Genomic DNA, 102598 nt, shown 5'->3' with positions numbered 1-102598 from the left:
GTTGGTTGTGCCGCCGTCTGGCTCCATGCGAAGCAGCAGATCGAAATCGACCGGCTTGTTCTTCGCCCTGAGCTTCTCCGCTCGCTTCGTTGCAGCGTCGAGCAGCGCCTTCTTCGATGACGGCATGCCCCAACGGGTCATCGCCAGCCGTGGGCCGCCCTCGTCATTCCGCACGATCGGCGCAGAATAGTCCGGGAAGATGCCTGGCAGCGGCGGCACGTTCACGCCGGCATCGTTGAACTTGGCGAAGAGCTTGCGCATCGCCTCGACGTTCCGGGTGTGGCTGTAGAGATTGCACATGGCTGGAGCCTATGCGGGTTCGTCGGGGGCGTACAGTCTGAGCTCCGTCCAGACGCCTTGGAGCTCGGGCCAGCGCGCGGCAAGGGCCTGATCGGCCGCCCTATGGGCGTCTCCCTTGACCATCGCAATGTCGAACCACTCGCCTGGGCCAGCCTCAGGGAACCCGGCGATGTCCCAGCCCTCGACCTCCCAATCAGCAGTGGCCACGAGGTCAGCAGTGACGCCCGCCGCCGCGAACGCCGCTTTGGCCGCGGCAACTGCAACTGAGGCCTGTTCATCGCTGAGCGGGACACACAGCATGGTCTCGCAATCAATCCGCAGAACCGACACGACGACGTCGGGGCTGCCGGCCGTGCTCTGCTGGTAGCTGGTCATCCTTGCCTCCCTCGATCAGGTTGAGCCCGACCATCGACGGCGGCAGATCGGGTGGGTCGGGCCTTCGCAGATCCGGGCAATAGCCGCCGCATTTCATCCCGTATTTCTGAGGCCGCCGCGTTGGGTTCCATGGCGCCCATTCGCAACCTTTGATGAACTCGATCACCAGATGCCCCACGGTCGCATAGGCGCCGTATTTCTCGGCGTAGACCGCCAGGCGCACATCGCCTCCGCGCCGGCAGAAATGGCAGCGCATCCGCACCACCACCCACGGGAAATCCCGCAGCATCGTTCCTTCGTCGGGAGGCTTCATCGCTCATTCGGCCTCACGGACAGGCCGCGCTCCCTGCGAGAACAGCCCACGCAGGAAACCGCGCGAGCAGGATCGATCGGCATCCAATGCCAGCCGCTCACTTTCCGACAAAAGCACGAGATAACTGCGCGCCAACGCGCGGAAGGCCGCGCGCTCGAAGCCCTCATGCTCCTCGATAAGGTCTTCGATCAGGGAAGTGATTTCAGCATCAACCGACGTGTCCTCGGCCTGCTGATCGGCGGGTTGCGCTGACATCGCTTGCGTCCTCGAAAATGAGAACGTAATGAGAACAAACCAGCCCGAGGAGTCAAGCCATGGCCAGCGTCGAAACGTTCTTCCTCCAGCCGTTCAAAACCCATCGGAAGCGGCTTGTCCCCGGCCAGCGCGTGCTCGCGAAGACGAAACATCACGCTTTGAATGAAGGCGAGCGCCTGGGGAAAACCGCTGAAGGCGTGGCCGTCATCCACGTCACCGCCGATGACGAAACCGGAGAGGTCAGCGATCTCGCGGTGCTAGCGCGCCACGGCGCGATCCCTGAGGAGTTCGAGGAGCAGATCAGGGCGCTATGACGATCAACCTCACCCTCAGGCGCACCTACAACGACCACCCTCGGCCCGAGGACAACGACAAGTTCTGGTCGGTGGATTGCGACGGCTATTACGTCGCCTCGTTGGTGCTGGTCCAAGGCCCTGCAGACCAGCCGCCAGACTGGCAGTGGAACTTCCACCTCCATCCAGGTCGGCATGGAAACGGTGTGTCACAGGCGACGCCGCTCAGCGGGCGCGCAGCGAGCCGTGATGCGGCACTCCCTGATATCCGCAGGGCTATGGAGCGCTATCTCGAATTCATCGGCCCGGATGGTTGGGCTGCGCACGTCAACCACATGGAGTGGTTGAAGGAGCGCAAGGAGGCTACGCGACGTCGGGAGAATCGGGCATAGCCGACCTCATGCCCTACCCGCCGGACAACCCGCCACACGTCTTCTCCGTCCTCGCCGGCCGGGAAGTCTCGACCTGGTCGGAAGAATGGAAGCTTGAATGCGAGGTACGCTTCCTCGCCGGCCTGCCGCTTCGCGAACGGAACGATGCACTCGATGGAGTGAAGGACGGCCTTCGAGGCATGAAGAGCATCAGAGGCGACGCTGCGGTCGCGCGCCTTCGGGCCGAGATTGATCGTTACGCGAGCCTCAAGCGCCCGAACTGATCCTGTGCGGTGCATGCCTAGGCCGCGTCATGGATGCTCCGCCGCGCCATTCCGGCGTTAGGAGCACGACCATGAAAAATCCGGTGTCCCCGTCGCAGATCGCGACCAGACTTCGCCAGATTTCCCAAGATGCAGAGACCGCCCGCAAGGCCGGCGACATCGCGGCTCTCCAGCGGGCCCTCGCCCGCGAGACGGATCTGCGCCGCCGCGTTTACGGCAAATCCTGAAACGAAAAAGGCCCCGCCAGCGGAGCTGACGGGGCCAGTAAGAGGTGCGAGGTGTCTCGCTCAGAGAACGCGACGAATATCTCTCAGGTTCCGCGACGACGTCGCGCTGGAGCGGTCGCTTCCAAATGCTTGATCATCTCCTGCGCCATGAGTTCCGCGCGCCTGACGACCTCGGCGTCTTCAGCCCGCTCCTGGCTCAGCAGCACCATTTTCTCTAGAGCTGTCGCTATGCGCTCTGCAGCAGCAGCAGTGCGAGCCTGAGCCGCGGCGAGATCGCGGATCGGCTGCATGTCGGCAATCGACAGACCGGGAATGATGCGGTCCCCGGTCGCTGTCGTGGGGCTCTTCAGCTCCTTCAAGTACTTCCAGATGCCCAGGACGCCAATGCCGACACCGGCGACGACCGTGGCGACGATGTTCTCGGTGGTGAGTGCGCTAGCGTCCATCCGATACGGCCTTGTCCATGCCCGCGGCGTCCTTCATCGCCGCCACGATGTTCATCGCGTCGAGCACAAGCAGGCCGGGGTACACAGCAAGGCCAGTCGTCGCCGCATCGGAAGCCCAGAGGCCGAAGCTGATCTGGAACCAGAGAAAGCAGGTCAGGAAGGACGCCAGAGCCCGCACATGCGGCGACCAGCGTCCATACCACGTCCCGGCGAAGGTGCCGTTGATGATGAGCGCCAGCAGCCGGAATGCGCCGATGCAGATCGCAAACCACCCCCACGCGCTTTCGCTCATCATGGCCGCCATCTGCGACCATGCCTTCGATTGCGCGAAGACTGGGGCAGGCCCGACCAGAAGCCCCCCCCAGCCGATCATGATCCCCGCAAGCACCCACTCCGAGCGCCGGGCGGGGAAGTGATCGGCGATGCCGAGGTAGAGCCGCGTCGGCAGCGGATGGTTGCGGTAGGACATCGGTCAGCCTCAAAATCGCGTCGTGACGGACGGGTCTTCGACCTTGCGAGCGATCTCCGGCGTGGTGACGATCTGCGCCACCTCCGGGAGCGCGGCCGCCGACGCGACGATGCCGGCCTTGCGGCGGATGTAGAGGCTGTAGAGCGTCGTGATGACGTTCATCAGCAGGCCGACAATGATCTCGGCCGAGCCGGCGTCGATCAGCCCCTTGGTGACGAGCGCGGCACCGGCGCTCTGCAGGAGCGTGCGGACCAGGCTCCAGAATTGCTCCATCGTGAACATCGGTCAGGCTCCTGCGGCTGCGGTCTGGACGGTGATACCGGTTGCCTTGCCGGCGGCGAGGACGGCCTCATAGGCCTTGGCGGCGGCAGAGAGTGCGGAGGCGACGTCGGCCGGCGGGTTGTCGCAGACCGAATTGACGGCCGCAGCGGCCTGCCGGGCCAGCGCCTGATGCTTCTCGGGCGCGAAGATGCTGGCGCCCATCGCGACGGCACGAAGTCCGCCGCAGTAGCGCGAGAACTCCTCAGAGGCCTTAGCGACCTTGGTGTCGTATTTGGTCTGGCCGATGACCTTACCGGCGCCAGAGGCGATTTCGCCCCAGCCAGCCGCGGAGGTCTGCGAGACCTGATAGCCCCGCAAGGTTTCCGTGCAGCCGGCGAGTGCAAGCGTTCCCATGCCGACGAACACGATCAAGAGGCGGCGCGCCAGAGCAGGCGCGGAGCAGATCGCGACCACCGCAAGGGTGATCGCCACGGCGATCGTCGGCAGCACCATGAGGCTGAGCTTGTTGGGGTCGCCGCCACCGGTGAATGGCCCCGAACCGGCTCCGGCAAAAGCCGAGGACACAGCGAAAAACAGCGACGCGCAGGCGAGCGCCAGCGCCGCGAAGATGCGGTTCATGATGATCTCCATGGTGATGATCGGAATGGCGGCTGGACCGGCCGCTACGGGGAGCCCCCCCAAATGGGAGGTGTCGCAGAGTTATCCGTCCGGTTGCCTTGGGTGGGGGCGACAAGGACGGGACATGAAGAGATCGCTGGAGTGGAAACTCGCGCGAGAGCGAGCTTTGGCAAAACGCGTGCGGGAGCAGAAGGAGCAGCGCGCAAAACATGGTGAGCAAGAGCCTGAGCCGGTGAACTCCACCGAAATCGAGGCAAAGAGGGCGGTGCGAAAAGACAAAAGCAGGCGTCGGGCCGGTTGGCCCAACTCTTGAACAGAGGGGCGCGAAAAGTGGGGAGTGGCGTAGCGTGAACCCGAATGAAACAGACGAGACCGAGATTGGCCGTATCCGGATCAGCGATCGGACCTTTATGGGACTGATCTATACTGTTCAGGGTCTTTGGATAGCGACGTTGGCCGGCGGCGGCGCCTTGCTGGCGCTGAGGGCCTTGCGCGTGAATTAAGCCTCGTTTGTCGAGACCGGCGCGCCGGACGCGCTCAGCAGCACCCGGCTGGTCGTCTGCTTCGGATAGGTGGCGGGCCAGCGCATGCCGAGCAGGCGGGCCTTGTCGAGCCGGGCTATCGTGATCGCATCGGACTGGTTGCCACCGAGCACATGCAAATAGCCCTGCGCATCCTCGCCGGCGTAGAGCCCGACATGGCCGGAGGTGCCGGTCTTCGAGCCGCGCCAGAAGACCAGGATGCAGCCGAGCGCCGGCTCATCCAGCCCGACGCCGAACTTCAGCCAGTTGCGGGCGAGGTACGGGTTCACCGGCTGCGGCTCGTCCGGCAGCGTCAGCGCCAGACAGGTCTGGATCGCATCGCCGCACCAGGGCAGCTTGGCCGGGTCGCCGAGCGTCTTGCCGTCGGCGCGCAGCCACGCCATCAGGGCCGAGCGGCTCTTGACCTCGTGCAGCCCCTTGCGGCGCAACAGCTCCTCATACCAAGGCGGCGCGACTGGCCCCCGCGGCACGATGGAAACCGGCGGCTTGCGCGCCACGACCAGCGCCCGCTTGAGCGCTTCCCATGTATCGGGACCGGCGAGCCCGTCGACATGAAGCCCGGCCGAGCGCTGGAAAGCCGTCACGGCGTTGCGCGTCTTGACGCCGGCAAAGCCGTCGACGCCCTTCGGATCGAAGCCGAGCGAAAGCAGCGCGGCCTGCACCTCGCGAGTGTTCATGACATTGCTCCGGATGTGAAAAAGCCCGCCGAAGCGGGCTGAAAGCGACCTATCGCGTCGGCGCGAGGTCAGAAATAACCGGCTTGGATCGCCACTGGAGTCGGGCCCCTCGATGGCGGCCTTCGCGCGCTGTTGGGTCGCCTCTATCTCCCGGACTGAATTCTCGGTGTTGACGGATACTAAAACCTTTGCGAGAGGCCTCTGATGAAAAAGCCTGTCATCCTAGTCGTTGCTGCCGTTATCTTCGCAGTCGGCGCTGCCGCAGCGGCTCGCTATGGGTTGAAGCGGTACCGCGTACAAAAGCCGCTGGTTGAGAACGTCGTGTTCCCAAAGGCGCAAGAAACTCCGAGGCGCGCCGGCCTCACGTTGACCTATTCTGGAAATCACTTTTCAACGTTCGCGCGCGACGCAATCTTTACGTTTGCCAAGTCTAGCCATGGCGGCCCGGAACTGTTGAACGTTCTGAATACCTATCTTGCGCCGGGCGACCAGTTGCGCATCGAGGACAACGAGCTCTTCGATTTTGAAGCCGGCACGACGTTCTTGAAAGTCACGCGTCTGTCAGACTCCGTCACTGGTTACGTTCCATTAGAAACAATCGTCGGAGAAACTACGCTTGAGGGGGTTACGGCTATCCCATTCGAGAGATCATCGCTTCTACCGACACTCAACATCTCACGCGCCGCGATCGATGAAGCACTCGCGACACTAAACGACGGCGATTACGACAAGGCGTTTTCCGCTGGCGAGGGCAAGGGCATACACCCGGTTATCGCAGGGACCACCGCTATGGTGCCATTACTTGGGGCGTTCACCTCAGAGTGCGTCGCTGCTTGCCGGACGAATGCCCAAGCTGCCGGACGGCGGTTCTTTGATCTTTATGGGTTCCCGAAGGCTAGTAGATCAGCGATAGGAGCAGCATGGGCCTATGAATTTGACTGGCCGATGCACTGGGGAATTACCCTCAAGGCGCCCTGGTACAGTGGCTATGCCAATTCGGTGATGGCGCTGAACGCCGCCGCCATGTTCAAGCTAACAGGAGAAGAGCGCTACCGAGATCTTGCCAGAGACGCCGTGAAATGGCTTCTGACGCCAACCTCTCAAGGCGGCGCCCTCTATATCTCTCAGAACCGAGAGTTCATCGCCGAGTACGCGTATGCACCGGGCGTACCGAATGTCCGCGTCTTCGACGGTGAAATGAAGTCGATCCTGAGCCTCTACAATGTCGCAGTCATCCTTGAAGATGGCGCACTCCTTCGGCGCTCGTACGAGCTTTCGGAGAATTTTGCGACGATAACTGCGATTTTGCAAACCGGCGACGGCCTGATCGTGAACGCTCGCTACCCATGGCTGGTGGATTCGCCAGGATACACCTCACTAATGAAACTCTGGGCCAGCCAATTGAGCGCTGTCAGCAAGAACGATGTTCTAAGGGCGGCGGCGGCCAAATGGCGGAAGGCGAACGCCGTTTGGGAGTAGCGGCGAGCGCGTTTGAACAATCGTCTTTGAGCCATCCGGCGTCCTGACGATATCTGAAGCATGAATCTCGAGAGAACGAACTCCCAATGATCAGGCCCCCAATGCCGCATTTGCAGTGGAAGTCATCGCTCAAGGCGTTTTTTGACGAAAGAGCGGACGGCATCGGGCCAGCCCCGACCACCGAGGATCTCTGCTTCATTGCTGGTCGAGATCCACGTCTCTGGGCCGACATCGCCCTCTATGAGGATCTCATCGAGAGCATTGTTTGCCATTGCGCTCTCGACGGCACATCTAACGCTATCGAGGTAGGTTGCGCTTCCGGCTTCCTCGCGCGGGGCATCGCTCCACGGGTGAGCAGATTCCACGGCGTGGACCATGCACCTCAAACGATCGAGGTTGCCCGCCGACTTGCGCTGCCTAATGCTGCATTCTCGGTCAGTGAGGGAAGTAAACTGGCGTTTGATAACTCCTCTTTCGACGCCGCCATTTGCTATGACGTGTTCACCAATTTCCCGACCATCGACGACGGCGCGCCGCTAATCCGCGAAATGCTACGAGTCGTGAAGCCTGGTGGTCGAGTGCTAGTAGGCTCGATTCCTGACAGCGACCTTCGCGATCGGTATCAAGAACGAGTTGACGAGGTTCAAGCCGAACTGCACGAAAAGCACGGCCCGGTTGCCGAGCGGCCTGCTCGACAGACTGACGGAGTTCTGCGGCAATTTCTGAAAAAATTCAGGAGAGAGAAATTATCCGAGGCGCCGGTGATCGTCGGGTACTACTTTCGCCGCGAGGACTTTACGGAACTGGGAGATGCGCTCGGCGCCAAGACGGAAATATCGCAAGTTCACGGCAAGAATCCGTACAGCGCCTTTCGCTTCAACGCCATCTACCAAAAGCCGCTTGAATAAGCGGAACTGCGTGAAGGGGGGCAAATGAACAGCGTTACGAGCACCGATTTCTCTCTAGACCTTATCAATTCGGCGCTGTCAGTTGCCGAACGGAAAAGGATTCGAAATTTTGATAGGCCTCAGCTTCGCCCAGTTGTGGTTGTTGGCGCTCCTCGCAGCGGTCACACGCTATTCTCTCAATTGCTCGCGGCGAGCGGAGCATTCGGGTTCATTTCGAATTTCACGGCCCGATTCTGGAATGCCCCGGTCTTGGCGGCCGAGCTCCAGCGCTCTCTCGGTCTATCCGAAGCGCCGGTTTTCACCTCGGATCATGGCCGCATATCAGGGTGGACCGCACCGCACGAAGGTGGGCGCTTTCTACAGCGCCTTATCAAGCTTGGGGAAACGCATGTAGCCGATGAACGCCCTGCCGCTTCAACTGTTTCCGAATGGCGCAGCGAACTAGCGGCTCTCGAAGATTTCCATCAGCGGAACGTGATGCTTCGAAATGTGATCTACGGACTCAACCTGCCGATCCTCTTCGAGGCCCTTCCCAATGCATTGATCGTCGTATGTCGGCGAGACCCGCTCTACCAAGCACAATCGATCTACGAAGCGCGTATCAAGGGAGCGGGTGCAGATACCTGGTGGAGCGCCAAGCCGGCCAACTCCACCACCTTGATGAACCTAGAATGGCCCCAGCAGATCGCCGGCCAGATTGCTGGCTGCTACGAAGCTATCGATAAGCATAGAGCAGCATTCAAAAACAACTTCATCGATATCTCGTACGAGGCCTATTGCGCGAACCCACAAGATCAGGTTGCCGCCGTACTGGGCGCAGCAGGGATTGCGGCGCCAACCAACTCTCTTCCGAGCATCGTTTCTACGAACACGAAGCGAGAGCCAGACGATGTAATAGACCGCCTCCACCAGGCTCTCTCAACAACGGGCCTCTAAATCGCGCTACGGCTCGATCTCCTCGAAGGTGATTGACGTCGCCGTCTCGGTCGGCAGGAAGCCGACATCTGTGCTGTTGGGGTTGACGACCGCATTCCATGACACGCCGTCGTTGCGCCCCAGCGCGATCGTCCATGAAAGCGAGCCGGCAGCGATCCCAGCGAACACCTTTCGGACATTGGCGGCCGGACGCGCCTGCGTATTGTCGTTTGCCGAGAGGACGGCCTGAACGGAATTCGCGCCAAAGCTCGCGCGGATCACACCAGCCGTGTTCGACGTCGCATAGGTATTCGACGACATCGACACGATCAGGTTGCTGCTGCCGCTTTTCTTCGTGTAACTGCCCGACTGATAAGTGACGAATCCCGTCCCAGATAGTGAAGCACGAGCAATGAAGCTGGTTTGCTGCACGTTGAACGGGCTCTTTTGAAGTGCCAGATCGCTCGGCAAGAAGGCCATGACGCGAATGTTCGTGCCGTCGTGGACCGTCCGATAAAGCGTGCCCGCGACCAGATCGCCAACAGCCGGATCGGTGCCGTCGCGCTTCTTGACGCGCTTGTTGCCTAGCGTCGAGACGTTCGCGTTGACAGTCGTGGAGGTGTTTGTCGCTGGACAGACGATATCGAGGGGGAGACCGAAGCCATAAGCCAGTGGGGCGAGCGGCGGCGTAACCACCCAGGCGTTTGCCGTGCCGGTGGCGACGGCGTAATTCATCTGCTGCTGGATGGTGCGACCGAGGCGATCGAGATCGGCGTCATCGACGGTTAGGCCCGCCGCCGTCATAGCTCGCGCGAGCTGACCCGTTACCCACCACTCCAGCCAGTTATCCAGATCGCGGTCGAGAGGGCCGCAAGGATAGCCGCTGGTGAGCTCTGCGGAGGGCGCGCGACGGGTCGCACTCGCCCCGAATGGCAAGGAGATATTGGCCATTATGGCTCCTCAGATCAGGTGCAGGTGTAGGTGTGAGGATCAGCCGGGCAGAGCCATTCGGCGCTTTCGCAATAGCCAGACCAGCCGGCACCATAGCCCGCGATCGGGCCGGTCCCGAGATGAACCCGTCCACGAATGCCAGGCGCGACCGGCAGCACTCGAAATGCGATCGGCAACTGTGCCGTCTCATCCGCAGTCAGAGCGCGCCCGGGGGCGATAGTCACTTGGCCGACGCGGCTGTCGATAACCGAAGCAGTCGAGCCCCAAATGTGTCTTGCCGCCGCCTGCAGCGAGGCGAGATCGTACAGCCCGAGCATCTGGTAGCGCCGGGCCTTTGCGAAGCCGCGAAAGGTCTCGTCGTCATCGAGGCACAGCGTGCTCGAGCCGAGCGGAGGACAATCGAGCCAGGTCGAGCCTGGCGCGCAATACCCGACAAGATTGAACGGGCCGGTGTAGCTACCGCCACAGTCGTAGCCGACGACATCAGGTACATCGCAGACGCAGTGGCAGCGCTGGAAACCGAGCCATTTGCCGATAATCGTGAGCTGATCTCCGCCCGCGCTGTCGATGTCGAAGTATTGAGGAATCAGGCATGCGGCGCGCGCCGCCGCTTCGGTCTCGCCGAGATAGGCGCGCACGAGCGACAGGAATTTCGCAGCCTCGCGGTACTGAGTGGCGATCTTGTCGAGCTCCTGCTCGACGAGTGCACCTGGTTCGATGCAATCGAAGATGCCGACGATATCGAAGCGCCAGTATTCGCTGTCGAACGTGACCTCTTCGTTATCGAACGTGAACATCAGAGCAGCGCCGCCGCGCGCCAGATCTCGCCGCGCTCCGCCTCGCTGAAGCCGAGCAGCGCGCCGAGAGCCGGCGCGAGCGGGTGATCGAATTCATAGATGGTCGCGGCCGACAGCAGCATGCGGGCGGGGAATCTCGCATCCTCGGGAAGCTGGTCGACAGCCGTCTCCACAGCCGCCGGCAGGTCCCCTCGCGCGGCCCGGGCAATGGCTTCCGCCTCCGTGATGACGCCAAGGATCGCGAGCTGCTGCGCGAACTGGCGATCGGAGATCGCGGCCGGCACAGGCTCGGCCTGCGGTGGACCATCCGACACGGACAGCATAGCCGCCCCGCCAGCCCAGGCAGGGTCAAGCCGCGCGCCGGTCAATGTCTCATCACCGGCGGTAATCCGGCCGGTTTCGCGCTCGATCTGCGCGATCTCACCGGGCAGATCGGCGGTCGGCGCCAGCAGGAAGAAGCCCGGCCGAACCCCACGCTCTGCGATCAGCGCCGGCTGGCCGTCGTCGCCGGGCGCGCCGAACTCGGCCTCGGACGTGACGAGCACGACTGGCAGGACATCGCCGGTCCAGCTCGCCTCGCTCCGGAATTCTGGCAGCGCGGCGCTCGCGACCGCCTCGTCTGCGAAATGAAGGAGATGGTCGATCATAATCAGCTCCATGCCGCACCGGAGAGAATGGGCAGCTTCGCGTTCGACAGACGCTGCGGGTACACGAGCAAGCGGCGGATGTGGCCCATATAGCCGGCGCCGCCGCCGCTCGACCGGCCGACGAAAAGCGCGGTCGCTGCCGTGACGGGCATGGGGCCAGAGCTATCTGTTCCGACCGCGCCAGCCGCAAACGACGCAGCAAAGTCGTTGAGCTTGGAGGCCAGGACGAGACGCGCGACCGAGCCAGCGGTATAAGCTCCGGCACTCAAATTGGCGGAGACCGCCGCTGCGGATACGACGATGATCGTGGCCGCATTGCCCCCCAGATATGTGCCTATCCGGTTGTCGTACGTTCCGTCGCCGATCTCGGCGAGGGAAAGGATGCCGCCAAGCACGGTCGTCGAGAATTCAACCGTGAGGGTCGTCTCGGTCGCGCTCGTCCAGGCACCAGCCGCCAGCGTCAGAACGTCCGCCGCCCGTGTGACGGCCGATGCGCCGGTGATAATCGGGCTGGACTTCGCGTTGCCCACCTCGAGTTGCCATGTGCCCGTGTCGACCGAGTCGCCGATGACATTGGCGCTGCCCTGATCGCGAACATAAACGCGGCAGACGACTGCGGTATGGCCCGAGTTATTGTTGGCGAGGGAGATGCTGAACCAGTAGAGCCCGCCGCCGCAATCATCGAGCGTTGGATTGCCGGAGCCGCTGATGGTCTTGGTCGACCAATTGATGGTTGCGACCACCTGCTCGAAGGTGCCGCCAGTGTAGTAGAGATTGATCGCGCTCGTGGGCGTGTTTCCCTGACGAATGAACCCGCTGAAAGTCCGCACCAAACTATCGTTCGGCACTGTGAAGCTACCATCGATGATGCAGGTGTTGAAGCCACCGTTCACGGTCGAAGTGTACCGCGACATTGTCATCGTGCCGTCAGGAGACGCCGCAGCATTCGCGGTGCGGCTTACGTCTATTAGGCCGATGCCCGACAGCGAGACGTTGTTGGTGACGAGGTTCGTCCGCGCCTGCGTTTCCATGAGCAGGCCTCGCGGTAACCGTGAGACAGGATCGTATTCCAGCCGGGGGACGTTGTTGGCGGCGGTCTTCATGAGACCGTCGCTGTCGAAATAAGTCCCGGTCGAGGCGCGTGAGAATGCCGAGACCCCGCCGAGCGCCGTGATCATCGTCATGATCGACGCCGTGATCGCGCCCTTCGATGCGAAGTGAACCCCACGGATAAAGTCGAGGATCAGGCTCGGCTCGTCCAATACGCCGGCGGCAGCCAGCGCGCGCTCCAGCCGGCCCTTCTCCGCGATGGCGAGGATATCCGCCGAATTCGGCGCGCCGGCGCCAGCAGCGCCTTCCGGCAGGCCGAGATTGAGCGTGTAGTTCGGCGCCGTGCCGGTCAGGGTCGCGGTCGGGTTGGCGCCGGGCGCGAGCTTGGTCACCGGGCCGGCTACGAGGTTGAGGCCGGAAAGGTTGTCCACCGCGGCGAAAAGCTCGGCGAAGTCCTGATTGATCTTGCCGCCGGCCACCCGCGCCGGGTCGCCTTTCTTGTCGCCTGGGTATTGGCCGAGAATGATTGGGTGCTGAGCCATCTACGCCTCAAACCGGAATGATGGTGATGCGATCGGCCGAGACGGCCATGATCTCGAAGAAGGTGAAGGCCACCGGCACAACGCCGACTGCGGCCGGGCTGCGGCTGGCGCGAACAGCGGCGACCCGCACGTTCGGATAACGGCTCTCGATTGCCTGCCGGACAAGGAACTCGGTCAGGTCCTGACCATTGCGCGGGCGAGTGGCGCCCGTCAGCGATTGAGCGAGGCCTGCGGCGATGGCGAGCGCTGAAGGTGGCGGGCAGCCGTTGCGATCAGATTGCGCCTCGACGTCGACCTCGATCGTGACGTTCACCACCGCCGGCCGGACGATCTTGATAGATCGGCAAAAGCCCTCGATCGTCGTCTCCAGGGTCGTGTTGCCATAGGTCCCGATGCCGGGGACGACATAAGCGCGAACGGTCTTGGCGATCTCGTCGTCATCGCCGCCAAGGATGGCGACGGCGACGCTGTGGGCGCTGATCCCATCGGCGTCCGCAACATCGCCGTCATTCACATAGGTCTGGACCCAAACGCCCGCGATGGCCGACAGCGCCTGCGACAGGTCGCTCATGTCGATCCGGGCGCGGCCGGCGTTCGTGATCGCCTGCCGGAAGTCGATCTCGCTTTCGCCCGGCGCACGCTCCAACAGACGGAGCTTGGCGATTCGATCGAGATTGACGCCTTCCGCCTGATCGGGGTCGAGCGCCTGATATACAGAAAGGGCGATCTCCCAAAACGTCGCGGCGAGATCGGCATGCAATCCGTTCAACTGACCGAGCGGCGACTGATCGGTCTGGGTCACGCCCGGCCCGAAGGTGGCGACATTCGCCGCCTGAATTTCCGCAAGGATCTCCGGCAGCCGCTTCAGAACGAAGCCGCTCGGGTCGACGCCATAGGCCATCGGAACCTCTAGAACTGGATGTCGATGATGTCGTCGAAGACGGTGGTGACCTGGCATCGCTCGATGCGCAGGCCGCGCGACGCACGGTCATAGAGCGCGCTGAATTCGAGGATTTCCGAGACGCCGGGCGTCGCCGCGATCTCGGCCTTGATGATGCTCTCGGCAAGCGGGAGCTCGGAGGGCGGCCGGCCCAGGACGTATTTCGTCCACTCGACCCCGGCATCCTCGTTCAGAAACCATTCGCCGCGCCAGAACATGAGGCGCTGGCGGATGTGCTCGCCGATCGCCTCTGCGTCGTAGACCAACATCGGCGAGCCGGTCGCATCGAGGCGGAGATCGTTGTGCGGCTGGATCGACAGCCCGACGAAATCAACCATGGATCGCATCCAGTCGGGCGATGATCGCATCGGCCGCCGCCACGAACGGGCTGTCCAGCGGCGCGCCTGTGTTGGTGTGGTTGCGGAAGACCTGCGCCAGATCGCGGATGATCTGGAACAGGCTGTCGCCGTTCTCGCCCTTCAGATCGACCTTTCCGGCCGCCGAGACAGTCAGCTTGTCCGAGCCATTCGGCCCGCCGACGATCGCCGAGGAGCCGCCTGCCCTCGCCTGCAGCCCGCTCTTGCCGTCCGAACTGCCGTAATGGGCGCCGCCGGCCGGCATATTTGTCATGATCTTCGAATCCTCGCCGCCGCCTGGATAGGCGATGGCGTCGGAGAGGTCATGCATGCGACCGGGCGAGCCGTTCGTGTCGGTGCCGTCGGTCTGGCTCTTGTCGACGCTGCGCTGGCGGAAGTGGACGGTGACCGGATCGCCGGGCTTCAGGTCGACATGGACGCCGAACCCGCCGCCGTTCTGCTGGACGACCTTGATCTCCTGCAGCGGCGGCGCCTTCAGCGTCTTGTCGCCGAACTTGCGCTCGAGCTTCGGTTGGATCGTGGCGCGCTGGGTGGCCCGGTCATAGGATACGATGGTGCCGTCCAGCGTCGTATTGATCTCGCGGCGCTCCGCCTCAGTCGCGGCGAACAGGCCCTCGACCGGGTTCTTGCGCGTGGATGTGCCCTGGTGTCCGGCCATTACTTCACGACCTTCCCGCCCTCGACGCGGCTGCCTTCGGCCTCGACGTAGAATTCCTCGCCGCGGGTAGTGCCGCTGTAGGTGACGTCGGAGACCCGGAAGATGCCGCCGCCCTGGTCGGTCTTGCGCTTGTCGCGCCCGCTGCCCTCGTCGAGAAAGTCGGAGCGCACGTCGATCTGGCGGCCGGGCGCGATGTTCGGGTTCAGCAGCGCCTTAATCTTCACGCCCTTGTCGGTGATCTCGGGGATCGACAGCATGCCGGTTTCGCTGGAAAGAACCGTCGTCCCCTGAAGCACCTGATCGTTCTTCACCGCCTCGACCTGGCCGTTCTGGATCGACCAATAGAATCCGTGCTCGCGGCCGATCTTGTCCATCTCAGACCATGACCAGCCGAACAGCGTGACCGGGCGCTTGTAGGCGGGGAGATCGTCGATCCCCTTCATCTCGCCCTTCGTGGCGCCGGGCATCTCGTCGGCGAGGTACTCGACGATCTGCTTCGGCTTCGTGCCGGCCGGGAACGTCTTCGACACAGCGCCCTTGCTGAACGCCTCGTCGCCATCGCCGCATTCCATCTCGGATTTGACGTCCGCGGTTTCCTTGGTGTGGGTGACGTCGCGGATATTGCCCTTGAAGATCGTCGAGAGCGGCCCGCCCTTGTATCCGACCTTAAGCTCGATTTTGTCGAACTCCTCGCCGAGCTGCTTGCGGTGGCTGGCCGTCAGATTCCAGATCGCGATCGTCGCCGTGTTTTGCTTCGAGCCGATGCCCTTCGAGACGCTGAATTCGATCTTCAGGTCGCGCACGACCAGGTTGCCTGCCTTCCCCGAGACCGTGACCTCGGCCACCCTGCCCCACTGACGCACGCTCACGCAGCCACCTCGGCCGGGTCGTAGTGAAATAGGCGCACGCGGCCAGACGGCAATTCGGTCCGGCCTGGCTCGACTTCCTCATCCCCCCATGGCGCGGCAATCAGGCTGCCGATGCCCAGGTTGAATGGTTGGAGGAGATCGACCCCAAGGACGATCTTGCGTCCGGACAGGACGCGAATGCCCTCCACGTCGAGATCGAATGACCAGCGGCCCGCCCAGGTCGAATAGTTCACGACGAAGTCGCAGCGCTTGCCGGCGAGCGTGGTCGTGAACGCCTGTGACGGCGCGTCGATGATGGTGATCTCGCGATATGCCATGGCCTTAATCGACGGCGATTGCGTCGCTCAGCACCTTGTCGGTGCGGGTGGGGATGCTCTCGGTCGTGCGCGCGGCGACCTGGCCGCGCTTGGTCGTGCCCTGCGCCTTGTCATCCGAGCTCGACCCACCGCCGCTGCTCTCGGTGTTGACGATCACGACCTCCTGCAGTTCGGCCTCGAACTTCAGGACGCGGGCGTTCTCACGGTCGCGGGTCGCCGTCAGCCGCTTGATCAGCATGTTCTGATAGACCTTCAACCCCGTGACGAGGCTGAAGGGCTCGGCCGTCGACTGGACGTCGAGCAACTGCTGGAACGATGCAACGGCGCGCTCGCCGGCAATGGCCGATTCCAGCGTCACCCGATACGGCAGACGCCAGGCATGATCGCTGATCTTGGCGCCCTTCTCGACCGGATGCTCGGCGATCTCCATCTCCGACTCGTGCTCTTCCGAGATCACGACATCGACGAAGACGCCGCCAATCGAGCGGCTGACGAGGATGCAGGTCATGGCGCGGTCAGCGCTCCGGTGGAGGTGTTGGCGCCCTTGGTCGAGATGGCCCCGAGGACGGCGTTCTTCACCGCGGAGGCGACAGCATCAAGGCCGGTGGCCTGAACGGTAATGCTCGGCGAGATCGTCCGCTGATCGTTGCCGATGTTCTCGTATTTCCGGTTGTCGGTCGACTGCTCGGCCGTCTTCTGGAGCTTTGCGGCGTTCGTCTCGGGCGATAGAAGCTGCTTGAAATACTGGAGCAATCCGCCGGAGCCGAACTGCTGCTCGGCATCGGCCCTGCCCTGCTCGCGACGCTTGCGGGCGCGTTCGGCTTCCGACTGGCGCCCAGCGTCGAAGCGCTTCTGCGAGAGATCGACGGCCTTATCAATCTCAGCTTGGGACCGCGGCGTGCTGAAGGCTTCCGCACGCCGACCTTCGCGCGCCAATTCCAGGCGCGCATCCCGTTCCGGCTTCGTCTCGGCGATGAGCCCGGTCGCCTTGCCGAAAGCGAGTATCTTGTCGAGGAAGCTATTCAGCGGCGGCAAGACGTGCACGGCCAGAGCTGTCCCTAGCTCAGTCAGGCGGTCCGTGGTGCCGCTTATGATCGAGGAAACTTTGAGGCCGGCCTCGATGGCCTGTTTTGCGACGTCATCCTGTCGAGCCTCCGATGAATTCGACGTTGTCGGAAACAGGCTGGCGGCCTTGGCCACGAGTGCGGGCAGGTCCTTCAAAGCGATGCTATCGAGCAGTACCCGCAGCCGGCCACCGATGCCGGCGTCTTCGGCGAACTGCTCCGTCTTCTGATCTGCGGCGAGAGCCTTCTTGCGCAACGCCGCCGCCTTGCGGGGCGACTTGGTGGCGATGGCATCTGCCTCCTTCCGAAGGCCCGCAGCCTGCTCCGTGGCGCGCTTGTAGGCCTGGAAGATGTCCAATGCGACGGCAGCGCTATCGCGGCTCTTGCCAGTCTTCGGGTCGACGTCGAACGACTTGTCGATGCCGAACCCTTGGAACTTTTTCTTCACCTCGTCGGCGTCCTCGCCACCCTTCCGCACCGACTTGGATATCTCGTCGATGGCTCCGACGACCTTCTTCGCCTCTTCCTCGAAGCCGTCACCGAAACCAGCCACACGCAAGATATTGCCAAGTGTTTCCAGGTTCTGGCCAGTAGTGCCCATCTCTTTGGCCGTTAAGACGAACTCGCGCCGCGCCTTGGCGGAACGGACACCGGCGATGACGAAAGCCGTCCCGACCAGGGCCACTCCGGCAGCGACGCCAGCTGCAACCGTGATGAGCCGGGCGAAGACACCCAAGATGGTACGAAGAGCTGTGCCGAGCCGAGAGACACCCGTCGCCGCCACAGCCGTGCTGCGGTTCGTCGCGATCAGCGTCTTGCTCGTCGAGGCGGCGCTTTTCTTCGTGCGCTCGAACTCCTTGCGCGCCGCCCGTAGCTTGTTCAGACCCTCGACTTCGAACCCGAGCTTTGAAACGAGTTCTTCGAGGATCATAGCGTCTCCTATTGCCGGTTCGGGACGAACTCCGCTTCACGGATCGTCAGGCCACCGCGGAAGTCCTCACGGAGGGTTACTTTAAACTTGAGTGTGCCTTGGCACTCAGGTTTCGCCGGGGTCATCGAAGCGCGGGAGCAATTCCGCTCGAGGTGATAGATCATGCGCGGCGTGATGCCTTCGGCCGCCAGCTTTGCGCCGCCCGTTCGATCTCGCACGAGGCCACCGCCGACTTCTGAGAAGCCGAAGACGGTCACGCCCTCAACTCTCACCACATCGCCAGCCAATCGACCGCGATTGGCCTCGAGGTCGGAAAAGGTGATTGCCTTCTCCTGCGCCGCGGCGGGAACAGCCGAGAACAACAATCCAATTGTCACGACCGCGCGCATCCTCACCTCCGTTTTCGGCAGGATGACGCCAGGCGAGAGATTCGGAAATGGGATTATCGCCCCGGGCGTCCCGTCTGCTCCGCCGCCTTCGCAGCCAGATGCTCCTTCAGGTCGAGCACCTCATGCAGGTCGGCGATGTCGTCGATCGTCAGGATAGTCTTGATTTCGCCGAGGGAGCAGAGCGGCGGATCGGCCATGGCCGGGCGGAGGAGCCATGCCCGCTTGTCGAGGTTGGGAGCGACGGCGCGAACTTGCGATGCCGAGAGGCTTACGCCTTGGCCGCCTTCAGGAGGACCGAGCCCGCGCCGTCGGCGAAAAAACCGCCGAATTCCGTCTTAATGGCGAACTGCGCGGTCGCGATCAGTTCCTGGAGATCCATCATGCCGGGCGTGGCCTCAAGGCCATCGACCATGCAATGCCCGACCATCTCCAGGATGAAGCCCTTCACCTCGGGCACGTTCATGTTCTTGGCGAACTTCAGGAGCCCGACGATTGCCAGCTTGTCGCTCTCGCCATCATCCGCCGTCAGAACGGCTTCCAGAAGCGTATCGCCTTCGCCGAGAAGCTGGAGCAGCCGGAGCATAAGGTCGAGCGCTTGGTCGCCCGGAAGCCGGTCATATCGGACGTGCCTGCCGTTGATCTTCTTCTCAGCCATGAGGCTTCCTGCGGGTTATGGCGCGGATGCGGTCGCTCTCGCGCGCGTGGTCATAGGCTTCGCGGACGGACGTCGCGGCGGCTTTGATCTGGCCGCGCACCGCCTTGCCGGCGGCATCTTTCAGCGCCTGGCGCGCGGCTTGGCATTTGGCGCAGGCCATGGGACGCGAGCTCCGAAAATCCCGTTGCAGGCGCGCGACCCATGCGCTTCGATGCAGCATGGACAAAGACACAGCCGAACGCCTCGACCGACTTCATATGGAGGTCTCGCAACTGCGCGAGATGGTGACGATCCAGACCGTCATCCTCCAGGCGCTGGCGCTGAAAGCGGGGATCGCGCCCCAGACGATGATGGCAATGAGCCCGATCCCCATCCCGGCGCCCGACGAGCTGATGGCCCGGCTCAGCCCGAAGACTTAGGCCGCCGGGTTGTAGGTGATGTCGTTCTCCTGCCAGCAGTTGCAGAAGATCTGCCATTCGCGCTCGGTGGCGGTTCCGCCCCAGCTTTTGGACGGCTCCTTGATGATGACGGCCGACGTGCAGCCGCCGCCCTCACCGGTCGCGGTATCGCGAACCGCGACGCGCAGGAGCCGGGTAGAGCCCATGCGGCGGGCCTTCACCCACTTCTCGAAATAGGTGTTGGCCGCGGAGTTCGCCTGCAGCTTCACGGTCAGCAGCGCGCTCTGGTCGGAGGTGAACGACACGATCGTCGAGCCATCGGCTCCGGTCATCGGCGTCCCGAGATCGGTCTGGCGCTCGACGGTGATGACGTCGTCGCCCTCCCAGAGGCCGATCACCTCGCGGTCGTCGACCGTGAAGGACACCATGTCCTTCCCGTAAATGGTCAGCGGCTTGCAATCCACGGCCATGGGTCAGGCTCCCTTCAGAACCGAAGCGTGATCGAGGCCGAGGCGTAGTGGATCGCGCCGGCGTAACGGAAATTGACCTTGATGTCGGGCGCGATGCGCTGGCGGCGCTGAGCGGGCGGAATGTTCTCCACCCGATCGACGCTGATATCGTATTCAGGCAGCACCTCGGTATCGTCGTCCCCGAACTCGGCAGCGACGATGCCGGCGGCCACCGCGCGACGCATCACGCTGTCGACGGTGTTGGTGAGCATCGCCACGCCGACGTTGGTGAACGGAACCCGGGCATTGTTCGCAAGCGTCGAGAGCAGAGCCTCACGCATGCGGGCGACGATCCAGTCCGAAGCGTGGATCTCGTCGATGAAGGCGCCGGAAGCGACCGAGCCCTCGACGACCATCGGAAGGCCGCCAATGTCGACATAGGTGTTGGCGAAGTGGCCCTGCGCGGGATCCAGACCAATGCCAGGCACGAAGCCGGTGATCGCCTGGACGACCGCCGAGCCCTTGTTCAGGACCGAGATGCCGGCGAGCTTCTTGAACTTGGCCGTATAGGCGTTGCCCGAGTTGATATCGCCGCGTTGGGCGGCCTGCAGGTTGCCCCGGTCGAGATCGCGGGTCGCGCAGTAGGCGAGCAGCGCCAGGGCGCCGTAAAGCGCCGTGTCGGTGTGATAGAAGACGAAGGAGCGGTCATAGCCCTTCGACTTGATGTATTCCGCAACCGAGCCGCCGAACTGCGGCGAAGTGGCGGTATGCGTGCCGCTCTGCGTGCCTGTCGTCGTGATCGCGGAGCCGCCAAGCGTGGCCGAAACCTGGAACGTGTTCGTCGCCTGGTTGACAACATAATACGGCGTGCCGGCGGTCAGGCCGGTCGGAAGCGCGCCCGAGGTCGTCAGGATGACCTGGTTGCCGTTCTGCAGCGTGTGGCCGGTCCAGGTGATGACGCCCGGGCTGGCGATCGAGATGGTGACGGTCGCGGTCTTGTCCGGCTCGGCGGCGGCCGCCTCGGTGGACGTGTCGTTCGAATCCAGCCCCATCAGCACCGGCTTCGTCTCGGCCCAGACGGCCGCAAGCTGCTGGTTGATGGTGTCGCGGATCTCGGCGGTGAACCCGATCCAGTAGAAGTCCGGGTCGGCCGCATAGATCGCGTCGAGCTCGGAGGTGATCGAGTTGGCCGGGTTGCGATAGCCGATCTTGATCTGACGCGGGCGCGGGTTCTGCGCGAACATCGCCTGCGCGGCCTTGTAGGCAGCATCGGTCACGATGAAGTCGGCGCCGACCTCGGTCATGTCCGCATAGATCTTCGTGCGATGGGTTGCATCGAGGATGCCCGCCACCGTTGCCGGCTGAACGATCAGCGCGACCGAAAAGCCGGTTGCGACGGCGAAGCGATCCTGCCGCGTCAGCGAGACGTCGACGACGCGGGAATAGGGCAAGCGCGTCATACGCGGGCTCCTCAGGGTTTCTGGAAGGTGAGCGAGCGGGTGACGGTCTGGCCGCCCTGCCCTTCGGTGATGACCTGGCCCGTCTCGATCACGTCGACGAGCAGTTGTTCGGTAGCGATCGCGCCGAGCGTGACATCGAACTGGGCCCTGCCCTCCGGTGTCTGCTGGATCATTTCCGGAGCGCGGGTGGCCTCGCCGACATCTCGGACGACGAAGGGCGCCATCCAGACAGAGGCCTCGCCGCTGTGCAGGCCTAAGGCCAGGAGCGTGGTGTAATTCAGCGGGCGCGGAGCATAGACGTGTACCCGAAACAGAAGCTCTACGCCGCGGTGCTTCGACAGAACGACGCGGTCCTCGCCGCCTATCGTTCGGTCCTCGTAGCACTCGCCGTCAATCTCGCCGGTGTCGCGATCCGTGAGGAACTGGATCATGACATAGGGGCCAGCTGGTCGAGGCCCGCCTTGGTTGTCCCGGATGATGTCGGTGAGCTTCTCGCGGCTCGGCGTGATCAGCGAGGCGTTGTCGTCGACACGCTTAAGGTAGCTCCGGAGGGACCGGTACGCTTCGTCCTCGATCATGTCGGATGAGCCTCGCGATCGCCCTGTAGAAGCCTGCCTCGGTGCGCTGCTGGACGCGAACGACCCTATAAGCCTCGCCGCGGGCGTTGATGACCTCGTCGGCGCCCTGCTGGTCGTCCTCGTCCGAGGTGTTGAGCGGCGAGCGCGACCAGATCGTCACCCAAGCCTCGGTGCGCTGGCCTTCCGGCACGTCGCGCATGTCGTTTGCCGAAGGCGCCTGCACCACGGCGCGGATCGGGGTTTCGACCGGCTCCCCCGTGATCCATTCGCCATCGACCCATGCGCCGGCGGGAAAAGTGCGGAGCGTGTGCGGCGTGGCCGCCATGTCGACCGCGAGCCCGGCCAGTCCGAACAGGCTCACTTGTCGACCTCCCAGGTCACGCTCTGCCGCATCCGGCCGGTGTCGATCAGGGTCCGGGAAGAACCTTTCTGCCTGATCGTCGACGGCGCGTTCGGCGGCGGGGTGTTCGCGGCGATCTGGTCCTGGATCATTCCGGTCCCGAGCGCACCGAGCTTCGGCATTTGCGTCGCGATCGGCGTCCCCTTCTGGACGGTGCCCTCGGCGATCTTGCGCAGGGCCGCCCGGATCTGCCGGCGGTTCTTGAACATGGCGATGGTGATGAAGGGGCGAGCCGGAATACCGCGCGACGTGCCGAAGTGGTTCCAGACCGCGATCGAGACCACGTCAGCGCCGGCTTTGCCTTTCGGGAAGCCGACTTTGACCGCCTTCGGCCCCTGAACGCCCTTCTCGATCTTGGCGAGGTGGTTGGCCAGGTTGCCGCGCCGGTGCAGCGTCACCTTCGTCCGGATAGTGACCATGGATCACACCAGGGCGATGGCGGGCTGGTTGCGGCGAAGAAGCTGAAGGTAGCGCTGGCCGTAGGGCGTCGAGGCATAGCCCGAAGCTGAACCGCCGCCGCCCGAACCGCTTCCGGCGCCGCCGAGCTTCACCATCGCGTCGCCGACCTTGGCCTCGGAGACCTGGCCGGCGGCGATCATGCCGCCTGCGGCGCCAAGGCCATCGAACAGCACGCCATCGGCGGCCATGATATGGGCAGCGAGGTAGAGGATAGCCGGTTGATAGTCCGCCTCGATCCACGACTGGTCGACGGAAGCCGAAGCCTCATCAATCGCAGCCGAGATCGTGGGATTGCCGACGCCAGAAAAGGTCGGGAACTTCACCCGGAACTGATCGACCGTCGGCGTGGTGTAGGGCATCAGTCGGCCTTCGCCTTCTTGCCCGAGACGGTCTTGCCGTCCGGGCCAGTGACCTTGAAGCCCTGGCCGGCGAGAGCGAGGGCCTGCTCCTCGCTGATCGGCAGCGCCTTCGAGAGACCGGTGTCGATCGGCTCGCGCAGGTAGTCCGGGTCGCCGCGCTTGCCGATCTCAGCGAAGCGCGGCTCCTTGCCGGCGTTGGTCACAGTGTAGAGCGGAGGATGAGGCATGGCTCAGCTCTTCGTCACGAAGGTAGCCTTCTCCTCGTCGGAGAGGGCATTGAACGCCTCGGCATCGTCCTTCTTCATGCCGTCGGAGACGCGATCGTCGCCCTTCATGACATACCAGACGCCGCCGCCGGCATGCTTGGCTTCCAGCTTGTCGGTCGGTTCGACGACGGGGTCTTCCTTGCCCTCGCCGTCGAACTCGAACCATCCGGTGCCGCGAGCGATCTTCTCCTCGGCCTTGGAAAGCTCGACCTCCACCGACTGCTTCGGATCGATCAGGACCGGGCCCGACGTGGTGTTCACGCCGCGCGGGCCATCGCACTTATTGGTGATCTGCATTGTCGATCCTCTTCAGATGCCGTCGAGGTAACGGACGGCCTTGGGGCGACGGATGTCGACGCCGCCGATGCGGAAGATGCCCGGGACGTCGAACTTGATCGGCCCGGTCTGGAAGGCCGGCAGGAAGCGGAACGGCATGGGGACGTGCATCTTCAGCACCTCCGGGGAGCGCCGATACGCGACCATGCGCTTGGTGCCGCCCGAGCCGGCCGTGTCGAGGTAGCCGAACAGGCCGCGGATGAGCAGCGGCTGGCCGGTCAGGCGGGTGTAGATGTTGTTCCGCTCGATCCACTCCAGGATGGTGGTCTGGTTGACCGCGTCGATGCGACGGGTCGAGAGGTCGAGCAGCACCGAATACGGGAGCAGGATGGTGTCGACCATCTCCGCGCCGAGCGTGCCGGTGAAGGTCCCGGTGATCTGGCCGTTGATGTCGCGCAGGACCTGATCCGGGGTCTTGCTCACGAAGGTCGTGGCCGAGCCGGTGCCGTCGGCGGGCGCCGTGGTGGCGGTCGGGGTCGAGGCATTGACCAGACCGGTGAAGCCCTTCGTGCTGTCGCCCACGAAGGCGACCGCATCGATCTTCTCCTCCGCGATGCGACGGGCCAGCGTGGCCTTATCGGCGCTGAGGTTCATGTTGTAGAGCTGGGCGGTGCCGAGCTCTTCCAGCGTGTACCCGTAGCCGATCGCGGCCATCGAGACGCCGGTCTCGAACTTCTCGCGGGTCAGCTCGACCTTCGGCACGTCGTTGGCGTTGCCGTGGAACCAGTCGGCCTTGCCGACGCCGTCCATCGAGAAGTAGGTGACGGACTGAATCCAGTCCGGCGCCGAGGTGTCGACCGGAACCAGCGTGGGATACTGGATTTCCTGGTAGCGCATCGCGTAGACGACCGGCTCGATGAGCGTCGCCTGACGAACGAGGAAGCTGAGCGCGACGCCCTGGGCATCATGCGTGAGAGGCATGTTCATGGTGGCGCTCCTTACGGCGTGTTGAGCCGCAGCGCGGCGAGACCGGCACCTGCGGTGCTGGTATCCCACTGGGCGCCGGCGATGAGGGTGTTCGAGGTCAAGGTCTTCGACAGCACGCCAGTGGCCGGCGTGTAGTAGACGGGATCGCCGACTGCGACGGCCTCGGAAGCCTGCACGACGATCACGCCCTTCTTCATCAGGGCGACGTTGTCGTACTGCTCGTACTTGCCGGTGGGCCGGAAGCTGTCGAGCACCGCGATGCCGACGAACTTCACGGTCGCTTCGGAATCGACGACCTGGTTGTCAGCCGTGCCCTGCACGCCAACCTTGCCGAAGCCGATGCCCTCCACGTCCTCCGCGATGCGGGTGACGATCGTGGCGTCCTCCATGTTGAGGACCATGCCCTCCACCCAGCGGGCGTGGACGGCGGCGTAAGTGGTCTGAACTGCGGGCATCAGGCGGCTCCCTTAACCGGGGTCTTCCAGGCATCCTGGAGACCGGTGACCATGGCGGCGTGAGCCGTGGCGACGGGCTGGTGATCCACGGTGGTGCGCGGGCCGGCCGAGATGCTGCGGGTCAGGCCGTCGACCGGCTTGAACTCGTCGATCAGGATGTCGAAGGCCGCATCCACATAGGCGGCGGACTTGTCCTTGATCGCACCCTCGCCACGCTTGGCGACGACGACGGCGCGGCGGATGTCCGCGTCGGTCTTGCCGTCGGTGACGACGTCCGGCGCGATGGCCTTGGCCTTGGCGATCAGATCGCCGCGGGCTTGGACCAGCGCGTCGAGCGCAGCGCCATCGACGATCTTGCCCTTCAGGGCATCGATCTCGGCGTCGCGCTTGGCGAGGTCGGCGTCCTTGGCCGCGATCGCGGCGGCGTGGTCGCGGACCAGCGTGTCGTTCGCCGTCTTCGCATCGGAGATGCGCCCGAGCAGCGTGGTGATCACGGTGGCGCCCTGATCGGTCACTTCGATCGGGATGCCATCGACGGTAACCGTCTTCAGGGTCATGTGAGGGTCCTTCACAGGAGGGATCGCCGCCCAGGAATCTCCGATGCGGCATTGAGGGCCGGCGCGGCCGGCGGCGACGATCGCGAGGTGATTGCCTCGGATGTTGGTCTGGCGGGCGTCATAGGCCTCGCCTTCGGGCGTGGTGCCCGCGGTCCAGTCGAGGTCGCAGGCGTAGCCCATGGAGAGCTCGACCTTGCCGGCCTCGACATCGTCGATCGCGGCCTGGTCCATGACGACCATGGGGACGCGGACGAAGGTGCCATCTCGGGCGATCTCGTCGCCGGTCATGCCGACGCTGTGGGTCTTCCAGTTGCGGGCGCTGACCGCCTCGGGCGGATGGTCGTTCGTGACCGGGCGATGGGCGAAGGACCGCAGCGCGTCGGTATGGAAGACCTCGGACTCGGGCCGGAATACCTTGACCGTCGCCATATCGGGCTTGCCCACCTCGCGGCCCAGATAGGTCTGGATGCCGGTGCGGGCGACCCGGGCATTCGCCGCAAGGTAGCCGTCCCCGGTCCGGCGCGAGCCGTCCAGGGTGATCTTGTCGGTGAAGAGCATGGATGCCTCTCGGGCGGATCTCAGAGGGGCGGACGGATGACAAACCCGCCCGTAATCCCTCGTCGGCAGGGGCCTGCGTTGCGACCTTTCCCCGGTTGTCGAACGGGAGGTTCGCTCAGCGCCCCTGCGCGTCTCAGAACTCGATGACCGCGCGCGCAGTGCAGCGGCAATTGATCGGCTGGCCGGGATGCCCGTCGCTGGGCGGGCTCGACCACTTGAACGTCTTGCCCTCGCGATCCCAGTGGGATGGACGGGCGTTCGGATACCTGCCCTCGGGGTTGCCGCGGACGCGCTCGTCGAGCGAGGTCGACCAGATATATTCCGTGACGCCCATAGCGGTCTGGCGAATCCGGTTCAGGTCGCCGTTGAAGCTGGCGGCCTGATCGCGGGCGATGAGTTTGGCGCGCCGGCGGGCGATGCCGAACTCGGCGGTGATGATCTTTTCGAGCTCGCGGTTGTTCAGGCCGCGGGTCAGCGCATCGAGGAGCTTGGCCGAGAGCCGGCGCGCAACGTCCTGAGACAGCCCCCGCACCAGCGAGACGTTGCGCAGCACCGCCGCGTCGATGGTGTTGCCGATGCCTTCCGCCTGGATGAGGGCGCCAAGGTCTATCCCGATCGCCGAGCGCAGCCCCTCATTGAACCGGCGCTTGTTCCGTTCTTCCTCGGTTTCGAAGGCGTCGCGCCACTCGGAACGCAGGCCCTCGACGAAGCCGTCGCCGAAATCGCGCAGCGCCCGCATTGCGCGCTCGAACCAGTTCAGGTCGTCGCGCATCATCTGGTTCTTGGCCGAGATCGAGGCCGGCAGCACGTCTTGCGCCACCTGCCCCGCCATCCGCCTCAGCAGCAGGTTCGTCGGCGCCAGGAGCGCCATCTCGAAAGCCACCGTTGCGGAGATCGACCGCAGGACGACCCGCTTGCGCTTGGTAGTCCGCGCCTCGCGCATCCACCCCTGGATGTTCATGGTCAGCTCTCGCGAACCTTGCTGGTCCAGTCGTCGTCGAGTTCGGCGAAGACCTCGGGCCCGAAGACCAGCTTGCCGCGATAGGGCTCGACCTTCTCCAGATCGACCGCGCCCGCATCGTAGGTGATCGTGACGTGAGGCTGATACTCGGGCCAATCCCACGACGCGCCAGCTTCGCGGATCGCCATGTGCCGCCACGCCAATTCCGAGGAGTTGAACAGGAGGACGATGGCGCCCTTGTCACCGAGCGGCTCGACCAGGCGAGCGCCGCCCGGAACGACGGCGAGCTTGCCATCCGGGCCCGACGTCCAGTTCTCGCCGACCTTCATCCAGTCGACCGCCTCGCGCGAGAACGCGACGGTGACGTGGAGATCGCCGGCGTCGAGCGTGGTTTCGAAGCCCTGCCCCTTCGCCCAGTCGATGAACTCGTCGGCGTTGAGCAGCTTGCGGCTGACGTAGAGCGTGCGCGGCTTGGCGTCATTCGCCTGCTGGCGCTGCTGCTCTTCGTTGAGGCGCGCGGCCTCCTCGTCGGCGTCCTCGGGCTCGTCGCCAAACTCTTCGAGGGCCGCCTCAAGGCCCGGCAGTGAGCCATCCTCGATCAGCATGTTCTGGACGCCCTTGGCGAGCGCCTCATCCGGCATCAAGCCGACGTCGCTCAGGTCCTTCACCGCCTTCGCCTTCGCGGCGAAGATTTCGGCCTTCTCCTTGTCCGAGGGCTGATAGAGCGGGCGCCAAGTGTACCAGACGTCATCGGGCTCAGCGCCGAGGGCGTGGCGGACCAGCGCGCGATCCAGACGCGACAGGCACGGCGTCAGCTCGACCTTCTGTTTCGCGGCGACGTGGTCGTAATAGTTGCGGAGGTCGCTCTCGCCGGTGGAGTTCATCCCCTTCGGCGACTGCCCTAGCATTCGAGTGACGGGGACGTCAGCGGCGCCCGACACGATCTGCAGAAAGAGGTTTGCGACGTCCGGCAAGCCGGTGAACGACAACTGCTTCTGCTGCCAAACCTCGCCGGACGGGCTTTTGCCGTCGCCTTCCAGCAGAAGCATGCCGTGCATGCTCTTCATCATGCTGGCGTAGGCGAAACGCTCGGTCAGCCGGCTGGTGGTCGCTGCCGTCGCGAGATGTTGCGACAGCCCAGGCACCGAGATGATGTCCTGCTTCGCCTCAGGCAACATGGCCGCGATGTAGCTCGCCGCGCTCGTCGCCTGGTCGACGGCGTCCATGATCGCCTGAAGGATGCTGTCCGACCACACCGATTCCGTGCGGACGGTCACATCGTCGGGCAGAGGTGCGCCGAGGAAGCGCACGACGCGCGAAGGATGAAGCTTCAGGGCTTCGCCGTTCGCCGAGCGGAGCTCGTAGTCTCGGGGCTCCCCAAAATAGGGCGACAGCGGATCGCGGTTTAACTCGCCAGCGACGATCTCATGCAGCGAGAAGACGTGCAGATACTTGATGCCACCGCGGTTGATCGCATCGATCCGCAACTCGGTGGATGGGTCGCTCGCTCCGTCGCCTATGACGATGCATCCGCCGCCGTAGAGCCGGCCGCGGGTCAGCGCCGCCTTGACCTTCGTGAAATAGCCGAGATCCTTCTCCGCCTTCTCGATCGCGGTGATCTGGTCGTTCTCGCCCTGCCACTGCCGCCCCTCACGGAGCATATCGAACGGGACGATGTCGATCGCCTTGCGCGCGATCCAATTGTCCCGATAGGCAGCGTCGAGCTCGGCCTTGGAGCGGACGACGACAACGTGAGCGCCGCCGGTGCCCTTGTCCTTGCTCGTGCCCATGCCGGTCACGAGGTTTACGAGGCGGTCGAACATCCACATCGATCAGACCACCCCGAGCATTCCGTACACACTGGAGCCGGTCAGCCGCCCGAAAGCTCCGGAACTGGCGTCGACCTGATCCTTGAATGAGCCGCCTGGGAACATGCAGAGCTCGTCGAGGTAGGCGTCGTTCCACTCGCCTCGAACGATCGAGACGTTGCCCGCCTCGCACTGAGCGGCGAACGGCTCAGCTCGGGTCACCTTGTCGCCCGTTTCCGGTTCGGCATGAGCGCGAAACCCGGCGAGCATGGCGATCATGTCTTTGCTTTGGACCTTGCCGGCCTGGCCGGGGTCCTGAGGCAAGCTGATCTGCACATCCAAGCCGTCGGTCTCTGCCGTCTGCTTGATGAGCTTGCGGACCTCATTGCCCTCGGACTGTGTCGTGACGACATGCCCGACGACGAAAGAGCCATCAGGCGTGCGGCCAATCTTCACGCCAGCGGTCCGCGCGCTGGTTGAGCGCGTCGATGCCGCCAAATCCCAGTGCCTGACCCAACGGGTGCCGCTCGGCGCCGCTCCAATCGTCTTGTCGACGAACCAGGAGCGCTTGAACATTCCGCCTTCACGCGGCACCGGGCGCTGCTGGAACTGGCCGGCGACCGCATACGACCCCATCGGGATCTTGTCGCGCTCGACGACCTCACGAGGGAAGCGCTCTGGAAACAGAAGCTCGCCGTCCTCCTGTCGGGGGTCGACGAAACCGATCGACGTTCGGCACCGGCGCTCCGGCTCGAACTCCATCGGCAGCATCAGGTGCTCGTACCCGAGCTCCTTCGACAGGATGACGCCAGACACGTCCCGCTCATGAAGCCGCTGCATCACGACGACAATCGCCGAATGCTTCGGGCTGTTGAGACGCGTCGGCACCGATTCCAGGAACGAGGTGATTACGCTTTCGCGCTCCGCCTCTGAATTCGCGCCATCGACCGAGTGAGGGTCATCGATGACAACGCGGTCGCCGCGCGATCCGGTCAGACTGCGGAACGCCATGGCATCGCGAAAGCCGGTCGCCATGTTCTCGAACTTCGTCTTGGCGTTCTGGTCGCCGGTGAGACGGACCCGATCGCCCCAGATCGACTGATACCACTCGCTTTGAACGAGACGCCTGGCCTTCAGATTGTCCCTGATGGCGAGCGGGATCGAATGCGACGTGGCGACGATACGGGTGTGCGGCCGGTTCTTTGGCCCCCACTCCCAGCATGGCCAGAAAACGCCGACTGCCAGGCTCTTCATCGTGCCGGGCGGCACGTTGATCAGGAGGCGATTGATCTGACCCGCGGTCACTGCCTCGAGATGCTCGGCAATCGCATCGATATGCCAGCCGTGGGTATAGGGCTGGCCGGGTTCGATCACATGCCAGGCACGCCGGATGAAACCGGCGAGGCTTTCCTCGCATTCGAGCCGGTCAAGCTCCCGAAGGAGGCTCGCCGGGTCCGCCAGCAAGTGCTGAAGCGATGCCCCGGAGCTGATCGCGCTGTCCTTGGTCGAGCTTTGCAAGCGCAGTCCGGACATCTGATTTCGTGGCCGGCTCGTCGTCGCCGGGCTCATCGAGGTTGAATGCCTGCCGCTCCAGCGGGATCAGGTTCTTCAAGGTCTGCGACAACTCGCGGAGCGTCGCGGCGCGGCTCGGCAGGCTGACCGCCTTCAGCATGGCGTTTCGCCGGTTGCTGTTCTGATCGTCGCCTGTCTCTTCCTCGATCGCCTCTTCGATCTCGTCGAGGCGGTCACAACCGCGCTGCAGTTCCGCCATCAGCGTCTCTGCGATGCGGTTGGCGCGGCCGAGCGAAGACTGATGCTGCCTGACCAACTCGACGCCACGATCCGCGGCGGTATCCACTGCCTCTCGCGCGTTGCCACTGGAAACCGATGTGGAAACCAGACGGTTGGAAACCTCCTGCCGGACTTTCGCGGCGAGGTTCTTGGTCCACCCTTCCAACTTCGCCCGCTTGTTGATCGCGGCGTGACTGAGGCCGTGCTGGCGGGCGATCTCACGAACGGACAGCTGACCCGCGCGGAACTCGCGCTCGATGGCTTCCCAATCTGTCTGCTTGGACATGATCTCGATCTGGATATGAGAAAGCCCGACCTCTCGGCCGGGCTCCTGTTACCCTTGGCGCTGGTACATCCGCAGTCGCCGGGCAAAGCTTCGCATGGTCCCGCCAGAGTGGCGGCGTGGGGTCCGTGAGATCGAGCCGCGCGAGGTGGCGATCACACTACCGAACAAACCATGAATCGCTATGTCTCATGCAGCGAAGCGGTCGTCAACACCCTTCCGGGTTTTCTTCACCAGCTCGATCTGGCGGACGTCGAATTCCGCTTTCGTCTCTCGGCCGAATATGTCGATGAGGACGCCAGCAGTTTCCAGCCCGAGGATGTCGACGACGGTCGCCTGGAAACTGGCGAACGGGCCGTCGATGATCCTGACCCTATCGCCGGGATCGATGCTGAGCCTCTTGATCGGTTCGGGTGCTGGGACTGGATGGGCGACCGTCCCCTGATAGGCAGCGATCTTCTCAAGGACGGCGCGGGGCACCGCGCACCAGCCCTGACTGTTGCGGACGACGGACACGACGCCGTCGATCTCCCGAATGTCCTCGATCGGTCGCCCGTCGATGGTGATCCCAGTTTTCCCGTCGGGCCCGACGACAGTGAGGCGCTGAGCGAGCTTCGGCAGCCCCGACGCGAAGAGGTAGCGCGGGAACGTCGAGATCAGGTTCTTGATCTCTGGCTTGTTCTTGCGGCGAATGATGCGCTCGAAGTGAGGCCAGAACACCTGGCACTCCGCTGCAAGCAACCCTTCGGCCGCCTTCGCCTCGCCGCGCGGTGTAGTCCAGACCAGATACCACGGCTTCGGCTTCTCCGTCGTGCCGAAGTCGAGATCAGTCGGCGCCGGCTGCAGCGTCTCGATGATCTCGATCTCGGGGATCGGACGCGGGCGTTTCTTCTTGCGGGCCATCAGGCGGCATCCCGTTTCATCATCTTCCCGAGGGCTTCGTCAGAGAGGCGGAACTTGCCGCTCTTGCTCTCATCAGCGAGGCGGGTTTTCTCGCGGGCTTCCCAGCCGTTGTAGTCGTCGATCGGATTCACCGGGTCGATTTCGAGCGGCTCCTTGCCGTCGGCGATCTGCTTCCAGTCGAAGCGGTTGCGGCGGCAGTTCTCGGCATGTTGCTGGCGGCGAGCGATAGCCTCGGGGCTGTCGTCGATCACGTCACCCGGCGCCGGGAGCGCCAGCGGCTTGGGGGGCGCGATCAAATCCTCGCAATAGCGGCAGCCGCGTGAGAGCTCGGCGGTTGTCGGCAGAAACTTGCCGTTGAACCAGTCGAATTCGCCGCGGATGAAGCGATAGACAGCCTTCTGGATCGCGATGAGCGAATAACCCTCAACCGCCAGCAGGTATGTGGCGGCGCCGCCGATGCCGTTGCCGCGATCAGCGGGGAACGCCTCGAACAGCGCACGGAGGGCCGTGGTCGCCTCAGCCCGCGAGGCGGGGGTAGTTTGGTGCTGGGACATCGGAGAACCTCCTTTCGATTTCATCCAGGCCGTCGATCAGGGATCGGTTGTTGCGGGGCGGCATTGGCGGCGGCCGGGCTGCTGTCGGATGCTGGTCCTGCCAGCGTTCCCGCTTCAGCCAGCGGTGCAGGGCCGGCGCGAATTTCGGGTCTTCAACCGCATCGGTGAGGCTGCGGATGCCGTCGATGAGTTCCGACCAGGGCAGCCGATCGCGGCGGTGCAGGTCGGCGAGCGCTGTCATGCCGGCCTGCTTCTCGGTCTTCCGAGGGAAGAGGTCCCAGACCTGCTTGGCGAAGTCCTCGGGCCAAACGTGGCGCCGCGCGCTCTCACACCGAAGAACCGAAGGTTCTGAGGATAGGGGGTAGTTTTCTTTAGGGGTCTGGGGGGCTTTCTTTTGTAGGGGGAGCTCGTCCGCGATGTCACGATCGGTCACGCTCTGTCCGTCGGGGTCACGCGGTGTCACAGTGACATTGCGTGACGCGCGGGATTTCCGCTGGCGCTCCGCGTCCTTTGCGCGCTTCTCCGCGCGGCGCGCATCCTCCGCGGCCTCGTGCGCTTCCACGACTGCCGCGATCTGCATCGCTGTGCAGCCAGCGGCTGCCATCGCTGAGACTGTCGCGGCTAGGCTCATCACGCCACCATCATCGAGACGAGATCGCCCGCCGTGCCGGTGTCCTCGGCCAAGGTCAGGTTGCGGACGGCCTGCCGGAAGTAGGCTTCCTTGAGCTCAGTCCCCACGAACCGACGACCATGCTTGATGGCGACGAAGCCTTCCGACCCGATGCCCATGAATGGCGAGTAGACGAGATCGTCGCGGTTGCTCCACAGGTGGACAGCGCGCTCGATCACGTCGAGTTGCAATGGGCACAGGTGGCGCTCGTCCTTGTCGTCGCGTGCAACCGCAACGTTCAAGACGTTGGTCTGATCTACGGTCATCCAGACCGGCGACGCCGCCTCTTGCCACCAGGACACCGGATAGAAGCCGGGATCGTGCTGCACGGGATCTGGCGTCTTGCCGTCGCTCTCTTTGCGGAAGACGAGCAGATAGTCGGGCATGCCGACGCGGACGCGGCTGCCATCGGTGCGCAGCGTCTTATAAAGCAGACCGTGAGCCTTTGTCCGCGTCATCTCCACAACCGGACATTTCCAGATTGTGACGCGGGAGTGGTAGGTCCAGCCCTCTTGTTCGTGCACCTGGCGGATGAGCGCCGGCAGGTCGAAGAGACCGATCACGCCGTCGCGGGACTTGCTTAGCGGCAGGTCGGAGCAATGGACTGCGCTGATGCGGCCCGGCTTGGTCGCGCGGAGCAGATCCCGCACGAGGAAGCGATAGCGCTCCGCGAACTCGTCATGGTCCGCGACGTTGCCCATGTCGCGCTCGCTCTCGCTGTAGACGTAGAGCTGCGAGAACGGAGGCGAGTAGACGGACAGGCCGATGCTGTCGGCCGGCATCGTCGCGGTGAATTCCACCGTGTCGCAATGATACGCGCAGAACCTATCGCCAATATGCTGATCAATTACGTTTGTCGACATGGCGGATAGCTCCTAAAACCGTGAAATCGTGCGATGCCAAATGGCAAGGACGGCACAAAAACTTGATGTTTCCCGGCTCATTGTTGAGCGGGTTGCAGTCGACGTGATGCCGCTCGCCCTTCTCGGCACCACACGCCTCGCAAGAACGATTGGGGAAATGTCGCAATGCCCTGCTTCGACCGGACTTTCGAGATGCCTGATCGCCCTTCCAGTTCGGATGGGCCTCTCCGAATCGGCTGCGTTTAGCGATGTGGTCGGCCGATTGCTTCGTCCCAACTCGGGACTTCTGACCACATTCCTGAGAGCAAAACTTGCGAGGTCGGCATGGCGACGAATATGCGGAGAACGTTGCGCCGCATCGAGCACATGTGCCGGTGAAATTATGGGGTAAGTCGCGATATTTCATGCGCTCACCCATGCCGGCAGCGAGGCCAGCTTCTGCGGTTGATAGGAATGGAGGCGGATGTCGGCGCGATGCGCGCGGGCCATGGCCGCGGTCATCTCCCGCTTCATGGCGTCGTGGTCACCGGCCTTGCGGGACACCACGTCCCAGATGGCAGCTTCGGTGTCGGCAAAGACGACATGGCACTCGACGGGCCGGGTCTGGCGGAAGCGCCAATGACGGCGGACGGCCTGATAGAACGCCTCGTAGGAGAAGCTCATGCCGGCGAAGACAGTGCGGGCGCAGTGCTGCCAGTTGAGGCCGAAACCGGCGATGCTCGCCTTCGTAACCAGAACGCGCAGATCTCCGGACGTGAAGGCCGTGAGGCGATCTTCCTTCTGATCGGGAGTCATTGACCCGCGGACTTCCACGGCCTCAGGGATCGCGGCCATGATGGCGTCGGCGTCGTAGTCGGTTTCGACCCAGACGGTGACCGGCTCATTCGGCTCGGCGGCGACGATGCCGGCCACCATCTCGGCGCGAGCCTGGCAGGTCAGGCGCTTCTCGGTATGAACCGACGTCGCTGACAGGTCGGGCATGCGGAATAGATGGGCCTGCCCATCCTTTTCCTCTCCGCGACCAGCGAGGCGGTCAGCGGCCACCAAATGGCGGTGCATCCGAAGGTCCGGCATCTCGAAGCCGTCATCGGAAAAGCCGAGGTCAGACGGCCGAGAGACGCATCGCGACCACGACGCGACCCAATCCCAGAACGGGCGAACGGCATGGCCTTTTAGGCGCCACGTGCCGGTATCCATGCTGTCATGGATGAACCAGCGCATGAGCATCTGATCGCGGGTCATGACGCCGAGGAAGTCAGCATGCGTGCCAAGCTCGGCGTGATCGTTCGGCGCCGGGGTCGCGGTACAGGCGAGCCGGTAGGGCGTGCGCTTGAATACTTCAATGAGGCGCTTCGTCGTCTGCCCTGAGAAGCTTTTCAGGATGGAGCTTTCGTCCAGGATGATGCCGGCGAACTCGGAAGCGTCGAAGAGGTGCAGTCGCTCGTAATTTGTGATGACGATGCGCGACGCCTGCGGGCCACCGTCGCGAGAGACAATCGCGTCGATCCCGATTTCGTCGGCCTCGGCCTTGTGCTGACGGGTCACGCCCAGCGGGGCGAGCATCAGCACCGGGCGATTGGTGCGAGCGACAACCTCCTGCCCCCACGCCAGAGCGGCGCGCGTCTTGCCGAGGCCGGTATCGAGGAACATCGCGGACGATCCCGCGCGCAGGGCAAATTCAACCGCGGCGCGCTGATGCGGGAAAAGCGACGGCGGCAGATCAAACTCGCCATCGAACCCCACCGGAACGAACGCTCCACGCGAAGCCGAAATGATGTCGTGATAGATCGCAAGGCTCACGCCACGGCCCTCCGCTCTTCATCGCGAGCGCGAGCAAGGGCGTTCGCAGCAGCGGCTGGGGTGCAGTCGAGATTCGAGGCGATGGCGTGGGTGTCCAAGCCGGAGCGGAACATCCGAAGGACGCGGGCTTGATCAATCTCGCCGAGGGCCGAAGCCAATGGCGGGTTGGTCAGAAAATGCGCGCCGCGCGTTCGGGAGAGGTTCGGAATGGCGCTCACCGGCGGCGCCCCATCTTCGTTAATTTGAAGAAGCCGTGCTTCTTGTCGAAGCTGTCGGTCCGGCGCGGGGCGGCGCTCAGCCCATTGCAATGGGCACAGTAGGGCTTCCCCTCCTCGACCGCGTTGCCGCAGAACAGCTTCTCGGAGAACGGGACGTCATCCTTCCAGAGCGGCCAGCGGCAATGCCGCGTCTGCAGGTCGGCGAAGGAGATACGGGAGGCGACATAGGTGTCACCCGGCTCGATCGTCTTGGGAGGCTCCTGGCGGATCTTCGCGATCGGCACGAAGACGGCGCGCATCTGGCGCTGGCTTTTCTCGCGCTCGATCTTTCCCGCGCTTCGGGCGCGGAAGATGATGCCGGCAATCGTGTTGCGGCCGACATCGAGATCAGCGGCGATCTGGCCATAGGTCTTGCCGGCGTTGAAAGCCGCCACGACCGCGTCGCGCTGATCGGGCGTGATCTTCCGCGTGCCCTCAGGGCGATGAGCGCGGGCAACGGCGACCGGCACCAGCTTGCCGTCGGTCGACCGCCCCCAAGTGATGGAGCCGGGATGGAAGTTCATGCCTGCTCTCCGAATGAGGGATGATTGCCGCCACCGGTGCGGCGCAGGAATGCGGGGATCTCGATGTCGATCTCGCCGCGTTCGGTCTTGGGAGCCGACGGCTGCACGGCGCGAGCGGCGATGGCATTCGCGGCAGCGAGGCCCTTGATCGGCTCATCCGCCACCGGCGAGGGATCAGTAGGCGCTGAACCACCCTCCCCCTCGCCGGTCAGTGTGACGAATTCGGCACCTTGCGCCTGGGCGGTGACGACCTCACTCTCGGTGGCGCTGGCAGGTGCCGCTTCTTCCGGATTTGCACCGGCCGCCCCTTCGCTCTGGGCTGCGGTCAAAGGTCCGAGGGAGGTATTCGAAACTGGTGCGCCGGCTCTCACGGCGCTTCCGGTACCTGCCCCGGATGGCTGACCAATGCCCGTCTCGGGCTCCTGAACGGCTTGCCCCGTCACCGCATTCCCCGCCTTGGAGGGGATTGCCGGCTCGCCTTGGGCGCTATGGGGCTGCGCGCTCGCGCCGCGATCTACATGAGCTTCCTCCTGCGTTACCGGGGCATGCTCCCGGCTGGGGTTCTGACCGCGCCCCTCGCGTGCGGGCACATGCACGTACGTGCGAGGGGCGTTGTCGAAGGTCGAGACGTACAGGTCGACGATGGCGGCGCGCTCCTGCGCCTTCGGCGTGTCGGCCTTCGCGCGGCCGCGAATTTCACGGATGGCGACGCCGATCGCAGCCTTGTCGAAGCCGTGACCATTCGCCTCGCGGTAGATTTCCTTGATGTCAGCTTTGCGCTCGTCGATGTCGTCGAGAACCGACATGATGCGCTGCATGGTCTGAACGAGCAGGCCGTCGCTCATGACACGCTCCTGAGCTCGACGGCGGCGCGCAGGCGTGAGCCGGTGCCTTGCGCGGCGTTGATCTCGACGATCGCATCCGCGTATCGGGCGAAAATCCGCTTGATCTCGTTCGGGCTGAAATTGCCGTCCTTCGCCGCCTCGCCGACTTCAACGGTCGCCTCGCCGAGCACCTTCAGGATGCGGCCGTGAGCCTCCATCATGCAGTCGCTGATTTCTGCCTGAGCGCCCGTAACGACACGGCAGCCGGACCGCTCGGCCATCACGGTGGTGACGATCGGCTGACCGCACGCGGCCTCAAGCATCAGGACGATGCGGAGCGGCGGCAGATGATCGTTCCCCGGCGAAATGTCGCCGTAACGATGGATGGACGTGTCGGATATGCCGCAGATTGCTCCAGCGGCTTCATTCGTACCGATCGCTTTCACGAGGCTCTGGAAGGCGATCTTGATGCGGTAGTGCCATTCGTCGAAGGTCATTTGAGATCCCCGGTGGGATGGACGGCTCATTTCTCACGGTGCCGAGCGCACCAGTTCCTGCGACTGCTCACGCACAGTGGCGTTGCAGGAGTTGCGTTCGGTGGAGTGGGAGTTGATCGGAGTAGCGGGTCGCCGGCTGATGCAGAGGCTGGCGGCCCGTGTCGGCCCGAGAGCCGCAGCGAACGACAACGTCGAAGCCCAGCTCGATCTGTTCAGTCGCGCCGAGGATGAGCTCGCGAGGATCGCCGCTGGGCGCCGACCGAACCGACGGAAGCGGCGGCGCAAGGTCCAGGTCCCCGCAAAGCCGGCAGAGGTAGCGCGGAAGCGACCCGCCGCTGACGACCGCAGCCATCGGCTCCCCGCAGCGACGACAGAGCGTCATGTCGAGTGAGTGGGTCATGCCGCGTCCGCCTGCTCAAAGAAATCGTTGGCGGTGACCTGCCCTTGCGTAGCGGCCTTGATCTTGGCCACCGCCTCAGGACGTGGGACACGATCCCCTCGCGCCCACTTGCCGACGGCGAAAGTGGAAGCGCCTATCGCCTTGGCGAACTCGGCATGGGTCAGCTTCTGGGCTGTGAGGTAGGTCGCGAGCTTCATGAAAATGGAAAGTGCCCATATTGGGCTCCAATGTCAAGTCAGAAGTGCCCAACTTGTGCGCTCGAAATTGTGCCCGTATTGGGTAATTTGCCGCGATGGCCAATAACCTTCGCGCAATTCGAAACGCTTTGGGTCTTACGCAGCCCACTTTGGCGGAGCGTATGGGAACGACGAAGAACCAGCTAATCAAACTGGAAGCTGGTGACCGACGCCTGACTCAGGACTGGATCGAGAAAGCCGCGAACGCCACCGGCGTCGCCGTAGAGCTATTTGTGAAGGAGGGTTTCGAGCCAGTGATGCTGAGCGCCACGCCGGCCGCGACGCATCGTGTCCCTCTCACCGATCGCCCGCAGCGCGGCGGTCAGCCGGATCTTGCAGTCCGCGGTATCGCCATGGGGGGCAGCGAAGGCGAAGGCGATTTCCAGCTGAATGGCAACGCGCTCGACTACATTCCCAGGCCTGCGGGCCTGATCGGCCGCCCGAACGCCTTTGCAGTCATCCTGCGCAACACGAGCATGGAGCCGGTCTACAAGCACGGCTGGCCGATATTCGTAGACCCAGACGGACGAAAGCCTGTCGAAGGTGAAGACGTGCTGCTTGAGCTCTTTGGGGACGATCCCGACGATCGGGACAATGGACCAGCCTTCATTAAAACCCTGGTCAGGCAGCGCGGCGGCCAGATCATCGTCTCGCAATACAATCCGGCCAAGGAACTCAATTTCGACGCCAGTCGAAAAAAGAACCTCTACCGGGTGATCCCCTACCCTGAGGCAATGGGCCTGGCGGTTTGATTCCTTGAGCGCGCCGGCCTCGCAGGAAAACTATGTCGACGTCTATGTCGATGAGAGCAGCCAGACCAAGCACAGGTTCTTGGCGCTGGGAGCCATGGTCGTGCCATCCCGACATGCCGACTTGTTTCGCGAATTGATCGCAGAGGCGCGTTGGCCAGAGTTGCCTCACGGAGAAATGGCCTGGACTAAAGTCAGCCGGTCCAAACTGCCTGCTTATCGTCGATCAGTTGAGGCGTTTTTCGCCCCAGCCCCAGAGCTAAATGGTATCCAGTTTCATTCGATCATCATCGACACTAGCAAAATCCGAGATAGCTCTTTCAACGGAGGATCGCGGGAAATTGGATTTAACAAAGAGATTTACCAGCTCCTACTCAAGGTATTCCGCTTGAACAGCTCTAAGCTGATGAACGTTTATCTTGACAGCAGGAACACGCCGATACCTCTGACCGAACTGAAGTCCGTATTGAACAACGGCGCCAGGCGATATAGGCGAGACGCCGACTGGCCGTTTAGACGCGTTCATTTCAAAGAGTCTCACACCTGCAACTGCCTTCAGATTGTTGATATCCTGCTTGGCTCAGTGGCCTTCCACGTCAACGGTCATAGGCAAAAAGAGGGTGCGTCTCCGCACAAATCCGAACTCTCGGATCACATTCTTCGACTCGCACGGGTGCGAGATGCGATGCGAGACACAGCTATGGCCGGCAGATTCACAATCTGGCACCGGCAGTTGCGTTGATAGCGGGGTCCTCCGAGCCTAGACGGTTGAGCCGCCGGCCGCCTTGAGCGGGGCCATTGCCATAGGCAGTGGATTCGGCCGCGGAGGAGTAAAATCACGGTATCACGGCAGGCTCTAATATCAATGGGCTGAACCTTGCGGTTCTGACAGTTCTGGCGTGATGAAACTCTCGCAGCAATAGCCCAATTCCGCCTCGATCGCGCTGATTTTTGTTTCCGCCGGCGGCGCGAGGATGCGGCTGTTCGGACCGCCTGCGGTGCCGCACATGGGCATCACGCTTGCTTCCGGATACAGACCCGTGCTCGCGAATTCGAACGACAAATCCGGGAAGGCCTTTGCTAGCCTCTCCCTGATGCGATCCTTGAACTCGACGAACGCCGTCTCTCGCCCGAGCGGCGGGAAAACGACGATCTGTTTCGTTTCCGGCAGGCCGTGGTGCCAAGGCTTCATCACTCACCTCGCTTGATTGGATAGACGCTGACATTCTTTCCGAGGCCGCCCCGGGCCCGGCAGACCATACAGTGCAGTTTGTCGTGCAGTCCGATCAGGCTGTAGACGCCATTGGCAACATGCTGCCGGATCTCGGCCGGCTGCATCCGCTTGCCGCGCCCGCAGTCGTCGCACCGCATGTCGATCGCACGAAACAGCGATAATTCCGGCCGCCAAGGCCCCTCTTCTGCCCATAGGCTCATACCCAACACCGCCCTGTTTGTTCTTAGTATGTTCTCATGGATTCCAGAGCGGCTTCCAGGAGTCCAGCGGGCCACTGACGCCTCCTGACACCCAATGGCAGTGGGGCCTAGTTACCAACAGGTCAGAAGGTGCCCAGATAGGGCTTCTTAAAAAGTGCCCATAATGGGCTTGACACAAGTGCCCGACTTGGGCACTTTCTCTCCATCAACGGAGAGAGACACATGTCGCCTTCCATCGCAGAAGTCCCCGTCGACGCGATCACCAAACGGCTGGAGATGGCCGCGCGGCGCATCGCTGACGGCATCCTCGAAGCTCTCGGGCCGGATCGTTCGGCCGGCTACGAGATCACGCCCCTCGAAGGCCCCGGCATCGGATCTTACGAGCGAGCCCAGCACTGCCAATCCGAGATCTTCCGCATCCAGCAGGAGGATCGCCGGGCCACCTTCGCAAAGTGCCTCGCCTCGCTCGACCGATCCCTCGCCGGCATCGCCGCGTCGGACGACATCACGCGCCACCTGCGTTCCGAGGCCGCGTGATGAACCCGGTCATTCTCGAAAGCTTCAACACCTGGATCGGCTGGGCTCAGAGCGATCTTCGCTGCCTGCCGACCGCCGATGAAGCGCCGAAGTCTCGCTCCCTGCTGCTGAGCACGGCGCGGCATTCGGTCCGCCACGCGCTCGTCGCTGCCAACAAGCTTGGGTGCGCAGCACGCAAGGCGCTCTGCCTGCGCGTCCTCAACTGGATAGCTGCTGACCTTCGGAGGCTGCCGGCATGACCCGCGTCCTTCACATCCCCGCCCGCTCCCGCGAGATCGCTCTCAAGGTCGCCTATGCGGTCGAAGCCGGCCGGGTGCCGTGCCTTGGCGACTATCTCGACGAGGACCGCGCGAAGCGTTCCGCAGAAGCGCTGACGGTTCTGCACCACGACCGCCATCAGGCGTTTTGCATCGTCCTCGAAACCCGCGCGGTGGATGACGGCCGTATTCCGGTTGCCCGCATCATCGACGGCATCGGCAGCCTTGCCGCCGCTCTCATGATCGTCGTCGGCGGATCGTACCTCACCGGCTGGGGGAGCATCCTCTGATGGATCGCTGCACCTTCTGGATGGTCTACGGGTTGCATCAGAGCGCTCCGACTGTCCGCCACAAGAGCGAAGACAGCGCCTTGAACGAAGCCGAGCGTCTGGCCCGGCTTCACCCCAGCATCACGTTCTTCGTGCTGGAGGCCACGCACCGAGTCCGCAAGCGGGACGTGCTCGTCGAGGCGCTCGGCGCCCGTTGCTACGCGCCGTCTCGCGAGGACGATGACGGGATTCCGTTCTGATGACCCGCTCCACAGCCCGCCACATCCTCGCAACATTCGCCGCATGGCGCGAACGCAGGCGCGCCGCGAAGGCAGCGGCCGCCCTCGCCCGGCGCATCGCCGCCGCTAACCCGGAGATCGTGAGCCTTCAAGCAAAGATCGCCGAGCACGCCCGTCGCCATCGGAAGGTCGAGCCCTTGCGCGGCCAGCTCCGCCAACTCGTCAACGCCCAGCTCGCCAAAGAGCAGGGCCGCTCTCTCCCCGAAAGGATCGCGTCATGAATGCGCATAGCGATGTCGCGAAGGTCCAGCGCGAGATCGAGGCCGCCAAGGTGCTGCGCGAGCAGATCGCTGACCTCGCCCAGGGCGACGAGGATTTCATCCGCGACACGCTGGAGGGGGAGCTCGATTTCGAGGGCATCGTGCGGACGCTGCTCGCCGAGATCGGTGAAGACGAGGCGCTGGCCGACGGCATCGACAGGTACGCTGATGATCTCGCCGCTCGCAAACAGCGCTTGACGGTACGCGCCAAGCTCAAGCGCTCCCTGATCTGCACGGCGCTCGAAATCGCCGGCCGCAAGACTATGGAGCTCGACGTCGGCACCGTCACCCTCTCGGCCGTGAAGCCGAAGGCCATCGTCACTGAAGAGGCCGACATCCCGGCCGAGTTCTTCAAGCCGCAGCCGCCGAAGCTGGACCAGACCGCGCTTTCCGCCGCGCTTCGCGATGGCCGCGAGGTCAAGGGCGCCACGCTGTCGAACGGCGGCTCCACGATCCGCATTCTGAGGAAGTGACGATGAACGCTGTCGTTCCCCTTCGCACGCCTGATTTCAGCAACGCGCAGCTCGCGCTGATCCGCAAGACAGTGGCCGCGGACACCAACCAGGACGAATTCGAGCTGTTCGTCCATACCGCCCGGCACCTGCGGCTCGATCCGCTCCGCCGGCAGATCTATGCGTTCGTCTACAACAAGAACGACGCGAAGAAGCGCCGGATGTCGATCATCACCGGCATCGACGGCTTCCGCACAATTGCGGAGCGCACCGGCAACTATCGCCCGGATGAGGACGAGCCCACTTTCGAGAACGACGCCACGGCCAAGGGGCAGGCGAACCCGGCCGGCATCATCAAGGCGACCGTGCGCGTCTTCAAGCACTCGCATGGCGCTTGGCACAAGGTCACGGCATCCGCCTATTGGGAGGAATACGCCCCGCTCAAGGAAGGCTGGACCGAAACCGTTCAGGTTCAGAACGGCACTTGGCCTGACGGCAACCCGAAGATGGTCACGAAGCCGGCGTCCGGCGCCGAGCGGACGCTGACGCTCGACACCTCAGGACAGTGGGGAAAGATGCCCCGCGTCATGCTGGCGAAGGTCGCCGAGGCGCTTGCGCTGCGCAAGGCGTGGCCGGACGATTTCAGCAACGTCTATGCCGCCGAGGAGGTGGACCGCAGTCGCACCGCCGAAATGACCGCTTGGGAGGCTGCCGAGGCCGGCTCGACCGAGAAGCGCCTTGAGCAGATCGGGCAGGGTCAGACGATCCTCTTCCAGTTCGACCCGACCGGGCCGCTGGAGCCGGTGCCGATCGGCAAGATCGCTGATCGCGTTGCCGACTTCATCCAGCGCAATCGCGAGGAGGTTTCGGCGATCGGCCTGTTCGAAAGCCGCAACCGGCACAGTCTCCGCGACTTCTGGGCGCGCTCGCCGAGCGACGCCTTGGAGGTGAAGAAGCTCATGGAAGGCGCCATGCGTGGCGCCGATCAGGTGGCGTGATGGCCGAACACCTTGCCTTGAAATGGGGCACGCTCAAGAGCTGGAATCTTGAAAGCGACCAGAGCCTCGCAGCCGCGCAGCGGTACATGGATGGCGGCGTGTCGATGAGCGCGATGGCGCAGCACGATACGGACGACCAGAAGCAAGCGCTTTGCGACCTGATCGATGTCATCGATGGCGAGATCACCAATGACTGGTCTGGCGAGACCATGACCAAGGATCAGGCGAAGCGCTACGTCCTGGAGTACGGCAAGGAAACAGGGGTGCGCTCATGAACGCCGTCATCCCCTTCCGCTGGAACGGCGAGGTGATGGAGCCGCTGCGCTCCTTCGCCAAGCGCTGCGATGCCGAGTTCACGGTCGGCGAGGTCTATAACCTCGAAGCCATCGAGCAGCGCTCGGCAGCGAGCCACCGGCACTTCTTCGCGTCGGTCAACGAGGCTTGGCAGAACCTGCCGGAGAACCTCGTCGAGCAGTTTCCGACGAGCGAGCATCTCCGCAAGTGGTGCCTGATCCGCGCCGGCTATGCCGAGCACCGAAACATCGTCGCCGCCAGCAAGGCCGAAGCCCAGCGCATCGCCGCATTCGTAAAGCCCATGGACAGCTATGCCGTTGTCACCGCCCGCGAGAGCGTCGTCACCGTCTACACGGCCGAAAGCCAGTCCTTGAAGGCGATGGGCAAGCAGCGCTTCCAGGAATCGAAGGACGCGGTCTTGAGCTTGCTCGCCGCGATGATCGGCACGGACCAGGTTGAGATCGGGAGGGCGGCAGCGTGATCCGGCGCCACATCTCCACGACCGAGCGCACCCGCATCTGGAAGCGGTTCAACGGCACCTGTCAGATGTGCTTCCAGCTGACCGGCATTCGGGATGTCGACTTCGACCACCACATCCCGCTCGAAATCGGCGGCGATGATACCGAGGAAAACCTCCGGCCTCTTTGCCGGCCGTGCCACCGGCTGAAGACCAAGGGCGACGTGAAGGACATCGCGCGCGCCAAGCGCCGTGAGGCAGCACATCGCGGGCTCAAGGCTCCGTCGCGCCGCCCCCTGCCCGGCTCCAAGGCCTCTCCGTGGAAACAGAAGCTCTCTGGCGAATGGGTGAGACGATGACGGAAGCGAAGGCTTGGAAGCGGCGATCCACCAGCGGCAGCACGTATGTCGACATCGACCTATCCGACTTCGATAGCGATCAGCTTCTGCAAGCGCTGATCGACGACGACATGATCAGCGAGGCCGAGGCCCTGTCCATCAAGGAGCGCGGCGGGGTCAACATCGCGCCGGACAAAAAGGTGGTGGTAGCCGCTGACGCCGAACTGGTCGACGACGCTTGGAACGAGATCCTGCGCGGGAGGAAAGGTGAGGCTCTGCACCTTATCGAGGCCGCCCTCGGCAGCCGTTGGCTCGGGAGGCTTTCGTGACCGACTACGACCACATCGCCGCCGCGCTTCTCGCGCTCATCGGAATCGGCTGGCTGATCTGGCGCGCGCTCGACCGCCGGATCTACGGGCCGGAGCGCCACGAGATGCTGCCGACTGACTGGGAGAAGCGGTGATGGCCGAACATAACCAGCGCTTCGACACCTTTGAGCAGTGGCTGAACAAGGCCTCGTCTTGGCTGACCCGTCACCCGCGCTACAACAACACCGAGCATGGCGACAAGGTTGGCTGGCGCGGTCATCACTTCACGGCGATGTGCTTCGACGCCAAAGGGCGTCGCGTCCGAAACGGAGGTGATTTTCAGCGAGCCCGCGACGAAGAAGCCTTCCCGGTTCATTGGATGTGGCCGGATCAGCTTTTGGATTTAGCCGTCAAGCACACGCTCCCCGAGGAGCCCCGCCATGACGCTTGACCCTCAAGCCCTGACGGCGGCGGAGAGCCGCATCATCCGCGCGCTGCGAGCTATTGGCCGATGGGCTGGCCCGACCCTCTCCGCTGCGATCGAAGCGGCTCTTGAGGGACCAGCACAGACCGGCTGGCAGGACATCAGCACGGCGCCGAAGAACCGGCCCATCTTCCTATGGGGCTATCTCGAATGCAGCGCCCTGTCTCGCCCGCACGTCGGCTGCGACGACCGATACGAGGCCGTTTGGCATGCTGAATTCGAGGCGTGGCAGGCCGTTGGCTATGGCGGTTGGATTGTCCAGCCCACGCATTGGCATCCCACTCCCGAGCCGCCTGTAGGTTCTGGCCAGAACCTAGCGGATGCCAACTCCAAATCCCCCATACAGGCAAGGGAAGAGTAGATGGGCATCTCCCCTCGCCTGATGACGAAGCAGGAGGCGGCTGCGTACTGCGCCGTCACCCCTTCCCGCTTCTACCAGCTCGTGAAGGCCGGGACGCTGCCGAGCGCAGTACCTGGCACGACCCGATACGACCGCGTGGCGATAGACCGCGCTCTGGACAAGCACGCCGGCCTGACGGCAGAAGCCGAGCTTTCGCCGCTTCAGGAATGGTTGGCCAAGGATGGTAATCGTGCGGCTTAAGGGGCTCGCCAGCTCGACGAAGAAGCTGGCGGACGGCACAACCCGCAAATACTGGTATGCATGGCGCGGCGGCCCCCAGATCAAGGGAGAGCCCGGCTCGCAGGAGTTCATGCAATCGCATGCCGACGCGCTCGCCAAGCGCAAGGCGGAGGTTTCGGCGGGTGACGACCTTCGGGCATTGATCCGCGAGTTCGAGGGCTCGACCGACTATCCGACGAGCGCCAGCTCCATGAAATCGTACAAGACCTATCTGGCGCTGATCGAGGGAAAGTACGGGACGCTGCCGATCAAGGCGTTGAAGGAAGCGGAGATCCGAGGCGAATTCCTGCGCTGGCGGGACACCTTCAAGAAAACCCCGCGCAAGGCGGATTACGTCTGGACGGTGCTCGGCAAGCTGATGAGCTTCGCGGTCAACCGTGGGTACATCAAGACGAACCCATGCGCCCGAGCCGGCCGGCTGGCCGAGTCGGGGACGCGTATCGACATCACATGGGCTGACGACGACCTGGAGCGGTTGTTCTCGGAAGCCCCGTGGGAGGTAGCGCTGGTGTGCTTCGCGGCCCTCTGGACCGGCCAGAGGCAGGGCGATGTACTCTCGTGGAAGCGCAGCAACATCCAGGATGGCGTTCTCCGGTTCCAGCAGGGCAAGCGCCAGAAAGGCAAGCCGCCGAAGAAGATCGCCATGCCCGTCCCCGCCCCGCTGGCGGAAGCGCTCAAGCGGGCGAAGAAGGGCGAAGCGCTATGCCTCAACTCGCGAGGCGAGCCGTGGACTGGGGACGGCTTCAGGGCCTCTCTGGCACGGGTGACGGAGGCGGCTGGAATCGACGGTCTGCGCTTCCACGACATGCGCGGCACGTTCAGCTCTGCCGCTGGCGATGCCGGGGCCTCAGAGCCGGAGATTTCGGCGGTGACCGGCCATGCCCTGCCCGGCCGTAGTGCACTGAGCACGGCCTATCTGAAGCGCTCTCTCGTCATGGCGACGAGCTGCGTCCGGTTGGTCGAGGAGTACAAGGCGGGGACGATCTGGTTCACGGCGTTGACCAAGAACCCCGGCCCCGACGCGAAGAAAAAAAGCAAACCGGCTCTGCAAACCGTTGCAAATCAGAGCGGGAAATGCGATTCTAAAAGCCAGCAGACGCCTAAGAAAAAGCGTTCTGAAACCAGCGACTTAGGTTCCGTGGTGGGTGATGTAGGGCTCGAACCTACGACCCGCTGATTAAGAGTTATCCGGCCTATATTCTTCAACAGATACTTAGCAATCACTGCCGTACGAAATCAGGCAGCCCGCGACATCTATGCGACGGCGCCTTCACAAGCAAGAATTTATCTATCCTGTATCAGACACCACCCCGAGCAGCCCATAAGCCGCCTCGGCATCCTCCCCGAACACGGCGACGAGGCGAGCCGGATCGGCCGGGCCGCCGATCGTGATCAGCATCTGGGCGCGGGCCGCCGCCGCCATATCCGCGCCCCACTCGGGCTCGGCAAGCGCGGATTGCGCGGCAGCCGCGAAGCCCTCCGAGACCAGCCCCGAGGCCACCGCGTAGCGATTGCCGCCAGCGTCCCGCCAACGGGCCGCGCCGTAGGTTTCTCCGTCCGCCGCGCTGTAGCCGAGCACGCGGGCGAGCTCATTTGCATCCGCAACAAGGGCCTCCGGACAGGCGATGGTCACGCGGATCATGGAAACCTCCCCTGCCACCAGGCCGTGAGCGCCACCTCGTCCCCGGCCGTAAGCGAGCCCTGCGCATAAAGCACGTCGCAGATGCGCGTCGCCCGCAGCACATTCTCGGCCGCCGAGATCGCGATGCCGCGCTCGACGGTGACCGCGCCGAGGTTATCGATCCATGCGCGGCTGTAGGTGCCGGCGGGCAGCGTGACGTTGAGCGTGTCGTTGCCGTCGTCGTAGAGGTGGTATCGCCCACTCGCCAGCGTCAGCGTCGGCCGGGAGAGCGCGGTCGCCTGGAGCGCGTGGCGACCGGCGATCTGGCGGACGCTGACGGCGTGGACCGTGATGTCGACCGGCGTCGCGCTCTGTCCGTAAAAGCCGAAGCCTAAACCCGAGCCGGCCTCGTGATTGACCAGCCGGGCGACGTATTCGACCGGCGAACCCGTCAGCGTGGGCGTATAAAGCGTAGTGGTGTTGCCCGCCCCGGAGATGCCGATCAGCCGGCAGGGACCGGACCCGCTGAGGGTCACGCGGATTTCGATCGCGGTGCCGGCCGGCCATATGAGGCCGGTGTCGACCCGATAGATGTTCCGGTCGATCGCGTTCTCGAAATGCAGGGTCGAGGCGGTTCGCGCCGCGTTGCCCGAGACATTGATGAAATCCCATGCCGGCGCGGTCAGGCTCGCGGGCGCCGTATTGGCGCCGAGCGCGGCGCCCTGCGACATGTCGAGGACGAGACCGACCGTCAGCCCGTCGACGGCGGCGACCGTGCCGGCATGGGTCTGGAACATCCGGCCCCGCGCGGGATCGAACCCGCCGGCCCAGAAGCCGGGGACGCCGCCGGAAAACAGCGCCGCGGGCGACCAGGCCGGGCCGAGAACGGCGACCTGCGGTATCGACAGGCCGAGACCGAGCATCACCCGACGAGCCCGACGATGCCGGTCGCCGTGGTCGCGGCGCGCACCTGTCGGCAACACAGCGGATGGTAGCCCCGGCTGACCGCGAAGGTGACGATTTCGCCGTCGGCGTTGTCCTCCAGGACCACGACGAGATTGCCGTCGCCGCCGACATAGAGCGCCGTCGTATACTCGTCCAGCTCCGCATCCGCAGGCGTGATGGCGAAGGCGCGGCGCGCCGGATTGCCCAGGCCCGCTTGAGAGGACGTCTTCGGCCGCTTGGCCGGGTTCACGGGCATGGTCAGCTCCTCCTGAAAAGCTTGGCGATGAGATCGGAGCGCTCGGCGATCCAGATCGCCGCCGCGACGAAGGGCGCACCCCACAGGACAAGGCGGCGCATGATCCGGGTGAAAACCATGCCCTGCCGAATGAAGGCGGTGTCCTTTCGCATCGCCGCATGGTCGAGCCGCAGGCGATCGACCGAAAGCTTGACGCCCTCGATCGCGCTGGCGCGCTCGGCCCCGAGCCGCAGCAACGCGTCGAGCTTCCCGAGGACATCGGCCATCTTGTCGTCCATCGCGTCGAGCCGTTCCTCGGCGACCGCCAGGCGCTCGCCATGGCCCTGCGGCTGGCTCGCTCGCCGCGCCATCTCAGCGCTCCCAGCAGCCGGCGGCGACGCCGCGCTCGAAATGGATGTCGATGCGCCGCGTCTCGGCAGGTGTCGCGCCGCGCACATCCGCGAGGCTGTCGACGATGACACCGCAGGGCTGCGCGATCGCGACGCTGTCGCGGGCGCAGCCGGAAAGGCCGAGCGCGAAGACAAGGATCAGGGCTCGCATCGGCCGGCGCTCCTGTTCCATGTCCCGGCGCAGGCGAGGACCGAGCGCGTTGCCGCGTCCGCCTGCCGGCCGGCCTTCGCGGCTTCCGCCTCGATCGCGGCCTTGATCTCGAGGCGTGCCATCCGTCGCGCGTCCTCGACGGCCGCCAGATGCCAGAGGACGCCGCCGGCGATCGCCGCCACAGCGAGCCAGAACGCGACCGGGAGATCGCCGAAGACGGCGGCGATGCCCGCCTTGAGGATGCTCATACCGGCGCCCTCCCGCGCAGGATCGCGAGCCGCCCGGTCGCGGCGAGCCAGAGACCGACGCCACCGGCGATCAGGATCAGGGCGAAGGCGGCGAGCGCCCAGGGGCTCTGGATCGCGGCGACGAGCGAGGCGCCGGCCGCCGCGCCGGTCGAGACCGCGACCGCGCCGGCGGAGCCCGAGCGCGTCACCGGCACGTCGTCGGGCTCCGCCGCCACCGGATCGACATCGGCCGGCTGCGGCGTCAGCTCGCTGCCGGCGGCGAGCGCATCCTTGAACGCCTTGTAGTAGGAAGCGATCAGGTTTGCCTTGTCGCCCCCGCCATTGATGATGGCGCGCGCTCCGACCGGATCGCCGGGCAGGGGGCCGAAATAGCGATCGAGCGTTTCCGGCCAGCCATCCTTCGACTTGCGGAAGATGCCGCGGACCATGCCGCACAGCAGGATCTCGGCCGCGATCTTCGGTTCCATCGCACGGCCGGGGTTGGCGACGAGGTCGACGCCGACCATGTCGCCGGCCTTGCGGTAGTTCTCCTCATGCGTGAGCTGGACGAAGCCGCGCCCGAAATAGCCCGTCCGCCAGTACGGCGCTCTGACCGCCTTGAGCGCGCCATGCCCCGGCTTGGCCCATTCGGCGTCGAGCCGGGCGATAGACTGCGCATCGGTTTTCCCATGCGCCTCCCGGATCGGCTGCATGGTCCCGGCCGTCTCATGCAGCGTCGTCGCCAGCGCATAGGCGAGCCAGCGCGGATCGGTGATGCGCAGCCGGTCCCAGGCGTCGAGGATCGCCGTCATGCCGGAAACCTGCGCGCTCGAAAGCTTGCCGCCGAAGGGCGCGCGGCGGGCATAGGCGAAGAAGGTGGTGCGGTTCAGCATGGGCGACCTCTACAGGCTGGCGCAATGCCGCCAGAAGGCGGCGCGGGCCTCAGTGGACCAGGGCGGATCGGCGAGCCCGGCGAAGGCATCGGCCAGCGGATGGCCGAAGGCGAAGCGCGTCGCGCCGCGCAGCAGCATGCGGGCCGGGAACCGCCCCACCTCCGGGAGCTGCTCGACCAAAGCGAGGATCGCTGCCGGCAGCGTCCCGGCCGCCACCCATTCCTCCGCTTCCACCTCCGAGATCAGGCCGAGCCCGGCGAGGCCCTGGGCGAACTGGCGGTCGGAAATCTCCGCGACCGGACCGGCCAGAAAGGCCGCAAGCCCGGCATCGTCGGCCGCGAGCCATTCCTCGGCCAGGCCCGGCTGGAGCTGGCGATAGGCGCCGACGATCGCGCCGTCCCTGCGCTCGACGAACATCAGGGGGTCCTCCGGTCGATCCAGCCGAGAGTCGAGATCCGCAGCAGGTCGGACGCGCCCGAGACCGAGATGCGGCTGCGGACCTGGCGGCCGGTGTCGGTCCGCACGAGCAGCGTGCTGTAGAAGGAGACGACGGTGGGGGACGTCACGCCGCAATTGAAGACGGTGCTCGACGGCACCGTGTCGGCCTGGTCGAGCGAGGAGATCAGGCCGAACCAGTTGTTCGACCCGTTACTGCCGCCGGCGATCATCATGGCGATGGTCCTGATGCCCGCCGGCACGCTCAGTGTGCGGTTGACGGCCGCGGTGCCGGGGTTGGTCGCCGCGACGTCGAGCACCGGTACCGTCCGCCAGAACCAGTCGCCATCCTGCAGGAAGGCGGCGATCGTGCCGCTCTCGCGCAGGATCGAGCCGAGGCGCCGAAAGGCGTCGTAGCTCGGCGGCAGGTCCGGCGCGGTCGGCGAGAGCGAGAACAGGGCATCGACCACGCCGGTGTCGGAGCGGCGGATGAGATGGACGTGATAAGTCCCGTCCGCCGCCGAGCCGGTGTCGAGCCCGCCATTGCCATGGCCGGCGAACCAATTGGCGTCCAGCCGCTTGGTGAGGGCTGAAGCCAGGACGAGGTTCACGCCATCGCCCGCGTCGCGCGCGGTGCCGGCGCCGATGTCGATGTCGTTCACCGCATCCACCGCGTTGTTCGACAGGATGAGCCCCGCGATGTAGCCGCGCGGCAGGCGCTGCACGATGGCGTCGATCGCGTCGTCGACGGCCACAAACGCCGCATCCACCTCCGCCTTCGTCGGGATGGCGATGCCGCCGGGGGTCGCGCCGTCCTGCAGATGCAGGCGCAGCGTCGTGGTGTCGACGACCGGCTCGCCGAGCGGGCCGGTATAGCCGGCGACCTCAGCCGAGGAGCCCCGCGCGAGCCGGCGTGGAATGCGTGCCATCAGAGGGTTCCCCAGTCTTCTTCGGAGGTGACGTCTTCGGAGAGCAGTCCGAAATCGTGGATGATGCCGCCGACGGACGCGGCCCAGGCCTCGGCCTCCGTCGCGAACTGATGCGAGACGACGGACCAGTGCAGCGCCGAGCGCTCGCCTTCCGCGACCGGGACCTCGTAGGGCGACGTTGCATAGGCGCGGGCTGTCGCCGCCGAGGCGGCGGCCGAGGCGACCTCGGCGTCGAAGGCGCCGAAGGCGTCGCCGACGATATCGGTGTCGCGCCGCAGCTCCTGCAGGGTCGCGGCCTGCATGTCGAGCTCGCGCTCCAGCGCGGCGGTGACGATCGCGCCGCCGCGCGTCACGTCGGTGATGCGCCCGTGGACGCGCCTTCCCTGCACCAGCACGCGCGTGCCCGCCGCAAGCCCCGCCGCGAAGGCGACGGTCACGAAGCCCGCACGCGGCGACGAAAGATCGGCGCTCCACGCGACCGGCGGCACCTGCCACGGCACGTCGTCGGACGGCCTGGTGCGCACGTCGATGTCGAGCGGGTCGAAGGCGAGCCAGGGCGTCGGCCCGAACACGGCCTGGGCCGGCAGCGCCGTGTAGACGCTCTGGCGCGTCGAGCGCGGCAGGGAATTGGCTGTGGACATGGCGGCCCTCGATCGAGAGAGCCGCACCATGACGCCCGCGCGCGGGCGTCAACGGCTAGCGGGCGACCTGAACCCTGAGGGGCGACAGCAAACCGCTATGAACTTCAACCGGGTCTAGCACCGTCACCGCAGCCTTGCCGATCACTTCGACAGGCAACGCACCGACGACATCCACATGGACCTTTTCGACCACACGCACCGTCTGCGCATGATCAAGGGCTCCGCCAACGATCTTTACATGGACGGGAGAGTGCTGGTCGGACTGGACGGTCATAAAGCCTGTATGAAATCCGCTCGTCTTAACCGTCGGCCCCTCTAACAAAAAATACGCAACCATGCCGCATGTCAGCATGTTAGCGATCGCGCTCAGCACCACCAAGACTTTCATGGCCCGCCCCGCATCCAGTTGTCGCCATGGCCGACGCTACGCGACCCGACGAACCTACAACAAGCCCCTGTTTGACAAATCGGTGCCGCTGATTCAGTTTCGCAGCGGAGCTCGTAACTCCTAGATGAGAGTGGATGCCGCCCAACTAGCGGCTTTTTTCGTGCGCAGAATCGCGCATGAATGCCCCTGCGGCGGGGGTGCGGTGGAATAAGGCTCGCGAGAGCACGAAGAAGCCCGCCTGACTCTCATCAGGTTACGAGCCCCCGCCACCCGCGCGTCTCGTAAGCGCGCGCGTTGCGGCCACGCCGATGAGAGGGCAACCGCATGTCGAACATCACCCCCTTCGTATTTGAGGACCAGCTTATCCGCGTCGTCGAAATCGACGGCGAGCCATGGTTTGTCGCGAAAGATATTTGCGCGGCACTCGGGCTCGCGAAGCATGACACCGCGCTTGAACGTCTGGACGATGACGAAAAGGGGTCCCACAGTATGGGGACCCTTGGCGGCCAGCAGACGGTTTCGATTGTTTCCGAGGCAGGCGCCTACCGCCTGACATTCACCTCCCGCAAGCCCGAGGCCGAGCGCTTCAAGCGCTGGCTCGCCCATGAGGTCATCCCCGCCATCCGCAGGACCGGGCGCTACGAGGTGCCCGGCGCCCCGCCGCCGGCGGCGGAGGGCGCGCTCGCGATCGGCGGCGAGCCATTGGCCGTCGCCTCCTACAAGCTCGCCCTGGTGCGCGAGGCCCGCCATCTCTATGGCTACGCGCGCGCCCGCGCGCTGTGGGAGAAGCTGCGGCTCGAGAGCGTGCCGGGCGGGCCGGCGAGCGCCGACGAGGAGGCGCGCGCCTGCCTCGCGCATCTGCTCTCCGGCAAGGTGCGCGGCGGCGCCAACCTGATGCTGTCGGAGATCGAGGAAGCGCTCGACGGCGACATCGAGGCGCGGCTGTCGCTGCTCTCCTGCGGCATCGACGCCGTGCCCGAGATCGACGGCTTCACCGTCGCCAGCGGCGCGCCGCACCTGATGCAGATCTTCGCCGACACGCAATGGCGCGACCGGATCTATGTGCGCGTGCTGAAACGGCTGCCGGGAGCGCGGGCGACGGGGCCGCAGAAATTCGGCGAGCCGATGACGCGCCGCGGCGTCTTCATCCCGGCCGATAATCTCGACCTGGGCGCGGCGGCGCGGCGGCAGGTCGCCTAGCGCGAGAAGATCGCCGTGAAATCCGGCGCGCGGTCCGGGCGGGTTTCGCCCGGCCGCCACCACGAGCCCTGCTGCAGCTCGCGCTCCAGGCGCCTTTCACGCTCGCGCATGCTGCGATGGGCGTTCGGATCGACCTGATACTGCAACTGGTCGATGACCACGCGGTTGAACGCCGCGCGCGTGTACCAGAGATTGGCGATCGGCGTGTAGCGGCCGAGGAACCGCACCGCCTCCTTCGAGCGGTTGTATTTCTCGTCCCCGTCGATGAAAGGCCGGACGCCGGCCACGGCGAGGGCATCACCGGCGAGCTGGCCGACCGGGCCGAAAGCCGCGAGCTTGTTGTCGCGCACGGTGCGGCTGACATCGGCGAGCAGGTAATCGCCGAAGAAGCCTAGACCGCCGCCCTTCAGCATCGCCTCGCCCCAGAACCGCTTCGACAGCATGTCGCGCGGGTCCTTGCCGTCGCGCAGCTGCGCGAGCTGCAGCGCCACGCCGCCGAGCAGCGAGGTCCCGATCAGCGCCATGCCGGCATAGGCCGCGCCGCGGGCGCTCCCGACGCCGCCCTCGACCGCGAGCCCGCGCAGCGTGGTGGCGAGAAAGGAGAGCGGGAACGACAGATACATCGCCATCGACAGCCGCGCCTCGCCGATGAAGGTGCCGGCCACCGCATCACCCTTCAGCGCGGCGCGCGTGCGGGCCGAGCCGGACGGCACGGCCTCCTCCAGATAGGCGTGCATCGCCTCGGAATAGCGCATGGCGATGTCGAAAGCGCGCGGATCGTGATGATCGGCGATGTCGACCGGCCGCAGCAGGCCGGCCGCGTCGGGCTCCGGCCGGTGCGCCGTGACCTTGCCGATGACATCCCATTCGGCCTCGCCGATGCCGAAGCCGGCGAGGAAGCGGCGATAGGGCATGTCGAGCTTGCCCCACGCCATGGCCTGCCGGTCGGCGGCCACCGACATGAAGTCGAAGGCCTCGGCCCGCCGGCCGAGTTCCGTCCATGGCGTCAGCCCGCTCCAGTTCAGCACCCGGTCCGGCAGCCAGCGGCTCCATTCCGGGCCGGCGAGCGTGCCGGCATAGCGGGCGTTGAGGCCGAGATGGTGCATCGCGTCCTCGACCAGCAGCCCCGCCCGCAGCACCTCGCGCCGCCCTTCGCCGGCCAGCACCCTGACGCGGTCGCCGATCAGCCGCGTCACCGGCAGGCCAGCGAAGAGGCGCGCCTTGGCGGCGACGGCCGGATCGGACAGCGCCGTCAGCGCCGCGCTCGACAGCTGGATGCCGGTCAGGGTGTTGCGCACCGCCGCCATCGTCGAGGCCGCCCAGTAGTTCTCCGGCCGGGCGCCGCCTCGCACCTCGCGCCAGAGATTATCGATCAGCGATTGCCCCTGCGTCTGCCGGCCCTGCGCCCGCTCCGCCAGCTTCGCCATGGCGCCGCCCGGATTGAACAGCGTCTCCTCGCCGGCCGCCGCCTTGCCCGCTTCCGAGCGCACGACCTGCTTCAGCCATTCGACCGTGGCGGAGGGGTTCGGGCCCAGCACCTGCAAGGAGGCGATGTCGCGCGCCAGCCCGCCGAGATTGTCCATCAGCGTGGCGAAGATGTCGCGGGAACCGAAGGCGTTCTGATATTCGCGCCAGCCGGCCGCGTCCTTGAAGATCAGGAAGCGCTGCTCCCCGCGCTGATTGGCGAGCGCGCCCTTGCCGAACATCTGCATCGTCGGCTCGCGGTCGCTCCAGCCATCGGTGATCAGGCGCTTGAAGGCGATCTCCAGCACCTCCGCCAGCCGCTCGTCCTTGAAGGGCTCCTGGGTGAAGGGATCGATCATCCGTTCGCGGTCGAGGCGCGGCGTGATGAACGAGCGCCAGGCGTCGAGGCCCGCCCGCGACAGGGCGCGCGTGTCGTGCTTCTGCGGCAGGTAGTTCTCGATCTGCGGCATCTGCCCGCCGCCGGCATTGAACATCCCGACGAACTCGTCGTTGACCTGCCGATAGGCCTGCCAGAAGCGCCGCGCGGCCTCGTCGCCGGTGCCGGTGCCGTACGCCTCGTCGATGATGTGGTCGAGCCGCATCCGGTTGCCGCGCCGGCCGCCCAGCCAGCTCCGGCGCTGGTCGTGCAGCAATTCCTCGAGGCGCGCATGCGCATAGGCCGTGATCGCCTTGGCGCGCCCCTGGACCGAGGCATAGCCGGCGAGCCGGTTCTGCTCGTTGGAGAGGACCGACAAAGCCGCCTCGAGCACGTCCGGCCGCTTGTCCGGCCCACGAAACGCCGCGATGTCGGAGCGGATACGATCCGTCGCGGCCTCCTGCAATTCGGAGAGGCGCCGCTTGCGGGCGGCCTGCGCCTCCAGATCGGCGGCGAGATCATCCTTCGCCGCGAGATCGGCGCCGCGCGGATCGCCGGCGCGGGCGCGCTTGAAGCGCTCGTAGCGGCGGATGAGATCGTCGGCCTCGTCGGCGGCGATGGCGCCCTGGTCGCGGGCGGAGATGATGCAATCGCGAAATGCCATGGGTCAGACCTTGCAGGCGGCGACGATATCGTTGAGGAAGCGCTCGCGACTGCCCGCCAGCTCGAATGAGCCGGGCGCGACGAGGCCGCCGCGGCCCGCCCCGTCCTCGCCGGGGGTGAGGTGCAGCGGGTCGTTGCCCACAGGCCTGTCGGTCACGGCGGCGGCGTTCTCACGCGGCGGCGGCACGGCGCGCGGCTCGAATTCCGGCACGCCAGCAATCCGGGCGGCGACGCGCCGGGCGCTCCCGGCCGCGATCGCATCGCCGATGATCTCGCGGGCCTCGGCGACGTTGCGCGGGGGATGCGCCTCCAGCTCGGCCATCAGCGCCGCCTGCCGCTCCGGCTCGACCGCCGCCCGCTGGACGAGCGCGCCATAGCGCGGGTCGACGGCGCCGCTTTCGATCGCGGCGAAAGCCTCGTCGCCGAGCAGCGCGACCTGCCCGGCCTCGCGCACGGCCGGCGACGGCGACGACAGCGCGCTTTCGATCAGCTCAGGGTCGCGCCGCAGCACGCCCAGGGCGCCGAGCGCATCGAGGTCGTCGCGCTCCAGTACGGCGAGCGCCGCATCGTCCGTGACCCCGGCGCGTACCGGGAACACCGGCTCGGCGGGCATGATGTCGCCGCTCTCGGCCCGGGCCACGGCCTCGGCCATCGCGCTGCGATGGGCCGGCGGGGCCACATCCGGCGGCGGCGGCGTCAACATGTCGTCGGCGGCCTCGGCCCGCCCGGCAGCGCGAACCTCGGCGACCGCGTCCGCATCGGCGCCGATCGCCCGCAGCGCCGCCTCGGCCTCGGCCGGCGTGGCCGTCCCGTCCATCACTTTCCCGATGGCGGCGCGGTCGGCGGCGCGCAGCGCCTTGAAGACCTCGCGGCCGCCTTCGATCACACCGCCCGCACCGGCGCCGAAGGCGGCCGCCAGCGCGATGTTCCTGGCGGCCTCGCCCCAGCCGCTTTCCAGCCCGGCTTCGCCGCGCCACGACTGCACAGCGGGCTGGGCCAGGGCCATGACGCCGGCATTGATGACGGCTTCGCGGCCCGCGACCTGCGCAATGCGGACCGCCACCCGCGCGCCGGTGCCGGCGCCGCCGCCGACGAAAAGCGAGGCGACCTGCAACGGATCGCGCGCCATGGCGCCGACGCCGCCGGCGATGCTGCCGAGCACGCCCGCCAGACCATCGGCCTCGGCGAGCGCGCGCTTGTAGGCGGCATCGGCCTCCTGCGTGACGGCCCGCGCCTGGGCGAGCGGGTCCATGACGAGATCGCCCACCCGGTCGGGATAGGACTGCGCCAGCTCCTGCAGCTTGTCCATGAAGAGACGGCGGCGGACATCGGGCACGCCATTGCTCTGGGCGTTGCGCCCCTGCGCCATGGCCTCGCGCACCTCGTCGCGGAACAAGCGCGCCGCCTCGGCGCCGTAGCCGTCCCGCTCGGGGTTTTCGAGCAGGACGCCGGTGACTTCCTTCGCCTTGTCGATGATCCGGTCGTAACCGGCTTCGAGCGCGAGCGCGCGGGCATTGCTGTTCTCGCCATAGCTCATCGCCCGATAGGCCGCGCCGGTGACGCGGGACAAGGCGTCGGCATTCCCGCCGATGGTCCGGAACGGCGAGATGTCGCCGGGGTCGCCGGCCGGCATCACCTCCGCCAGCGCGTCGCTCAACCCGCCATATTGCGCGGGATCGGCAAAGGTCGTGCGCCGGTAATAGGTGCCGTCCGTCCGCGAATCCCCGAAGAAGGGCAGCATCAGGGACCCCCGAGAAAGGCGCCGGGAACCTTTTCGCGCAGCGCGCCGCGCACGAGGTGCCACGGCAGCACGAAGATGCCGCCAGCGGCGTCTCGGATCCATTGCGGATCGTCGCGGCTGTCGGGATCCTTCAGCGCGAAGCGATAGCCGCCCTCGACCGCCTCCGGCAGCGCCGTCCGCAGATGCGCGGCGTTGAAGCCCGGGGCGAGCTTCACAGGCAGCGTTTCGAGCAGCTTGTTGTCGATCGCCTTGAAGATGTCGCGCAGCCGGTCCTGCCGGACATCGGTCGGCGCGATCACCGGGCGCTTCGCGGCAAACCAGCCGTCGTCGCGCGCGACATAGCCGACGCCGCCATAGATCTTGCCGTTGATCTCCTGCTCGCCGAGCACCTCGCGCACCGCCTGCTTGTAGATGCGATCCGCCAGCGGCCCCTTGTTGGTCGATTGCCCGCGCAGCTTCGTCGTCGCCAGCGTCTCGGCCGCCTTCTGGACGCGACCGGCATCCATGGCCCGATCCTGCATGGTCGTTCCGACCACCGATTCGAAGGCGGTCCGGAAGCTGACCTGGTCGACGCCGAGCGGCTTGGCGACGCCTTCCCCGCTCTTGGCGGCCTCGATGATCTGCCGCCCGGCGATGATCTCGCGCGCCGCCTGCTTCGATCCGCCGCCGGCGAGCAGCAGGCCGGCATGGGCGAGATCGGGCGCGATGCCGCCGATGTCGCGCAGAACGCGCGGCGCCGCCGGCCCGGCGGCGCTGACTATCGCCTGCACCGTCGCCACGGCCGTCTCGCCGCCCATGCCGATCTTGCGGGTGATGTCGCGCGCCTCCTCCTCTTCAAGCACTTTCCGGTCGGGGTTGAGGTGCGCGGGCAAGGCGTCGGCCGATGCGACCCGTTCGCGCAAGCTCTGCTCCAGCGCCAAGGGCTGGTCGAGCCGCAGCGGCGGCAGGGCCGCCAAGCCGAGCGCGCGCGCGTTGGAGATCGGATTCTCGGCGATACGCTTGCGCATGCCGGCCGCGCGTTCCTGCAACCAGAGCATGTCTTCCGAGGCGGTGCGGCTGGGCTCAGCCCCCGCCACCGCGCGCAACTGACGGCCCACCACATCGAGCATTTCCGGGCCTTCGGCGTTGGCCATCGTCAGCCAGCGCTTCCGCCGGTCGAAACGGTCGAGGCGCGACTGCCCGTCCGGCAGCGCCGCCGTCGCCTCCCGGAAAGCCGCCACCTCCGCCGCCGGCGGCGTCTGCCCACGCTCAAGCCGGGCCAGGAGATCTTTCGCTATGCCGTCACTGGCGTTAAGCGCCCGCACGCCGTCCGTGCGGATTGTATTGATCCGCTTGCGGAACGCGGCGTCGATATCGACCATCAGATCGGCGTCGCGCCCGACCGGGCCGAGATCGCCGGCCGCCGCCTTCCTCCGGAAATCCTCATGGGCCGCCGCCGCCTCGGCCTCCGTCGGGAGATTGGCGATCTTCGCCCCCCAGCGGGCGCCCTCGACCGCGCGCTCGCGCTGCGCCTTGTTCTTCGCCGCCTGCTCGGCCGTGATCGCGCCGCTTTCGAACAGGCGCTTGTCCCGCCGCTCAGCCTCGTCCAGCTCGCGCCGGGCATTCGCCAGCGCCTGGGGGCTGTCCGGCGCCGCCTGCACCTGCGCCACGGCGATGCCGGTACTGGCTCGGTTGCCTTCCCATGCGGCCGCGCGCGCCTGATCCTGCACCCGGGTTTCAAGCGCGTCGAGCGCCTTCACCTGAAACGGCAGGCGCAGCCGCTCGAAGGAGGCGGAGACCTGCCCCCGGATCTCGGGAAAGGCGTCGTTGTCGAGGATGTCTTTCTTGAGGGCATCGAAGGCGCCGGTCAGAGCGGCCGGGTCGCCCTTGTTCGTCTGATAGGCATCGAGCATGCGCTGGCGCAGCTTCGCATCGAGCGAGTCGAGATAGGTGGAGGTCGCGGCCTCGTCGAAGGCGCGGCCCTTGATCGAGGCGGAGCCCGTGGGCCGAAACGCAGGATCATTTCCAGCAATGGCGCCTTCACGCTTGCCTTCGGCAGCAGCCGCCCGATCCGCCATATGCCCGAACACGCCGGCAAGGTCCGATCCGACCCGGAACAGCGCCTCGCCTTCCTGCCCGGCACCGCGCTGAACGTCCGGCAGCCCGTCCGGCAGGGCGCCCTTGGGGTTGAAGGGCGAGATGGCGCCGACCGCACGGCCGAGACGGTTGGGCATCGGATCACCCCTTCTTCGTCGAGGGCGCGAAATCGTAACGGTTCGCGAGCGAGGCCGCGCCCTTGAGGCCGAGCCCGACGGCGTTGATCGTGGCCGCCTTCTTCGCCGAGCGGGCCGAGCGGACGAATTCGTTCTCACGCTCCTGCAGCCGGGCGATGCGCATGTCCTCGGTGCTCTGGTCGATGACGAGCGCGGATTCCGCGTCGCGCTCCGCCTCCTTGCGGGCGACAGCCGGCGTGCCGAACGACAGGTCGACGCCGGAGGCGGCGGCGGCGACGTCGCGCTCGCCGAGCGTGGCGAGCAGCGAGCGGCGCAGGCTGTCGCGCCGTTCCGTGCCGCGGATGCGCTCGATATCCTGCTCGGTGCGGGCATCGGCCGCCTGGGCGTAGAGGGAGCGCGCCTGCTCGCTGCCGGCCTGGCGCGCGCCCATCATGCCCGCGACCGTCGCGGTGCCCGACAGGATGGTGGCCAGAACGGACCCCGCGCCGATGAGGGTGCCCCCGGCGCCGCCGGCCGTGCCGCCGATGCCGAGGGCGGAACCGACGGCGCCGGCCGCCGAGCTGATCCCGCCTGCGATCGTCGAAAGGGCCGCTGCCGCGAATTCCATGTCAAACCCTCGCTTCGATGGTGAGGCTGCGGACGCGCAGCCGGCCCGGGCGGATTTGCGTGATCGCGACCGCGCCGTCCTCGCTCCAGCCCATCAGGCCCGTCGCCTCGACGGCACGCTCGACCGGCTCGATCGGCCGGTCGGAGATGTCGCCGCCGCGCAGCAGCGCGATATCGCGCGCCGGGCGGCCGTTCGCGCCGATCGCGATCGAGGTCGTGCCGATGAGCGCGGCGCGCACCGTGTGGACGCGCACCGGCCGCTGCAGCACCGTGCGCTCGCCGACGAGGCGCGGCACCGGCAGGGTCTTGACGAGCGGCGCGGTCCAGCGGCCGACGATGACGGTGAAGGCGGCGTCGGGCAGGTCGATCGCCCCGCCGGCGACGGTGAACGGCCCGCCCGCGTAGCCATCGGCGAGGACGAAGACTTCAACGCCCTCGAAATCGTCGAGCCCTTCGATCCGGTCGCGCTTTTCCTCGAAGCTGAAGACGCGCTCCTGATGCATCACCGCATCGTCCGTCAGCCGCTCGCGGATCAGCATGCGGCGCTTGCCGACCTGCCGCTCGACCAGGAGATAGGCGACGTTCGCGCCGTCGACGCAGACGTCGCGCACCTGCCCGGCCGTGACGAAGCGGCAGAACGCCGTCACCTCCTGATTGCGGATCATCACGCCGACCAGCAGCAGGCCGTCGTCGCGGACCGCGAAATAGCGCGCGGCATCGGTCGATTGCGAGGCCCGCTGTAGATCCGCGCGGACGACGCCGCGCACCAGATGCGAGGCGAGCAGCGAGACCGGCTCGCTCTCATAGCTCTGCGAGACGTCGGAATAGGTCGCCGCATAGACGATCGAGCGGGCGCGCCCGACATAGAGCACGCCGCCCTCGCTCTCGACCGGGCGGATGCCGGCGGCGATGCCGTTGCGCGACGCCTGCACGATGTTCGGGGGCGTGCCGCGCGCGATCGCGCGGTCGGTCACGAAATACTCCGCCTCGTCGCTGAAGAAGAGCAGGTGCTTGAAGCGGGCCAGGAACTCGATGCGCTCGGCGCCGGCCGTGTCGAGCCGGAAAAACAGGCCGCCCGCCGCATTCTCGACCGCGCTGTCGAGATCGAAATACTCGCCAGTGACGGAGCCGCAGACGGCGCCGACCTGCGAGCGGAAGCCGGCGAGGTAGAGCCGGTCCTGAAAGAAGCCGCCGGCATTCGGCCAGCCGCGCTGATTGGACATGATCGCCTCACCGCCCGGGTCGCCGCTGGCGGTGTAATTGGCCACGGCGGCGGCGGTCGAAACGTTGTTGATGACTGGCGTCAGGGCGAAGCGCTGGCCGGCATTGGCGCCGCCGAACACAATGGTGAGGGTGTGACGTGTCGCGTCGACAGCATTCGGAGTCACGGTCAGACCCGTACCGACGGACGGCAGCGCCTCGAGCGATGCCTTCAGGGCCGTGGCGAAGCCGCCCCAGTCCGGCCCTGAATTGAGCGGCACGCCGGCCGCATCCTCGCCGTTGACATTGCAATCCAGCACGAGACCGGCCGGATTGCCGGAATAGGTGATGGTGATCACCCAGATATCGTTGACGACGTTGCCGTAGTTGCCGCCGTAGTCGACGAGTGGCGCATTGACGAACGGGACCGGATCGCCCGCCCAATCCGTATCGCCGCCGCGGCGCATGATCCGGTACGGCCGCAGGTCCGGGTGGAACAGCAGCATCGTATCGAGGCGCTGCTCGCAGTTCAGCGTCGGCAGCATGTCGGCGGTGACGGGCACCGAGACCGCGGCGACGAAGTCGTCGCCTTTCCAGATGTCGGCATGGCCGGGCGTCAGCACGACCGTGAAGGACTGCTCGACCGAAAAGGAATGCGACAGCAGCCGCCAGGCGGCAGGCATGACCTCCGCCTCGCGATACATGAACCGCGACCCGAGCGTGAAGGTCACCGAACCCGGCGGAGTGGCGAACAGACGAAGCCGCGCCCGGTCCGCCCGCACACCATGGCCCGGCGGCACGGCGATGCGGCGGGTGCGCGACGTCGTGCCGGCGCTGAACGGCGCGCCGAACGGCAGCCACGGCCCGCCGCCGAGCGCAGTCTCGATCCGCAGCAGCCCATCGATAGCCCGCGTCGCCGACAGCCCGCCTATGTCGACCGCCTCCAGAAACGCATCGTCGAAGACCCAGCTCTGCAGGGTCGCCGCAGCGACATGCGGTCCGAGCGAGCCGCCGGTGTCCGACAAAGCCAGCGCAGCCAGCGTTCCACGGACACGGCCGGCCTGGCGCGTGCCCGGGAAGCCGGCGAAACCGCCCTGCGGCACCGGCTCGGCGTTCACCATCAGCGCCGCGCCGGAATAGAACTGCTTGATGTCGAAGCGCCCCCACACGGACGGCGAGAGCTCGCCCGAATTGAAGCTCGCCTGATATTGTCCGGGACGCGCCACCATGGCTCAGAAGCCCCAGCCGCCATAGCGGGCATCGGTGAGCGGATTGCTTTCGTCCATGTCGTCGCTCGGCGGCGAGGAGGCGATCTCGTTGGCGATGGCCCTTCCGAGGAGCCCGCCGACGCCGCCCTCGCGTGGGTCGCCATAGGCTTCCTGCCGCAGCTTTTCGGCCAGCGTGACGTCATGCGTCACCGGCACGCAGAACGCCGAGGCCAGACCGATGATGATCGCGCGCCGGAATTCGGGCGGCCAGTATGTCGGCGCCACCATGACGGTGCAGCGGGCGAACAGCCGGTCGGCGTCGCAATGCACCTCGCCGGCCTCGATCGAGAAATTGCGCAGATGGTTGCGCGGCTGGCGCGGATCGGTGAGGTAATGTTCCGGCAGGCCGAGCGCGCCACCCGGCAGCTCATAGGCATGGCGCCAGCCCGAGACGGGCGCGGCCGAGAGGCGCGACAGCGGCAGCGTGCGGCTGGCGAAGCGCCAGCGCAGCCGGCCGAGCGCGGCCTCGACATCGGTCAGATAGATGAGCTGCGCCGCCCTGGCGAAATCGTCATCGTCGTCGAGCGCCATCACCGGCGGAGCGCCGATCCGGGCGAGCGCGCGGTTGACGATATCGACATCTTCGAGAATGGCGTCGGGCGTGGAGGTCATGGCGCGGCCCCTGCAAACGGGAAGGGGCAAGCGGCAAATTTGCCGCTTGCCGGATTGGTTCAAGCGGCCAATTGGCCGCTTGGGGATCAGCCCGCCGAGGTGGCCTGGATCGCGATCGTCACGTTTCCGGTCGCGGGCACGGCGGTGAAGACGTATTGCTTCGTCACCGGCGTGCCGCTGTTGACCATGGTCGCGAGCAGGATGTCGCCCTTGCGCAGGACGGCGCGGGCATTGTTGAAGTAACCTCCCGCCTCGACCGTGGCAGCGGCATCGTCGGTGCCATAGACCAGCAGGCCGACCTGCTGCGCCTGGGACGCACCGCCAGTCGAGCCGACCGGGACCTGCTGGGCAACCCGGGACAGCGAACGCTTGTTCAGGGACATCTGATGTCCTCCATGATGAGATTTCAGGAACGGAGGCAGGCGCGCCGGAGCGCGCGCGCCAGATCAGAGGCCGGCAGTCAGGGCCGTATTGGTCGAGACCCGGAGCCGCTTCACGCCCTTGACCAGAAGAACCCTGGCGGCCGCCGACATGGTGTTGCCGGCGAAGTACGCTTTCTTGGTCGGGACATAGTCGATGCGCGTCGCCGCGCTGATCAGACCCTTCTCGTCGGTCGGCGTGGCGAAGCCGACGCAGTCCTTCGCCCACATGTAGCCGTCGGCCTGGTTCGCGGACGGAACCGCGAACATCTTCTTGGGCATCGGCAGGAAGGTCATGTTCAGATAGCGGCGCGCGCCGATCTTCTTGAGCAACGGCGTATCCGTCACGTAGTCGGCGGAAGACCAACCCTTGCGCAGCAGCAGCGCGCCCAACTGACGGACAGGCAGGGCGACAAAATACTGCATCTCCATGCTGTCGCCCTCGTCGCCGATATTGGTATTGGCTTCGAGAATGTCCGGCAGATCGATATTGGCCGTGCCGGAGCCGATCGTCTCGATGTTGCCGCCTTCATCGTCCATCGCGCCGAGGATGATGCGGTCGAACTTGCGGCCCAACGCCATGCCGCAGGTCTGCTGCGCGACCTGCTGTTCGTTTTCGGACATCTTCTCGACGTCGGTCGTCTTGATCCATTCGTTGGCCTCGTAATCCACCATCGTTGCCTTGACGGTGTCGCGGCCGGCATTGAGGGTCGGGCGGTCCTCGATCGCGTCCGACATTTCGGTGGCCTCGCCGTCGCCGGCGATCTTCCACGTCACCTCGTTGCCTTTCTGGCTGGTGGCGGCGCGAGTGGTGCCCTGCAGCACATAGCCCTTCGCCTGAAGGACGTGGATGGCGCCGTTGATGTACTTCTGCTCGAACCAAGCAGGTGCGCGAGAGGTCATGTTCCGTGTTCCTGGCTAAGAGGGTTGACCGATCCCCCGGGCCGATTGCCACGGCCCCTGCCAGGTCGCCCCGAAGGACGATTGCCGGCGGCGCCGCAGGTCCATCCCGCGATCGCCGCCAAGCTGCGCCACGCGCGGGCGCGTCAACCGGGATACAGTTCCTTGTAGAGGCGGTCCGTCTCGGCCGCGAAGGTCGGGTCATATTCCGGCTCGCCAATACGCCCGCGCGGGTCACCGCTTCGCTTGGCGAGATCGGCAGCGGTCGCCGCAGCCGCCGGGCCGCCGCCGAGAGCCGGTTTCACGCCGCCATCGCGCATGAATTCGACGAGCTGGTTGAGCGCCGGAAAGGCCGCGAGCTCGGCGCCGAGCGCCTGGGCGGCGTCTTTGTCGAAACCCTTAGCGGCAAGGGAATCGACGAAGGCGACGTTGTTTGCCACGCGCCGCTGGATCGCCGCATCGCGCTCCGGTGCCGGCAGGCCCTTCGCGTCGTCGGGCGCAAGCTTCAGCTTCTCGGCCTCGACATCGATCGGCGCGTCGACGAGCTGCATGGAGATCATGCGGTTCATGACGCTGTCGAGGAATGCGTTGGCCTGCTTGTTGCCGAGACCGGCCTTCAACGCGTCTTCCTTCACCCCGGTGAAGAACTTGTCCTCGCCGAAGTCGGCGGCATAGGGCTTGACCGCATCGGACCATTCGAAGGTGTAGCCGGCGACGTCGGCCGGCGGCGTCTCGCGCTGCGCCTGGGCATCGCGGAAACCCTTCGTCGCGGTCCAGAGCTTGTCGATCGTCTCGCGCTCGCTGGCGCCGACATACTGATCGGGCAGCCCGTCGGGACGATAAGGTGCCGCGCCCTCGCCACCGCCGGGCTGCCCGGCCGGCGGGGTCCCGCCACCGCCGCCGGCATCTTTCGCAGCCCCGTCGCCGGCGCCGCCGTCACCACCTGCGCCACCCTCGCCTTCCGGTGCACGCAGGAACATCTCCCAAAACTTCTTCATGTCTGAGGCCCATCGCGGCGCGGTGCGGGCTCGTCCTTCGCGGCCGCGAGCAGCGAGAGGACGAGATAGAACATGTCGTTGCGGCCTTCATGGCGCTGGGCGAGCATCCAGCCGCGCGCCGGGTCGACCGCGAGCGGATCGACCACCAGCGCGGTGCGCACGGAGCGGTCCGCCAGCCATTCGAGCAGGCGGGCGCCGGCTTCCGTGCCGAACACCGCCGCGGCGTCGGCTTGAGCCTGCACATCCTCTTTCGACGGCTCCGGCGCCGGGGCCTCCTGCCCGCCGAAGATGTCGAAGCTCGCGAGCCGGCTTTCGAGATTGCGCATGAAGCTGTCGACCGGCTGGGCCTGTCGATGCAGCGGGATGGCGGGACTGGTCATAGCGGCACCGGTTGGGGTTGCGGCGGCCCGGCCTGCGCCTGCGCCTGGGCGGCGGCCATGGCGGCGGCGGCCTCGGCGAGCCTGGCTTCGAGCGCCTGTTGCTCTTCCTTCGTCATCAGGAATTCGGCCGGCACGCCCATGCGGCTGGCGAATTCCCGCAGCAGATCGTCGAGCTTGACGAGCAGTTCGATCGCGCGCGGATCGCCCTTCAGCGCCGCGACCAGCTCAAGGAACTGGACGATCTGCGACAACCCTTGCGCCTTCATCATCGCCGCCATGGGCGATTGCACGTCGATCTTGACGAGCAGCATGTCGACGGTGATCAGCCGCCGCTCCAGCAGGCCGAAGCCGTCGAGGATTTCGGCGACGCGGCGCACGAGCGGCGGCACGGTCTCGCTGACGAGGCGGCCGAAGGCACCGAGATAGTTCTGCGAAACGCGCTTCATCCGCGCCATGATCTCGGTCGCGGAAACGGGCGTCGCGCCCTTGTCCGGCAGCTTGTCGTCGTTGAGCGCGCTCTGAAGCTGCATGCGCAGCTCCTGCGTCACGAGCTGGGCAACATCCATCCGGGCGTTGGCGGTGTCCATGCGCGTGACGTCCGGGCCGAGCACGCCGCCGGTCGAGGACATCGGCCACCAGGCGCCGGGCGCGATCCGGGCCGTCGACGGGTTGAAGGCGCCGCCCGGGCGATAGGCCCAGATGCCGAGCATCTGGATCGCGGCCGCCTTCAACATCAGCTCGACGGCTTTGTTGAGCGTCTTCACCGTCGGCAGTGCCAGCATGGCGGGGCCGCGGCCGTAGGTTTCGCCGGGCACGCGGTGATAGCGCGGCGTCGCCATCGGCGGTGCGCGGTGGCTGGCGGTCGCGACCGGCTGGCCGTCCCTTTCGCTGCCCTCGACCCACACAGTGAAGGACCAGCGGCCCTTGGCGTAGTCGAATATCCAGCTCTGGTAGATCTCGACCTCGTCGCCGGCGCCGCTGTTGGACTTGAGCGCTTCCCTGAAGGCATCCGGGAAGACCCCGCGCGGGAAGGCGTCGCGGATCGCCGCGCGCGTCATCCGGGTTTTCCAGTGGATGCCGGCGATGTCGCCGTAAGGCCCCGGCTCGAGCGCGACCTCATCCATCGGGATGCAGACGAAGCGAACGGGATGATCGACCGTGCCCTTGATCGGCATCAGGAAGCCCTGCCCGGCAAAGAGATCGGTACACATCTCGATGCAGGCGTTGTCGAACTCGCCCGACAGGAAGAACGAATGGATGTCGTCGCTGACGGCTTCGAGCTCGCGCTTGGCCTCAGTTTCGTCGATGCGCCGCTTTTTCAGGGCGCGCTTGGCGACGGGTCCCAGCGCGTAGACGAAGAAGCGCTCGCCGGGCGGAAACAGGTCGTTCTGAAGGCGGCCGGCACCGGCGAAGGCCGAGACCACGGCAGTGTTGTCGTAGATCCGCTCGACCCGCGCCGCGGGCGTGCCGACATTCTGCGAGGTCGGCTTGCGGTACGGGATCACGTAGTCGAACACGTCGTTGTAGAGCGTGCTCCAGGGCGCCCGCTTCGCCCAGGCGCGTTCCGACCGGGTCTTGATCAGGGCGAGGCTCATCCGAGCGTCGACTCCTGCTCGCCGATCAGGAGCCGCCGGCCGCGCGGCGTCCGGCGCGCCCGGCTGAGGGAGGCGTCCGTCCGGCCGGTCTGGACCGCCTGCTCCTGCTGCTGGCGCGCGATGGCGACCGACTGATCCTCCTTCGCCTCGGTCGCCGCCGTCGCCGCCGTGATCTGCTGGATGCGCTCCTTGCGGCCGCTGTACAGGTTCGAGACCATCTTGCTCATCTCAGGCGCTCCATTCCCAGCATTCGCAGCCGTCGGCGGCCCCGACGAAGCTCATGCCGATCAGCCGGCACATGCGCGCGCCAGGCGCGTGGCCCTCGCGGACCAGCGCCCGGATGCGGACCGGGCCAGACTGGGCGATGCGCGCCAGCATCAACCGGGCGAGACGGCGAAGCGCGGGCAGGTGCGGAACCGCCGGCGGCTCGATCAGCAGCCATAGCTCAAGGAGCCGTTCGCCCTCATGCAGCGGCGCGAGCGGCCACAGCCCCACCACCATGACGACCTCGCCGGCGGCCGTGACGAAAGCCATGGTTTCCGAGCGCACCGATTGCAGCAGCATCGCCTGGAGGTGGCGCGCCGGCGCCCGGCCGGACGGGAAGGCGAGCGCGGTGACGGCATGAAGAGGAGCCGGCGAGACGATCGCGAGCGAGGCCATCAGGTGAACACGTTCCAGTCGCTCGAAGCCGGCGGCGGAACGAAATCATGCGCGCGCCCCGGCCGGCCTGCGCGACCGGCCTCCTGGATGACGCCCTGGCGGCCGCGCACGCCGAGAATCCCATACTGCAAGGCATCGTGCGGATTGGAGGCCAGGTTCTTCACCGGGCCATCCCCATGCGTACCGTCCGGCCGCTTCGGGAATTTATACTCGGCCTCGAAGCCCTCGATCAGGATGGGGCAGCCTTCCGGATCGATGATCAGGCCCGGCTTGCCCGGCTCGATCTCGCGGAGTGCGAGCTTGACCGCTTCCTGACGGATGCCCGGCTCCTGCGTCGGCGCCGGCATGATCTGCAGGCCGAGCGCGACCGAAACCGCCTCCATCCAGGCCAGCTCGCCGTTGAGCTTGTCGGCGCCGATGAAGCCGGCCGGATCGCCCGAGAAGGTGCCGAGAGGCAGGCCCTTGAAGCGGCCATGCAGCCAGGGCAGCACCAGTGCGACGAAGCGTTGAATACCGGTTCCATGGCCGGGCGCGACCTCCTGCAGCACGCGGAGTTGCCCGTAGGTATCCTCCTGGAAGAACAGGATCGCGGGCGTGAGGCCCTGGTCGAGCCCCGCATGCAGAGGCAGCCCCGCGATGACCGGGATAGGACCGGGCGCGACGTGGATGCGGCTGCGATACTCCCGAGCGTAAACCGGCTTGCCGTCGCGGGCATAGCCCGGCAGCCCGTGCACGAAGCGGCGCACGTCCTCTTCCGGCAGGGTCCGGCCTTCCTCCTCGTACTGCGCGTAGGTCTTGCCGGCCCGGTTCTCCGCATCGGGCGAGAGACCCGACGGCTGATGAAAGAAATTCAGCGTGGCGGCCGCTCCCTCGGCCGGCAGGGGGTCGAGCGCCGGCCCGCCGTTGTGGCCCATGCCGGCCTCTTCCTCGCCAGCGTTGAACGAGCGGCGTTGGCACGCCAGCCAGAGTGGGTGCTTGGGCGCCGGCGGATTGAAGTCCACCGCCACGACACGCGGCAGCTTCACACCCTCCGACAGGCGCGCCCGCGGCGGGTATCGGCCGGTGCGGCTATAGGCGAAGGGGATCACCCGCTCATGCAGCAGGTCGCCTTCATTCACCCAGAAGAACGAGCACTCATAGCCCTTCAGCAGCTCCTCGATGGCGATATCGCCGACCGCGAAGAAGTCGACCGTCAGCTCGACAGGCACCTCGCGCAGCGCGCCGTCGACCATGCGGACGGTGGAAAGCTTCAGGATGTGCTGCGCCGGCCGGTCCTGGCCGCCGGTGAAGTGCGCGCCGCCATAGTCAGGCGGAAAGAACTCGAACCACGAGCGCAGCGTCGTGCGGTAGAGCGCCCGGAAATTGTCGCGCAGCACCGCGCCGCGCACCCGCACCACGCCATCGGTGCAGACCGGCATGGCACCGACCGCGAAGCGGATCACCTTGAAGATCGAGCCGACCGTCTTCCCCGAGCCGGCCGGGCCGGTGATGGCGTCGATCGGCCCCAGCGAACGGATATAGGCCGCGCAGACTGGCCCGGAAGGCGTGTAGTCCGTCAGCGAAAACAGCGGCGTCGCCGGGATATCGCCCTCTTTGCAGCCGCAGAGGTCCGCGATCTGCGACCGGGTCAGCGATTTGCTCAAACGCCCCGCCCCCCGACCCGAAAGGCAGCCGATCCACCCCCGCCCCCCCGCTGGCGCAAACGGGTTCCGCCGTGAGTGTGAGACGCAAGACCCCGGCAGGGGATGCGCGGCGCGGATTTCAAGGTCGCGCGCGCGCCCGCGCGACGCGCGCGCCCCCCCGGGGGGGCATGGCGCCTGGTCGCCCAGGCGCCGGCCGAGGCTGCGCGCGCGCGAGGGTCGCGCGTTCCGACCCGCTGATTTCCAATCAGCGGTTCAATGTAGTCTAAGTGATTGTAATCACTCATCATTTGTACCGTCATGCGAATGCGAGCCGTGCGAAGCATCGGCCTCGACCTCGCTAAGTGCTTGATTTTGCACGTCGTGCACGGACATCGCTTCGCCCTCGACGACGCGCGCCCGAGCGCCCGGCCCCTCGCCGTCGCGGATGATGATCAGCGGCCGCGCACGATCGCCATGATGCTCGACCGCGATCGGCATGCGCTGATGGAAGTAGGGCATCAGCGAGTCCGCCGCCTGCTTCTGGATCGCCAGCACCTTGGCGACGTCGACCTGCTCGGCGCCGCCCAGGTCGCGCACCAGCTCGCGCACATCCATGGTGATCAGCGCCGCCAGGAACTCGGCCGGGTCGCGGTATCCGCGCTGCAGCAGCAGGCGCTGAAGCTGGAGCGTGGTGCGGTTGACGCTGCCCGCCGGCCGGCCCGGCCCGCGTCGCGCGGGCGGCGCGACCGCATGGCGGGCGAACTGGTCGATCTCGGCGTCGAGGGCGAACAGGTCGGCCGCCGGCTCCGGCGCCGCCGGCGAGTGAGACACCGAACGCCCCTGATCCGGACCGGCCTGCGCCGCCACATCCGCCACTGCCGATGACTTGCCCGCCACCAGATCCGCTCCGCCGGTTTCACCAGCATTTCCAATAGACCCGGCGCGGCGGCAGCATCCCCGGTTACAACAGGCGAGCGGCAGCGGGCGCTTTGTAACCGCGTTGTAACCGAATTTTGTCCTGCAATACCAATCACTTAATCCATATAGGTTACAGAGTTACATGGTTACAACCGACAACGCACGCGCGCGTGCGCGTAGGATCGCGCGCTATGCGCGGAGGCCGCTGTAACCCTGTAACCGCCCTGCTATGTCACTGATGTTGCTGGCGAAGTCCGGTTACAACGCTTGTAACCTCGGGCGTAACCTGTAACCGCCCGAACCCGCTTGGCAGGCGCAACGTTCGGCCCGGCGCGTGCACAGGAACCCCCGACTGCTTATTTTCCCGCCCGGCCCTCGACCGTGCGGCCGGGCAGGCCGGTGCCGGGCCGGGCGGTCCGCTTTCTTTGCCGATGGGTCGGGGTGAAGATCGTTCCGCAGGATGGCGGGTCGGGGCGCGGGATGCGTAGGGTTGATTTCGGTCGCGACCGGCGCGAGCGAATCACTTGACGGCGCGCCGGCTGAACGACGACGCTCCGGCACAGGTCGGGAGGGCATGGGCATGAAGAGGGAGATGGCGGCGGCTGCGCTGCTGCTGGTCGCCAGCGGCGCGCTGGCCCAGGCGCCGAAGGCAGAAGGCGTGATTGCCTACACAGAACTGATCAGCTGCCTAGAGCGCTCGGCCGACCAGCTCGACGATAATCGCTCGGATGCTGCGACCATCGCACGAGCAGCGATGGCGAAATGCCGAGAGGCGCTGGCCTCCTTCCATGCGATCCGGCGAGGCATTCCAGCTCAGAGCGATGCAGTCGCGCAGGATATGGCGACGCCTGAATTGAAGGAGTGGTTCCTCGATCGCGCAACGATTGCCGCGCTGGAGCGCCGCGCCGCCCGCAAGCCCTAGCGGCCGCGCGCTCGCCGTCTGGATCGCGAGCAAGCTGACGGCCGCGATCGAAGCGGCGAGCTGGTCGCCGTCAATCGCGTCGCGATGCAGGAAGACGGATCGGAGTCCTAGCGCCCGGCCTTCTCGGCCGCCGCCGCCTTGGCGATCTGGAAATGCGTATGGGCATGCGCGATGCCCGTCAGGCGCGCGGAATCGGTCGCCATGATCCGCGCCGTCGAGAGATGGCGGCGGCAGACCTTGAAGGCATGAACGCTCGTGACGCCCTGCGCTTTTGCCCAGACATCGAGCTTGGCGGCGAGCGCGTCGATATCGCCAGCGGAGATGGTGGCCCTGCTCATGACCCCTTCGCCCCGTCGATCAGCGAGGCCAATTGCCCTCTCAGCCAATGCACGGCGCTGAGCACGAGCGGGGCGCGGGCGAACTCGCGGGAATCGCGGTCGAGGAACAGCAAGCCGACCTCGCCATTCTCGCACATGACGGCCGCGACGGCCGAGGCTTTCAGCACGCCGTCAGGCTCGACCATGACGGCAGACAGGTCCGTCGCCTTGCGCAGCGGCGGCTTCCGGTTCAGCTCGATACGCAGCAGCGAGGCGAGGCGCAGCGTCTCGCGGTTCAGCGTGCCGCCATGCCGGTTTTCGTCGTTCTCGACGGCCTCCATCAGGGCGCGGGCGGCCTCGCGCAGGGGATCATTTGTCATCGCATGCCGCCCCGCGATCGATTGCGTCTATCTGCGCAATGATAAGCGCCGCCGCGATGACGAGGCACTTGCGCAGCGGATGCGGCTTCCACCAGTTCCGCCCCCACGGCCACGAGGCCGGAACGCCATGCCGTGCCGACGCTTGCTCAATCTCCTCGTCAGAGGTACCGCGCGCCCGCAGCTTGATCGTCACCGCCGCCCGCGCGCCGTAGGTCAGCGCGGCCGCCAGCAGCTCGGCATTGCGATATTTGGCATCATGTCGAGCGTCGAAGCCCTCGGCCTGCACCTGACGCCGCCTCTCGGCCAGCACGTCAAGCGCCCCTTGCGAATGCTCGCAACTTCCACCCATCTCACCCTCCCTCGCAGTGCTTGGAAAATTCGGCCATGTCGATCAGGACGCAGCGGCGGGAGACGCCGGCGATCTTGACGACGAAGTTGTTCTCGGAGCCGCGGCGCACGATGTGGTCCGGCCCCTGCTTCAGCGCGTGCATCCACACGCCGCCCTGCCAGACGGTGCCGGCGAAGATCTTCTCGACCTGCGTCCCGCGCGGCGGGATGGCGAGGTAGATATTGGGCCGGCCGGGGTCCGGGCGCTGCACCGACAGGCCGGCCTGCATCAGGATGGCGCGGCCGTCCTCGATCGAGCGCGTGCCGTCGTTGCGCAGGATCTGGTCGAGCGTTTCGCCGACGATCGGGCGCTCGCCGCTGCGATAATTGTCGACGGTCCAGGACAAGACACGCTCAAGGCAGTCGCGCCAGTTGTCGGTCTGCTCGGCGCGCTCGGCCGCGGTGGCGCTGGCGAGCATCTGGCCCAGCGCCTCGACCTCGGTCAGCGGCAGGCCCGCCTCCTCCAGCCCGACGGAACCGAGCGCGAGCTCCGCGCAGGCGAGCAGCACGCCGTAGGTGTCGCAGCCGCGCCCGTCGAAGCCGGCGCCGCTCAGCGTGTCCTGCCAGTTCGCGAAGGTTTTCTCGAAATCCACCCAGCGATCCATCATCCGGCGCAGGAGCTGGCGTCCTATAGCCTGCGGATTGGCGAGCCTGTGGTCGCTGCCGCCGGTCTTGGCGCGCTTCCTCATGTTGAGCTGGGCGATGCGCGAACGGTCCTGCGGCGCCAGCGGCGGCGGGTTGATCGACGAGAAGAAGAAGGCGTTGCGGGCGCGGAAGGTCACGCCCTCGTGCTCGGCCCCGCCGCGGAACATCTCGGCGCCGGAGGCCGCGAGCCGCGCCAGCTTCACCACCGCCATCACCTTGCGGTTATCGGCATCCGCCTCGAGCTCGTCGACGCCGACCGGCAGCGAGTCCTGCTTCACCCGCTGGTAGATGCCGGCGGCCGTGGTGTCGGCCGATGCATGCAGCACCGGCCCGAGAATGTCCTTGACGAGGTTCTGCAGCGTCGATTTGCCGTGGCCGCGGTCGCCGGTGACGAAGAGCGTCGGGCGCCAGTGCAGCCCGGCGCCGAGCATCGAGGCTGCGATCCAGCCGAGCGCCAGCACGGCATCGAGCACCGGCCGTTCCCATGCCCAGCTCTTCAGGGCCTTCAGGATGTCGTGCGCCGGGCTTTCCGCGTCCTCGATCGCCTCCTGCCAGGGCACGATGACGGGCGGCCGGCGGGCATAGAACACGCCGTCGACGTCGCCGGGCGGCGCCTCCTTCAGGCGCCCGGCCTCGACCGTGTAGAGCGCTTCACCGCTGTGCCAGATGAAGCGGCCGCGCGAGTCGACCCAGCCGCCGCGGCCTCTCACCTTGTCGCCGGGGTCGAACAGGCCGCGCTCGCCGCAGGCTTTCATCAGGCAGGCGCTGGCGGCGTCGGCATCGAAGCCGTTGATCTTGGGCAGGCGCTCGCCGTCCTCGCCCTTCTTCGAGCCGCCCCAGCGCGGCCAGGCCCAATACAGGAAATTCGGGGTCAGCGAGAACAGGGCGGCGAGCGTCTTCTTGTTCCACTCCGAGGTGGAAACCGTGATCATCTGGCCGAGCGTATCGACGAGATAGCAGGTCTTGCCGTCGACGCCGAGCGGGATCACCGGGCAGCCGGGTGGCATGGTCTCGACCGGGAAGCCCTGCCACGTCCCCGGAAAGACGCCGTCGCGAAGCTCCTCCGGCGCCGGATCGGCCAGCGCGGCCCGGCGGATTTCCGCCTGGGCATCCCTGAACTGCGCGCGCGCCGCTTTCTTGCCGACCTGCATGAGCGTCTCGAAAAGGGCCGGCGCGCCCCGAAGGGTCGACGCCGGCCAAGGCTAGGGAGGAACGCCCAAGAAGGCGGAACACGACGCAACAGGACGCAACGCGACGAAGGGGAACTATCTGGCGACAACGGCCCGAACGCAGGCGTCTTTCGCTTCGAGAAGCTTGCGCAGCGCGACAGTGCGTTCCGGGTTGCGCGGCACGGTCAGCACGATCCGCTCGGCCATCTCGCCGAACGGCCGCGAAACCGCCTGCAGGTGCGGAGGGAGATGCGACCACGCGAAGAACTGCTCGATATGGTCCGGCGGAGCGACGCCCGTGCCGATGCCGGAATCGATTCTGTTTTCGGACATGCTGTCTTCCTATGCTGAAAGCCGGGAGCCGCCCGGCCGGCGGTCTAGAACGGAATGTCGGGATCGACGATCTTCAGACAGGCGGGAGGGATGCTCCGGGCAGGTAGGGCCGGCCCGGCAAGCCCGCTGCGGCGATCGCTATCGGCGGACCACATGACCGTCACCGCTTCGCCGTCGACGCCGCAGGCCGGGCCTACGTCGATGACGGACATCAGGTGTCCGCCGCTCCGAAGCTGCACGACGTCGCCAATCTGGAAGAGCCGGGCGGACGAGAGATCGCCCTCCACGATCTCCGGGATTACCTCACCGCGACTAAAGGCGGCCAGCTGCCTGACCGCATGACTGACTGGCGGAGGAAGTGGCTCGGCGGATCGAACGAGATCGATGAGCCACTTTTCTTCATCCGTAAGGCGCACGGATATGCGGCGGGCGCCCATCATGCCCCCTCGCCGTCCGGCTGCGCCGGCGCCGGCCGGGCGAACGCGCTGGGCGCCATCGGATCGTCCAACGGCTCCAGCGGCGTGCCTTCCAGATCGGGCGGGAGCTTCGCCCGGGCGAGCGCCGCCTCGGCCCGCTTCTCGGCTTCGACGCGCGCCGCATCGATCCGCGCCTGCTCGTCGAGCGCGTCGGAGACGTCGCGGAACACCTTCTGAAAGATGGTGAAGGCGAGCAGGATCAGCGTCGGCAGCGCATGCCACGCCGTCTTGCCGTTGTGGATGCCGAGCGCGCCGGCCCTGATCCATAGCGCCTCGGCCGGGGCATCCTTGTGCTCCCGGGCGAAGGTCAGCCAGTCCTCGCGGGCGCCGCCCGCCCAGGCTTTGCGGGCGCGGCCGGTCGCGGCCCTGGACTCGTCGAGCCCGAACATCCATGTCTCGCTTTCCGAGACGGCGAAAGCGGCATTCATCGCCGCCGCCACGGCCTTGTCGTGCAGCATCAAAACCTCCAGAGGTCGTTGAAGTCCTTGCCGGCGATCGCCGCCATCTGACTGATCGGCTTGCCGTGCGCTTCGAGCAGGAGGATTCCGTGCTCGAACTGGCGAACCGCCTGGGGCGATTGCCAATCGTTGTCGCGGGCGACGATCACGTCGCCGACGCAGGGGTGGTCGACATAGACGTTGCCGAGATTGCCGAGGCTGCCGGTCATCCAGACGCGCGCCTCCGGCGCCGCGCTGGCGAGCGTCGTGCAGTCCTCCAGCCCCTCGGCGAGCACCGTCTCGGGCAGATCGGCGGGATAGCCCTGCTCCGTCACCGCCTCGGGCGGGACGTTGCCGCGGCCATGCGCAACGCGCACCACGCTTCCGGCGATCGTGCCGAGCATCAGCTTGGCCTTGGGCACGTCGGCCTTGCCGGCGCCGTCATGCTGGAGATAGGTGCAATGCACGCCGGTGACCGCGCCGCCCCGGTTGCGGAAGCCGCAGACGATCGCCGGGAAGGCCGGGCCGGGCTTCAGCTTGACGCGCCGCCCGCCGACCTCGCCCCATTCGGCGGCCTGGAAATACTCGAGTCCCGGGTGGAACCTTATATCCTGATGGTTGAAGGTCGGGATGTCGCGGATATCGATCTCGCGCGAGAGCAGATAGGCGTCGGCCGGCGTGCCGGCCAAACCGACGCGCGCCTGCATGAACAGATCGAAGGCGCGCTTGCGCTTGCGCTCCTCCTCGTCCTGATGCTTCGCCGCCACCGCGAGCTTGCGGGCATGCGCCAGCTTCGTCAGCCGCTCGCGCTCGGCAACCGAAAGCTCGGCGAGGCCGAGGAAATCCTTGGCCCAGGCGATGGCTTTCTTGCGCGCCTCGGCCCGGTCATGGCTGCCATAGGCGACATAGGCGATCAGGTCGATGACGTCGCCGCGGTCGCCGCCGGCAATGAAGGGCGCGTTGACGCCGGCATAGTCGACGAATTTCCCGGCCGTCGCGCCCCGCATGTAGATCTTGAACGAGCCGGCATGCCTGTCGCCGCGTGTCGGGTTCGGCGCTTCGTAGAGCCCGCTGCGCATGATGCCGCCCGGCACCAGCTCGCGCACGACGGCGTCGACGCGCGCCTGCAACATGGAGCGGATGGTGGCGATCGAGACGTCAGCCATCAGTGCTTGACCTGGCCGCGCCCGCTCAAATCGTCCCGTGCGATGCCGCGACGGGTTTCGACGAGGCTGTGAAACGCTTGCATGGAGCGATCACCAGCAGCCGAGAGCATGATGCCGCTGATGTCTGCGGTAGCTTCGAGGACGTCCGCCGCCTCTACCGGACCTACCCCCCCCGGATAGCGTTTGGCTATGACCCGGAGAAATTCACAGCGAATGCAATTACAGGCCATCACGCGCCCTCCTCTTCGAACATGTCGGCGGTATCGGGATCGCGCTGGAGAAAGGCCGGGATATCGGCTGGATCGTCATCGGACGGCGCCGGCGCGGGTTCCGGCTCGCGATCGAGGAAGGCGGCTTCGTCGACGAAGCGCCAGCCCTCGACGCGATTGCCGTCGACCCATTTGAAATCGGTCACGACATAGGCGCCCTCGGTCGGGAAATCCGCGACCGGCGTCAGCATCTGGCCGTTGACGGCGATGATCTTGTCGTTGCGGTGCCTGCTCTCGGGACAGGTCCGCTTGCCACCCTTGGACTTGAGGCCGAGATACTTCGCCCGGTCCTCCTGCTCCCAGCGCGCCCGGATGACACCGAGGCCTTCGATCAGGCCGAGGTCGAGCCCCAGAGGTGGCGCGTCCGGGTCGACCCACACGCCACGTTCTCGCCAGATCGGATGCCCGCCGTCGCCGAGCTGCAGGCGATAGGCCTGCTCCGGCAGCATCAGGGCCTTGGTCTTACCCCGCGACTGCTCAGAATAGGCGATCGCGGCATCGATCAGCCGACAGCCGAAAGCCTCCATCGTTTCGCCGGCCTCGCGACACTCTCCGAGCAGGCTGTGAAATCCCGTTTCGGACGGGAACAGCCGGTTGAAGTCGAGCGCATAGATCGCCGTGCCGCCATTATGATCAATCTCGACGATCGCGCGGATATCGCGGTGCTCGACGATGAAATGCCCGCTTTCGCCCCAGCGCGGCAGCGTGCCGAGCGGCGCGATGCCGGCGGCGCGAACCGCCATGGGGCGCGGGTTGCAGGCACTGCCGAAATGCCCGCCGCCATTGGCTTTGAGGATGATCGCGTCCATCGTTTCGCGATGGGTTTTGGCCTCGTCGCGGTCGAGGGCGTTCATCGCGAAATCGTAGCTGTCGATCGCCGCGCGATAGGCGTCGATCAGCGCGTCGAGATCGTCGGGCAGAACATCCAGCCTCGCCTTGATGCGAGCCTCGCGCCGCGCCTTTTCGACCTCATAATCATGGGCGGAGCTTTTCTTCGCCCTGCCCCTGGCGGGCTTCGCCGCCGGCGCGGCCGGCTCCTCCGCCTCCGGCGCCTCGAGCCCCCACACATCCCAGCCCGGGCGGGCCTTCCTGGCATTGAGCTCGATCTTGGGCAGGTCGCCGAAATAGGCTTCGATCAGTTCGGCGAATTGTTCCGGCTTCTCGCTATGCTCGCCGACCGGCGCCTTGATCACGGACGGCCATTGCGTGCCCAGCGCCGGCGCCGGGATATCGCCGCGCGTTCCGACGAGCAGGATCTCGTGATTGACCCGGAACCAGTAGCCCATGCCCTGCTGTTTTCCGGGATAGACCTTCTCCCACACGCAGCTCGATTTGTAGGCGAAGCCCCAGGCGGCCATGACGTCGAGCCCCTGCGCCAGATGCGGCACAGTCACCCACAGGAAGAGGACGCCGTCGGGCGCGGCGATCTCGCCGACCGGCCGCGACTTGATGACTGCAGTCGTCGACACCGGATAATGGTTGGCCGCCGCGCGGCCCTTCCCGGCCTCTGACCATGTCTCGTGATCCCATTCCGGGTCGGCATAGATCACGCCGTATTTCTTCGCGGGCAGGGCCTTCTGCTTCGTCGCGAGCGCCTTCACCTTCTCGGCGCGCTTCACCTTCTTCTGTGCCGTCAGCGCGTCGCGCTGATCCTTGATCACGCGATAAAGCGCGCCCGGATCAGCGCTGCGCAGCACCTCGCGCTGATCGTCGACCGGCAGCTTCGCCAGCTCCGCCGCGACCGAGACGGCGATCGCGCCGGCATCGGCCTTCGCCACCAGCTCCGGCGCGCCGTGCTCGACGACCGCCTTCGCGCTGCGCACCGTTCGTTCCGAGACGTTGAGCAGCTTCGCCGCGGCGGCCTGCGTCACCGGGGCGGGCGCGGGCTCCTCGGCCGCAACCGGCAAATTTGCCGCTTGCTCCGGCGCGACCTTCCCGGACCGCTTGCCGCCATGGCCGAGATTGGCGAGCCGCGACGCCACCATCGCCCGCTGCGTCTCGTCGAGATGGCGGCGGTGGAGGTTGGCGGAGATGACGAAGGCGAGCGGATCGCCATCGTGTTTTCCGCCGAAGGCCCGAAACGGATCATAGTGAAAGCCATTCGGACCTTCAGGCAGCATGTCGTCGAGAATGACGCCGGCAGCCCGACCAGCACGATAGCGGTTGCGCCCATCGAGAATCTTCCCCTCGAACATCACGATCGGCTCGCGGATGCCGTTGGCCTCGATGTCAGCGACCAGATCCTCGAAAGCCGGCCCCTCGATCAGCGGGAACAGGTTGGCGTAAGGGTGGAATTCCAGTTCTTTCATGCGCCAGCCCTCCCGATGAAGCCGTCGGCGCCTGCGTCGAGCAGCGAGCAGAGCTGCAACAGCGCCTTGTCGGTTGCGGTGCCGTCGTCGCGCTGCTCTTCGACCTGGCGCACGACGACATGGATGCGGTTGCTCGACACGCCGAAGAGCCTGGCGATCTGCCGCTGCGGCAGACCTAGCTCGACATGCGCCAGATAGATCGCGAGGTTGCGCGGCCGCGGCGCCGCCTGCCGGCGCGCCAGCTCCTCCAGCATCCTGACCGCGAGCGCCCGCAGCAGCCCGCCGTCGCGCTCCCGCTGCGGATCTCCGCCGGCCAATGCGCGGGCGAGGCGGCGCAGATCCGCCCCGGCCGGCACGCGCGCGCCCGAGGCGTAGCGCTGGTAACTGCGCGTGCTCATGCCGGCGAGCCGCGCCAGCGCCTCGACCGAGAGACGCAGCGCCACCCGCTCCGCCTCGATCGCCGCCATGGTGGCGCGGGCCGTCGCGGGCGCCACCGGCCTTTCGCCCGGCAGCTTGCTCGCGGTTTCGAGCAGGCCGGTCATTCGCCCACCGCCCGCTGCACGCCGAAGCCGAGCGCCCCGATCAGCCCCGCGGTGACGAGCAGGGCGACGGCCGCCGGTAGGTTGGAAAGACCGACCATCACGGCGAGGCCTGCCAGCGTCAGCGCGAGGACGACGAGCGCCGCCGCGAAAGGATCAGTGCGACGAAGACGCGGCTTGAACATCGCCACCTCCGGCCGGTGCGAGGGACGTGCCGTGCTGGACGGCGGCGAGGATGGCGAGCAGCCCGAGCGCCAGCGCGGCCGGCGTCTGCTCGTGCGAGATCGCCTTGGGGTTGCCGGCGACGACCTGCAGGGCGAGCCGGCGCAACTGCTCGATCGTGAAGAAGCCGGTGACGGGCTCGTAAGCCTTGCCTTCCGGGTCGGCGCGCCTGACCAGGCCGATCGCCCGGTCGGCCTCGCGCTCGCCGATCGCCGCCATTTCCATGCCGGCATGGTCGTAGAGCCGGGCCTTGAGCAGCATCGGCGAGTCGATGGATGCGGCGCCCGCGTCAGCCATCGCTGCGGCCTCCCCGCTCGGCGATGGCCTTCAGCGCCTTGTCGAGCTTGTCGAAGGTCTCGGCCCGGCCGCTGCCCTTCACTTTTTGAAGGCGCGAATAGGTGCCGCGATCGATCGCGGCGGTGCGGCAGAGATGGTTCTTGGAGATGCCGGCCGCCTTCCGGCGCATCTCGATCGTGACGATGTCGGCCAAGGCGCACTCCCACGCGAATCAGTCTTGATGATGAAATTGCTATGTGAAATATTCCATCATCGCAAGTGGAGCGTATCAGCGTGGAGTCCATCACGGGGACGGGCATAGTGCGCCGCATCATGCGCCCCCAGGATCACACACGCGCTTGGCTGCATTACGTCCGCGAGCAGCTCGGCGGCATCTCGTGGCGAAAGCTCGCCATGGGGGCCAAGGTCGACCCGTCGACCCTGTCGCGCTTCGCCAACAACGAGGATGTCGAGCACGATCTCGCGCGCAAGACGATCGCCGGAATCGAGCGCTTTTCCCGCATCCCCTACGGCGCGCAGGCTGGCGGCGAACTACTCGGCGCCTTCGCCGACAGCGAGGGCGCGCCCTACGAAATCGGCCGCAAATCCAATGACGGCCGGGTTGACGAGCAGGTCCGCTATATCTGCCAATCCCAATCGGGCCTTGCCCCGTGGACGCTGACGACGCGCGCGCTGGAGATCTTCGGCTACATCCCCGGCGACGTGCTCGTCGTCGATTCCAACGCCGAGCCGGAAGATGGGGACATCGTCGTCGCGCAGAACTACGACCTGCGGACCGAGACGGTTTTCCGGCTCTACCAGAAGCCCTATCTGCTGGCTGGCGCGACGGACCGGATCGTGCGCCCGCCGCTGGTCGAGGACGGGCGGCGGGTGGTGATCCGTGGTGTAGTCATCGCACAATACCGCCAGCGCAAGGGGCATCTCGCGGCGGCGTGATCATCATATGTGTTGAATAATTCCATCATGCGTGCATTATCGCCGCATGCCAGATTTGACGATGTCGCTCGAAGAGGTCGCCGCTCTCGTGAAGCGCAAGCCGGAAGGCTTCCGCCGCACATGGCGCCGGCTGCATCAGGAGGTCGGGTTTCCCGCGCCTCTGCGCGGGCTCGGCCTGGTCTGGTCGCGCCGGCTGGTCGAGGCGTGGATCGAGGGCCTGGCCCTCGCGCGCCCGCCGGCCAATGACGATGCGCCGGCCGATCTCTCGACGATCGTGGCAGCGCAGAACGCGATGCTGCGGGAGGCGATGACACGGCGATGAAGGGGCGCAGCGGCACCACGATGGGCACGGCCATCATCAAGATCAAGTTCGTCGACTGGCGGAACGGACGGCCGCGCTTTTCGCCCGGCGCCAACATTCGCGCCATCGGCTACAAGGCGGAAGACCTGAAGCACCCCGACGGCCGCTGGCTTTCCGTCGAGGAGGCGATCGCGTGGAGCGCGCGGCGACAGGCCGAGATCGAGGCCCGCCAGAACCATAAAGCCCGCACCGGCCGCATGCCGCCGCGCCCGCGCGAGAGGCTGATCACGGTCGAGAAGCTGTTCGACCTGCTCTGGCAGCACCCGTCGATGCGCGGCAAGGCGGTCGAGGAAGGCAAGCACGTCTTCAGGCCGAAGAGCCCGGCGACCGTGCGCGACTACAAGCAGAAAGCCCGCGTCATCGAGGCCGAGGCGCCGGAGCTGTGGGGCGCCTCCGTCGACGCGCTCGACCGCGTCATCCTGTTCAACCTCTACGAGCTGATCGCCACCAAGCGCGGCCTCGCCACGTCCACCGGCTGCATCCGCGCGCTGTCGACGGCACTCAGCTTCGGCATGCGCCGCGGCTACTGCAAGCACGCCGTCAATCCGGCGGCCGAGCTGGGCATGGAAACCCCGCCGCCGCGCCTGCGCGTCGGCGAGCGCGAGGAGATCGCCCATCTCGTCGCGGCGGCAGACAAACTCGGCCGGGCCGATATCGGCGACAGCATCATGCTCGGCGTCTGGACCGGCCAGCGCCAGAGCGAACGCATCGACCTGATCGACGAGGGCCTGCTCAACGGACGGCGCATCTTCCGCCAGCGCAAGACCGGCGCGATGGTCGCAATCCCGCAAGGCGCGCCTCTCGACGCCCGCCTTGCCCAGGCCAAGGAACGCCGACGGGCCGCGCTCGATGCGGCCGCAGCCGAGGCGCGCGCGGCCGGCCGGCCGGCGCCGATCGCCCGGCTCGAGCTGGTGATCGACGAGAAGAACAACCAGCCCTTCAAGCCGGATCACTACCGCCACCTGTTCGCGGCGATGCGCGACGTCGCCGTGCATGGGCTGGTCGCGATCGGCGAGGACCGCGTCGTGCTGGTCAAGGACGAGGATGTCGGCCCGATCAGGCACTATCTGCCGGGCCTGCGCGGGCTCAGAAAGGGCGAAGCGGTCAAGGCCGGCACCCTACCCCACCTGATCGAGCCGATGCCGTCCCTGGCCGGCTTTCGCGACCAGGACCTGCGCGACACGTCGGTGACGTGGCTCGCGCTCGCCGGCGCCACCATCCCCGAGATCGCGGCCGTCACCGGCCACAGCCTCGAAAGCATCACGACCGTGCTCAAGCACTATCTGGCACGTCACCCCGAGATGGCGGATCACGCTATCGCAAAGCTGGTGGAATGGCATGGCTGACGACCAAACGAAATCGGCGCCGCCCGGAAAGACGTGGCTCACCCTGCATTGGGATAATCGGCCGCAGGACGAGATTTCCGTAGTGCACTCGGAATACGGTTCGCCAATCCCGTTCGGGTGGATTGACCACGAGACGCTGGAAATCGACGACGTCTTTGCCGGCACCGCGACGATCAAGCACACGCCAAAGCCGCCGAGGAACTACTATGGCTAAGCAGCAGTCAGTGAAGATCGACCTACCGTCGGAATTTCGGTTCCTGTGCGAGGACGCGGATGTGAGCCCCAAGGACGTCCTGGAAGGCTTCATCCGCGACCTCTGCGCCCTGCCCGGATCGAACGGCAGCGACGAGCGCGATCGAGCTCAAGCTTATTTCGATCGCTGCGGCTACGCGTTTATGGCGCAGCTCCGCCGAGAGCAGTCCGGCCAAATTCACACGCGGAATCAGCGGCTCGGGACGGTTTAGGAATTTGGGAATTTGGGAATGCAAAAAAGGGCGCGATGTTCGCGCCCTGTTCCTATCGTCGCACCGGGGCGCCGCGTCTAACCCTTTGATTTCCCGGGAACTTCCGTGGTGGGTGATGTAGGGCTCGAACCTACGACCCGCTGATTAAGAGTCAGCTGCTCTACCAACTGAGCTAATCACCCATACGCCACGAAGCGTCGCCATCGGGCGGCGTCGGCCGCGTCAGGCAGGGGGGCGTGTAGCAAAGGCCCCGCCCCCTGTCCACCCGTACGCGGCAGAAATTTTGAAGGCGCCGCGCTTACTCCGCCGCCTGCGCGTGCATGCGCCCGCCGCGCGCGATCAGCTTGTTGAGCGCGGCGAGATAAGCCTTGGCCGAAGCGACCAGCGTGTCCGGATCGGCGCCGCGGCCGGTCACCGACGAGCCGTCGCGCGAGAGCCTGACCGTCACCTCGGCCTGCGCGTCGGTGCCCTCGGTCACGGCGTGGACATCATAGAGCTCCAGCGTCACCTCATGCGGCACGATCGCCTTGATCGCGTTGAAGATCGCGTCGATCGGCCCGTTGCCCTCGACCTCCTCGGTGACGTGCCGCCCCTCGACGTCGAGCTTCATCGTCGCGCGCTGGGGCCCACGCGTGCCGGCGATCACCGTCAGCGATTCCAGCTTGATCCGGTCATGCGCGGTCGCGATGTTCTCGTCGACCAGGGCCTCGATATCCTCGTCGTAGACATGCTTCTTGCGGTCGGCCAGCGCCTTGAAGCGGGTGAAGGCGTCCTCGAGCTGGTTGTCGCCCAGATCGTAGCCCATGTCCTTCAGCTTGGAGCGGAAGGCGGCGCGGCCGGAATGCTTGCCCATCACCAGCGAGGTCTTGGTCACGCCGACCGAGGCCGGCGTCATGATCTCGTAGGTGGTGTTGTTCTTCAGCATGCCGTCCTGGTGGATGCCGCTCTCATGGGCGAAGGCGTTGCGGCCGACGATCGCCTTGTTGTACTGCACCGGGAAGGAGCAGGCGGTCGAGACGGCCTTGGACAGGCGCATCAGCTGCGTCGCGTCGATGCCGGTCTCATAGGGCATGACGTCGCCACGCACCTTGAGCGCCATCACGATCTCCTCCAGCGCGGCATTGCCGGCGCGCTCGCCGATGCCGTTGATCGTGCACTCGACCTGGCGCACGCCGCCCTCGAGCGCGGCCAGCGAATTGGCGACCGCGAGACCCAGATCGTTGTGGCAATGCGCCGAGAAGATCGCCTTGTCGGCATTCGGCACGCGCTCGCGCACCGCCTTGAACATGGCGCGGTATTCGTCCGGCGTGGCGTAGCCGACCGTGTCGGGCAGGTTGATCGTGGTGGCGCCGGCCTTGATCGCGACCTCGACGGCGCGGCACAGATAGTCAATCGGCGTGCGGGTGGCGTCCATCGCCGACCATTCGACGTCCTCGACGAGGTTGCGCGCCTGCGTCACCGTCGCGGTGATGATCTCCAGCACGTCCTCCTGGCTCTTACGCATCTGGTGCTCCAGATGGATCGGCGAGGTCGAGACGAAGGTGTGGATGCGCGGCTTCACCGCATGGCGCACGGCCTCGCCGGCACGCGCGATGTCGAGCGGGACGGCCCGCGCGAGGCCGGCGACCGTGGCGCGCTTCAGGCGGCGCGCGATCTCGGAAACCGCCTCGAAATCGCCGTCCGAGGCGATCGGGAAGCCGGCCTCGATGATGTCGACGCCCATCGCGTCGAGCGCCTCGGCCACCTCCAGCTTCTCCTCGAAGGTCATGGTGGCGCCGGGGCATTGCTCGCCGTCGCGCAGCGTGGTGTCGAAGATCAGCACGTGGTCCTTGCCCGCAGGATTTTGGGCGGAGCCGGTCTTTGTCGGGTTGGTCATGGTTCTGCTTCCGGTGTCGGCGCGCCGCGGAATCTTAAAACAGGCGGGCGCTGGGTTTGCTGTCGGCGGTTCTCGTCAGTCCCCTGAGCGCCCAGGCAGCATGCCCGGCCGGCCCTCAGGGGCGGCTAAGGAGAAGAAGGCCGGGAAGAAGCGAGAACGGAGCGCGGGCGCGCATGCCGACGCTCCGCGCGGCGGCGCGGTGCTGCATCGGGTCATGGCGGGCGGTCGAAACCACGGGCGTTCCTCAAATCGACGGGACAGGATGTAACCGGAAGAGGGCCCTGAGCGCAAGCATCTGTCGCGGCTCCTCTGTGGCTATGCCGCGCCGCGGGAATCGGTCATGGTTTTGGCCCGTCTGGATCACGGTTGCGTCCCATCGAACGCAAGCGTGGTCCAGCTCCTTGTTCTAGCATCGGATTTCTCCGAAAAGTGGATTCCACTTTTCGGTCCGATGCTCCAGCCGGAGCTGAAGCCCGATGCGTCCCTCCCCGCTCCTCCTTTCGGCCTTGGCCGCCCTCCTGCTCGGCGCCTGCCAGAGCACGTCGGGCGGCCCGCCGCCCGCCCCGCCGCCGGAGCAGGCGGCGCCCGGCGTGACGCCGAGCACCTTCCGCATGCCGGCCGGCAGCGGCTGCTCCGGCGAGGTCGAGCGCTTCCAGGCGGTGATCGACAACGACGTCGCCACCGGCCACACCACCAAGGGCGTGCACGACCGGGTCTCGGGCGAGATCGCGCAGGCGCGCACGCTGTGCAGCAGCGGCAACGAGGCCGGCGCCATCGGCCGGATCAGGGCGACGAAGGCGAAGTTCGGCTATCCGGGCTGAGCGCCTCGCCCACCGTGCCGATGAAGCGCACCTTCGGCCGCCCGACGCCGTGCATGAGGAGCGTCCGGCGCACCGGCCGCGTCGCGCCGGCGATCCGCACCGTCGCGCCCCTGCGATGGGCGTTGCGCACGAAGCTTTCGATCGTCGCAGCCCCGGTCGAATCGAGCAGGGAGACGGCCGAGAGGTCGATGACATAGGTCTTCGGCTTCTCGCCGATCCTGTCCAGCGCCGCGCCGACCGCGGCGGCGGCGCCGAAGAAAAAGGCGCCCGAAATGCGCAGGACCATGATGTCGGGATCGGTCGCGAGCCCTGAATCATAGGGCTTGCGCCCATTGCCGTTTTCCGTGTCCGCCCTGTCCTCCTCCACCATCGGGGCGTTCTCGACCGCCACCGATTCGGCCATGCGGTGCAGGAAGAGCAGCGCGCTGACCGAAAAGCCGACGACGATGCCGACGGTCAGATCCTCGAAGATCACCAGCAGGAACGTCACCAGGAGCACCACGGCATCGCCCCGCGAGGCGCGGATCAGCGTCGCGAACTCGTGCTTCTCGGCCATGTTCCAGGCCACCACCGCCAGCACGCCCGCCAGCGCCGCGAGCGGGATGAAGGCCGCAAGCGGCGCCGCGACCAGCATGAACAGCAGCAGGAACACCGAATGCAGCATGCCGGCGACCGGTCCGCGCGCGCCGGAGCGCACATTGGTGGCGGTGCGGGCGATGTTGCCGGTGACGCAGATGCCGCCGAACAGCGGCGAGGCGATGTTCGCCAGCCCCTGCGCCACCAGCTCGCAATTAGAGCGATGCCGCCGGCCCGTCATCGAATCGGCGACCACGGCCGAGAGCAGGCTCTCGATGCAGCCGAGCAGGGTGAAGGAGAGCGCGTTCGGCAGGACGGCGACGATCTTCGTCCAGGAGATCTCCGGCAGATGCGGCAGCGGCAGCGTCTGCGGAATGCCGCCGAAGCGCGTGCCGATGGTCTCGACCGGCGCGCCCATGAGCGCCGCCCCGACCGTGGCGATCGCCACGCCGATGATCAGCGAGGGCCAATGCGGCCGCAGGCGGCGCAACGCGACGATGACGCCGATGGTGACGGCCGCGACCGCGACCGCCGCCGGGCTCACGCTCGGCAGCGCGCCGGCGAGCGCGGCGAGCTTCGGCAGCAGCGGCCCCGGCTCCTTCTCAAGGCTCAAGCCCAGCAGGTCCTTGATCTGGCTCGAGAAGATGATGACCGCGATGCCGGCGGTGAAGCCGACCGTGACCGGATAGGGGATGTATTTGATGAAGGTGCCGAGCCTGAGAAGCCCGATCGCCGCCAGCATGAAGCCCGACAGGAAGGTCGCGAGCAGCAGGCCCTCCAGCCCGTGCTGCGCCACGCAGGCCGCGACCAGCACGATGAAGGCCCCGGCCGGCCCGCCGATCTGGAAGCGGCTGCCGCCGAACGCCGAGACGATGAAGCCGCCGACGATCGAGGTGTAGAGCCCGCGATCGGGCGTGACCCCGGAGGCGATGGCGATGGCCATGGACAGCGGCAGCGCCACGATCGCGACGGTGAGGCCGGCGATGGCGTCGGCCTTGAAGCCGGCGAGGCCGTAACCCTCGCGCATGATCGTGACCAGCTTGGGCGTGTAGAGCTCGGCGAAGCTCGGCTCGGGGCTCGTGGCGGCCATGACAATCCTTTCCTCAACCCCCTCGCGGGACGCGGGAGCGTCGGCCGGATCGCGGTCGGCGCCGCTCTTAACCTGTGCGGGTCTTCGTCTATGGCGGCGCTTTCAGGCGCACCCCGCGCCCGCCGCCGCGGCTGACGGCGTTGTCGCCGATCAGCTCGACGCCCGCGCGGTCAAACGCCTCCACCACCCGGGTCAGGGATTCGATCACGCCGCGGACATTGCCTTCGCTGCTTTCCATCCGCTGGATGGTGGGCAGCGAGACGCCCGCCATCTCGGCGAGCCCACGCTGGTCGATCCCGAGCAGGGCACGGGCGGCGCGCATCTGCGCGGCCGTTATCATCGATGAACTCGCATGCTGAACCTCAGGGAAAATATAGGAGATATCTTAACTGATGTCTAGAACATCATCTTTGCTTGGTAACGCATGAGCTGAGAAAAGCGGGGACAGCGCGACGACCAACCGCTTCGGGCAAGACGCGCCTCGCAGCCCTACGCCGCCAGCCCCCGCTTCTCCAAAAGCGCATCCGGCGTCGGCAGCCGGCCGCGGAACAGCGTGTAGGCTTCCGCCGCCTCGCGCGTGTCGCCGGCAGCATAGATGTAGCGCTTCAGCTTCGCCGCCACCTCGGCCGAGAACACATCGCCCGTCTCGGTGAAGGCGTTGAAGGCGTCGGCATCCATCACCTCCGACCAGAGATAGCTGTAATAGCCGGCCGAATAGCCGTCGCCGGCGAAGACATGGGTGAAGTGCGGCGTGCGGTGGCGCATGGTGATCTCGGCCGGCATGCCGATGCGCTTCAGCTCCGCCGCCTCGAAGGCGAGCGGATCGACCGCGGCCGGCGCCGCGAGCGAATGGAAGGCGAGATCGACCAGCGCCGAGGAGGTGTATTCCACGGTGGCGAAGCCCTGGTTGAAGGTCTGCGCCTTTTCGATCTTCTCGATCAGCGCCTCGGGGATCGGCTTACCCGTCTCGGCATGCAGGCAATATTGCCGCATCACCTCGCGCGTCAGGAACCAGTGCTCGTAGAGCTGCGAGGGCAATTCGACGAAGTCGCGCGCGACCGAGGTCCCGGCGAGCGAACCATAGGTCACGTCCGAGATGAGCCCGTGCAGCGCGTGGCCGAATTCGTGGAACAGCGTGCGCGCCTCGTCGAGCGAGAGCAGCGCCGGGTGGCCCTCCGCCGGCTTGGCGAAATTGCAGACATTGACGATGATCGGCCTGACCTCGCCATCGAGCTTGCGCTGGCCGCGAAAGGCGCTCATCCAGGCGCCCGAGCGCTTCGAGGGCCGGGCGAAGTAATCCCCCAGAAACAGCCCGATGGCACGCCCGCTTGCGGCCTCCGTCACCTCGAAGAGGCGCACCTCCGGATGGTAGCCGGCAAGCTCCGGCCGCTCGGTGAAGGCAAGCCCGAACAGCTTGCCGGCGACGTCGAAGGCCGCCTGCCGCACGCGGTCGAGCGGGAGATAGGGCTTCAGCGCGGCCTCGTCGAAAGCATAGGTCTTCTGCCTGACCTTCTCGGCATAATGGCGCCAGTCCCAGGGGCGGATCGGCCCGTTCCCGCCCTCAAGCCCCGCCAGGGCCGAAAGATCGGCCGCCTCGCGCGCCGCCCGCGCGCGGGCCGGCTTCCAGACCAGCTCGAGCAGGTCGCGCACATGCTCCGGCGTCTTCGCCATGGCGTCGTCGAGCTTGAAATGGGCGAAGGTCGGATAGCCGAGGAGCTTCGCCTTCTCGGCCCGGAGCGCCACCATCTCGGCGACGATCGCGCGGTTGTCGCTGTCGCCGCCGTTCTCGCCGCGCCGGCTCCAGGCGAGGAAGGCTTCCTCGCGCAGGTCGCGCCGCTCGGAGAAGGTCAGGAACGGCTCGATGATCGAGCGCGACAGCGTCACCGCATGCTGGCCGGGCCTGGCCCGATCGGCCGCCGCGCGCGCCATCGCCGCCCTCAGGAAGTCCGGCAGGCCGGCAAGCCCGGCCTCGTCCGCGATGAAGAGGGCGTAGGACGATTCATCCTTCAGCACGTTCTGGCTGAACGCGGTGCCGAGCGCCGCCAACCGTTCATTGATCGTGGCGAGGCGCTGCTTGTCATCCGCAGCGAGCTTCGCGCCGGAACGGACGAAGCCCTTGTGGGTGCGCTCCAGCAATCGCGCCTGCTCGGCATCGAGGCTGAGCCCGTCGCGCCTGGCATTGACCGCGTCGACGCGGGCGAACAGCCCCTCGTCCATCATGATCGCCGACCAGTGCCGCGCGGTGATCGGCGACATCGCGCGCTCGATCGCCTGCAACGCCTCGTTCGTGTCGGCCCCGGTCAGGTTGTAGAACACGCCGCCGATGCGGCTGAGCGCCCGGCCCGCCCGCTCCAGCGCCTCGATCGTATTGGCGAAATCGGGCTGGGCCTTATCCGCGACGATCGCCGCGATCTCGGCCTTGTGCTTGGCGAGCGCCGCGTCGAAGGCCGGGCGGATATGCTCGGGCCTGATCTGCGCGAAGGGCGGCAGGCGGAAAGGCGTCTGCCAGCGCGCGGCGAAGGGATTTTCGGCCGGCAACGGCAGCGCTTCGGGATGGGCGGTCTCGGCAAGGGTCATCGGGTTGCTTTCGCGGGACAAGCGGGATCAGTCGTCACCGAAGATATGCGCGAGGTAGCGGCGCATGAAGGGCGGCATGTCGTGCTCTTGCGTCGCGGCGAGGTCGCGCAGGATCACGATGTCGGAAAGCTCCTCCTCGGGCAGCGTCTTCATCCGCGCCAGCATCAGCGCCCGCGCCTCATCCGCCGGCAGGTCGATGCCGACCTCGCGCATGAAGGCGATGCGGCCTTCCTCGATCACCGCCGTCCAGCCGGCGCCGACAGCGAGCTCCCCGGCCCGCAAGCCGGTCTCCTCCGCAAGCTCGCGGGTGACGCTGCCGGCGAGGTCGAGCGTGCCGTCGGGGCGTTGATCCTCGCGGTCGGGCGTGCCGGCGGCGAAATAGACCTTGCCGGCATTGGCGGTGTGGGCGCCCATCCTGCCGCAGAGGAAGGCGCCGTCATTGGCCCTGAGCGCCGCCATGGCGAAGCCGTTGCGGATGGCGGGCCCGGGATGGCCGGCATCGCGCCAGGCCATGAAGGCGGCATAGTCGGTCTCGAAATAGCCGGCCTCGAAAACGCCGCCGCGGATCGCCGCGCGGTGCTGCAGCATCACCCGCCCGTTGAACATCGCGGGCTTGCCGGCACTGATCTTCGCCCAATGCGCCGCGATTCCCGCGGCGTTCTCGCGGGCATAGGCCCAGTCATGGGGCTCGACCCGGGCATCGACCCGTGCGAGCCGGACGATCGTCCCGTTCTCGACGCCGCCGCGCCTCCCCTGGCCTGTCATCGGATCATCCTGCCGGTATCTCGAGGTCGATGGTGAGCGGGCAATGGTCCGAGGCCTTCGGCCGGTCCCAGCCGACGCGCGGATAGCGGTTGGCGCAGGTGGCGAGCCGCGCCATCGAGCGGTCCGGCTCGCGCGGGTCGAGCGGCACGCGATAGGGCAATCCGCGCCGGATCATCTGCATGGCGGGCTTGGGGTTGGCCGCCGCCAGCGCCGGCGAGAGCAGGATGTGGTCGAGCGGCATGTGGCTGTCGACCAGCTTCTCCTGCGCGTCCGACCAGTAGCGCCGGAAATGCGTCCAGCGCTCGTGCGCGGGCAGCGTCTCCATCGGATCGACGGCAAAATCGTCGAGCAGCGGCTCGATGCCGCTTTGGCCCTCGTCGACCGGCTCGGCCCGCGGCCCCAGGCTGTAGCGATAGCCGTTGAGGTCGCCGAGCACGATCCAGTTTGTGTCGCGCCAGCCCCCGCCGAAGCGCTGCCGGATCAGCCATTTCACCGCCCGCGCCTCGGCCCGGCGCACCGGCAGCGTCATGCTGCGCCCGTCCTCGCGGCCGTTGTTCATCGACTTCAGATGACAGCCGAACAGGGACAACCGGCGCTGGCCGAGATTGAGTTCCACCTCGAGGCAGTCGCGCGCGAAGACCCTGCCATGTGGCCCGATGCCGAGCAGGGCGAGATCGCGGTCGTGCACGCCGGCCTGGGCGAAGGTCAGATCGCTGTGCGAGCGCACGGTGACCTGCCCCTGTCCGATGAGGTCGCGCCGCGCCGCGAAGCCGATATCGATGTTGCGGCGGTCATTGCCGTCGATCAGCGTGAAATGGCCGTAGCGGTGGTCGGCGATGCGGTGGACGTAGTTGGCGAAGAAGGCCTGGAGGCTGGCGAGCGAATCGAGCTCCTGCAGCATCCACAGATCGGCCTGCGCCTCGGCGATGGCGAGCGCGGTCATCTGGCGCTTGTCGTCCTCCAGCGCCACCGCCAGCGAGCGCTCGACCGCGTCGCGCTCGTCGGCGCGCGGGAAATGGAACAGCGACATCGCCGCCGCCGTCTCCGTGCGCCCGCCCGGCTCGAAGCGGTGCCGCGTCAGCAGGTTCTCGACGTTGAAGGTGCCGACGCGCAGCTTCATCGCGGGCCGCTCAAAGCGCTTCCGGCGCGAAGACCTGCGAGGGCGCGACGAATTCGTCCTGCGCCGCGACCGTCAGGATCTCGCGCGAGCCGGATTCCTTGGTGCGCTTCAAGAGGCCATAGACCGATGAGGCGGCCTTCGACAGCGCCGCCGCCGCCGATTCCTCACGCAGGTAGTGGGTGAAGAACAGCGCCGCGATCGCATCGCCCGCGCCGTTGATGTCGACGTCGAGCCTCGGCGTGCGCACCCGCCAGCTTCCCGTCGCGTCCGCCGCCATCAGGTCGATCGCCTCGGCCGGCGTCTCCTCGGTCTTGAGCGAGGTCACCATCGCGACCTTCGGCCCGGCGTCGCGCAGCGCCTCGACGGCGCGATGCGCGTCGGAAAGGGTGGTGATCGCCACATCGGTCAGGAGTTCGAGCTCGAACTGGTTGGGCGTCACGATGTCGGCGGCGGGCACCGCCTGCTCGCGCATGAATTCGGGGATGCCCGGCCGCACGAAGACACCGCGCCCGACATCGCCGATGACGGGATCGCAGCAATAGAGCGCCTTCGGATTGGCCGCGCGCACCCGCTCCACCGCCGAGAGGATGGCGTGGCCGATATCGGCCGAGCCCATATAGCCGGAAAGCACGCCGTCGCATGTCGTCAGCGCGCCGCGCTCGGCGATGCCCTCCATCACCTCGTCGATCATGCCGCCGTCGAAGACGCGCCCCTTCCAGTTGCCATAGCCGGTATGGTTCGAGAACTGCACCGTATGGATCGGCCAGACCTCGACGCCGAGCCGCTGCATCGGAAAGGTAGCCGAGGCGTTGCCGACATGGCCATAGGCGACATGGGACTGGATCGAGAGGATATTCATGGTCTGAAGCGATATCCGGTTCGCGAAGGGAGCGCGAAACTAGAGCAGGCCGCAGGCCGGCGGAAGCGCATCATTCGCGCGGCGCGACATGCGCCATCGTCGTGGTCAGCAGGTAGCGCAGCCCCTCGGGTCGATAGTCCAGCACGACCTCGCCCTGGAACTTCTGCGCCATGACGCGCTCCACCAGGCGCGAGCCGAAGCCCTGCCGCCGCGGCTTCGCCACCGGCGGCCCGCCGCGCTCGGTCCATTCGAACCGGAAGGCATCCCCGCTTCCCGGCCGGCCGATGGACCAGCGGATCGCGACCTCGCCCCCCTCGACCGAAAGCGCCCCGTATTTCACCGCATTGGTCGCCAGTTCGTTGATCGCGAGCGCCATCGTCATCGCCTGATCGGCCGGCAATTGCAGCGGCGGCCCGTCGATGCGGATCCGGCCGCCTCCCATGCGATGCGGCGCCAGCGCCCCCTCGACGACGACACCGATCGGCGCGCTGTTCCAGCTCGACCGGGTCAGGATCGAATGTGCCTCGCCCAGCGTCGCGATCCGTTCGCTCAGGGTCGATTGCGCCTCTTCGAGCGTTTCCGCAGAGCGGAAGGTCTGGCTGGCGATGGCGGCGATCATCGCCAGCGTGTTCTTCATCCGGTGGGCGAGCTCGGCATTGAGCAGGCGCCCGTTGCGCTCGGCCTGCATCTTGCCCGTGGTCTCCATCACGGTGTCGATCACGCCGAGAACCCGGCCGGATTCGTCGCGGATCGGGCTGTAGCAGAAGGTGAACCAGGCCTCCTCCGCATAGCCATGGCGATCGATGATGAGCGCGAAATCCTCGATGAAGATCGCCTCGCCCGCGAAGGCCTTGTCGATGAGCGGCCCGATATCGCCCCAGACCTCCGGCCAGACGTCGCGGAAGGAGCGCCCGAGCGCGCAGGGCTTCTCGCCGAGGATCGGGCGGAAGGCGTCGTTGTGGATGGTGATCAGATCGGCTCCCCAGACGATGCATTTGGGAAACCGCGAATTGACCATCATGCCGACCGCGATCTTCAGCGCGGCCGGCCAGCCGGCGATCGGTCCGAGCGATGTCGCGCTCCAGTCATAAGCGCGGATGGCAGCGGCCATCGCGCCGCCACCTTCGAGGAAGGCAGTTTCGCCGCTCACCTGTTTCCTCCCAGCCCGCCTCCGCGCAGCATGCATCGGGAGCGGGCCGGGCGCGACATCAAAATACGGGCAGCAGGCCCGCGTGGGGCTCAGGAGCCGGAGGCCGCCTTCTTGGCGAAGCTGTCGATGAAGGTCTTCGACAGGTCGACATTGGAGTTGGTCAGCTCGGGATCGAGCAGCTTCAGCGAATCATACATGCTCTTCATCGCGTCCGGCGTCGCGATGCCGGTGCGGGAATAGGCTTCCTGCGAGTTCTTGACCGCGCGGATGTAGAGCGGCTTGTCGCCGAGCAGATATTCCTCCGGCACCAGCGCGGCGACATCCTCGGGCTTCGCCGTCTCCAGCCATTTCAGCGCCTTCATCAGGGCGTTGACCAGCTTCTGGGTGGTGACCGGGTTCTTCTCGGCGAAGTCGTTCTTGAGGTAGAGCACCGCCGCCGGGTTGGAGCCGCCGAACAGGGCCCGGGTGCCGGCCTCGGTGCGGGTGTCGATCAGCGGGACGATGTCGCCGTCGGCCTCGAGCTTCGAGGTGACGGGGTCGAGATGCGAGATCACGTCGACCTGCTTCTGCTTGATCGCGGCGACCGCGCTCGCGCCGGCACCGACGCTGATGATCGCGGCGTCGGTCGCCTTCAGGCCGGCCTTCACCATGGCGTATTGCGCCGTCAGCGCGGTCGAGGAGCCGGGCGCGGTGACGCCGATCTTGAGGCCCTTGAAATCGGCCGCCGACTTGACCTTGTCGGCGAGGTCCTTGCGCACCGCGATGGTGATCGCCGGGAAGCGCCCGAGCTCGATCACGGCGCGGATGTCCTGCCCCTTCGCCTGCATGCGGATGGTGTGCTCATAGGCGCCGGTCACGACATCGACCGAGCCGCCGACCAGCGCCTGCAGCGACTTCGCGCCGCCGCCGAAATCGTTGATCTCGACGTCCAGCCCCTCCTCCTTGAAGAAGCCCTTCTTCTCCGCGACGGTGAGCGGGAGATAGTAGAGGAGCTGCTTGCCGCCGACGCCGAGCGTAAGCTTCGGCTTCTCGGCGGCCTGGGCGAACGCGGCCTGGGGCGCCGTGCCGAGCGCGGTCGAAAGGGCGAGCATGGTGAGCGCGTCGCGGCGGGTCAGGATCATGGCGAAACCTCCGGTTGGATGAAAAAGGCGCTTCTGGCGGGCGCGCATTTTCCGTCACGATAGGCGACGCCGGCCACCGCCGGCAACTCGCCTTAGGTCGTGGTGGTGGAACTCTGGCCCGGCCGCCAGACGAGCAATCGCTTCTCGATCAGCGTCACCAGCGCGTCGATGGCGATGACGAAGATCGCCAGGATCAGCATGCCGGAGAAGACGCCGGTGACGTCGAAGACGCTCTCGGCCTCGTGGATCTTGTAGCCGAGCCCGGCCGAGGAGCCGAGATATTCGCCGACCACGGCACCCACCAGCGCGAAGCCGACCGAGGTGTGCAGCGAGGAGAACATCCAGGTCAGCGCCGAGGGCCAGTAGACATGGCGGAAGAGCTGGCGCTCGTTCATGCCGAGCATGCGCGCATTGGCCAGGATCGTCGGCGAGACCTCGCGCACGCCCTGGTAGACGTTGAAGAACACGATGAAGAAGACGAGCGTGAAGCCGAGCGCCACCTTCGACCAGATCCCCAGGCCGAACCAGAGCGCGAAGATCGGCGCCAGCACGACGCGCGGCAGCGCGTTCGCCGCCTTGATATAGGGATCGAACACCGCCGAGAGCAGCTCGCGCCGCGCGAAGGCGAATCCGAACAGGATGCCGGCCGCCGAGCCGATGACGAAGGCGAGCACCGTCTCGATGAGCGTGATGCCGAGATGCCAGTAGATATCGGCGCTGGCGAGCTGCTTGACGGTGCGCGTCAGCACAGCGGCGGGCGTCGAGAAGAAGAATTGCAGCGTCCTGACGTCGCCGAACAGGCTCGTGGTCGTGACGACGTGCCAGATGAGCAGAAAGGCCAGCATCACCAGGATCTGGAGGGAGATGAGCCTCAGGCGCTTCACGATGCCTCTCCCCCGACGAGCTCGCGCCCCTCGCCCATCGCATAGGCCTTCTGGACCTCGACGCGCAGCGAGGCCCAGATGTCGCGGTGAATCTCGTGGAAGGCCTTCTCCAGCCGGATATCGGCGATGTCGCGCGGGCGCGGCAGCTCGACCCGGTAATCGGCGACGATCCCCGCCGCCGGCCCCGCCGACATCACCACGACGCGGTCGGAGAGCGCGATCGCCTCCTCGAGGTCGTGCGTCACGAACATCAGCGCCTTGCGGTCGCGCGACCACAGATCGAGCAGGAGATTGCCCATGATCTGCCGGGTCTGCGCGTCGAGCGGCCCGAAGGGCTCGTCCATCAGCAGGATCTCGGGATTGCGGATCAGCATCTGCGCCAGGCTGACGCGCTTGCGCTGCCCGCCCGAGAGCATGTGCGGATAACGGTCGACGAAGGTGCGCAGGCCCACGCGGCCGAGCCATTCGCGCGCGCGCTGGTCGGCCTCGCGCTCGGGCACGCCCATCGGCTCCAGCGCGACCTTGACGTTCTCCAGCGCCGTCTTCCACGGCATCAGCGCATCCTGCTGGAAGAGATAGCCGGCCCGCCGATTGAGCCCCGAAAGCGGCTTGCCGAAGATCCCGACCGATCCGGCGGACGGCGCGAGCAGCCCGGCCGCGGCATTCAGCAGCGTGGACTTGCCGCAGCCCGTTGGCCCGACGATCGAGACGAACTCGCCGGGGCTGACCGCAAGCTCGATGCCCCTGACCGCCTGGTAGCGTCCGCCATCGGCGAGATGGAAGGTGATGTCGATGCCCTTGAGCGCCACCGCCGGCTCGCCCGGCGCCAGCGGCCCTGCCCCAGCACCCGTCTCAGGGCGATCCTGAAACCCCATGAAATCCGTTTCCCCGTCGGGCGCCGCGCTTTTTCGTCGGGGCCGTCAGCCTGTTCGTGTCGCCCGAATTAATAGGCGATCGGTCGCGGAAGGCAACGGATCCTCGCCTTGCATCGCGTCGACAGGGCGGCCATATCGCTTGAGCCGCCCCCGATCCGCAGGAGCCGACGCACACCATGGCCGATGTCGAACACGCCATGCGGGTGCTCGTCGACTTCATGCAGACCCATCAGCAATGGGCCGTGCCGATCGTCTTCGCGATCGCCTTCGCCGAATGCGTCGCGCTCCTGTCCTGGCTGGTGCCGGCGACGGTGTTCTTCACCACTTTCGGCGCAGTCGCGGGCGCCTCCGGTCTCAACCTCGTGCCGCTCGCGCTGGCGGCCTCGCTCGGCGCCGGCTCGGGCTTCTGGGTGTCCTACTGGGCCGGGCTCCTGCTCGGGCCGCGCGTGCAGGACCACTGGCCCTTCAGCAGGAACCCGGAACTCCTGGATCGCGGCCACGCCTTCTTCGAGAGATGGGGCATCGCCAGCATCCTGATCGGCCATTTCTTCGGGCCGCTCAGAGCCGTGATCGCCATCGTCGCCGGCATCGTCGCGATGCCGGCCTGGCAGTTCCATCTCGGCAACTGGCTCGCTTCCTTCGCCTGGGGCTTCGGCCTGCTCTACGGCGTCGGACGCGTCAGCGAACTGCTGGCGCGCTGAAACACGGCCCTACGCCAGGCCGAGGATCACCGCCAGCATGATCGCCAGCGACAGCGCCATCACGACGCGGATCGCCATCGGTGTTTCGAGAATGCGCAGAAGGTCCATCACCGCCTCCCCTGCATCGGGTCAATAGGCCAGCATCTCCACCCCGATCCAGGCGATCGCCGCCAGGACGAGCCCGCCGATCAGGACCATCAGCACCGGCAGGCCGAGGAAGCCCTGCCGCGCCTCGACGGGCGTCTCCACCGCCGGATCGGCATCGCTGTGATCGTCGGCCCGCAGCGGCGGCAGCGGATCCCCGCCACGCAGCTGCTCGAGATCCTGCACCGGCACCCGGGGTCGGGTATCGCCCGTCATGACCGCCTCCCTGCGTTCGGCCGGCCGGAAAGGCCGGGCCCCGCAACGGAAACGCCGGCACGCCGGGGCGGTTCCGGCCGCAGGCCACAAAGGCAAGGGGCGGCAGCCGTCCGGCCGCCGCCCCGTGAACGAAAAGAGCGTTCGATATCAGCCTGTTGCAAGCCGTTCCGGAATCGAATCCGCAACGGCTTGAATCAATCTGCCAAGCCTGCGCCGGGCTCAGTTCTTCGACTTGTCGACGAGGGCCTTGGCCTTGATCCAGGGCATCATGTCGCGCAGCTTCGCGCCGACTTCCTCGATCGGATGGGCGGCCATGCGCGCGCGCGTCGCCTTGAACGAGGTCTGGTTGACCTTGTTCTCGAGCATCCAGTCGCGGGTGAACTTGCCCGACTGGATGTCGGTGAGCACGCGCTTCATCTCGGCCTTGGTCTCGGGCGTGATGATGCGCGGGCCGGTGACGTACTCGCCATATTCGGCGGTGTTCGAGATCGAGTAGTTCATGTTGGCGATGCCGCCCTCGTAGATCAGGTCGACGATCAGCTTCACCTCGTGGAGGCACTCGAAATAGGCCATCTCGGGGGCGTAGCCGGCTTCCGTCAGCGTCTCGTAGCCGGCCTTGATCAGCTCGACGAGGCCGCCGCAAAGCACGACCTGCTCGCCGAAGAGGTCGGTCTCGCACTCTTCCTTGAAGGTGGTCTCGATGATGCCGGCGCGGCCGCCGCCATTGGCCGAGGCATAGGACAGGCCGAGGTCATGGGCGTTGCCGGTGGCGTCCTGGTGGATCGCGATCAGGGTCGGCACGCCGCCGCCGCGCTGGTATTCGGAGCGCACCGTGTGGCCGGGGCCCTTCGGGGCGACCATCAGCACGTCGAGGTCTTTGCGCGGCTCGATCAGGTTGAAATGGACGTTGAGGCCGTGCGCGAAGAGAAGCGCCGCGCCCTGCTTCATGTTGGCGGCGAGCTCGTCGCGATAGATGTCGGCCTGGAGCTCGTCCGGCGTCAGCATCATGATGACGTCGGCCCATTTGGCGCCTTCCGCCGGGGTGAAGACCTTGAAGCCCGCGCCTTCCGCCTTCTTGCGGGTGGAGGAGCCTTCCTTCAGCGCAATCGCGATGTCCTTGACGCCGGAATCGCGCAGGTTGAGCGCATGCGCATGGCCCTGCGAGCCATAGCCGACGATGAGGACCTTCTTGCCCTTGATCAGGTTGATGTCGGCATCACGATCGTAATAGACGCGCATGGGTTCTCTCCTTTGTCACGCGTTGTCGGTCTTCCGGCCCGGAGCCTCGTCCGTGCCGTAGAGGGTGAGGAACTGGTCGGTCGCGCGCTCCGCGTCGCCGGCGATCTCGGCCCGGCTCAGCGTCAGCGTGTCGCCGAGCAGGAGCCGGATCTGGACGTCGCGGCCGACGAGGCCGAAGAAGGTCCGGAAGGCCGTCTCGGTGTCGTCGAAGGCGATGAGCCCGGCCTCGCGTCCGGCATCGAGCACCGGCTTCAGGCGCTCGCCGATGGCGAAGCGGCCATTGGCCAAGACGATCGAGCCGAGATTGCCGTCACGCGAGGCCGCCTGGCTGACGCCGATGCGGTTGAGCGCGATCGAGGTCGGCGAGGTGATGACTTCCAGCCAGTTCGCGGCGAAGCGCTTCAGGCTCTCGCGCAGCGCGCCGGCATCGAGCGTCTGGCGCTCGAAATTGCCCGCCCTCACCTTCGAGGCCTGCCAGCGCACGGTCGCGGTCAAGAGCCCGTCACGGTCGCCGAACCATTTGTAGAGCGTTTCCTTGGAGCAGCTCGCCCGCCGCGCCACCGCCGTCATGGTCAGCCCGCTGCCCTTCTCGACCATCAGGCCGAGCACGGCATCCAGCACGGCCTGCTGGCGCTGGGTCAGCGCCTCGCCTTGCATCTCTGCGGGGCCTTGCGTCATCGGCGGGAACGATCCAGTACCGTACGTTACGGTTCAGGCATCTATCGCAGCGGCGGGCGCCCGGCAAGCGTTATTCGCGGGGGCTGGCGTAAGGCCGCAGAAGGATTATCTCTCGGCCAGCCAGCCCTCAGGAACGGAACCGCCCATGACCCTGCCCAGCGCCGCCGCGATCGTCTCCTTCTGGCGCGAGGCCGGGCCGGAGAAATGGTTCGCCAAGGACGAGACCTTCGACGCCGCGATCGTCGCACGCTTCCTGCCCGCCCACGAGGCCGCCGCGGCCGGGCGGCTCGCCGATTGGGAAGAGACGCCGGAAGGGGCCTATGCGCTCCTGATCCTGCTCGACCAGTTTCCGCGCAACATGTTCCGCCTGAGCGCGCGCGCCTTCGCCACCGATGCGCAGGCGCTCGCCGTCGCCGGGCGCGCGATCGCGCGCGGCTTCGACGCGGTTTACCCGTCGCCGGAGAAGCGCTTCTTCTACATGCCCTTCATGCATTCGGAAGATCTGGGCGATCAGGAGCGCTGCATCGCGCTCTGCGCGGCGGCCGATGATGCCGAAGGCGTGAAATATGCCGAGATCCACCGCGACATCATCCGCGATTTCGGCCGCTTCCCGCATCGCAACCCGGTGCTGGGGCTCAAGACGACGCCGCAGGAACAGGCTTTCCTCGACGCGGGCGGCTTCGCCGGGTGAGGCCGTAGCCCTACCCCTTCACATCGCGTCGGGGCCGCGGCTCATCGCAGCGATGCCCGTGCGCGAGACCTCGGTCAGCCCCACCGCCGTCATCGTCTTGATGAAGCGCTCGATTTCCTCGGTCGAGCCGGTCAGCTCGAAGACGAAGGAGGTCAGCGAGGCATCGAGCACCCGCGCGCCGAAGGCGGAAGCCAGCCGCATCGCCTCGACGCGATGCTCGCCCTTGCCGGTGACCTTGAT

The 102598-nt window shown here is 66.3% G+C and carries 141 protein-coding genes and 1 tRNA gene (2 of these 142 cut by a window edge); 36 read left to right on the top strand and 106 right to left on the bottom strand.

From position 1 onward, the window contains the following. The 4 genes in view from M9917_RS13875 to M9917_RS13860 are tightly spaced (at most 9 nt apart) and all read right to left on the bottom strand, a layout consistent with a single transcriptional unit that may run on beyond the window. A protein-coding gene (locus M9917_RS13875; protein ID WP_297254459.1) for an SOS response-associated peptidase crosses the window boundary here: on the bottom strand, positions 1-300 show its beginning. Its footprint begins 456 nt before the window's first position; 300 of the gene's 756 nt are visible here — the first part of the coding sequence; its start codon is at positions 298-300; the stop codon falls past the left edge of the window. 9 nt (positions 301-309) lie between these two features. Beyond that, on the bottom strand, positions 310-675 hold the full coding sequence (locus M9917_RS13870) for a hypothetical protein (RefSeq protein ID WP_297254458.1): 366 nt from the start codon (positions 673-675) through the stop codon (positions 310-312). Further along, positions 611-988 carry a hypothetical protein gene (locus tag M9917_RS13865; protein ID WP_297254457.1) on the bottom strand — a complete coding sequence of 126 codons (378 nt, stop codon included), beginning with the start codon at positions 986-988 and terminating at the stop codon, positions 611-613. The genes M9917_RS13870 and M9917_RS13865 overlap by 65 nt, the downstream gene beginning before the upstream one ends. A 3-nt stretch (positions 989-991) precedes the next feature. After that, positions 992-1243 (bottom strand): hypothetical protein, encoded by a 252-nt coding sequence (locus M9917_RS13860; RefSeq protein ID WP_297254456.1) that lies wholly within the window; start codon positions 1241-1243, stop codon positions 992-994. Positions 1244-1302: 59 nt separating this feature from the next. Here M9917_RS13860 and M9917_RS13855 point away from each other — a divergent pair, with 59 nt between their 5' ends. From M9917_RS13855 to M9917_RS13840, 4 genes are all read left to right on the top strand, one after another. Next, complete coding sequence (locus M9917_RS13855) at positions 1303-1557, top strand: hypothetical protein (protein WP_297254455.1); 255 nt, start codon at positions 1303-1305, stop codon at positions 1555-1557. Continuing rightward, positions 1554-1928, top strand: a complete 375-nt coding sequence (locus tag M9917_RS13850) for a hypothetical protein (protein WP_297254454.1) — start codon at positions 1554-1556, stop codon at positions 1926-1928. The genes M9917_RS13855 and M9917_RS13850 overlap by 4 nt, the downstream gene beginning before the upstream one ends. A gap of 8 nt (positions 1929-1936) precedes the next feature. Beyond that, entirely contained in the window at positions 1937-2191 is a 255-nt protein-coding gene (locus M9917_RS13845) for a DUF7696 family protein (protein WP_297254453.1), read from the top strand. A gap of 71 nt (positions 2192-2262) precedes the next feature. After that, the gene (locus tag M9917_RS13840; protein WP_297254452.1) at positions 2263-2418 is read left to right on the top strand and encodes a hypothetical protein; all 156 of its coding nucleotides are present in this window, start codon (positions 2263-2265) and stop codon (positions 2416-2418) included. 83 nt (positions 2419-2501) lie between these two features. Here the strand turns inward: M9917_RS13840 and M9917_RS13835 are convergent, their stop codons facing one another. The 5 genes from M9917_RS13835 to M9917_RS13815 form a co-directional block, all read right to left on the bottom strand. Continuing rightward, positions 2502-2864, bottom strand: coding sequence for a hypothetical protein (locus tag M9917_RS13835; RefSeq protein ID WP_297254451.1), 363 nt, complete (start codon positions 2862-2864; stop codon positions 2502-2504). Next, complete coding sequence (locus M9917_RS13830) at positions 2854-3333, bottom strand: hypothetical protein (protein ID WP_297254450.1); 480 nt, start codon at positions 3331-3333, stop codon at positions 2854-2856. Before M9917_RS13830 ends, M9917_RS13835 begins: the two co-directional genes overlap by 11 nt. 9 nt (positions 3334-3342) lie before the next feature. Continuing rightward, positions 3343-3615, bottom strand: a complete 273-nt coding sequence (locus tag M9917_RS13825) for a Pam3-gp28 family putative phage holin (RefSeq protein WP_297254449.1) — start codon at positions 3613-3615, stop codon at positions 3343-3345. 3 nt (positions 3616-3618) lie between these two features. Continuing rightward, positions 3619-4233: a hypothetical protein gene (locus M9917_RS13820; protein ID WP_297254448.1), complete on the bottom strand. Its 615-nt coding sequence runs from the start codon at positions 4231-4233 to the stop codon at positions 3619-3621. Between the two features lie 499 nt (positions 4234-4732). Further along, entirely contained in the window at positions 4733-5452 is a 720-nt protein-coding gene (locus M9917_RS13815) for an NlpC/P60 family protein (RefSeq protein WP_297254447.1), read from the bottom strand. A gap of 204 nt (positions 5453-5656) precedes the next feature. Between M9917_RS13815 and M9917_RS13810 the strand changes: the two genes are divergently transcribed. From M9917_RS13810 to M9917_RS13800, 3 genes are all read left to right on the top strand, one after another. Next, positions 5657-6931, top strand: a complete 1275-nt coding sequence (locus M9917_RS13810; protein ID WP_297254446.1) for a D-glucuronyl C5-epimerase family protein — start codon at positions 5657-5659, stop codon at positions 6929-6931. Positions 6932-7032: 101 nt separating this feature from the next. After that, positions 7033-7839 (top strand): class I SAM-dependent methyltransferase, encoded by an 807-nt coding sequence (locus M9917_RS13805; RefSeq protein WP_297254445.1) that lies wholly within the window; start codon positions 7033-7035, stop codon positions 7837-7839. A gap of 24 nt (positions 7840-7863) precedes the next feature. Further along, entirely contained in the window at positions 7864-8775 is a 912-nt protein-coding gene (locus M9917_RS13800) for a sulfotransferase family protein (protein ID WP_297254444.1), read from the top strand. 6 nt (positions 8776-8781) lie between these two features. Here M9917_RS13800 and M9917_RS13795 read toward each other — a convergent pair whose 3' ends face one another. The 15 genes from M9917_RS13795 to M9917_RS13725 all read right to left on the bottom strand — a co-directional run bounded on the left by M9917_RS13795 (position 8782) and on the right by M9917_RS13725 (position 19101). Beyond that, the gene (locus M9917_RS13795; protein ID WP_297254443.1) at positions 8782-9705 is read right to left on the bottom strand and encodes a hypothetical protein; all 924 of its coding nucleotides are present in this window, start codon (positions 9703-9705) and stop codon (positions 8782-8784) included. A 14-nt stretch (positions 9706-9719) separates the two neighbouring features. Further along, a complete protein-coding gene (locus tag M9917_RS13790; RefSeq protein ID WP_297254442.1) occupies positions 9720-10502 on the bottom strand; it encodes a baseplate wedge 1 family protein in 783 nt (260 codons plus the stop codon). Beyond that, positions 10502-11047 carry a hypothetical protein gene (locus tag M9917_RS13785; RefSeq protein WP_297254441.1) on the bottom strand — a complete coding sequence of 182 codons (546 nt, stop codon included), beginning with the start codon at positions 11045-11047 and terminating at the stop codon, positions 10502-10504. Before M9917_RS13785 ends, M9917_RS13790 begins: the two co-directional genes overlap by 1 nt. Before the next feature lie 104 nt (positions 11048-11151). Further along, complete coding sequence (locus M9917_RS13780; RefSeq protein ID WP_297254440.1) at positions 11152-12741, bottom strand: phage head spike fiber domain-containing protein; 1590 nt, start codon at positions 12739-12741, stop codon at positions 11152-11154. A 7-nt stretch (positions 12742-12748) separates the two neighbouring features. After that, complete coding sequence (locus M9917_RS13775; RefSeq protein WP_297254439.1) at positions 12749-13642, bottom strand: hypothetical protein; 894 nt, start codon at positions 13640-13642, stop codon at positions 12749-12751. Positions 13643-13650: 8 nt separating this feature from the next. Further along, positions 13651-14019, bottom strand: coding sequence for a contractile injection system sheath initiator (locus tag M9917_RS13770; RefSeq protein WP_297254438.1), 369 nt, complete (start codon positions 14017-14019; stop codon positions 13651-13653). Then, entirely contained in the window at positions 14012-14716 is a 705-nt protein-coding gene (locus tag M9917_RS13765; protein WP_297254437.1) for a Gp138 family membrane-puncturing spike protein, read from the bottom strand. Before M9917_RS13765 ends, M9917_RS13770 begins: the two co-directional genes overlap by 8 nt. After that, on the bottom strand, positions 14716-15585 hold the full coding sequence (locus M9917_RS13760; RefSeq protein WP_297254436.1) for a phage protein: 870 nt from the start codon (positions 15583-15585) through the stop codon (positions 14716-14718). The genes M9917_RS13765 and M9917_RS13760 overlap by 1 nt, the downstream gene beginning before the upstream one ends. Beyond that, positions 15582-15902, bottom strand: coding sequence for a phage baseplate plug family protein (locus tag M9917_RS13755; RefSeq protein WP_297254435.1), 321 nt, complete (start codon positions 15900-15902; stop codon positions 15582-15584). The genes M9917_RS13760 and M9917_RS13755 overlap by 4 nt, the downstream gene beginning before the upstream one ends. Positions 15903-15906: 4 nt before the next feature. After that, the gene (locus M9917_RS13750; RefSeq protein ID WP_297254434.1) at positions 15907-16410 is read right to left on the bottom strand and encodes a phage baseplate protein; all 504 of its coding nucleotides are present in this window, start codon (positions 16408-16410) and stop codon (positions 15907-15909) included. Then, positions 16407-17897, bottom strand: coding sequence for a hypothetical protein (locus M9917_RS13745; protein WP_297254433.1), 1491 nt, complete (start codon positions 17895-17897; stop codon positions 16407-16409). The genes M9917_RS13750 and M9917_RS13745 overlap by 4 nt, the downstream gene beginning before the upstream one ends. A gap of 8 nt (positions 17898-17905) precedes the next feature. Continuing rightward, positions 17906-18286, bottom strand: a complete 381-nt coding sequence (locus tag M9917_RS13740; protein ID WP_297254432.1) for a hypothetical protein — start codon at positions 18284-18286, stop codon at positions 17906-17908. A 53-nt stretch (positions 18287-18339) separates the two neighbouring features. Beyond that, on the bottom strand, positions 18340-18483 hold the full coding sequence (locus tag M9917_RS13735) for a hypothetical protein (RefSeq protein WP_297254431.1): 144 nt from the start codon (positions 18481-18483) through the stop codon (positions 18340-18342). 71 nt (positions 18484-18554) lie between these two features. Beyond that, positions 18555-18941 carry a phage tail assembly chaperone gene (locus tag M9917_RS13730; protein WP_297254430.1) on the bottom strand — a complete coding sequence of 129 codons (387 nt, stop codon included), beginning with the start codon at positions 18939-18941 and terminating at the stop codon, positions 18555-18557. Then, positions 18934-19101, bottom strand: a complete 168-nt coding sequence (locus M9917_RS13725; RefSeq protein WP_297254429.1) for a hypothetical protein — start codon at positions 19099-19101, stop codon at positions 18934-18936. Before M9917_RS13725 ends, M9917_RS13730 begins: the two co-directional genes overlap by 8 nt. A 58-nt stretch (positions 19102-19159) precedes the next feature. Between M9917_RS13725 and M9917_RS13720 the strand changes: the two genes are divergently transcribed. Further along, positions 19160-19360 carry a hypothetical protein gene (locus M9917_RS13720; protein WP_297254428.1) on the top strand — a complete coding sequence of 67 codons (201 nt, stop codon included), beginning with the start codon at positions 19160-19162 and terminating at the stop codon, positions 19358-19360. Here the strand turns inward: M9917_RS13720 and M9917_RS13715 are convergent. The 24 genes from M9917_RS13715 to M9917_RS13600 form a co-directional block, all read right to left on the bottom strand. Further along, a complete protein-coding gene (locus M9917_RS13715; protein ID WP_297254427.1) occupies positions 19357-19809 on the bottom strand; it encodes a phage structural protein in 453 nt (150 codons plus the stop codon). The two genes, M9917_RS13720 and M9917_RS13715, sit on opposite strands and share 4 nt — an antisense overlap. A gap of 14 nt (positions 19810-19823) precedes the next feature. Beyond that, positions 19824-21248, bottom strand: coding sequence for a DUF3383 family protein (locus M9917_RS13710; protein WP_297254426.1), 1425 nt, complete (start codon positions 21246-21248; stop codon positions 19824-19826). 11 nt (positions 21249-21259) lie between these two features. After that, on the bottom strand, positions 21260-21826 hold the full coding sequence (locus M9917_RS13705; RefSeq protein WP_297254425.1) for a phage neck terminator protein: 567 nt from the start codon (positions 21824-21826) through the stop codon (positions 21260-21262). Beyond that, positions 21783-22187, bottom strand: a complete 405-nt coding sequence (locus tag M9917_RS13700) for a hypothetical protein (protein ID WP_297254424.1) — start codon at positions 22185-22187, stop codon at positions 21783-21785. The genes M9917_RS13705 and M9917_RS13700 overlap by 44 nt, the downstream gene beginning before the upstream one ends. Continuing rightward, the gene (locus tag M9917_RS13695; RefSeq protein WP_297254423.1) at positions 22184-22624 is read right to left on the bottom strand and encodes a hypothetical protein; all 441 of its coding nucleotides are present in this window, start codon (positions 22622-22624) and stop codon (positions 22184-22186) included. Before M9917_RS13695 ends, M9917_RS13700 begins: the two co-directional genes overlap by 4 nt. Positions 22625-22648: 24 nt before the next feature. After that, the gene (locus M9917_RS13690) at positions 22649-23044 is read right to left on the bottom strand and encodes a DUF4054 domain-containing protein (protein ID WP_297254422.1); all 396 of its coding nucleotides are present in this window, start codon (positions 23042-23044) and stop codon (positions 22649-22651) included. Further along, positions 23044-23271, bottom strand: coding sequence for a hypothetical protein (locus tag M9917_RS13685; protein WP_297254421.1), 228 nt, complete (start codon positions 23269-23271; stop codon positions 23044-23046). Before M9917_RS13685 ends, M9917_RS13690 begins: the two co-directional genes overlap by 1 nt. 3 nt (positions 23272-23274) lie before the next feature. Next, entirely contained in the window at positions 23275-23607 is a 333-nt protein-coding gene (locus tag M9917_RS13680) for a hypothetical protein (protein WP_297254420.1), read from the bottom strand. 12 nt (positions 23608-23619) lie between these two features. Further along, positions 23620-24573, bottom strand: coding sequence for a DUF2184 domain-containing protein (locus tag M9917_RS13675; RefSeq protein ID WP_297254419.1), 954 nt, complete (start codon positions 24571-24573; stop codon positions 23620-23622). A gap of 11 nt (positions 24574-24584) precedes the next feature. After that, positions 24585-25028, bottom strand: a complete 444-nt coding sequence (locus M9917_RS13670; RefSeq protein WP_297254418.1) for a DUF2190 family protein — start codon at positions 25026-25028, stop codon at positions 24585-24587. Continuing rightward, positions 25028-26143, bottom strand: a complete 1116-nt coding sequence (locus M9917_RS13665) for a DUF2213 domain-containing protein (protein WP_297254417.1) — start codon at positions 26141-26143, stop codon at positions 25028-25030. The genes M9917_RS13670 and M9917_RS13665 overlap by 1 nt, the downstream gene beginning before the upstream one ends. 133 nt (positions 26144-26276) lie before the next feature. Continuing rightward, positions 26277-27104 (bottom strand): phage head morphogenesis protein, encoded by an 828-nt coding sequence (locus M9917_RS13660; protein ID WP_297254416.1) that lies wholly within the window; start codon positions 27102-27104, stop codon positions 26277-26279. A 2-nt stretch (positions 27105-27106) separates the two neighbouring features. Beyond that, on the bottom strand, positions 27107-28927 hold the full coding sequence (locus tag M9917_RS13655; protein WP_297254415.1) for a phage portal protein: 1821 nt from the start codon (positions 28925-28927) through the stop codon (positions 27107-27109). Positions 28928-28936: 9 nt separating this feature from the next. Continuing rightward, a complete protein-coding gene (gene terL, locus M9917_RS13650) occupies positions 28937-30445 on the bottom strand; it encodes a phage terminase large subunit (RefSeq protein WP_297254414.1) in 1509 nt (502 codons plus the stop codon). After that, a complete protein-coding gene (locus M9917_RS13645) occupies positions 30339-30989 on the bottom strand; it encodes a hypothetical protein (RefSeq protein ID WP_297254413.1) in 651 nt (216 codons plus the stop codon). The genes terL and M9917_RS13645 overlap by 107 nt, the downstream gene beginning before the upstream one ends. A gap of 186 nt (positions 30990-31175) precedes the next feature. Continuing rightward, positions 31176-31889 (bottom strand): transcription termination/antitermination protein NusG, encoded by a 714-nt coding sequence (gene nusG, locus M9917_RS13640; RefSeq protein WP_297254412.1) that lies wholly within the window; start codon positions 31887-31889, stop codon positions 31176-31178. After that, positions 31889-32443, bottom strand: a complete 555-nt coding sequence (locus M9917_RS13635; RefSeq protein ID WP_297254411.1) for a hypothetical protein — start codon at positions 32441-32443, stop codon at positions 31889-31891. Before M9917_RS13635 ends, nusG begins: the two co-directional genes overlap by 1 nt. After that, entirely contained in the window at positions 32406-33023 is a 618-nt protein-coding gene (locus M9917_RS13630; protein ID WP_297254410.1) for a hypothetical protein, read from the bottom strand. Before M9917_RS13630 ends, M9917_RS13635 begins: the two co-directional genes overlap by 38 nt. Positions 33024-33073: 50 nt before the next feature. Further along, a complete protein-coding gene (locus M9917_RS13625; RefSeq protein ID WP_297254409.1) occupies positions 33074-33976 on the bottom strand; it encodes a DNA-methyltransferase in 903 nt (300 codons plus the stop codon). A 402-nt stretch (positions 33977-34378) separates the two neighbouring features. Beyond that, positions 34379-35776 carry a helicase-related protein gene (locus tag M9917_RS13620; protein WP_297254408.1) on the bottom strand — a complete coding sequence of 466 codons (1398 nt, stop codon included), beginning with the start codon at positions 35774-35776 and terminating at the stop codon, positions 34379-34381. A gap of 214 nt (positions 35777-35990) precedes the next feature. Next, on the bottom strand, positions 35991-36557 hold the full coding sequence (locus tag M9917_RS13615) for a GcrA family cell cycle regulator (RefSeq protein WP_297254407.1): 567 nt from the start codon (positions 36555-36557) through the stop codon (positions 35991-35993). Beyond that, a complete protein-coding gene (locus tag M9917_RS13610) occupies positions 36554-37402 on the bottom strand; it encodes a GapR family DNA-binding domain-containing protein (protein WP_297254406.1) in 849 nt (282 codons plus the stop codon). The genes M9917_RS13615 and M9917_RS13610 overlap by 4 nt, the downstream gene beginning before the upstream one ends. Beyond that, positions 37399-37878 (bottom strand): phage regulatory CII family protein, encoded by a 480-nt coding sequence (locus M9917_RS13605; RefSeq protein ID WP_297254405.1) that lies wholly within the window; start codon positions 37876-37878, stop codon positions 37399-37401. Before M9917_RS13605 ends, M9917_RS13610 begins: the two co-directional genes overlap by 4 nt. A gap of 396 nt (positions 37879-38274) precedes the next feature. Continuing rightward, entirely contained in the window at positions 38275-38475 is a 201-nt protein-coding gene (locus M9917_RS13600; protein ID WP_297254404.1) for a helix-turn-helix domain-containing protein, read from the bottom strand. Positions 38476-38570: 95 nt separating this feature from the next. Between M9917_RS13600 and M9917_RS13595 the strand changes: the two genes are divergently transcribed. Both M9917_RS13595 and M9917_RS13590 read left to right on the top strand, forming a co-directional pair. Continuing rightward, on the top strand, positions 38571-39266 hold the full coding sequence (locus M9917_RS13595; protein WP_297254403.1) for a LexA family transcriptional regulator: 696 nt from the start codon (positions 38571-38573) through the stop codon (positions 39264-39266). A 4-nt stretch (positions 39267-39270) separates the two neighbouring features. After that, entirely contained in the window at positions 39271-40005 is a 735-nt protein-coding gene (locus M9917_RS13590; protein ID WP_297254402.1) for a DUF3800 domain-containing protein, read from the top strand. Positions 40006-40125: 120 nt separating this feature from the next. Here M9917_RS13590 and M9917_RS13585 read toward each other — a convergent pair whose 3' ends face one another. Continuing rightward, on the bottom strand, positions 40126-40455 hold the full coding sequence (locus tag M9917_RS13585; RefSeq protein ID WP_297254401.1) for a hypothetical protein: 330 nt from the start codon (positions 40453-40455) through the stop codon (positions 40126-40128). Continuing rightward, positions 40455-40772, bottom strand: coding sequence for a hypothetical protein (locus tag M9917_RS13580; RefSeq protein WP_297254400.1), 318 nt, complete (start codon positions 40770-40772; stop codon positions 40455-40457). Before M9917_RS13580 ends, M9917_RS13585 begins: the two co-directional genes overlap by 1 nt. A 147-nt stretch (positions 40773-40919) precedes the next feature. On the opposite strand from M9917_RS13580, the gene M9917_RS13575 reads away from it, so the two are divergent. Genes M9917_RS13575 through M9917_RS13500 form a run of 16 tightly spaced genes read left to right on the top strand, consistent with a single transcriptional unit; the run spans position 40920 to position 47467 of the window. Beyond that, entirely contained in the window at positions 40920-41234 is a 315-nt protein-coding gene (locus M9917_RS13575; RefSeq protein ID WP_297254399.1) for a hypothetical protein, read from the top strand. Beyond that, on the top strand, positions 41234-41473 hold the full coding sequence (locus M9917_RS13570; RefSeq protein WP_297254398.1) for a hypothetical protein: 240 nt from the start codon (positions 41234-41236) through the stop codon (positions 41471-41473). Before M9917_RS13575 ends, M9917_RS13570 begins: the two co-directional genes overlap by 1 nt. Then, positions 41470-41781: a hypothetical protein gene (locus M9917_RS13565; RefSeq protein WP_297254397.1), complete on the top strand. Its 312-nt coding sequence runs from the start codon at positions 41470-41472 to the stop codon at positions 41779-41781. Before M9917_RS13570 ends, M9917_RS13565 begins: the two co-directional genes overlap by 4 nt. Further along, on the top strand, positions 41781-42020 hold the full coding sequence (locus tag M9917_RS13560) for a hypothetical protein (protein ID WP_142112432.1): 240 nt from the start codon (positions 41781-41783) through the stop codon (positions 42018-42020). The genes M9917_RS13565 and M9917_RS13560 overlap by 1 nt, the downstream gene beginning before the upstream one ends. Then, positions 42020-42280, top strand: a complete 261-nt coding sequence (locus M9917_RS13555) for a hypothetical protein (protein WP_297254396.1) — start codon at positions 42020-42022, stop codon at positions 42278-42280. The genes M9917_RS13560 and M9917_RS13555 overlap by 1 nt, the downstream gene beginning before the upstream one ends. Next, on the top strand, positions 42277-42792 hold the full coding sequence (locus M9917_RS13550; protein ID WP_297254395.1) for a siphovirus Gp157 family protein: 516 nt from the start codon (positions 42277-42279) through the stop codon (positions 42790-42792). The genes M9917_RS13555 and M9917_RS13550 overlap by 4 nt, the downstream gene beginning before the upstream one ends. A gap of 2 nt (positions 42793-42794) precedes the next feature. Then, positions 42795-43769, top strand: coding sequence for a phage recombination protein Bet (bet, locus tag M9917_RS13545; protein WP_297254394.1), 975 nt, complete (start codon positions 42795-42797; stop codon positions 43767-43769). After that, positions 43769-44044, top strand: coding sequence for a hypothetical protein (locus tag M9917_RS13540; protein ID WP_297254393.1), 276 nt, complete (start codon positions 43769-43771; stop codon positions 44042-44044). The genes bet and M9917_RS13540 overlap by 1 nt, the downstream gene beginning before the upstream one ends. Then, a complete protein-coding gene (locus M9917_RS13535) occupies positions 44041-44544 on the top strand; it encodes a hypothetical protein (protein WP_297254392.1) in 504 nt (167 codons plus the stop codon). Before M9917_RS13540 ends, M9917_RS13535 begins: the two co-directional genes overlap by 4 nt. Continuing rightward, positions 44541-44879 carry an HNH endonuclease gene (locus M9917_RS13530; RefSeq protein WP_297254391.1) on the top strand — a complete coding sequence of 113 codons (339 nt, stop codon included), beginning with the start codon at positions 44541-44543 and terminating at the stop codon, positions 44877-44879. The genes M9917_RS13535 and M9917_RS13530 overlap by 4 nt, the downstream gene beginning before the upstream one ends. Next, a complete protein-coding gene (locus tag M9917_RS13525) occupies positions 44864-45187 on the top strand; it encodes a hypothetical protein (protein WP_297254390.1) in 324 nt (107 codons plus the stop codon). Before M9917_RS13530 ends, M9917_RS13525 begins: the two co-directional genes overlap by 16 nt. Next, entirely contained in the window at positions 45184-45321 is a 138-nt protein-coding gene (locus tag M9917_RS13520; RefSeq protein ID WP_297254389.1) for a hypothetical protein, read from the top strand. The genes M9917_RS13525 and M9917_RS13520 overlap by 4 nt, the downstream gene beginning before the upstream one ends. After that, complete coding sequence (locus M9917_RS13515; protein WP_297254388.1) at positions 45321-45617, top strand: hypothetical protein; 297 nt, start codon at positions 45321-45323, stop codon at positions 45615-45617. Before M9917_RS13520 ends, M9917_RS13515 begins: the two co-directional genes overlap by 1 nt. Continuing rightward, a complete protein-coding gene (locus tag M9917_RS13510; protein ID WP_297254387.1) occupies positions 45607-46011 on the top strand; it encodes a hypothetical protein in 405 nt (134 codons plus the stop codon). Before M9917_RS13515 ends, M9917_RS13510 begins: the two co-directional genes overlap by 11 nt. Continuing rightward, positions 46012-46251: a helix-turn-helix transcriptional regulator gene (locus M9917_RS13505; RefSeq protein ID WP_297254386.1), complete on the top strand. Its 240-nt coding sequence runs from the start codon at positions 46012-46014 to the stop codon at positions 46249-46251. Then, positions 46241-47467: a tyrosine-type recombinase/integrase gene (locus M9917_RS13500; protein WP_297254385.1), complete on the top strand. Its 1227-nt coding sequence runs from the start codon at positions 46241-46243 to the stop codon at positions 47465-47467. Before M9917_RS13505 ends, M9917_RS13500 begins: the two co-directional genes overlap by 11 nt. Before the next feature lie 111 nt (positions 47468-47578). On the opposite strand, the gene M9917_RS13495 is transcribed toward M9917_RS13500, so the two are convergent. From M9917_RS13495 to M9917_RS13445, 11 genes are read right to left on the bottom strand one after another with little or no spacing between them, the layout of a single operon-like run. Next, positions 47579-47932, bottom strand: coding sequence for a hypothetical protein (locus M9917_RS13495; RefSeq protein ID WP_297254384.1), 354 nt, complete (start codon positions 47930-47932; stop codon positions 47579-47581). After that, complete coding sequence (locus tag M9917_RS13490; protein WP_297254383.1) at positions 47929-48837, bottom strand: hypothetical protein; 909 nt, start codon at positions 48835-48837, stop codon at positions 47929-47931. The genes M9917_RS13495 and M9917_RS13490 overlap by 4 nt, the downstream gene beginning before the upstream one ends. Continuing rightward, complete coding sequence (locus M9917_RS13485; protein ID WP_297254382.1) at positions 48834-49112, bottom strand: spike base protein, RCAP_Rcc01079 family; 279 nt, start codon at positions 49110-49112, stop codon at positions 48834-48836. The genes M9917_RS13490 and M9917_RS13485 overlap by 4 nt, the downstream gene beginning before the upstream one ends. A gap of 2 nt (positions 49113-49114) precedes the next feature. After that, positions 49115-49462 (bottom strand): hypothetical protein, encoded by a 348-nt coding sequence (locus tag M9917_RS13480; RefSeq protein ID WP_297254381.1) that lies wholly within the window; start codon positions 49460-49462, stop codon positions 49115-49117. A gap of 1 nt (position 49463) precedes the next feature. Next, positions 49464-49652: a hypothetical protein gene (locus tag M9917_RS13475; protein WP_297254380.1), complete on the bottom strand. Its 189-nt coding sequence runs from the start codon at positions 49650-49652 to the stop codon at positions 49464-49466. Then, a complete protein-coding gene (locus M9917_RS13470) occupies positions 49640-49900 on the bottom strand; it encodes a hypothetical protein (RefSeq protein ID WP_297254379.1) in 261 nt (86 codons plus the stop codon). Before M9917_RS13470 ends, M9917_RS13475 begins: the two co-directional genes overlap by 13 nt. Then, complete coding sequence (locus tag M9917_RS13465; protein ID WP_297254378.1) at positions 49897-50772, bottom strand: glycoside hydrolase family 19 protein; 876 nt, start codon at positions 50770-50772, stop codon at positions 49897-49899. The genes M9917_RS13470 and M9917_RS13465 overlap by 4 nt, the downstream gene beginning before the upstream one ends. Positions 50773-50781: 9 nt before the next feature. Continuing rightward, complete coding sequence (locus M9917_RS13460; protein ID WP_297254377.1) at positions 50782-51189, bottom strand: hypothetical protein; 408 nt, start codon at positions 51187-51189, stop codon at positions 50782-50784. Continuing rightward, positions 51189-52136: a hyaluronate lyase N-terminal domain-containing protein gene (locus M9917_RS13455; protein ID WP_297254376.1), complete on the bottom strand. Its 948-nt coding sequence runs from the start codon at positions 52134-52136 to the stop codon at positions 51189-51191. The genes M9917_RS13460 and M9917_RS13455 overlap by 1 nt, the downstream gene beginning before the upstream one ends. Continuing rightward, positions 52136-52777, bottom strand: a complete 642-nt coding sequence (locus M9917_RS13450; protein WP_297254375.1) for a hypothetical protein — start codon at positions 52775-52777, stop codon at positions 52136-52138. Before M9917_RS13450 ends, M9917_RS13455 begins: the two co-directional genes overlap by 1 nt. A gap of 55 nt (positions 52778-52832) precedes the next feature. Beyond that, positions 52833-53165 (bottom strand): hypothetical protein, encoded by a 333-nt coding sequence (locus tag M9917_RS13445; protein WP_297254374.1) that lies wholly within the window; start codon positions 53163-53165, stop codon positions 52833-52835. 324 nt (positions 53166-53489) lie between these two features. Between M9917_RS13445 and M9917_RS13440 the strand changes: the two genes are divergently transcribed. Continuing rightward, the gene (locus tag M9917_RS13440; protein WP_297254373.1) at positions 53490-54365 is read left to right on the top strand and encodes a BRO-N domain-containing protein; all 876 of its coding nucleotides are present in this window, start codon (positions 53490-53492) and stop codon (positions 54363-54365) included. On the opposite strand, the gene M9917_RS13435 is transcribed toward M9917_RS13440, so the two are convergent. From M9917_RS13435 to M9917_RS13365, 15 genes are all read right to left on the bottom strand, one after another. Beyond that, positions 54362-56869 carry a hypothetical protein gene (locus tag M9917_RS13435; protein WP_297254372.1) on the bottom strand — a complete coding sequence of 836 codons (2508 nt, stop codon included), beginning with the start codon at positions 56867-56869 and terminating at the stop codon, positions 54362-54364. The genes M9917_RS13440 and M9917_RS13435 overlap by 4 nt on opposite strands. A 3-nt stretch (positions 56870-56872) precedes the next feature. Continuing rightward, a complete protein-coding gene (locus M9917_RS13430) occupies positions 56873-58609 on the bottom strand; it encodes a hypothetical protein (RefSeq protein ID WP_297254371.1) in 1737 nt (578 codons plus the stop codon). Further along, on the bottom strand, positions 58609-60822 hold the full coding sequence (locus tag M9917_RS13425; RefSeq protein ID WP_297254370.1) for a hypothetical protein: 2214 nt from the start codon (positions 60820-60822) through the stop codon (positions 58609-58611). The genes M9917_RS13430 and M9917_RS13425 overlap by 1 nt, the downstream gene beginning before the upstream one ends. Positions 60823-60826: 4 nt before the next feature. Further along, positions 60827-61429 (bottom strand): hypothetical protein, encoded by a 603-nt coding sequence (locus tag M9917_RS13420; RefSeq protein WP_297254369.1) that lies wholly within the window; start codon positions 61427-61429, stop codon positions 60827-60829. Position 61430: 1 nt separating this feature from the next. Then, positions 61431-63857, bottom strand: a complete 2427-nt coding sequence (locus tag M9917_RS13415) for a phage tail protein (protein ID WP_297254368.1) — start codon at positions 63855-63857, stop codon at positions 61431-61433. 3 nt (positions 63858-63860) lie between these two features. Further along, positions 63861-64508: a phage connector family protein gene (locus tag M9917_RS13410; RefSeq protein ID WP_297254367.1), complete on the bottom strand. Its 648-nt coding sequence runs from the start codon at positions 64506-64508 to the stop codon at positions 63861-63863. 86 nt (positions 64509-64594) lie between these two features. Then, the gene (locus M9917_RS13405; RefSeq protein ID WP_297254366.1) at positions 64595-64891 is read right to left on the bottom strand and encodes a hypothetical protein; all 297 of its coding nucleotides are present in this window, start codon (positions 64889-64891) and stop codon (positions 64595-64597) included. Positions 64892-64954: 63 nt separating this feature from the next. Continuing rightward, positions 64955-65830: a phage capsid protein gene (locus M9917_RS13400; protein WP_297254365.1), complete on the bottom strand. Its 876-nt coding sequence runs from the start codon at positions 65828-65830 to the stop codon at positions 64955-64957. A 143-nt stretch (positions 65831-65973) separates the two neighbouring features. Next, positions 65974-66825, bottom strand: a complete 852-nt coding sequence (locus M9917_RS13395; RefSeq protein ID WP_297254364.1) for a hypothetical protein — start codon at positions 66823-66825, stop codon at positions 65974-65976. Next, the gene (locus M9917_RS13390) at positions 66822-67205 is read right to left on the bottom strand and encodes a hypothetical protein (RefSeq protein ID WP_297254363.1); all 384 of its coding nucleotides are present in this window, start codon (positions 67203-67205) and stop codon (positions 66822-66824) included. The genes M9917_RS13395 and M9917_RS13390 overlap by 4 nt, the downstream gene beginning before the upstream one ends. After that, a complete protein-coding gene (locus M9917_RS13385; RefSeq protein ID WP_297254362.1) occupies positions 67202-68800 on the bottom strand; it encodes a portal protein in 1599 nt (532 codons plus the stop codon). The genes M9917_RS13390 and M9917_RS13385 overlap by 4 nt, the downstream gene beginning before the upstream one ends. Beyond that, on the bottom strand, positions 68797-69027 hold the full coding sequence (locus tag M9917_RS13380; protein ID WP_297254361.1) for a hypothetical protein: 231 nt from the start codon (positions 69025-69027) through the stop codon (positions 68797-68799). Before M9917_RS13380 ends, M9917_RS13385 begins: the two co-directional genes overlap by 4 nt. A 1-nt stretch (position 69028) precedes the next feature. Beyond that, positions 69029-69460, bottom strand: a complete 432-nt coding sequence (locus M9917_RS13375; protein ID WP_297254360.1) for a hypothetical protein — start codon at positions 69458-69460, stop codon at positions 69029-69031. After that, entirely contained in the window at positions 69460-71103 is a 1644-nt protein-coding gene (locus tag M9917_RS13370) for a hypothetical protein (protein ID WP_297254359.1), read from the bottom strand. The genes M9917_RS13375 and M9917_RS13370 overlap by 1 nt, the downstream gene beginning before the upstream one ends. Before the next feature lie 276 nt (positions 71104-71379). Then, positions 71380-71949 (bottom strand): hypothetical protein, encoded by a 570-nt coding sequence (locus tag M9917_RS13365; protein ID WP_297254358.1) that lies wholly within the window; start codon positions 71947-71949, stop codon positions 71380-71382. A gap of 631 nt (positions 71950-72580) precedes the next feature. On the opposite strand from M9917_RS13365, the gene M9917_RS13360 reads away from it, so the two are divergent. Continuing rightward, complete coding sequence (locus tag M9917_RS13360) at positions 72581-72922, top strand: hypothetical protein (protein WP_297254357.1); 342 nt, start codon at positions 72581-72583, stop codon at positions 72920-72922. 107 nt (positions 72923-73029) lie between these two features. On the opposite strand, the gene M9917_RS13355 is transcribed toward M9917_RS13360, so the two are convergent. The 14 genes from M9917_RS13355 to M9917_RS13290 all read right to left on the bottom strand — a co-directional run bounded on the left by M9917_RS13355 (position 73030) and on the right by M9917_RS13290 (position 82061). Beyond that, a complete protein-coding gene (locus M9917_RS13355) occupies positions 73030-73260 on the bottom strand; it encodes a hypothetical protein (protein ID WP_297254356.1) in 231 nt (76 codons plus the stop codon). After that, on the bottom strand, positions 73257-73619 hold the full coding sequence (locus M9917_RS13350; protein ID WP_297254355.1) for a hypothetical protein: 363 nt from the start codon (positions 73617-73619) through the stop codon (positions 73257-73259). The genes M9917_RS13355 and M9917_RS13350 overlap by 4 nt, the downstream gene beginning before the upstream one ends. Continuing rightward, positions 73609-73968 carry a hypothetical protein gene (locus tag M9917_RS13345; RefSeq protein ID WP_297254354.1) on the bottom strand — a complete coding sequence of 120 codons (360 nt, stop codon included), beginning with the start codon at positions 73966-73968 and terminating at the stop codon, positions 73609-73611. The genes M9917_RS13350 and M9917_RS13345 overlap by 11 nt, the downstream gene beginning before the upstream one ends. Position 73969: 1 nt before the next feature. Beyond that, positions 73970-75802, bottom strand: coding sequence for a hypothetical protein (locus tag M9917_RS13340; RefSeq protein ID WP_297254353.1), 1833 nt, complete (start codon positions 75800-75802; stop codon positions 73970-73972). Between the two features lie 114 nt (positions 75803-75916). Next, positions 75917-76153, bottom strand: coding sequence for a hypothetical protein (locus M9917_RS13335; RefSeq protein WP_297254352.1), 237 nt, complete (start codon positions 76151-76153; stop codon positions 75917-75919). 44 nt (positions 76154-76197) lie between these two features. Further along, complete coding sequence (locus M9917_RS13330; protein WP_297254351.1) at positions 76198-76593, bottom strand: DUF2158 domain-containing protein; 396 nt, start codon at positions 76591-76593, stop codon at positions 76198-76200. Beyond that, positions 76590-77087, bottom strand: coding sequence for a hypothetical protein (locus M9917_RS13325; RefSeq protein ID WP_297254350.1), 498 nt, complete (start codon positions 77085-77087; stop codon positions 76590-76592). The genes M9917_RS13330 and M9917_RS13325 overlap by 4 nt, the downstream gene beginning before the upstream one ends. Then, entirely contained in the window at positions 77087-78232 is a 1146-nt protein-coding gene (locus M9917_RS13320; RefSeq protein ID WP_297254349.1) for a DUF7146 domain-containing protein, read from the bottom strand. Before M9917_RS13320 ends, M9917_RS13325 begins: the two co-directional genes overlap by 1 nt. Continuing rightward, complete coding sequence (locus M9917_RS13315) at positions 78232-78462, bottom strand: hypothetical protein (RefSeq protein WP_297254348.1); 231 nt, start codon at positions 78460-78462, stop codon at positions 78232-78234. Before M9917_RS13315 ends, M9917_RS13320 begins: the two co-directional genes overlap by 1 nt. Further along, positions 78462-80810, bottom strand: coding sequence for an MT-A70 family methyltransferase (locus M9917_RS13310; protein ID WP_297254347.1), 2349 nt, complete (start codon positions 80808-80810; stop codon positions 78462-78464). Before M9917_RS13310 ends, M9917_RS13315 begins: the two co-directional genes overlap by 1 nt. Next, positions 80807-81352, bottom strand: a complete 546-nt coding sequence (locus M9917_RS13305; RefSeq protein ID WP_297254346.1) for a helix-turn-helix domain-containing protein — start codon at positions 81350-81352, stop codon at positions 80807-80809. The genes M9917_RS13310 and M9917_RS13305 overlap by 4 nt, the downstream gene beginning before the upstream one ends. Then, complete coding sequence (locus tag M9917_RS13300; RefSeq protein ID WP_297254345.1) at positions 81349-81534, bottom strand: hypothetical protein; 186 nt, start codon at positions 81532-81534, stop codon at positions 81349-81351. The genes M9917_RS13305 and M9917_RS13300 overlap by 4 nt, the downstream gene beginning before the upstream one ends. After that, positions 81506-81868, bottom strand: a complete 363-nt coding sequence (locus tag M9917_RS13295) for a hypothetical protein (RefSeq protein WP_297254344.1) — start codon at positions 81866-81868, stop codon at positions 81506-81508. The genes M9917_RS13300 and M9917_RS13295 overlap by 29 nt, the downstream gene beginning before the upstream one ends. After that, the gene (locus tag M9917_RS13290) at positions 81861-82061 is read right to left on the bottom strand and encodes a hypothetical protein (protein ID WP_297254343.1); all 201 of its coding nucleotides are present in this window, start codon (positions 82059-82061) and stop codon (positions 81861-81863) included. The genes M9917_RS13295 and M9917_RS13290 overlap by 8 nt, the downstream gene beginning before the upstream one ends. 80 nt (positions 82062-82141) lie before the next feature. Here M9917_RS13290 and M9917_RS13285 point away from each other — a divergent pair, with 80 nt between their 5' ends. The 5 genes from M9917_RS13285 (at position 82142) to M9917_RS13265 (ending at position 84975) form a co-directional block, all read left to right on the top strand. After that, the gene (locus tag M9917_RS13285; RefSeq protein WP_297254342.1) at positions 82142-82804 is read left to right on the top strand and encodes a LexA family protein; all 663 of its coding nucleotides are present in this window, start codon (positions 82142-82144) and stop codon (positions 82802-82804) included. 61 nt (positions 82805-82865) lie between these two features. After that, positions 82866-83126: a hypothetical protein gene (locus M9917_RS13280; protein ID WP_297254341.1), complete on the top strand. Its 261-nt coding sequence runs from the start codon at positions 82866-82868 to the stop codon at positions 83124-83126. Further along, entirely contained in the window at positions 83123-84511 is a 1389-nt protein-coding gene (locus M9917_RS13275) for a site-specific integrase (protein WP_297254340.1), read from the top strand. The genes M9917_RS13280 and M9917_RS13275 overlap by 4 nt, the downstream gene beginning before the upstream one ends. Then, entirely contained in the window at positions 84504-84725 is a 222-nt protein-coding gene (locus M9917_RS13270) for a hypothetical protein (RefSeq protein WP_297254339.1), read from the top strand. Before M9917_RS13275 ends, M9917_RS13270 begins: the two co-directional genes overlap by 8 nt. Continuing rightward, positions 84718-84975: a hypothetical protein gene (locus tag M9917_RS13265; protein WP_297254338.1), complete on the top strand. Its 258-nt coding sequence runs from the start codon at positions 84718-84720 to the stop codon at positions 84973-84975. Before M9917_RS13270 ends, M9917_RS13265 begins: the two co-directional genes overlap by 8 nt. 106 nt (positions 84976-85081) lie before the next feature. On the opposite strand, the gene M9917_RS13260 is transcribed toward M9917_RS13265, so the two are convergent. Both M9917_RS13260 and M9917_RS13255 read right to left on the bottom strand, forming a co-directional pair. Further along, positions 85082-85157 (bottom strand) — tRNA-Lys (locus M9917_RS13260). A gap of 116 nt (positions 85158-85273) precedes the next feature. Continuing rightward, positions 85274-86851, bottom strand: a complete 1578-nt coding sequence (locus M9917_RS13255; protein ID WP_297254337.1) for a 2-isopropylmalate synthase — start codon at positions 86849-86851, stop codon at positions 85274-85276. A gap of 476 nt (positions 86852-87327) precedes the next feature. Here M9917_RS13255 and M9917_RS13250 point away from each other — a divergent pair, with 476 nt between their 5' ends. After that, positions 87328-87672, top strand: a complete 345-nt coding sequence (locus tag M9917_RS13250; protein WP_297254336.1) for a hypothetical protein — start codon at positions 87328-87330, stop codon at positions 87670-87672. On the opposite strand, the gene M9917_RS13245 is transcribed toward M9917_RS13250, so the two are convergent. The 10 genes from M9917_RS13245 to M9917_RS13200 form a co-directional block, all read right to left on the bottom strand. Further along, positions 87635-89338 (bottom strand): SulP family inorganic anion transporter, encoded by a 1704-nt coding sequence (locus M9917_RS13245; RefSeq protein ID WP_297254335.1) that lies wholly within the window; start codon positions 89336-89338, stop codon positions 87635-87637. The genes M9917_RS13250 and M9917_RS13245 overlap by 38 nt on opposite strands. Positions 89339-89426: 88 nt before the next feature. Continuing rightward, positions 89427-89678, bottom strand: a complete 252-nt coding sequence (locus tag M9917_RS13240; RefSeq protein ID WP_297254334.1) for a helix-turn-helix domain-containing protein — start codon at positions 89676-89678, stop codon at positions 89427-89429. A 149-nt stretch (positions 89679-89827) separates the two neighbouring features. Then, positions 89828-91915: a M3 family metallopeptidase gene (locus M9917_RS13235; RefSeq protein WP_297254333.1), complete on the bottom strand. Its 2088-nt coding sequence runs from the start codon at positions 91913-91915 to the stop codon at positions 89828-89830. 27 nt (positions 91916-91942) lie between these two features. After that, positions 91943-92680 carry an NUDIX hydrolase gene (locus tag M9917_RS13230; RefSeq protein WP_297254332.1) on the bottom strand — a complete coding sequence of 246 codons (738 nt, stop codon included), beginning with the start codon at positions 92678-92680 and terminating at the stop codon, positions 91943-91945. 4 nt (positions 92681-92684) lie between these two features. After that, positions 92685-93800, bottom strand: a complete 1116-nt coding sequence (locus M9917_RS13225) for an endonuclease/exonuclease/phosphatase family protein (protein ID WP_297254331.1) — start codon at positions 93798-93800, stop codon at positions 92685-92687. Between the two features lie 10 nt (positions 93801-93810). Then, positions 93811-94659: a pyridoxal kinase PdxY gene (gene pdxY, locus M9917_RS13220; protein WP_297254330.1), complete on the bottom strand. Its 849-nt coding sequence runs from the start codon at positions 94657-94659 to the stop codon at positions 93811-93813. A 70-nt stretch (positions 94660-94729) separates the two neighbouring features. Continuing rightward, entirely contained in the window at positions 94730-95809 is a 1080-nt protein-coding gene (locus M9917_RS13215; RefSeq protein ID WP_297254329.1) for a sensor histidine kinase, read from the bottom strand. Positions 95810-95898: 89 nt separating this feature from the next. Then, positions 95899-96930 carry an ABC transporter substrate-binding protein gene (locus M9917_RS13210; RefSeq protein ID WP_297254328.1) on the bottom strand — a complete coding sequence of 344 codons (1032 nt, stop codon included), beginning with the start codon at positions 96928-96930 and terminating at the stop codon, positions 95899-95901. A gap of 92 nt (positions 96931-97022) precedes the next feature. Beyond that, entirely contained in the window at positions 97023-97814 is a 792-nt protein-coding gene (locus M9917_RS13205) for an ABC transporter permease (protein WP_297254327.1), read from the bottom strand. Beyond that, positions 97811-98689, bottom strand: a complete 879-nt coding sequence (locus M9917_RS13200; RefSeq protein WP_297254326.1) for an ABC transporter ATP-binding protein — start codon at positions 98687-98689, stop codon at positions 97811-97813. The genes M9917_RS13205 and M9917_RS13200 overlap by 4 nt, the downstream gene beginning before the upstream one ends. Before the next feature lie 176 nt (positions 98690-98865). Between M9917_RS13200 and M9917_RS13195 the strand changes: the two genes are divergently transcribed. Continuing rightward, positions 98866-99390 carry a DedA family protein gene (locus M9917_RS13195; RefSeq protein WP_297254325.1) on the top strand — a complete coding sequence of 175 codons (525 nt, stop codon included), beginning with the start codon at positions 98866-98868 and terminating at the stop codon, positions 99388-99390. 129 nt (positions 99391-99519) lie between these two features. On the opposite strand, the gene M9917_RS13190 is transcribed toward M9917_RS13195, so the two are convergent. From M9917_RS13190 to M9917_RS13180, 3 genes are all read right to left on the bottom strand, one after another. Further along, positions 99520-99750 carry a hypothetical protein gene (locus tag M9917_RS13190; protein ID WP_297254324.1) on the bottom strand — a complete coding sequence of 77 codons (231 nt, stop codon included), beginning with the start codon at positions 99748-99750 and terminating at the stop codon, positions 99520-99522. A 219-nt stretch (positions 99751-99969) separates the two neighbouring features. Beyond that, complete coding sequence (gene ilvC, locus M9917_RS13185) at positions 99970-100989, bottom strand: ketol-acid reductoisomerase (protein WP_297254323.1); 1020 nt, start codon at positions 100987-100989, stop codon at positions 99970-99972. A gap of 15 nt (positions 100990-101004) precedes the next feature. Then, entirely contained in the window at positions 101005-101667 is a 663-nt protein-coding gene (locus tag M9917_RS13180) for a TetR/AcrR family transcriptional regulator C-terminal domain-containing protein (protein WP_297254322.1), read from the bottom strand. 145 nt (positions 101668-101812) lie between these two features. On the opposite strand from M9917_RS13180, the gene M9917_RS13175 reads away from it, so the two are divergent. Continuing rightward, positions 101813-102358, top strand: coding sequence for a DUF924 family protein (locus M9917_RS13175; protein ID WP_297254321.1), 546 nt, complete (start codon positions 101813-101815; stop codon positions 102356-102358). Positions 102359-102376: 18 nt separating this feature from the next. Here the strand turns inward: M9917_RS13175 and ilvN are convergent, their stop codons facing one another. After that, on the bottom strand, positions 102377-102598 hold the 3' portion of the coding sequence (gene ilvN / locus M9917_RS13170; protein ID WP_297254320.1) for an acetolactate synthase small subunit. The gene runs 321 nt beyond the window's last position; 222 of the gene's 543 nt are visible here — the last part of the coding sequence; the start codon falls outside the window, past its right edge; it ends in the stop codon at positions 102377-102379.

Source organism: Bosea sp. (in: a-proteobacteria), from assembly GCF_023953965.1.
Taxonomy (GTDB): Bacteria; Pseudomonadota; Alphaproteobacteria; order Rhizobiales; family Beijerinckiaceae; genus Allobosea.
Note: the sequence above shows the minus strand (reverse complement) of the source record. Positions and strands in the feature narration are given on the sequence as shown.

What these genes read in the sequence shown, in the direction of transcription:
- M9917_RS13870 (WP_297254458.1), bottom strand. Translation starts at nt 675, where the DNA reads ATGACCAGCTACCAGCAGAGCACGGCCGGCAGCCCCGACGTCGTCGTG.
- M9917_RS13865 (WP_297254457.1), bottom strand. Translation starts at nt 988, where the DNA reads ATGAAGCCTCCCGACGAAGGAACGATGCTGCGGGATTTCCCGTGGGTG.
- M9917_RS13860 (WP_297254456.1), bottom strand. Translation starts at nt 1,243, where the DNA reads ATGTCAGCGCAACCCGCCGATCAGCAGGCCGAGGACACGTCGGTTGAT.
- M9917_RS13855 (WP_297254455.1), top strand. Translation starts at nt 1,303, where the DNA reads ATGGCCAGCGTCGAAACGTTCTTCCTCCAGCCGTTCAAAACCCATCGG.
- M9917_RS13850 (WP_297254454.1), top strand. Translation starts at nt 1,554, where the DNA reads ATGACGATCAACCTCACCCTCAGGCGCACCTACAACGACCACCCTCGG.
- M9917_RS13845 (WP_297254453.1), top strand. Translation starts at nt 1,937, where the DNA reads ATGCCCTACCCGCCGGACAACCCGCCACACGTCTTCTCCGTCCTCGCC.
- M9917_RS13840 (WP_297254452.1), top strand. Translation starts at nt 2,263, where the DNA reads ATGAAAAATCCGGTGTCCCCGTCGCAGATCGCGACCAGACTTCGCCAG.
- M9917_RS13835 (WP_297254451.1), bottom strand. Translation starts at nt 2,864, where the DNA reads ATGGACGCTAGCGCACTCACCACCGAGAACATCGTCGCCACGGTCGTC.
- M9917_RS13830 (WP_297254450.1), bottom strand. Translation starts at nt 3,333, where the DNA reads ATGTCCTACCGCAACCATCCGCTGCCGACGCGGCTCTACCTCGGCATC.
- M9917_RS13825 (WP_297254449.1), bottom strand. Translation starts at nt 3,615, where the DNA reads ATGTTCACGATGGAGCAATTCTGGAGCCTGGTCCGCACGCTCCTGCAG.
- M9917_RS13820 (WP_297254448.1), bottom strand. Translation starts at nt 4,233, where the DNA reads ATGAACCGCATCTTCGCGGCGCTGGCGCTCGCCTGCGCGTCGCTGTTT.
- M9917_RS13815 (WP_297254447.1), bottom strand. Translation starts at nt 5,452, where the DNA reads ATGAACACTCGCGAGGTGCAGGCCGCGCTGCTTTCGCTCGGCTTCGAT.
- M9917_RS13810 (WP_297254446.1), top strand. Translation starts at nt 5,657, where the DNA reads ATGAAAAAGCCTGTCATCCTAGTCGTTGCTGCCGTTATCTTCGCAGTC.
- M9917_RS13805 (WP_297254445.1), top strand. Translation starts at nt 7,033, where the DNA reads ATGCCGCATTTGCAGTGGAAGTCATCGCTCAAGGCGTTTTTTGACGAA.
- M9917_RS13800 (WP_297254444.1), top strand. Translation starts at nt 7,864, where the DNA reads ATGAACAGCGTTACGAGCACCGATTTCTCTCTAGACCTTATCAATTCG.
- M9917_RS13795 (WP_297254443.1), bottom strand. Translation starts at nt 9,705, where the DNA reads ATGGCCAATATCTCCTTGCCATTCGGGGCGAGTGCGACCCGTCGCGCG.
- M9917_RS13790 (WP_297254442.1), bottom strand. Translation starts at nt 10,502, where the DNA reads ATGTTCACGTTCGATAACGAAGAGGTCACGTTCGACAGCGAATACTGG.
- M9917_RS13780 (WP_297254440.1), bottom strand. Translation starts at nt 12,741, where the DNA reads ATGGCTCAGCACCCAATCATTCTCGGCCAATACCCAGGCGACAAGAAA.
- M9917_RS13775 (WP_297254439.1), bottom strand. Translation starts at nt 13,642, where the DNA reads ATGGCCTATGGCGTCGACCCGAGCGGCTTCGTTCTGAAGCGGCTGCCG.
- M9917_RS13770 (WP_297254438.1), bottom strand. Translation starts at nt 14,019, where the DNA reads ATGGTTGATTTCGTCGGGCTGTCGATCCAGCCGCACAACGATCTCCGC.
- M9917_RS13765 (WP_297254437.1), bottom strand. Translation starts at nt 14,716, where the DNA reads ATGGCCGGACACCAGGGCACATCCACGCGCAAGAACCCGGTCGAGGGC.
- M9917_RS13755 (WP_297254435.1), bottom strand. Translation starts at nt 15,902, where the DNA reads ATGGCATATCGCGAGATCACCATCATCGACGCGCCGTCACAGGCGTTC.
- M9917_RS13750 (WP_297254434.1), bottom strand. Translation starts at nt 16,410, where the DNA reads ATGACCTGCATCCTCGTCAGCCGCTCGATTGGCGGCGTCTTCGTCGAT.
- M9917_RS13745 (WP_297254433.1), bottom strand. Translation starts at nt 17,897, where the DNA reads ATGATCCTCGAAGAACTCGTTTCAAAGCTCGGGTTCGAAGTCGAGGGT.
- M9917_RS13740 (WP_297254432.1), bottom strand. Translation starts at nt 18,286, where the DNA reads ATGCGCGCGGTCGTGACAATTGGATTGTTGTTCTCGGCTGTTCCCGCC.
- M9917_RS13735 (WP_297254431.1), bottom strand. Translation starts at nt 18,483, where the DNA reads ATGGCCGATCCGCCGCTCTGCTCCCTCGGCGAAATCAAGACTATCCTG.
- M9917_RS13730 (WP_297254430.1), bottom strand. Translation starts at nt 18,941, where the DNA reads ATGGCTGAGAAGAAGATCAACGGCAGGCACGTCCGATATGACCGGCTT.
- M9917_RS13725 (WP_297254429.1), bottom strand. Translation starts at nt 19,101, where the DNA reads ATGGCCTGCGCCAAATGCCAAGCCGCGCGCCAGGCGCTGAAAGATGCC.
- M9917_RS13720 (WP_297254428.1), top strand. Translation starts at nt 19,160, where the DNA reads ATGGACAAAGACACAGCCGAACGCCTCGACCGACTTCATATGGAGGTC.
- M9917_RS13715 (WP_297254427.1), bottom strand. Translation starts at nt 19,809, where the DNA reads ATGGCCGTGGATTGCAAGCCGCTGACCATTTACGGGAAGGACATGGTG.
- M9917_RS13710 (WP_297254426.1), bottom strand. Translation starts at nt 21,248, where the DNA reads ATGACGCGCTTGCCCTATTCCCGCGTCGTCGACGTCTCGCTGACGCGG.
- M9917_RS13705 (WP_297254425.1), bottom strand. Translation starts at nt 21,826, where the DNA reads ATGATCGAGGACGAAGCGTACCGGTCCCTCCGGAGCTACCTTAAGCGT.
- M9917_RS13690 (WP_297254422.1), bottom strand. Translation starts at nt 23,044, where the DNA reads ATGCCCTACACCACGCCGACGGTCGATCAGTTCCGGGTGAAGTTCCCG.
- M9917_RS13685 (WP_297254421.1), bottom strand. Translation starts at nt 23,271, where the DNA reads ATGCCTCATCCTCCGCTCTACACTGTGACCAACGCCGGCAAGGAGCCG.
- M9917_RS13680 (WP_297254420.1), bottom strand. Translation starts at nt 23,607, where the DNA reads ATGCAGATCACCAATAAGTGCGATGGCCCGCGCGGCGTGAACACCACG.
- M9917_RS13675 (WP_297254419.1), bottom strand. Translation starts at nt 24,573, where the DNA reads ATGAACATGCCTCTCACGCATGATGCCCAGGGCGTCGCGCTCAGCTTC.
- M9917_RS13670 (WP_297254418.1), bottom strand. Translation starts at nt 25,028, where the DNA reads ATGCCCGCAGTTCAGACCACTTACGCCGCCGTCCACGCCCGCTGGGTG.
- M9917_RS13665 (WP_297254417.1), bottom strand. Translation starts at nt 26,143, where the DNA reads ATGCTCTTCACCGACAAGATCACCCTGGACGGCTCGCGCCGGACCGGG.
- M9917_RS13660 (WP_297254416.1), bottom strand. Translation starts at nt 27,104, where the DNA reads ATGAACATCCAGGGGTGGATGCGCGAGGCGCGGACTACCAAGCGCAAG.
- M9917_RS13655 (WP_297254415.1), bottom strand. Translation starts at nt 28,927, where the DNA reads ATGTTCGACCGCCTCGTAAACCTCGTGACCGGCATGGGCACGAGCAAG.
- terL (WP_297254414.1), bottom strand. Translation starts at nt 30,445, where the DNA reads ATGTCCGGACTGCGCTTGCAAAGCTCGACCAAGGACAGCGCGATCAGC.
- M9917_RS13645 (WP_297254413.1), bottom strand. Translation starts at nt 30,989, where the DNA reads ATGTCCAAGCAGACAGATTGGGAAGCCATCGAGCGCGAGTTCCGCGCG.
- nusG (WP_297254412.1), bottom strand. Translation starts at nt 31,889, where the DNA reads ATGGCCCGCAAGAAGAAACGCCCGCGTCCGATCCCCGAGATCGAGATC.
- M9917_RS13635 (WP_297254411.1), bottom strand. Translation starts at nt 32,443, where the DNA reads ATGTCCCAGCACCAAACTACCCCCGCCTCGCGGGCTGAGGCGACCACG.
- M9917_RS13630 (WP_297254410.1), bottom strand. Translation starts at nt 33,023, where the DNA reads ATGCAGATCGCGGCAGTCGTGGAAGCGCACGAGGCCGCGGAGGATGCG.
- M9917_RS13625 (WP_297254409.1), bottom strand. Translation starts at nt 33,976, where the DNA reads ATGTCGACAAACGTAATTGATCAGCATATTGGCGATAGGTTCTGCGCG.
- M9917_RS13615 (WP_297254407.1), bottom strand. Translation starts at nt 36,557, where the DNA reads ATGAACTTCCATCCCGGCTCCATCACTTGGGGGCGGTCGACCGACGGC.
- M9917_RS13610 (WP_297254406.1), bottom strand. Translation starts at nt 37,402, where the DNA reads ATGAGCGACGGCCTGCTCGTTCAGACCATGCAGCGCATCATGTCGGTT.
- M9917_RS13605 (WP_297254405.1), bottom strand. Translation starts at nt 37,878, where the DNA reads ATGACCTTCGACGAATGGCACTACCGCATCAAGATCGCCTTCCAGAGC.
- M9917_RS13600 (WP_297254404.1), bottom strand. Translation starts at nt 38,475, where the DNA reads ATGAAGCTCGCGACCTACCTCACAGCCCAGAAGCTGACCCATGCCGAG.
- M9917_RS13595 (WP_297254403.1), top strand. Translation starts at nt 38,571, where the DNA reads ATGGCCAATAACCTTCGCGCAATTCGAAACGCTTTGGGTCTTACGCAG.
- M9917_RS13585 (WP_297254401.1), bottom strand. Translation starts at nt 40,455, where the DNA reads ATGAAGCCTTGGCACCACGGCCTGCCGGAAACGAAACAGATCGTCGTT.
- M9917_RS13575 (WP_297254399.1), top strand. Translation starts at nt 40,920, where the DNA reads ATGTCGCCTTCCATCGCAGAAGTCCCCGTCGACGCGATCACCAAACGG.
- M9917_RS13570 (WP_297254398.1), top strand. Translation starts at nt 41,234, where the DNA reads ATGAACCCGGTCATTCTCGAAAGCTTCAACACCTGGATCGGCTGGGCT.
- M9917_RS13565 (WP_297254397.1), top strand. Translation starts at nt 41,470, where the DNA reads ATGACCCGCGTCCTTCACATCCCCGCCCGCTCCCGCGAGATCGCTCTC.
- M9917_RS13560 (WP_142112432.1), top strand. Translation starts at nt 41,781, where the DNA reads ATGGATCGCTGCACCTTCTGGATGGTCTACGGGTTGCATCAGAGCGCT.
- M9917_RS13555 (WP_297254396.1), top strand. Translation starts at nt 42,020, where the DNA reads ATGACCCGCTCCACAGCCCGCCACATCCTCGCAACATTCGCCGCATGG.
- M9917_RS13550 (WP_297254395.1), top strand. Translation starts at nt 42,277, where the DNA reads ATGAATGCGCATAGCGATGTCGCGAAGGTCCAGCGCGAGATCGAGGCC.
- bet (WP_297254394.1), top strand. Translation starts at nt 42,795, where the DNA reads ATGAACGCTGTCGTTCCCCTTCGCACGCCTGATTTCAGCAACGCGCAG.
- M9917_RS13540 (WP_297254393.1), top strand. Translation starts at nt 43,769, where the DNA reads ATGGCCGAACACCTTGCCTTGAAATGGGGCACGCTCAAGAGCTGGAAT.
- M9917_RS13535 (WP_297254392.1), top strand. Translation starts at nt 44,041, where the DNA reads ATGAACGCCGTCATCCCCTTCCGCTGGAACGGCGAGGTGATGGAGCCG.
- M9917_RS13525 (WP_297254390.1), top strand. Translation starts at nt 44,864, where the DNA reads ATGGGTGAGACGATGACGGAAGCGAAGGCTTGGAAGCGGCGATCCACC.
- M9917_RS13515 (WP_297254388.1), top strand. Translation starts at nt 45,321, where the DNA reads ATGGCCGAACATAACCAGCGCTTCGACACCTTTGAGCAGTGGCTGAAC.
- M9917_RS13510 (WP_297254387.1), top strand. Translation starts at nt 45,607, where the DNA reads ATGACGCTTGACCCTCAAGCCCTGACGGCGGCGGAGAGCCGCATCATC.
- M9917_RS13505 (WP_297254386.1), top strand. Translation starts at nt 46,012, where the DNA reads ATGGGCATCTCCCCTCGCCTGATGACGAAGCAGGAGGCGGCTGCGTAC.
- M9917_RS13495 (WP_297254384.1), bottom strand. Translation starts at nt 47,932, where the DNA reads ATGATCCGCGTGACCATCGCCTGTCCGGAGGCCCTTGTTGCGGATGCA.
- M9917_RS13485 (WP_297254382.1), bottom strand. Translation starts at nt 49,112, where the DNA reads ATGCCCGTGAACCCGGCCAAGCGGCCGAAGACGTCCTCTCAAGCGGGC.
- M9917_RS13480 (WP_297254381.1), bottom strand. Translation starts at nt 49,462, where the DNA reads ATGGCGCGGCGAGCGAGCCAGCCGCAGGGCCATGGCGAGCGCCTGGCG.
- M9917_RS13475 (WP_297254380.1), bottom strand. Translation starts at nt 49,652, where the DNA reads ATGCGAGCCCTGATCCTTGTCTTCGCGCTCGGCCTTTCCGGCTGCGCC.
- M9917_RS13470 (WP_297254379.1), bottom strand. Translation starts at nt 49,900, where the DNA reads ATGAGCATCCTCAAGGCGGGCATCGCCGCCGTCTTCGGCGATCTCCCG.
- M9917_RS13465 (WP_297254378.1), bottom strand. Translation starts at nt 50,772, where the DNA reads ATGCTGAACCGCACCACCTTCTTCGCCTATGCCCGCCGCGCGCCCTTC.
- M9917_RS13460 (WP_297254377.1), bottom strand. Translation starts at nt 51,189, where the DNA reads ATGTTCGTCGAGCGCAGGGACGGCGCGATCGTCGGCGCCTATCGCCAG.
- M9917_RS13455 (WP_297254376.1), bottom strand. Translation starts at nt 52,136, where the DNA reads ATGGCACGCATTCCACGCCGGCTCGCGCGGGGCTCCTCGGCTGAGGTC.
- M9917_RS13450 (WP_297254375.1), bottom strand. Translation starts at nt 52,777, where the DNA reads ATGTCCACAGCCAATTCCCTGCCGCGCTCGACGCGCCAGAGCGTCTAC.
- M9917_RS13445 (WP_297254374.1), bottom strand. Translation starts at nt 53,165, where the DNA reads ATGAAAGTCTTGGTGGTGCTGAGCGCGATCGCTAACATGCTGACATGC.
- M9917_RS13440 (WP_297254373.1), top strand. Translation starts at nt 53,490, where the DNA reads ATGTCGAACATCACCCCCTTCGTATTTGAGGACCAGCTTATCCGCGTC.
- M9917_RS13435 (WP_297254372.1), bottom strand. Translation starts at nt 56,869, where the DNA reads ATGGCATTTCGCGATTGCATCATCTCCGCCCGCGACCAGGGCGCCATC.
- M9917_RS13430 (WP_297254371.1), bottom strand. Translation starts at nt 58,609, where the DNA reads ATGCTGCCCTTCTTCGGGGATTCGCGGACGGACGGCACCTATTACCGG.
- M9917_RS13425 (WP_297254370.1), bottom strand. Translation starts at nt 60,822, where the DNA reads ATGCCCAACCGTCTCGGCCGTGCGGTCGGCGCCATCTCGCCCTTCAAC.
- M9917_RS13420 (WP_297254369.1), bottom strand. Translation starts at nt 61,429, where the DNA reads ATGGAATTCGCGGCAGCGGCCCTTTCGACGATCGCAGGCGGGATCAGC.
- M9917_RS13415 (WP_297254368.1), bottom strand. Translation starts at nt 63,857, where the DNA reads ATGGTGGCGCGTCCCGGACAATATCAGGCGAGCTTCAATTCGGGCGAG.
- M9917_RS13410 (WP_297254367.1), bottom strand. Translation starts at nt 64,508, where the DNA reads ATGACCTCCACGCCCGACGCCATTCTCGAAGATGTCGATATCGTCAAC.
- M9917_RS13405 (WP_297254366.1), bottom strand. Translation starts at nt 64,891, where the DNA reads ATGTCCCTGAACAAGCGTTCGCTGTCCCGGGTTGCCCAGCAGGTCCCG.
- M9917_RS13400 (WP_297254365.1), bottom strand. Translation starts at nt 65,830, where the DNA reads ATGACCTCTCGCGCACCTGCTTGGTTCGAGCAGAAGTACATCAACGGC.
- M9917_RS13395 (WP_297254364.1), bottom strand. Translation starts at nt 66,825, where the DNA reads ATGAAGAAGTTTTGGGAGATGTTCCTGCGTGCACCGGAAGGCGAGGGT.
- M9917_RS13390 (WP_297254363.1), bottom strand. Translation starts at nt 67,205, where the DNA reads ATGACCAGTCCCGCCATCCCGCTGCATCGACAGGCCCAGCCGGTCGAC.
- M9917_RS13385 (WP_297254362.1), bottom strand. Translation starts at nt 68,800, where the DNA reads ATGAGCCTCGCCCTGATCAAGACCCGGTCGGAACGCGCCTGGGCGAAG.
- M9917_RS13380 (WP_297254361.1), bottom strand. Translation starts at nt 69,027, where the DNA reads ATGAGCAAGATGGTCTCGAACCTGTACAGCGGCCGCAAGGAGCGCATC.
- M9917_RS13375 (WP_297254360.1), bottom strand. Translation starts at nt 69,460, where the DNA reads ATGGCCTCGCTCGCGATCGTCTCGCCGGCTCCTCTTCATGCCGTCACC.
- M9917_RS13360 (WP_297254357.1), top strand. Translation starts at nt 72,581, where the DNA reads ATGAAGAGGGAGATGGCGGCGGCTGCGCTGCTGCTGGTCGCCAGCGGC.
- M9917_RS13355 (WP_297254356.1), bottom strand. Translation starts at nt 73,260, where the DNA reads ATGAGCAGGGCCACCATCTCCGCTGGCGATATCGACGCGCTCGCCGCC.
- M9917_RS13350 (WP_297254355.1), bottom strand. Translation starts at nt 73,619, where the DNA reads ATGACAAATGATCCCCTGCGCGAGGCCGCCCGCGCCCTGATGGAGGCC.
- M9917_RS13345 (WP_297254354.1), bottom strand. Translation starts at nt 73,968, where the DNA reads ATGGGTGGAAGTTGCGAGCATTCGCAAGGGGCGCTTGACGTGCTGGCC.
- M9917_RS13340 (WP_297254353.1), bottom strand. Translation starts at nt 75,802, where the DNA reads ATGCAGGTCGGCAAGAAAGCGGCGCGCGCGCAGTTCAGGGATGCCCAG.
- M9917_RS13335 (WP_297254352.1), bottom strand. Translation starts at nt 76,153, where the DNA reads ATGTCCGAAAACAGAATCGATTCCGGCATCGGCACGGGCGTCGCTCCG.
- M9917_RS13330 (WP_297254351.1), bottom strand. Translation starts at nt 76,593, where the DNA reads ATGATGGGCGCCCGCCGCATATCCGTGCGCCTTACGGATGAAGAAAAG.
- M9917_RS13325 (WP_297254350.1), bottom strand. Translation starts at nt 77,087, where the DNA reads ATGCTGCACGACAAGGCCGTGGCGGCGGCGATGAATGCCGCTTTCGCC.
- M9917_RS13320 (WP_297254349.1), bottom strand. Translation starts at nt 78,232, where the DNA reads ATGGCTGACGTCTCGATCGCCACCATCCGCTCCATGTTGCAGGCGCGC.
- M9917_RS13315 (WP_297254348.1), bottom strand. Translation starts at nt 78,462, where the DNA reads ATGGCCTGTAATTGCATTCGCTGTGAATTTCTCCGGGTCATAGCCAAA.
- M9917_RS13310 (WP_297254347.1), bottom strand. Translation starts at nt 80,810, where the DNA reads ATGAAAGAACTGGAATTCCACCCTTACGCCAACCTGTTCCCGCTGATC.
- M9917_RS13305 (WP_297254346.1), bottom strand. Translation starts at nt 81,352, where the DNA reads ATGACCGGCCTGCTCGAAACCGCGAGCAAGCTGCCGGGCGAAAGGCCG.
- M9917_RS13300 (WP_297254345.1), bottom strand. Translation starts at nt 81,534, where the DNA reads ATGTTCAAGCCGCGTCTTCGTCGCACTGATCCTTTCGCGGCGGCGCTC.
- M9917_RS13295 (WP_297254344.1), bottom strand. Translation starts at nt 81,868, where the DNA reads ATGGCTGACGCGGGCGCCGCATCCATCGACTCGCCGATGCTGCTCAAG.
- M9917_RS13280 (WP_297254341.1), top strand. Translation starts at nt 82,866, where the DNA reads ATGTCGCTCGAAGAGGTCGCCGCTCTCGTGAAGCGCAAGCCGGAAGGC.
- M9917_RS13275 (WP_297254340.1), top strand. Translation starts at nt 83,123, where the DNA reads ATGAAGGGGCGCAGCGGCACCACGATGGGCACGGCCATCATCAAGATC.
- M9917_RS13270 (WP_297254339.1), top strand. Translation starts at nt 84,504, where the DNA reads ATGGCTGACGACCAAACGAAATCGGCGCCGCCCGGAAAGACGTGGCTC.
- M9917_RS13265 (WP_297254338.1), top strand. Translation starts at nt 84,718, where the DNA reads ATGGCTAAGCAGCAGTCAGTGAAGATCGACCTACCGTCGGAATTTCGG.
- M9917_RS13255 (WP_297254337.1), bottom strand. Translation starts at nt 86,851, where the DNA reads ATGACCAACCCGACAAAGACCGGCTCCGCCCAAAATCCTGCGGGCAAG.
- M9917_RS13250 (WP_297254336.1), top strand. Translation starts at nt 87,328, where the DNA reads ATGCGTCCCTCCCCGCTCCTCCTTTCGGCCTTGGCCGCCCTCCTGCTC.
- M9917_RS13245 (WP_297254335.1), bottom strand. Translation starts at nt 89,338, where the DNA reads ATGGCCGCCACGAGCCCCGAGCCGAGCTTCGCCGAGCTCTACACGCCC.
- M9917_RS13240 (WP_297254334.1), bottom strand. Translation starts at nt 89,678, where the DNA reads ATGATAACGGCCGCGCAGATGCGCGCCGCCCGTGCCCTGCTCGGGATC.
- M9917_RS13235 (WP_297254333.1), bottom strand. Translation starts at nt 91,915, where the DNA reads ATGACCCTTGCCGAGACCGCCCATCCCGAAGCGCTGCCGTTGCCGGCC.
- M9917_RS13230 (WP_297254332.1), bottom strand. Translation starts at nt 92,680, where the DNA reads ATGACAGGCCAGGGGAGGCGCGGCGGCGTCGAGAACGGGACGATCGTC.
- M9917_RS13225 (WP_297254331.1), bottom strand. Translation starts at nt 93,800, where the DNA reads ATGAAGCTGCGCGTCGGCACCTTCAACGTCGAGAACCTGCTGACGCGG.
- pdxY (WP_297254330.1), bottom strand. Translation starts at nt 94,659, where the DNA reads ATGAATATCCTCTCGATCCAGTCCCATGTCGCCTATGGCCATGTCGGC.
- M9917_RS13210 (WP_297254328.1), bottom strand. Translation starts at nt 96,930, where the DNA reads ATGATCCTGACCCGCCGCGACGCGCTCACCATGCTCGCCCTTTCGACC.
- M9917_RS13200 (WP_297254326.1), bottom strand. Translation starts at nt 98,689, where the DNA reads ATGGGGTTTCAGGATCGCCCTGAGACGGGTGCTGGGGCAGGGCCGCTG.
- M9917_RS13195 (WP_297254325.1), top strand. Translation starts at nt 98,866, where the DNA reads ATGGCCGATGTCGAACACGCCATGCGGGTGCTCGTCGACTTCATGCAG.
- M9917_RS13190 (WP_297254324.1), bottom strand. Translation starts at nt 99,750, where the DNA reads ATGACGGGCGATACCCGACCCCGGGTGCCGGTGCAGGATCTCGAGCAG.
- ilvC (WP_297254323.1), bottom strand. Translation starts at nt 100,989, where the DNA reads ATGCGCGTCTATTACGATCGTGATGCCGACATCAACCTGATCAAGGGC.
- M9917_RS13180 (WP_297254322.1), bottom strand. Translation starts at nt 101,667, where the DNA reads ATGACGCAAGGCCCCGCAGAGATGCAAGGCGAGGCGCTGACCCAGCGC.
- M9917_RS13175 (WP_297254321.1), top strand. Translation starts at nt 101,813, where the DNA reads ATGACCCTGCCCAGCGCCGCCGCGATCGTCTCCTTCTGGCGCGAGGCC.